Annotated in this window: 94 protein-coding genes (2 of these 94 running past the window's edge); 46 read left to right on the top strand and 48 right to left on the bottom strand. The window is 72.6% G+C overall.

Going from position 1 to position 115,343, the window contains the following annotated elements; translation table 11 throughout:
- A protein-coding gene (locus J2X26_RS10670; protein ID WP_307492090.1) for a hypothetical protein crosses the window boundary here: on the top strand, nucleotides 1–1,264 show its 3' portion. It extends 185 nt beyond the left edge of the window; the window shows 1,264 of its 1,449 coding nt (coding positions 186–1,449); its start codon lies off the left edge, out of view; its stop codon occupies nucleotides 1,262–1,264.
- 45 nt (nucleotides 1,265–1,309) lie between these two features.
- Here the strand turns inward: J2X26_RS10670 and J2X26_RS10665 are convergent, their stop codons facing one another.
- From J2X26_RS10665 to J2X26_RS10655, 3 genes are read right to left on the bottom strand one after another with little or no spacing between them, the layout of a single operon-like run.
- Nucleotides 1,310–2,596: a hypothetical protein gene (locus J2X26_RS10665; RefSeq protein ID WP_307492088.1), complete on the bottom strand. Its 1,287-nt coding sequence runs from the start codon at nucleotides 2,594–2,596 to the stop codon at nucleotides 1,310–1,312.
- A gap of 32 nt (nucleotides 2,597–2,628) precedes the next feature.
- On the bottom strand, nucleotides 2,629–3,186 hold the full coding sequence (locus tag J2X26_RS10660) for a hypothetical protein (protein ID WP_307492087.1): 558 nt from the start codon (nucleotides 3,184–3,186) through the stop codon (nucleotides 2,629–2,631).
- 38 nt (nucleotides 3,187–3,224) lie between these two features.
- Complete coding sequence (locus tag J2X26_RS10655) at nucleotides 3,225–3,746, bottom strand: hypothetical protein (protein ID WP_307492086.1); 522 nt, start codon at nucleotides 3,744–3,746, stop codon at nucleotides 3,225–3,227.
- A gap of 371 nt (nucleotides 3,747–4,117) precedes the next feature.
- On the opposite strand from J2X26_RS10655, the gene J2X26_RS10650 reads away from it, so the two are divergent.
- Nucleotides 4,118–4,702: a hypothetical protein gene (locus J2X26_RS10650; protein WP_307492084.1), complete on the top strand. Its 585-nt coding sequence runs from the start codon at nucleotides 4,118–4,120 to the stop codon at nucleotides 4,700–4,702.
- 574 nt (nucleotides 4,703–5,276) lie between these two features.
- On the opposite strand, the gene J2X26_RS10645 is transcribed toward J2X26_RS10650, so the two are convergent.
- A complete protein-coding gene (locus J2X26_RS10645; RefSeq protein WP_307492082.1) occupies nucleotides 5,277–5,765 on the bottom strand; it encodes a hypothetical protein in 489 nt (162 codons plus the stop codon).
- 200 nt (nucleotides 5,766–5,965) lie between these two features.
- Here J2X26_RS10645 and J2X26_RS10640 point away from each other — a divergent pair, with 200 nt between their 5' ends.
- Entirely contained in the window at nucleotides 5,966–6,844 is an 879-nt protein-coding gene (locus tag J2X26_RS10640) for a S1C family serine protease (RefSeq protein ID WP_307492081.1), read from the top strand.
- A 34-nt stretch (nucleotides 6,845–6,878) separates the two neighbouring features.
- Here J2X26_RS10640 and J2X26_RS10635 read toward each other — a convergent pair whose 3' ends face one another.
- The 4 genes from J2X26_RS10635 to J2X26_RS10620 all read right to left on the bottom strand — a co-directional run bounded on the left by J2X26_RS10635 (nucleotide 6,879) and on the right by J2X26_RS10620 (nucleotide 10,037).
- Nucleotides 6,879–7,838: a patatin-like phospholipase family protein gene (locus J2X26_RS10635; RefSeq protein WP_307492079.1), complete on the bottom strand. Its 960-nt coding sequence runs from the start codon at nucleotides 7,836–7,838 to the stop codon at nucleotides 6,879–6,881.
- Between the two features lie 204 nt (nucleotides 7,839–8,042).
- The gene (locus J2X26_RS10630; RefSeq protein WP_307492078.1) at nucleotides 8,043–9,149 is read right to left on the bottom strand and encodes a DNA glycosylase AlkZ-like family protein; all 1,107 of its coding nucleotides are present in this window, start codon (nucleotides 9,147–9,149) and stop codon (nucleotides 8,043–8,045) included.
- 67 nt (nucleotides 9,150–9,216) lie between these two features.
- On the bottom strand, nucleotides 9,217–9,738 hold the full coding sequence (locus J2X26_RS10625; protein WP_307492076.1) for a DUF1269 domain-containing protein: 522 nt from the start codon (nucleotides 9,736–9,738) through the stop codon (nucleotides 9,217–9,219).
- Between the two features lie 35 nt (nucleotides 9,739–9,773).
- On the bottom strand, nucleotides 9,774–10,037 hold the full coding sequence (locus J2X26_RS10620; RefSeq protein ID WP_307492074.1) for an SHOCT domain-containing protein: 264 nt from the start codon (nucleotides 10,035–10,037) through the stop codon (nucleotides 9,774–9,776).
- A 198-nt stretch (nucleotides 10,038–10,235) separates the two neighbouring features.
- Here J2X26_RS10620 and J2X26_RS10615 point away from each other — a divergent pair, with 198 nt between their 5' ends.
- Together J2X26_RS10615 and J2X26_RS10610 are read left to right on the top strand one after the other, a co-directional pair.
- On the top strand, nucleotides 10,236–11,033 hold the full coding sequence (locus tag J2X26_RS10615) for a class I SAM-dependent methyltransferase (RefSeq protein ID WP_307492072.1): 798 nt from the start codon (nucleotides 10,236–10,238) through the stop codon (nucleotides 11,031–11,033).
- Complete coding sequence (locus J2X26_RS10610) at nucleotides 11,030–11,395, top strand: VOC family protein (RefSeq protein ID WP_307492071.1); 366 nt, start codon at nucleotides 11,030–11,032, stop codon at nucleotides 11,393–11,395. The genes J2X26_RS10615 and J2X26_RS10610 overlap by 4 nt, the downstream gene beginning before the upstream one ends.
- Before the next feature lies 1 nt (nucleotide 11,396).
- On the opposite strand, the gene J2X26_RS10605 is transcribed toward J2X26_RS10610, so the two are convergent.
- The 5 genes from J2X26_RS10605 to J2X26_RS10585 form a co-directional block, all read right to left on the bottom strand.
- Nucleotides 11,397–12,338: a carbon-nitrogen hydrolase family protein gene (locus tag J2X26_RS10605; RefSeq protein ID WP_307492070.1), complete on the bottom strand. Its 942-nt coding sequence runs from the start codon at nucleotides 12,336–12,338 to the stop codon at nucleotides 11,397–11,399.
- A 27-nt stretch (nucleotides 12,339–12,365) separates the two neighbouring features.
- A complete protein-coding gene (locus J2X26_RS10600) occupies nucleotides 12,366–12,884 on the bottom strand; it encodes a gluconokinase (protein ID WP_307492069.1) in 519 nt (172 codons plus the stop codon).
- Nucleotides 12,881–14,107 carry a D-mannonate dehydratase ManD gene (gene manD / locus J2X26_RS10595; RefSeq protein ID WP_307492067.1) on the bottom strand — a complete coding sequence of 409 codons (1,227 nt, stop codon included), beginning with the start codon at nucleotides 14,105–14,107 and terminating at the stop codon, nucleotides 12,881–12,883. The genes J2X26_RS10600 and manD overlap by 4 nt, the downstream gene beginning before the upstream one ends.
- On the bottom strand, nucleotides 14,104–15,492 hold the full coding sequence (locus tag J2X26_RS10590; protein WP_307492065.1) for a mannitol dehydrogenase family protein: 1,389 nt from the start codon (nucleotides 15,490–15,492) through the stop codon (nucleotides 14,104–14,106). Before J2X26_RS10590 ends, manD begins: the two co-directional genes overlap by 4 nt.
- Before the next feature lie 91 nt (nucleotides 15,493–15,583).
- On the bottom strand, nucleotides 15,584–16,606 hold the full coding sequence (locus J2X26_RS10585; RefSeq protein WP_307492064.1) for a LacI family DNA-binding transcriptional regulator: 1,023 nt from the start codon (nucleotides 16,604–16,606) through the stop codon (nucleotides 15,584–15,586).
- Between the two features lie 121 nt (nucleotides 16,607–16,727).
- Here J2X26_RS10585 and uidA point away from each other — a divergent pair, with 121 nt between their 5' ends.
- The 3 genes from uidA to uxaC are packed head-to-tail and all read left to right on the top strand — an operon-like array spanning nucleotide 16,728 to nucleotide 21,385.
- Nucleotides 16,728–18,512 (top strand): beta-glucuronidase, encoded by a 1,785-nt coding sequence (gene uidA / locus J2X26_RS10580; protein WP_307492062.1) that lies wholly within the window; start codon nucleotides 16,728–16,730, stop codon nucleotides 18,510–18,512.
- Between the two features lie 47 nt (nucleotides 18,513–18,559).
- A complete protein-coding gene (gene uidB / locus J2X26_RS10575) occupies nucleotides 18,560–19,957 on the top strand; it encodes a glucuronide transporter (protein ID WP_307492060.1) in 1,398 nt (465 codons plus the stop codon).
- Nucleotides 19,958–19,960: 3 nt separating this feature from the next.
- The gene (gene uxaC, locus J2X26_RS10570) at nucleotides 19,961–21,385 is read left to right on the top strand and encodes a glucuronate isomerase (RefSeq protein WP_307492058.1); all 1,425 of its coding nucleotides are present in this window, start codon (nucleotides 19,961–19,963) and stop codon (nucleotides 21,383–21,385) included.
- A 4-nt stretch (nucleotides 21,386–21,389) separates the two neighbouring features.
- On the opposite strand, the gene J2X26_RS10565 is transcribed toward uxaC, so the two are convergent.
- From J2X26_RS10565 to J2X26_RS10545, 5 genes are read right to left on the bottom strand one after another with little or no spacing between them, the layout of a single operon-like run.
- Nucleotides 21,390–22,211 carry an alpha/beta hydrolase gene (locus J2X26_RS10565; RefSeq protein WP_307492057.1) on the bottom strand — a complete coding sequence of 274 codons (822 nt, stop codon included), beginning with the start codon at nucleotides 22,209–22,211 and terminating at the stop codon, nucleotides 21,390–21,392.
- Nucleotides 22,212–22,233: 22 nt separating this feature from the next.
- Complete coding sequence (locus J2X26_RS10560) at nucleotides 22,234–23,028, bottom strand: SDR family NAD(P)-dependent oxidoreductase (protein ID WP_307492056.1); 795 nt, start codon at nucleotides 23,026–23,028, stop codon at nucleotides 22,234–22,236.
- A 10-nt stretch (nucleotides 23,029–23,038) separates the two neighbouring features.
- Nucleotides 23,039–23,893, bottom strand: coding sequence for a helix-turn-helix transcriptional regulator (locus J2X26_RS10555; protein ID WP_307492055.1), 855 nt, complete (start codon nucleotides 23,891–23,893; stop codon nucleotides 23,039–23,041).
- Nucleotides 23,894–23,908: 15 nt separating this feature from the next.
- Complete coding sequence (locus J2X26_RS10550; RefSeq protein WP_307492054.1) at nucleotides 23,909–24,796, bottom strand: NAD(P)-binding domain-containing protein; 888 nt, start codon at nucleotides 24,794–24,796, stop codon at nucleotides 23,909–23,911.
- Entirely contained in the window at nucleotides 24,709–24,987 is a 279-nt protein-coding gene (locus tag J2X26_RS10545) for an NAD(P)-binding protein (RefSeq protein WP_307492255.1), read from the bottom strand. The genes J2X26_RS10550 and J2X26_RS10545 overlap by 88 nt, the downstream gene beginning before the upstream one ends.
- A gap of 98 nt (nucleotides 24,988–25,085) precedes the next feature.
- Between J2X26_RS10545 and J2X26_RS10540 the strand changes: the two genes are divergently transcribed.
- The gene (locus J2X26_RS10540; protein ID WP_307492052.1) at nucleotides 25,086–25,739 is read left to right on the top strand and encodes a TetR/AcrR family transcriptional regulator; all 654 of its coding nucleotides are present in this window, start codon (nucleotides 25,086–25,088) and stop codon (nucleotides 25,737–25,739) included.
- A gap of 4 nt (nucleotides 25,740–25,743) precedes the next feature.
- Here the strand turns inward: J2X26_RS10540 and J2X26_RS10535 are convergent, their stop codons facing one another.
- Both J2X26_RS10535 and J2X26_RS10530 read right to left on the bottom strand, forming a co-directional pair.
- Nucleotides 25,744–26,274 (bottom strand): pyridoxamine 5'-phosphate oxidase family protein, encoded by a 531-nt coding sequence (locus tag J2X26_RS10535; RefSeq protein WP_307492051.1) that lies wholly within the window; start codon nucleotides 26,272–26,274, stop codon nucleotides 25,744–25,746.
- Nucleotides 26,267–28,138, bottom strand: coding sequence for an alpha-amylase family glycosyl hydrolase (locus J2X26_RS10530; RefSeq protein ID WP_307492253.1), 1,872 nt, complete (start codon nucleotides 28,136–28,138; stop codon nucleotides 26,267–26,269). The genes J2X26_RS10535 and J2X26_RS10530 overlap by 8 nt, the downstream gene beginning before the upstream one ends.
- A 200-nt stretch (nucleotides 28,139–28,338) precedes the next feature.
- On the opposite strand from J2X26_RS10530, the gene J2X26_RS10525 reads away from it, so the two are divergent.
- Nucleotides 28,339–29,325, top strand: a complete 987-nt coding sequence (locus tag J2X26_RS10525) for a LacI family DNA-binding transcriptional regulator (protein WP_307492050.1) — start codon at nucleotides 28,339–28,341, stop codon at nucleotides 29,323–29,325.
- A 52-nt stretch (nucleotides 29,326–29,377) separates the two neighbouring features.
- On the opposite strand, the gene J2X26_RS10520 is transcribed toward J2X26_RS10525, so the two are convergent.
- From J2X26_RS10520 to J2X26_RS10490, 7 genes are all read right to left on the bottom strand, one after another.
- On the bottom strand, nucleotides 29,378–32,728 hold the full coding sequence (locus tag J2X26_RS10520) for a glycosyl hydrolase (protein WP_307492048.1): 3,351 nt from the start codon (nucleotides 32,726–32,728) through the stop codon (nucleotides 29,378–29,380).
- Between the two features lie 460 nt (nucleotides 32,729–33,188).
- A complete protein-coding gene (locus J2X26_RS10515) occupies nucleotides 33,189–35,330 on the bottom strand; it encodes a glycosyl hydrolase (RefSeq protein ID WP_307492045.1) in 2,142 nt (713 codons plus the stop codon).
- On the bottom strand, nucleotides 35,327–36,058 hold the full coding sequence (locus tag J2X26_RS10510; RefSeq protein WP_307492043.1) for an HlyD family efflux transporter periplasmic adaptor subunit: 732 nt from the start codon (nucleotides 36,056–36,058) through the stop codon (nucleotides 35,327–35,329). Before J2X26_RS10510 ends, J2X26_RS10515 begins: the two co-directional genes overlap by 4 nt.
- Nucleotides 36,055–37,758 (bottom strand): glycosyltransferase family 2 protein, encoded by a 1,704-nt coding sequence (locus J2X26_RS10505; protein WP_307492041.1) that lies wholly within the window; start codon nucleotides 37,756–37,758, stop codon nucleotides 36,055–36,057. The genes J2X26_RS10510 and J2X26_RS10505 overlap by 4 nt, the downstream gene beginning before the upstream one ends.
- Before the next feature lie 304 nt (nucleotides 37,759–38,062).
- A complete protein-coding gene (locus J2X26_RS10500; RefSeq protein WP_307492039.1) occupies nucleotides 38,063–39,496 on the bottom strand; it encodes a glycoside hydrolase family 130 protein in 1,434 nt (477 codons plus the stop codon).
- Nucleotides 39,493–40,506 carry a glycosyltransferase gene (locus J2X26_RS10495; RefSeq protein WP_307492037.1) on the bottom strand — a complete coding sequence of 338 codons (1,014 nt, stop codon included), beginning with the start codon at nucleotides 40,504–40,506 and terminating at the stop codon, nucleotides 39,493–39,495. Before J2X26_RS10495 ends, J2X26_RS10500 begins: the two co-directional genes overlap by 4 nt.
- Nucleotides 40,506–41,636 (bottom strand): glycosyltransferase, encoded by a 1,131-nt coding sequence (locus J2X26_RS10490; RefSeq protein ID WP_307492036.1) that lies wholly within the window; start codon nucleotides 41,634–41,636, stop codon nucleotides 40,506–40,508. The genes J2X26_RS10495 and J2X26_RS10490 overlap by 1 nt, the downstream gene beginning before the upstream one ends.
- Before the next feature lie 203 nt (nucleotides 41,637–41,839).
- On the opposite strand from J2X26_RS10490, the gene J2X26_RS10485 reads away from it, so the two are divergent.
- The 3 genes from J2X26_RS10485 to J2X26_RS10475 all read left to right on the top strand — a co-directional run bounded on the left by J2X26_RS10485 (nucleotide 41,840) and on the right by J2X26_RS10475 (nucleotide 45,807).
- Nucleotides 41,840–42,862: a glycosyltransferase family 4 protein gene (locus tag J2X26_RS10485; protein WP_307492034.1), complete on the top strand. Its 1,023-nt coding sequence runs from the start codon at nucleotides 41,840–41,842 to the stop codon at nucleotides 42,860–42,862.
- Nucleotides 42,863–42,881: 19 nt separating this feature from the next.
- On the top strand, nucleotides 42,882–43,865 hold the full coding sequence (locus J2X26_RS10480) for a magnesium transporter CorA family protein (protein WP_307492032.1): 984 nt from the start codon (nucleotides 42,882–42,884) through the stop codon (nucleotides 43,863–43,865).
- Nucleotides 43,866–43,968: 103 nt separating this feature from the next.
- Nucleotides 43,969–45,807 carry a bifunctional metallophosphatase/5'-nucleotidase gene (locus J2X26_RS10475; protein ID WP_307492030.1) on the top strand — a complete coding sequence of 613 codons (1,839 nt, stop codon included), beginning with the start codon at nucleotides 43,969–43,971 and terminating at the stop codon, nucleotides 45,805–45,807.
- A gap of 49 nt (nucleotides 45,808–45,856) precedes the next feature.
- Here J2X26_RS10475 and J2X26_RS10470 read toward each other — a convergent pair whose 3' ends face one another.
- On the bottom strand, nucleotides 45,857–46,399 hold the full coding sequence (locus J2X26_RS10470; protein ID WP_307492029.1) for a TetR/AcrR family transcriptional regulator: 543 nt from the start codon (nucleotides 46,397–46,399) through the stop codon (nucleotides 45,857–45,859).
- A 53-nt stretch (nucleotides 46,400–46,452) separates the two neighbouring features.
- Between J2X26_RS10470 and J2X26_RS10465 the strand changes: the two genes are divergently transcribed.
- Nucleotides 46,453–47,328 carry an alpha/beta fold hydrolase gene (locus tag J2X26_RS10465; RefSeq protein WP_307492027.1) on the top strand — a complete coding sequence of 292 codons (876 nt, stop codon included), beginning with the start codon at nucleotides 46,453–46,455 and terminating at the stop codon, nucleotides 47,326–47,328.
- On the opposite strand, the gene ppdK is transcribed toward J2X26_RS10465, so the two are convergent.
- Nucleotides 47,317–50,013 carry a pyruvate, phosphate dikinase gene (ppdK, locus tag J2X26_RS10460; RefSeq protein ID WP_307492025.1) on the bottom strand — a complete coding sequence of 899 codons (2,697 nt, stop codon included), beginning with the start codon at nucleotides 50,011–50,013 and terminating at the stop codon, nucleotides 47,317–47,319. The genes J2X26_RS10465 and ppdK overlap by 12 nt on opposite strands.
- Before the next feature lie 128 nt (nucleotides 50,014–50,141).
- Here ppdK and J2X26_RS10455 point away from each other — a divergent pair, with 128 nt between their 5' ends.
- The gene (locus tag J2X26_RS10455; RefSeq protein ID WP_307492023.1) at nucleotides 50,142–51,638 is read left to right on the top strand and encodes a helix-turn-helix transcriptional regulator; all 1,497 of its coding nucleotides are present in this window, start codon (nucleotides 50,142–50,144) and stop codon (nucleotides 51,636–51,638) included.
- A gap of 17 nt (nucleotides 51,639–51,655) precedes the next feature.
- The gene (locus J2X26_RS10450) at nucleotides 51,656–52,303 is read left to right on the top strand and encodes a response regulator (RefSeq protein ID WP_307492021.1); all 648 of its coding nucleotides are present in this window, start codon (nucleotides 51,656–51,658) and stop codon (nucleotides 52,301–52,303) included.
- Between the two features lie 8 nt (nucleotides 52,304–52,311).
- On the opposite strand, the gene J2X26_RS10445 is transcribed toward J2X26_RS10450, so the two are convergent.
- Nucleotides 52,312–52,860, bottom strand: coding sequence for a flavodoxin family protein (locus J2X26_RS10445; RefSeq protein ID WP_307492019.1), 549 nt, complete (start codon nucleotides 52,858–52,860; stop codon nucleotides 52,312–52,314).
- Nucleotides 52,861–52,974: 114 nt separating this feature from the next.
- Here J2X26_RS10445 and J2X26_RS10440 point away from each other — a divergent pair, with 114 nt between their 5' ends.
- The 3 genes from J2X26_RS10440 (at nucleotide 52,975) to J2X26_RS10430 (ending at nucleotide 56,246) form a co-directional block, all read left to right on the top strand.
- Nucleotides 52,975–54,510: a GAF domain-containing sensor histidine kinase gene (locus J2X26_RS10440; RefSeq protein ID WP_307492017.1), complete on the top strand. Its 1,536-nt coding sequence runs from the start codon at nucleotides 52,975–52,977 to the stop codon at nucleotides 54,508–54,510.
- A gap of 191 nt (nucleotides 54,511–54,701) precedes the next feature.
- On the top strand, nucleotides 54,702–55,286 hold the full coding sequence (locus tag J2X26_RS10435) for a DoxX family protein (protein ID WP_307492016.1): 585 nt from the start codon (nucleotides 54,702–54,704) through the stop codon (nucleotides 55,284–55,286).
- 132 nt (nucleotides 55,287–55,418) lie between these two features.
- Nucleotides 55,419–56,246, top strand: a complete 828-nt coding sequence (locus J2X26_RS10430; protein WP_307492015.1) for an alpha/beta fold hydrolase — start codon at nucleotides 55,419–55,421, stop codon at nucleotides 56,244–56,246.
- A 4-nt stretch (nucleotides 56,247–56,250) separates the two neighbouring features.
- On the opposite strand, the gene J2X26_RS10425 is transcribed toward J2X26_RS10430, so the two are convergent.
- Nucleotides 56,251–56,955 carry an esterase/lipase family protein gene (locus tag J2X26_RS10425; protein WP_307492014.1) on the bottom strand — a complete coding sequence of 235 codons (705 nt, stop codon included), beginning with the start codon at nucleotides 56,953–56,955 and terminating at the stop codon, nucleotides 56,251–56,253.
- A gap of 84 nt (nucleotides 56,956–57,039) precedes the next feature.
- Here J2X26_RS10425 and J2X26_RS10420 point away from each other — a divergent pair, with 84 nt between their 5' ends.
- Entirely contained in the window at nucleotides 57,040–57,864 is an 825-nt protein-coding gene (locus J2X26_RS10420) for a hypothetical protein (RefSeq protein ID WP_307492013.1), read from the top strand.
- A gap of 1 nt (nucleotide 57,865) precedes the next feature.
- Here the strand turns inward: J2X26_RS10420 and hrpB are convergent, their stop codons facing one another.
- Genes hrpB through J2X26_RS10405 form a run of 3 tightly spaced genes read right to left on the bottom strand, consistent with a single transcriptional unit; the run spans nucleotide 57,866 to nucleotide 62,642 of the window.
- Nucleotides 57,866–60,364, bottom strand: a complete 2,499-nt coding sequence (hrpB, locus tag J2X26_RS10415) for an ATP-dependent helicase HrpB (protein ID WP_307492012.1) — start codon at nucleotides 60,362–60,364, stop codon at nucleotides 57,866–57,868.
- A gap of 17 nt (nucleotides 60,365–60,381) precedes the next feature.
- A complete protein-coding gene (locus tag J2X26_RS10410; RefSeq protein ID WP_307492010.1) occupies nucleotides 60,382–61,233 on the bottom strand; it encodes a YrhK family protein in 852 nt (283 codons plus the stop codon).
- Entirely contained in the window at nucleotides 61,230–62,642 is a 1,413-nt protein-coding gene (locus J2X26_RS10405) for a glutamate decarboxylase (protein ID WP_307492009.1), read from the bottom strand. The genes J2X26_RS10410 and J2X26_RS10405 overlap by 4 nt, the downstream gene beginning before the upstream one ends.
- Nucleotides 62,643–62,758: 116 nt before the next feature.
- Here J2X26_RS10405 and J2X26_RS10400 point away from each other — a divergent pair, with 116 nt between their 5' ends.
- From J2X26_RS10400 to J2X26_RS10385, 4 genes are all read left to right on the top strand, one after another.
- The gene (locus J2X26_RS10400; protein ID WP_307492008.1) at nucleotides 62,759–63,520 is read left to right on the top strand and encodes a hypothetical protein; all 762 of its coding nucleotides are present in this window, start codon (nucleotides 62,759–62,761) and stop codon (nucleotides 63,518–63,520) included.
- Nucleotides 63,521–63,602: 82 nt separating this feature from the next.
- Nucleotides 63,603–65,057 carry an SDR family oxidoreductase gene (locus tag J2X26_RS10395; protein ID WP_307492007.1) on the top strand — a complete coding sequence of 485 codons (1,455 nt, stop codon included), beginning with the start codon at nucleotides 63,603–63,605 and terminating at the stop codon, nucleotides 65,055–65,057.
- A 42-nt stretch (nucleotides 65,058–65,099) separates the two neighbouring features.
- A complete protein-coding gene (locus J2X26_RS10390) occupies nucleotides 65,100–65,891 on the top strand; it encodes a transglutaminase-like domain-containing protein (protein WP_307492005.1) in 792 nt (263 codons plus the stop codon).
- A gap of 25 nt (nucleotides 65,892–65,916) precedes the next feature.
- The gene (locus tag J2X26_RS10385) at nucleotides 65,917–66,636 is read left to right on the top strand and encodes a potassium channel family protein (RefSeq protein WP_307492002.1); all 720 of its coding nucleotides are present in this window, start codon (nucleotides 65,917–65,919) and stop codon (nucleotides 66,634–66,636) included.
- A 15-nt stretch (nucleotides 66,637–66,651) separates the two neighbouring features.
- Here the strand turns inward: J2X26_RS10385 and J2X26_RS10380 are convergent, their stop codons facing one another.
- The 3 genes from J2X26_RS10380 to J2X26_RS10370 all read right to left on the bottom strand — a co-directional run bounded on the left by J2X26_RS10380 (nucleotide 66,652) and on the right by J2X26_RS10370 (nucleotide 71,348).
- Nucleotides 66,652–68,001, bottom strand: a complete 1,350-nt coding sequence (locus tag J2X26_RS10380; RefSeq protein ID WP_439897844.1) for a DUF6421 family protein — start codon at nucleotides 67,999–68,001, stop codon at nucleotides 66,652–66,654.
- 564 nt (nucleotides 68,002–68,565) lie between these two features.
- Nucleotides 68,566–69,969 carry an Hsp70 family protein gene (locus J2X26_RS10375; RefSeq protein ID WP_307492001.1) on the bottom strand — a complete coding sequence of 468 codons (1,404 nt, stop codon included), beginning with the start codon at nucleotides 69,967–69,969 and terminating at the stop codon, nucleotides 68,566–68,568.
- The gene (locus J2X26_RS10370) at nucleotides 69,966–71,348 is read right to left on the bottom strand and encodes a COG1470 family protein (protein WP_307492000.1); all 1,383 of its coding nucleotides are present in this window, start codon (nucleotides 71,346–71,348) and stop codon (nucleotides 69,966–69,968) included. Before J2X26_RS10370 ends, J2X26_RS10375 begins: the two co-directional genes overlap by 4 nt.
- Before the next feature lie 116 nt (nucleotides 71,349–71,464).
- On the opposite strand from J2X26_RS10370, the gene J2X26_RS10365 reads away from it, so the two are divergent.
- The 5 genes from J2X26_RS10365 to J2X26_RS10345 are packed head-to-tail and all read left to right on the top strand — an operon-like array spanning nucleotide 71,465 to nucleotide 80,755.
- A complete protein-coding gene (locus tag J2X26_RS10365) occupies nucleotides 71,465–72,454 on the top strand; it encodes an AAA family ATPase (protein ID WP_307491999.1) in 990 nt (329 codons plus the stop codon).
- Between the two features lie 3 nt (nucleotides 72,455–72,457).
- On the top strand, nucleotides 72,458–73,600 hold the full coding sequence (locus tag J2X26_RS10360) for a DUF58 domain-containing protein (RefSeq protein WP_307491998.1): 1,143 nt from the start codon (nucleotides 72,458–72,460) through the stop codon (nucleotides 73,598–73,600).
- Nucleotide 73,601: 1 nt separating this feature from the next.
- Nucleotides 73,602–75,950 carry a transglutaminaseTgpA domain-containing protein gene (locus J2X26_RS10355; protein ID WP_307491997.1) on the top strand — a complete coding sequence of 783 codons (2,349 nt, stop codon included), beginning with the start codon at nucleotides 73,602–73,604 and terminating at the stop codon, nucleotides 75,948–75,950.
- Nucleotides 75,951–76,004: 54 nt separating this feature from the next.
- Nucleotides 76,005–78,443, top strand: coding sequence for a hypothetical protein (locus J2X26_RS10350; RefSeq protein ID WP_307491996.1), 2,439 nt, complete (start codon nucleotides 76,005–76,007; stop codon nucleotides 78,441–78,443).
- Nucleotides 78,440–80,755 carry a hypothetical protein gene (locus J2X26_RS10345; protein WP_307491995.1) on the top strand — a complete coding sequence of 772 codons (2,316 nt, stop codon included), beginning with the start codon at nucleotides 78,440–78,442 and terminating at the stop codon, nucleotides 80,753–80,755. Before J2X26_RS10350 ends, J2X26_RS10345 begins: the two co-directional genes overlap by 4 nt.
- 16 nt (nucleotides 80,756–80,771) lie before the next feature.
- Here J2X26_RS10345 and J2X26_RS10340 read toward each other — a convergent pair whose 3' ends face one another.
- Entirely contained in the window at nucleotides 80,772–82,214 is a 1,443-nt protein-coding gene (locus J2X26_RS10340) for a dynamin family protein (RefSeq protein WP_307491993.1), read from the bottom strand.
- Nucleotides 82,211–84,016 (bottom strand): dynamin family protein, encoded by a 1,806-nt coding sequence (locus J2X26_RS10335; protein ID WP_307491991.1) that lies wholly within the window; start codon nucleotides 84,014–84,016, stop codon nucleotides 82,211–82,213. The genes J2X26_RS10340 and J2X26_RS10335 overlap by 4 nt, the downstream gene beginning before the upstream one ends.
- A gap of 98 nt (nucleotides 84,017–84,114) precedes the next feature.
- Here J2X26_RS10335 and J2X26_RS10330 point away from each other — a divergent pair, with 98 nt between their 5' ends.
- Entirely contained in the window at nucleotides 84,115–84,795 is a 681-nt protein-coding gene (locus J2X26_RS10330) for a response regulator transcription factor (protein WP_307491990.1), read from the top strand.
- Here the strand turns inward: J2X26_RS10330 and J2X26_RS10325 are convergent, their stop codons facing one another.
- A complete protein-coding gene (locus tag J2X26_RS10325; RefSeq protein ID WP_307491988.1) occupies nucleotides 84,796–86,136 on the bottom strand; it encodes an NlpC/P60 family protein in 1,341 nt (446 codons plus the stop codon).
- A 124-nt stretch (nucleotides 86,137–86,260) separates the two neighbouring features.
- Here J2X26_RS10325 and J2X26_RS10320 point away from each other — a divergent pair, with 124 nt between their 5' ends.
- A complete protein-coding gene (locus J2X26_RS10320; RefSeq protein ID WP_307491987.1) occupies nucleotides 86,261–86,824 on the top strand; it encodes a DUF4255 domain-containing protein in 564 nt (187 codons plus the stop codon).
- A gap of 20 nt (nucleotides 86,825–86,844) precedes the next feature.
- On the opposite strand, the gene J2X26_RS10315 is transcribed toward J2X26_RS10320, so the two are convergent.
- Together J2X26_RS10315 and J2X26_RS10310 are read right to left on the bottom strand one after the other, a co-directional pair.
- Nucleotides 86,845–90,648 carry an eCIS core domain-containing protein gene (locus tag J2X26_RS10315; RefSeq protein WP_307491985.1) on the bottom strand — a complete coding sequence of 1,268 codons (3,804 nt, stop codon included), beginning with the start codon at nucleotides 90,646–90,648 and terminating at the stop codon, nucleotides 86,845–86,847.
- A gap of 5 nt (nucleotides 90,649–90,653) precedes the next feature.
- A complete protein-coding gene (locus tag J2X26_RS10310; RefSeq protein WP_307491983.1) occupies nucleotides 90,654–92,585 on the bottom strand; it encodes an ATP-binding protein in 1,932 nt (643 codons plus the stop codon).
- Nucleotides 92,586–92,755: 170 nt separating this feature from the next.
- On the opposite strand from J2X26_RS10310, the gene J2X26_RS10305 reads away from it, so the two are divergent.
- The 12 genes from J2X26_RS10305 (at nucleotide 92,756) to J2X26_RS10250 (ending at nucleotide 104,117) form a co-directional block, all read left to right on the top strand.
- Nucleotides 92,756–94,321, top strand: a complete 1,566-nt coding sequence (locus J2X26_RS10305; RefSeq protein ID WP_307491981.1) for a phage tail sheath family protein — start codon at nucleotides 92,756–92,758, stop codon at nucleotides 94,319–94,321.
- A gap of 28 nt (nucleotides 94,322–94,349) precedes the next feature.
- Nucleotides 94,350–94,790 carry a phage tail protein gene (locus tag J2X26_RS10300; protein ID WP_055914089.1) on the top strand — a complete coding sequence of 147 codons (441 nt, stop codon included), beginning with the start codon at nucleotides 94,350–94,352 and terminating at the stop codon, nucleotides 94,788–94,790.
- The gene (locus tag J2X26_RS10295) at nucleotides 94,787–95,194 is read left to right on the top strand and encodes a hypothetical protein (protein WP_307491976.1); all 408 of its coding nucleotides are present in this window, start codon (nucleotides 94,787–94,789) and stop codon (nucleotides 95,192–95,194) included. Before J2X26_RS10300 ends, J2X26_RS10295 begins: the two co-directional genes overlap by 4 nt.
- Nucleotides 95,131–95,352: a hypothetical protein gene (locus J2X26_RS10290; protein ID WP_307491974.1), complete on the top strand. Its 222-nt coding sequence runs from the start codon at nucleotides 95,131–95,133 to the stop codon at nucleotides 95,350–95,352. Before J2X26_RS10295 ends, J2X26_RS10290 begins: the two co-directional genes overlap by 64 nt.
- Nucleotides 95,353–96,740: 1,388 nt before the next feature.
- Nucleotides 96,741–97,913: a hypothetical protein gene (locus J2X26_RS10285; protein WP_307491972.1), complete on the top strand. Its 1,173-nt coding sequence runs from the start codon at nucleotides 96,741–96,743 to the stop codon at nucleotides 97,911–97,913.
- 13 nt (nucleotides 97,914–97,926) lie between these two features.
- Nucleotides 97,927–98,361, top strand: a complete 435-nt coding sequence (locus J2X26_RS10280; protein ID WP_307491970.1) for a phage tail protein — start codon at nucleotides 97,927–97,929, stop codon at nucleotides 98,359–98,361.
- Nucleotides 98,358–99,038 carry a CIS tube protein gene (locus J2X26_RS10275; protein ID WP_307491969.1) on the top strand — a complete coding sequence of 227 codons (681 nt, stop codon included), beginning with the start codon at nucleotides 98,358–98,360 and terminating at the stop codon, nucleotides 99,036–99,038. Before J2X26_RS10280 ends, J2X26_RS10275 begins: the two co-directional genes overlap by 4 nt.
- Nucleotides 99,035–100,753 (top strand): VgrG-related protein, encoded by a 1,719-nt coding sequence (locus J2X26_RS10270; RefSeq protein WP_307491967.1) that lies wholly within the window; start codon nucleotides 99,035–99,037, stop codon nucleotides 100,751–100,753. The genes J2X26_RS10275 and J2X26_RS10270 overlap by 4 nt, the downstream gene beginning before the upstream one ends.
- 14 nt (nucleotides 100,754–100,767) lie before the next feature.
- A complete protein-coding gene (locus J2X26_RS10265; RefSeq protein WP_307491965.1) occupies nucleotides 100,768–101,160 on the top strand; it encodes a PAAR domain-containing protein in 393 nt (130 codons plus the stop codon).
- 19 nt (nucleotides 101,161–101,179) lie between these two features.
- Nucleotides 101,180–101,599: a GPW/gp25 family protein gene (locus J2X26_RS10260; RefSeq protein WP_307491963.1), complete on the top strand. Its 420-nt coding sequence runs from the start codon at nucleotides 101,180–101,182 to the stop codon at nucleotides 101,597–101,599.
- A complete protein-coding gene (locus tag J2X26_RS10255; protein ID WP_307491961.1) occupies nucleotides 101,596–103,563 on the top strand; it encodes a putative baseplate assembly protein in 1,968 nt (655 codons plus the stop codon). The genes J2X26_RS10260 and J2X26_RS10255 overlap by 4 nt, the downstream gene beginning before the upstream one ends.
- Nucleotides 103,560–104,117 carry a phage tail protein gene (locus tag J2X26_RS10250; protein WP_307491959.1) on the top strand — a complete coding sequence of 186 codons (558 nt, stop codon included), beginning with the start codon at nucleotides 103,560–103,562 and terminating at the stop codon, nucleotides 104,115–104,117. The genes J2X26_RS10255 and J2X26_RS10250 overlap by 4 nt, the downstream gene beginning before the upstream one ends.
- Here the strand turns inward: J2X26_RS10250 and J2X26_RS10245 are convergent.
- Entirely contained in the window at nucleotides 104,071–107,001 is a 2,931-nt protein-coding gene (locus tag J2X26_RS10245; protein WP_307491958.1) for a BTAD domain-containing putative transcriptional regulator, read from the bottom strand. The two genes, J2X26_RS10250 and J2X26_RS10245, sit on opposite strands and share 47 nt — an antisense overlap.
- A gap of 382 nt (nucleotides 107,002–107,383) precedes the next feature.
- On the opposite strand from J2X26_RS10245, the gene J2X26_RS10240 reads away from it, so the two are divergent.
- The gene (locus tag J2X26_RS10240; protein WP_307491956.1) at nucleotides 107,384–108,064 is read left to right on the top strand and encodes a hypothetical protein; all 681 of its coding nucleotides are present in this window, start codon (nucleotides 107,384–107,386) and stop codon (nucleotides 108,062–108,064) included.
- Nucleotides 108,065–108,801: 737 nt separating this feature from the next.
- Entirely contained in the window at nucleotides 108,802–109,959 is a 1,158-nt protein-coding gene (locus J2X26_RS10235) for a hypothetical protein (RefSeq protein WP_307491954.1), read from the top strand.
- A 4-nt stretch (nucleotides 109,960–109,963) separates the two neighbouring features.
- Here the strand turns inward: J2X26_RS10235 and J2X26_RS10230 are convergent, their stop codons facing one another.
- From J2X26_RS10230 to J2X26_RS10215, 4 genes are read right to left on the bottom strand one after another with little or no spacing between them, the layout of a single operon-like run.
- Nucleotides 109,964–110,647, bottom strand: a complete 684-nt coding sequence (locus tag J2X26_RS10230) for a class I SAM-dependent methyltransferase (RefSeq protein WP_307491952.1) — start codon at nucleotides 110,645–110,647, stop codon at nucleotides 109,964–109,966.
- Nucleotides 110,644–111,492: a ChbG/HpnK family deacetylase gene (locus J2X26_RS10225; protein ID WP_307491950.1), complete on the bottom strand. Its 849-nt coding sequence runs from the start codon at nucleotides 111,490–111,492 to the stop codon at nucleotides 110,644–110,646. Before J2X26_RS10225 ends, J2X26_RS10230 begins: the two co-directional genes overlap by 4 nt.
- Nucleotides 111,489–112,265: a glycosyltransferase family 2 protein gene (locus J2X26_RS10220; RefSeq protein WP_307491949.1), complete on the bottom strand. Its 777-nt coding sequence runs from the start codon at nucleotides 112,263–112,265 to the stop codon at nucleotides 111,489–111,491. Before J2X26_RS10220 ends, J2X26_RS10225 begins: the two co-directional genes overlap by 4 nt.
- Complete coding sequence (locus J2X26_RS10215; protein WP_307491947.1) at nucleotides 112,262–113,530, bottom strand: hypothetical protein; 1,269 nt, start codon at nucleotides 113,528–113,530, stop codon at nucleotides 112,262–112,264. The genes J2X26_RS10220 and J2X26_RS10215 overlap by 4 nt, the downstream gene beginning before the upstream one ends.
- A 111-nt stretch (nucleotides 113,531–113,641) precedes the next feature.
- Here J2X26_RS10215 and J2X26_RS10210 point away from each other — a divergent pair, with 111 nt between their 5' ends.
- Nucleotides 113,642–114,514 (top strand): hypothetical protein, encoded by an 873-nt coding sequence (locus J2X26_RS10210; RefSeq protein ID WP_307491945.1) that lies wholly within the window; start codon nucleotides 113,642–113,644, stop codon nucleotides 114,512–114,514.
- On the opposite strand, the gene galE is transcribed toward J2X26_RS10210, so the two are convergent.
- Nucleotides 114,511–115,343: the 3' portion of a UDP-glucose 4-epimerase GalE gene (gene galE / locus J2X26_RS10205; RefSeq protein WP_307491943.1), read on the bottom strand. It continues 139 nt past the right edge of the window; 833 of the gene's 972 nt are visible here — the last part of the coding sequence; the start codon falls outside the window, past its right edge — the gene reads right to left on this strand; the stop codon is at nucleotides 114,511–114,513. The genes J2X26_RS10210 and galE overlap by 4 nt on opposite strands.

Below are 115,343 nucleotides of genomic sequence, written 5' to 3'. Positions count from 1 at the left end.
CCTCGGACGCCACAAGGATCCGCGGGTCGGCTGGGCCCTGGTCCTCCCGGACTCCCCCGACGTCCCGCCGACGGAGCGACACCGGGCTGACGACGCCCCGGTCGCGGCCCAGCGGCTCGCCGGTGCGCGCACGCAGTCCGGCGAGCCGCTCGTCGTGCGGTACGCGGCCGGGAACGTCGACGAGCTCTACCGGTACCTGCCCGACGGCACCCGGACCCCGCTGCCGACCACCGGGGACGGCCCGCGCGGGGTCGGCGCCGGCGCCCTGCCGTACTACCTGCTGCTGCTCGGAGGCCCGGAGGTCATCCCCTGGGAGCTGCAGTTCCGGCTCAACCACGTGGCCTTCACCGGTCGCCTCGACCTGGACGAGGAAGGTCTCGGCCACTACGTGGATGCCGCGCTCACCGAGTGGGCCGACTCCGAGACCGACGCCACCTCGCCGCTGCTGTGGACCGCCGAGCTCGGCCGCGGTGACATCACGGCCCTCATGCGGACGGAGGTGGGCGAGCGGACCCTGGCGCGGTGGCGGGACGACACCCAGATCGGTGACCGGGCCGTCGACCTGCGCGGTGCGCAGGCCACGCGCGCCCTGCTCGCGCAGACCCTGGCCGACCGGCACCCGGGCGTGGTCGTCACCACGAGCCACGGCGCCACGGGTCCGTTGGAGGACGCAGCGACGATGCGCGCGACGCTCGGGTGGCTCGTGGACTCCGAGGGGTCGCTCCTCGACCCGCACAGCCTCGTCCAGCTGTGGGAGCCCGACGGCGTCGTCTGGTACGGGCTCGCCTGCTGCTCGGCCGGCGGGTCGGGGACCAACCAGTTCACCGACGTGCTGGATCCGGCGAGCGACGCCGGGAAGGTCTTCGACGCGGTGGCGGCGCTCGGGGCAGTCACCGCCGACCTCCCCCGCGCGCTGCTGGGCGCACCCAAGCCCGCCCGGGCGTTCATCGGGCACGTCGAGCCCACGTTCGACTGGACCCTGCGCCGTCCGGTCACGGGCATCTCGACGACCGACTCCTTGGTCGAGGCGCTGTACGACGGCCTGTTCCAGGCGTCGCCGCTGCCTGTCGGGCTGGCCTTCCGCCGGTACTTCCTCGGCGCCGCCAGCCTCAGGTCCCGGTGGGCGTCGGAGCGTGGCCAGGTCGAGGAGTCGCCCGCCGCCCGCACCGCCGCATTCCTCGCCGCGCTGACCGGGATGGACCGGCAGTGCACCGTGATCCTCGGCGACCCGGCGGTCGTCCCTGCTGCCCTGCCGGCCGAGTAGGAACGCAACGTTCACCACGCGGCTCCTGCGCGGCTTCGCGACGCGTCACAGCACGCCGGCGGCAATCGCCACCAGCACCGCAGCGACGAGCGACGCCGCCGGTGCGTAGCGGACGAAGCGGAGCCGACGGCCCGTCCGGGTCGACGCCAACCCCACGAGGGTGAGCGTGAGCGACCCGAGCAGGAGCGCGATCGCCAGGGTGCTCGCTCGCCGCTGCGCGTCCGACGCCTCGTCGACCAGGACGGCACGGTCGCTGACCAGGGCGTTCGCGTCGGCCGACGTGGAGGCTGCGTACGCTGCCAGCCGATCGCTCACACCGTCAGCCTCGGTGGGAAGTCGAGTCATCGACCCAACGATGTCCTGGACGGCTTCGCGCGAGCCGGTTTCCGCCGCCGTCACCACGGCTTCTTCCTCCGCAAGCTCCGGTGGTGCGTCCAGGGCTGCCCACTCGCGGGCCACGCCGTTGAGGTCATCGCCGATCTGTTGCTGTGCGGCATCCGCGGCGAACGACCTGTAGAGGAGCCCCCCTTCGAGCGCGCCGAGCGCCTGGATCGCGATCCGTGAGGACTCACTCCCGGCACGCGCCGCGACAGCGGCTGCCTGCACCTGGGCGGCGGGCAGGAGGGCGACGAGCACCCACGCGAGCAGAGCGATGATCGTCATGGGGCGTTGCTCAGGCGCCGACGCCCACGGTCGGGGCACCTGACCGATGTCGTCGTCCGCAGGGTCGGAACCGGGAGGGATCGAGGCGGCCAGTCGCCGGGATCGCCGCACCAGGAGCAGGTCCGCGACAAGGTAGACGACGACGAGCGGGATGATCGCCAGGGCGATCCACTGTGCGGTCGCGCTGGCTCGATCCCCTGCCCGGGCGGCGTCCTCGGGGTCGTCCAGCAGGACGGCCGAGCCGGCTGCCTCCATCGCCGCGAGTCGGGCAGGGACGTCGAAGCCTGCACCGGGCACCGCGTACTCGTCGCTGATGAGCGAGTCACCGAACTTCTCGTGCGCGTTCCGCAGGTGCCAGGACCACTGCGTCGCGACTTCCGCCTCGAACGCGGCCCGGGCGCTGTCGACTCCGGCGGCCTCGGCGGCGGCCGTCATGGCGTCCGCGCGATGCTCGACGAGCGCGACCTCGAGGGCGAAGGGCGCTTCGTCCGTGTACACGTACCGAAGCACCTCCCGGGCACCCGCGGACCACCGCGTCTCGGCTGTGACGCTCTGCGACCAGCTGTCCTGGGCGTTCTCGGCGGCGCGTGAGGACGCGAGCACCAGCAGACTGACGAGCAGGATCACGACGACCTGCCGCACGTTCGCGTCGTACCCCAGGGCAGCCATCGCGCGATGCCTGGGCCGCCCGCTGCGCGCGTTCACGACTGCTGCCGGTCGAACACGATGGCCTCGCCGGACAGCTCGGAACCCGCCGTCGTCTCGGTCAGGAGGAGCACCGAACCGTCGTCGTCGAGCTCCCAGGAGTGCGTCTCGACCGTCAGCACCTGCCTCGGCCGGGTCACCGGCGCGGGCCCATCGGGCGAGTCGGGATCCTCGATCGTCGTGTCACCCGCGGTCGGCTCCAGGACGAGCGTCCCGCCCTCGACCCGGAACGTCCCGCTGGTCGTCTCCTGGAACTTCCAGATCCCGCTCGGGCGCTCCTGCCAGAGCAGTCCCACGCGGGCGAACGTCCCATCAGGGTCGAAGCGGTAGGCGATCTCGGCCGAGCCTTCGTCGGTCGACGCCCACAGGCCCACCAGACCGGCGGCGTCGGTGCCGTCCGAGGACGCCGACGCGGAGGCTGCGACCGTCGGCTCGGTCGTCTCGACGGCCGCCTCGCTCCTCGTCGCGACCGGATCTGCTCCCTCGCGCTCCCCGCCGGCGCAGCCGGCCACGACCATCAAGAGCGCACCAACGACCGCTACGCGACCGCGCATGACCATGTCATCCCCCTACGACGACGCGACCCAGCTTGCTAGGGCGTGCAGTTCACATACGAGTAGCCGTCGAGGTAGAGCACGTCACCGTTGCCTCCGACGTCGACTCCCGCGGCCGAGAGCTCGCCTTCGTGCACCTCGATCGCGATTGGCGACTGCTCGACGAGGTCGGCCAGCGCCCGCACCCAGTGCATGGCGCCGTCCTCACCGATCCACGCCACACCCTCGAAGGTCGCTTGCGAGCTCTTCGACGTGAGATACCCGTTCGGGGAGAACGTCCAGACGGCATTGAGGCCGTCCTTCCCGCCGCACCACTGGCCGACGAGCACGTCCGGAAGGGCGACGCCCGTGTCGGTCCACGGCCCGAGCGGTTCTGTGTCTGCGACCGCACCGTCGTCCTCGGGCGCCTCCTCGAGGTCGTCGTCCAGCGTCTCGCTGTCTTCGTCGCCCGGACCCGTGCTCTCGTCGAGCAGCTCCTCGGTCTGCTGCGAGCGCGGCGCCTGAGCGCCACCCGCGTTCTCTTCCGACGAGCACGCCGCTGCACCCACGAGGGTGAGCACACCTACCAAGCAACCCAGCACCGATCGACGAACGATGCGACCAGCCGTACCCATCCGCAAGCCCCCCGCTCGGATGACAGCTCACCCGCCGAGACGGCGCTTCCCGCGAGCGTCACGTCAGGTGCTCCACCAACGATCCCAGCAGCGCCGTGGCAAGGCGATCACGATGTGGCATCGGAATCATCCGAGCGGTCGGAGCTCCGGCGGCAAGCCGAGGACACGAGCACGGCGAGCGAGCCGGCACGAGGTGATCCCGCGCCGATCCGGACGGTCGAAGGTGCCTACCGTCGGCCACACTGGTGCACGTGACGACGAGCGACCCGGCAGGGCCAGGAGACTCGGACGCAGCGCCCGCGACAGAGCCTGCGGCCGTGGACTACAGCTCGGCCTACGCGGCGTACCTGGACCAGGGTCGGTGGCTGCTCGACCAGCAGCAACGGCGCGGGGCCACGTTCCAGACGGCCGCCATCACGCTCATCGGGTTCGACGGAGTCCTGCTCGCTCTCCTGGTCGGCGCCGAGGTCAGCGGCGGCGCGACCACACCGAACGCCGCCTGGTGGGCGGCGCGCGTCGGCGCCGTGCTCATCGCGTGCAGCGCGCTCGCTGGTCTCGGCGCCATCCTCCCGTTGCCCACCCTGACGATCGGGGCCAAGGGCACCGTCGAGGCGTGGGCGGCCTTTCTCGCGGGCGGCGGGTACAACCGGGAGGCCCAGCACTTCGCGCACATGCTCCTGGCTCTGGACGCGAAGGAGGAGCCGCGCACGGGTCGCCTCACCGCGGCCACCAGTCGGTGGCACGAACGCCGGCAGCGGAAGGGACCCCCCGTCCAGGTCCTGTACGCCGCACAACGGCTGGCGACGCTACGCGGCAGGTTCGTCACCTCGGCAGCCGTGCTCCTCGCGCTCGGTCTGGTTGCGCTCGTCGTCGTCGTCTTTGCCGTACCGCCATCCCGCTAGGCCGCTCGCAGCGTGACGTGAGCCGGAGGCGTGCCGATCCACGGTGTAGACCTCGGCCGGGAAATGAGCAACGCTGGCAGACGGGTACGAGGGAGGGGTGACGAGATGTCCGCTGCTGCGAGAGCCGCCGCCCTTCCACCGCCGCCGCCTCCGCCGCCGGTACGGGTGGAGCGCGCGATCGGGAGCGAGGAATCCAGCACCGTCGACGCAGCTCTTCCCCACGGCGCCGCTCCGACGGGCGCTGGGGCTCCGCCACCGCCACCGCCGCCCCCGGTGACTCTCGCGTCGCCGGACGCTCAACCACCACCCGTTCCGTCAAGCGAGGACAGCTAGCACTCGACACTCTTCGTGAGTGAGAAGGGAGTGACCGTGCCCGATATCCAGAGCCCGCCGCCACCACCGCCGCCCCCACCGACGACGGTGGTCGTGGAGACGGAGACGAAGGTGCAGGCGCCGCCTGAGGTCCGCACGACCTGACCGCACCAGGAGGGCCCCCGTCCGGGTCACCTCCCGTCTGCGCCCTGCACCGCCCGGTCCGCGGCCGGATCTGACGCGACCGCGGACCGGACAGACCTCATCCCTCGGTGCCGGTCACACCGATGTAGACCGCCGCGTTGCCGCGCGGGTTGAGCAGCACAACCGGCGCGAGGCACCGCTGCGGCAGCGTGACCGTCGCGCGGATCCGGGCGTCACCCGTGGGTGAGAACGGCACGACAGCCGTCGTCGCGACGACAGCCCCGTTGCACGCCACGCTGGCCGCGACCTGCGTGACGGGGTTCACGCCGGTCGACGTCAGGACGAGGCCCTCGACCTTGACGTCCAGCCGACCGTCGTGGCGCAGGCGGGACTCGCCGTCGCCGATCACCCAGTCGGCGCCGCCGGGTGCCACCGTCTGGAAGAGCACGGGGTCGGTCGTCAGGCTGCCGGCCAGCTCCGCGCTCAGGATGGTCCGCCCACCACCACCGCCGTGCCCGCCGCCGGCGACAGCCGCGGGAGCCCCGACCAACCCGACGGTCAGCACGACCGCCGCTGCCACTGCTGCGCGCCTCAGGATCGTCTTCATCGTCAATCCTTCCTCCGCGAGCCCACGACGGGCCCGACACGAGTTGAGACGAGACGGGGAGGCGTCGGGTTCACCCCGACGCTCGTGGTGGGCGCCCCGGCAGGCGTTGCGCCTGGGGCGAACCGCGGCATACCGGCCAGGTCGACGTCGCTGTAGGGGTCGTGGAGGAAGAGCCCCTGGACGCGTACTCGCGTACGGTCATGGCCGTCGCGGAGGCAGTGCTGCCCAGCGTGGCCAGCCTGAGCGTCCGGACCGGACGCGGGACCGGCGCCGGCAGCGCGAGCGTCATCACGGCCGACGGGTACCTGCTGACCAGCGCGCACGTGGTGGCCGGCGCCACGATCGCCACGGCGTCGTTCAGCAACGGCACCACCCTGCAGGCGGACGTCGTCGGGAGGGACCCGCTCTCGGACCTCGCGGTGCTGCTCGCCCGCGGTGACGTGCCCGCGCCGGTCACGCTCGGCGACGCCGCGCAGCTGCGGGTGGGCCAGCTGGTGGTCGCGCTCGGCAACCCGTTGGGTCTCGCCGGCAGCGTGACGGCCGGCATCGTCTCCGCCCTCGGCCGCTCGCTGCCCACGGCCTCAGGCCGGGTCGTCGACGAGGTGGTGCAGACCGACGCCGCGCTCAACCCCGGCAACAGCGGCGGCGTGCTGGCGGACAGTTCGGGCCGGATGGTCGGCGTGAACACCGCCCTGGCGGGCATCGGGGTCGGCCTGGCGGTGCCGATCAACATCACCACCCGGGAGATCATCACTGCGCTGATGACCACGGGTCGGGTGCGACGGGCGTGGCTCGGAATCGTCGGTGCGCAGGTCCCGCTGCCCCCGCACCTGGTCGAGCGGATCGGGTCCCCGACCGGGCTGCAGATCGCCGGGATCTCCCCCGGCAGCCCCGCCGCCCTGGCCGACCTGCACCGCGGCGACATCGTGGTCGAGCTGGACGGGAATCGCGTCGTCACGGCCACCGCCGTGCAGAAGCTCATGGTCGAGGACGCCATCGACCGCCGCATCGAGATCACCGTCTGGCGCAACGGCGCCCTGGTCGACGTGATCGTGTTCCCCCGCGAGCTGGTCACCTGACCCGCGGGGGAACACGATCGACGGCGCCGACGTCTCAGCGCCAGAACTCAGTGAGCCCCTCGGCCAGGGCTCGGCCCTGGTGGTACCCCGCTCGTGCTGCGGCCGGACGCAGCGACAGGTCCATCGCGCCGGCGCCGAACATGTGCTCGGAGCCGCTGTCCGGGGAGATGATCTCGACCCTGCTGCCGCGTGCGCGCAGCGCGTCGACCTGGGTGGCGAGGTGCGTGCCCCAGTCCGCTGGATAGAGCGACCTGCCGCCGAAGGGCGACAGCACCAGCACCCGCTCGAACCCGGCTGCCAGGTCGGCGTTCTCGGCGTTGGCCCGGTAGCCGCCGTCGACATACCCCGTGCCGTGGATGCGGTAGGCGGAACCGCCGCCGGACGTGCTGGCGGCGACGGCGTCGACGAGGTCGACCCCGCTGTGGCGGTCGAACACGACCGGTTCGCCGGTGTGGGCATCGACCGCCGTGATGAGCACGGTCCGGCGGGGCCAGTCCTCGCTCGGCAGCCGCGAGGCGACCGTGGCGCGCCAACGCGCCTGCCCGGAACCGTCCGACGCCGCGTCCGTGTCGAGTGCCGCCGCGCCCATCCTGCGACGCATGTCGGCCACGTCGTCGGAGGCGGCGATGATGCTCCGGAACTTCTCCAGATGGTCCGGCACCGGCCGGGTCGGAACGCCTCCGACCGGACCCCGTTGCGGAGGTGTCGCGGCCAGGGTGCCGGCCAGCAGCTCGGGCGGCGTCGCGCCCGCGAGCTGGGCCGCGGCCGTCGCGCCGGCCGACGTCCCGATGGTCAGATCGGCCGTCGTGACGTCCAGCCCGGCATCGAAGAGGCCGGCGACGACGCCGATCAGCCATGCGTTGCCTGTCGATCCGCCGCCACCGAGGACGAGCGCTCGGTCGCCCGAGGCGGGTATCCGCGCGGTGGCGTCGATCTGCGGCTGGGCGTCGTCGGACGTCGGCAGGTCAGGGGGTGAGATGGGTGTGGTGTTCATGGGAGTCGCCTCTCGCGTGTTGCCTGGCGGGCGCTCCCGGCGGCGACTAGCTCAGTCGCGCGGTCGTGGACTGCAGTGGAGCACCCAGTGCGGATCCTGCGTTCATGGGTGTCACCTCCTGCGGTCGGTCACGAGCAGCCTGACGGTACAGATCGGCGGAGCGAGCGCGCAATCGGAATCCCGGCGATCGCATGGCGAGGGGGCCTACGTCACGGTGGCGGTGCCCAGCGGCCGGGGCAGGCTCGCGCCGAGCCGAGCGATCCCCTCGTCGAGCGCGTCCGACGACGGCCGCCCGGCATCGCCGAAGCGCGTCACCGTGAGGTCGTCCTGGTGCACCGACCAGGTCCCGGCGACGACACCGCCCGCGACGACGAGGTTGGCCCCGCGGCTGACGACCGCGCGCTGCCCCGGCGGCACGATGGTGGGGTCCGCCGTCCCAGGTCCGAGCACCCACTGGTCGTACGCCGGCAGCAGCCGGACGGTGCTCGTCGGCTCCGTCCCGAGGAGCTCGTCGACGTCCTCCGCCAGCACGAACGATGCTGCGCCGTCGACCACGACAGGCACGAGCCGGTCATCCAGCTCTCTGATCCACCCCTGGATCCGCCGGCGGCCGGCGCTCAGACCCGCTCCGAGCCAGTACTGCAGATGGTCGGCTGTCGTGGGGCCGTATGCCCGGACGTAGGCCTCGACCGCGTGCCGACCCGCGTCAGCGAGGTCCGGGAGACCCGTCCAGCGCGGGTTGTGGGCGAGGACCTGGAACGTCGGCTCCCCGTCCCGCGACGGGCCGAAGGTCAGGTCGCCCTGCCACGCGAGCGCCTTGAGGAGGGTCCACGGCTCGTTCGCGAAGGTCTCGCGGAGGTGCTCGTACCGGGGACGTGCCGAGAGCGCCGCGCCGAGCTCGGCGGGTGTCAGCGGGTGGTCGTCGAGGGCCGCGCGGACGGCCTCCCGGAAGGCGGGCCAGTCGTGGGGCGCGAGGCCGTAGTACTCCTGCCAGCTCGGCAGCTCCCACTGCCGCCCGGCCGCCCGGAGCGCGAGGTAGGCGCCGCCCTCCTCGGGAGTCACGAGGTGCACGGCTCCGCGGAAGGCGAAGGTCCGCAGGACGCGACCGTCCCGGATGGCCTCGCCCAGCTCACCCGGTCGGGAGCTCTGCTGCCGGGTCCGGACGGCGAGCTCCACGTCGGACTGCGCGGGGATCGCGGTCAGCCGACGCACGACGTCCTCGGCCGACAGTGTGCCGACCGGTGCGAGCAGCTGCCGACCCAGCCGCCACGCGAGCGCCTGCGGTCGGGTCACCTGGACCGCGCCGGTCATCGGCCCCTCACGGCACCAGCCTGGCAGGACGGTGCACGAGGGGTCCAGCCGGACGAGGACGCCCCTGTCACTCCTCCGACGTCTCGAGGTCGAGCTCCATGGCCGTCAGCAGCCCGATGTCGAGCAGGTCGAGCGGGTGGATGAACTCGCCGCTCACCACGACGCCGCCGGCCCGGGCGATCGTCTCGCGCAGGGGCTTGGCCCAGACGTGCTCGATCAGCGCGATCGCCGCTGCACTCCCGTCGGGGATCGTGTCGGCGACGTCCCAGACCTGCGCATCGTCGATGAGGTGGCCGTCCGACCCGGCCTCGAAGCCGGCGATCGCCCCGGCCTCGGCACCCTCCTCCCCCGCGACGGCGAGGCCGAGGAGCGCGCCGACCGTGGCGCCGAGATCCTCTGCCTCCTCGATCGACAGGTCGCTCCACCGCAGCGCCTCGATCGTCCCGTGCTCCGTCTTCTGGACGGCGAGGACGTCGATGAGGCGGATCTGGTCGTTGTCGCGCAGGTAGGCGAGCTCGTCGAGGATCTCGCCGGTGAAGTTCGGCCGGTCGAAGGCGACGACGAGCAGCTGGACGGGTCCGATGGACATGCGGGTCTCCTGAGCGTTGGTCGGTTCGGGTGCCGTCAGCCGGCGAGGAGCTTCTGCTTCTGCGCGTCGAACTCCGCCTGCGTCAGCACACCGGCGTCGAGGAGCTCCTTGAGCTTGGTCAGGTCGGCGTAGATGTCGACCGGCGGCGCGGCAGCCTCGGGAGCGGGCGGCGCCTCGTACTGCGGGGCGGGCGGCTGCTCCGCCGCCTGCTGGGCGGCGTTCTGGGCATTCGCGCGTGCGGCTCCACGGCTCGAGGCGACGTGGGCGGTGGCCCCCAGGACGGCTGCGCGTCTGAGCATCCGCGGCATGGTGTCTCTCCTTTGGTTGACCCCTGCGGGGTCGCCGTCGCCGGACGACGATTCGTCCGGGTCTGCCCATCGTGCGCTCGGGCCGACATGGCGTGCTCACCCGGCGACCCGCTCACCCGGGTGATCGTCGGCGTCTGCCCAGGGCAGAAGCCGTGGCGCCGCAGCGGTGTCGGGCGCGAGGCTCGACCCATGACCACCGGGACGGGCTTCAGCGGCGAGGTCGTCGAGTACTACGCCCGGTACCGGCGCGGCTACCCGGACGCCGTGGTGCAGCGGATCGTGGACGCGTTCGCGCTCACCGAGGACGACGTCGTGCTCGATCTTGGGTGCGGCACGGGGCAGCTCACGCACGCGCTCGCCGGCCGGGTCGGGACGATGATCGGCATGGACCCCGAGCCCGACATGCTCGCGGCCGCGGCGGCGGCCGCCACGAGTCGGACCGGCACGGTCGCGTGGGTGCTCGGCTCGGACCGCGACCTGCCCACGGTCGGTCGAGCGCTGCGGCCGCTCGGCGCGCTGACGGTCGCCGTCGCGATCCACTGGATGGATCGCGCCACGCTGTTCCGAACCGCCCGGCCCCTGCTGCGCCCGGGTGGCGGCGTCGCCGTGGTCACCAACGGCTCCCCGCTGTGGTTGCAGGACGCCGACTGGTCCCGCGAGCTCGGGGCGTTCCTCGTCGACTGGACCGGCCGTCCCGGCGCCACCTGCCAGACGGACGCGGACGGGCGACGCCTCACCCAGGACGCCCTGGAAGATACGGGCTACGACGTCATCGAGACGACCGTCGACTACTCGGCACCGCTGAGCATCGACGCGGCCATCGGCGGCGTGCTCTCGGCGATGACCTTGCCGCCGGCTCCGGAGCGTCGGAGGTTCGTCGCCGAGCTCGAGCGGTGGCTGCGTCCCTACGCACCCCTCACCGAGGAGGTCCACGTGACGCTGCAGCTCGGGCTCCTCCGGCCACACGGTGCCACGATGGCCGGATGAGGATCAGACGGCAGGTGGTGGTGTTCGACGCCGCGGACATCGACGTCGAGAGCGCGTTCTGGGCTGCGCTGCTCGGTGGCACCGTGTCGGTCGAGGATGACTGGCACTCGGTCGTCGTCGACGGCGAACCACGGATCGACGTCCAGCTGGCACCGAACCACGTCCGGCCCGACTGGCCAGACGGCGAGCCGCAGCAGGTGCATCTCGACCTCTACGTGGACGACATCCACGCGGCGCACGAGCACGCCCTGGCCGTCGGCGCGGTCCTGCTGCAGGCGGCGACCGACTTCACCACGCCCGACGGGTTCCAGGTCTACGCCGACCCGGCCGGCCACCCGTTCTGCCTGTGCTGGGGGCCGTGAGCTAGTCGTCCGTGAGCGTGACGGCGGTCCGAGGGCGGGTGTCGACGGAGAGCCGGAAGATGTCCGGCCGGTTGTAGTGACCGGTCGGGTCGAACAGCCGACGGGCCGCGCGGACCTGGGCGAGGTCGATGTCGGCGGTGAGGATCGTCTCCTCGTGGCGGGACGGCCCCGCGAGCAGCTCGCCGTTGGGTCCGACGATCACGCTGTTGCCCGGTTCCACCCAGCCGCCGTCGCCCTCCTTCACGGTCCAGACCTCGTCGCGACGCGGGAAGTCGGCCGGGATCTGGTCGATGTGGGTGCACGGGTTCGCGCCGATGACGTAGCAGCGGCCCTCGCGGGCGATGTGGCGCAGGGTCGCGATCCAGCCGTCACCTTGGGCGAGCGTGGGGGCCGTCCAGATGTCGACGCCCTGCGCGTAGAGGTAGAAGCGCGCCAGGGGCATGTAGTTCTCCCAGCACGTCAGCCCGCTGAGCCGGCCGAACGGGGTGTCGATGACGGGCAGCGTCGACCCGTCGCCCATGCCCCAGACCGTGCGTTCCGACCCGGTCGGCATGAGCTTGCGGTGCTTGCCCAGCAGGCTCCCGTCAGGACCGAGGTAGAGGGTCGTGTTGTAGATCGTCGCGCCGTGCGGCTCACGCTCCTCGACGTTCACCACCACGTAGACACCGGCCTCGGCCGCGGCGGCGCCCAACGCCTCGGTCACCGGGCCGGGCACGACCACGGCCTGGTCGACGAGGAGGGCGAACCACTCCTCGTCGCCGTCCCAGATGGGCCGGGAGTCCATCCAGATGGGTGTGCCCGGGATGAAGACCTCGGCGAAGACCACGAGGTGCGCGCCCTCGGCGGCGGCCTGTCCGATCAGGCGCACCGCCTTCTCGACGCACGCCTGCTGGTCCATGAGCACGGGCGCAGCCTGCACTGCGGCAACTCGCGTGAGAGCCATGAAGGAACCCCTCCCGTCACCTCGTGTCTACTCCCCGGTGCGACGGCCGACAAGGTTCGGTGAGCCGACCGTCCTGTCGGCGCGCGAGACCAGCGTCGCGGGGTCGAGGGTGCAGTCGAGGACGATCCCGGGCTCGTCGCCACCGAGCGGCTCGAGCGTCGCCAGCTGGGTGTCGAGCAGGGACACGGGCATGAAGTGGCGCGCGCGGGCGCGCATGCGGGCGGCCAGCTGCTCGCGCGTCCCCTCCAGGTGCACGAACCGCACCTCCGGCACGGCGTCGCGGAGCAGGTCGCGGTAGGTGCGGCGCAGCGCGGAGCACGCGACGACCGCACCGTCCGGGTGCGCGGCGAGCGCGACCCCGACGAGCCGAAGCCAGGGCCACCGGTCGGCGTCGTCGAGCGGTGTGCCGTCGGCCATCTTCGCGAGGTTCGCCTCCGGATGGAAGTTGTCGGCATCGAGGAAGGGGACGCGCAGGCGGTCGGCGAGCAGCTCCCCCACGGTCGACTTGCCGCAGCCGGAGACGCCCATGACCACGACGTGGGTCACCAGTCGTGCACCGTGCCGTCGGCCAGCCGGTTGTACGGCAGGTACGCGACCTCGTAGGGGTACCTGCCGGCCTCGTCCACGTCGAGCTCCACGCCGAGACCCGGCAGGTCGCCGGGGTGCAGGTAGCCGTCCGAGAACGTGAAGGACTGCTGGAACACGGCGTTGGTCTTGACGCCGTGCTGCATGTACTCCTGGATGCCGAAGTTGTGGATGGCCAGCCCCACGTGCATCTGCGCGGCCAGGCCGACCGGCGAGATGTCCGTCGGACCGTGGAACCCGGACTTCACCTGGTACTGCGCGGCGTAGTCCATGACCTTGCGCAGCGGGCTGATCCCCCCGAAGTGCGTCGAGGCGGCCCGGACGTAGTCGATGAGCTGCTCCTTGATCAGCGCCTGGAAGTCCCAGACGGTGTTGAAGATCTCGCCGATCGCCAGAGGCGTCGTGGTGTGCTGGCGGACCAGACGCAGAGCCTCTTGGTTCTCTGCCGGGGTGCAGTCCTCGAGCCAGAACAGGTCGTACGGCTCGAGGGACTTGCCCAGCTTCGCCGCCTGGATCGGGGTCATCCGGTGGTGCCCGTCGTGCAGGAGGGGCAGGTCGGGGCCGAACTCGTTGCGCACGGCCTCGAACACGGTCGGCAGGTGGCGCAGGTAGGCGCGGGTGTCCCAGTCCTCCTCGGCCGGGTAGGCGCCGCGCTGCGCGGGCTCGTGGTCGTACCGTTCCCCCGACGTCGACTGGGCCGCGATGCCGTAGATCGCCTTGAGGCCCGGTACGCCGGTCTGCACGCGGATCGAGCGGTAGCCCTGCTCCTGGTGCTCGCGGATGGAGTCGAACAGCGCGGGCAGCGACGTCCCGGACGCGTGGCCGTAGGCCATGAGACCGTCGCGGCTCGCTCCCCCGAGCAGCTGGTAGACCGGCATCTGCGCGGCCTTGCCCTTGATGTCCCACAGCGCCATGTCGACGGCGGCGATCGCGGCCATGGTCACCGGACCGCGGCGCCAGTACCCGCTGCGGTAGAGGAACTGCCAGGTGTCCTCGATGCGAGACGCGTCGCGGCCGACCAGCAGCGGTGCGACGTGGTCCCGCAGGTAGCTGACGACGGCCAGCTCGCGGCCGTTCAGGGTCGCGTCCCCGAGCCCGGTCAGCCCCTCGTCCGTCGTGATCTTGAGGGTGACGAAGTTGCGGTTCGGGCTGGTGACGATGACGTCGGCGGTGACGATCTTCATGGTCGGGCTCCTGCGAGGGTGGGTGAGGTGGGACGGCGGACGGCGAGCCGCTCGGCGACGTGCCGGGCGAAGACGTCCTTGCGGGCGAGGCGGGGGGCGATCGCGTCGAGGGCGAGCACGGCGCGGGCGGAGCTGCCCTGACCCGGCAGGCGTGCCACCAGGTCGGCGGCACCGGGGTCGGAGGCGGCTCCGTCGAGGTGGTCGATCCACGCGGCCACGACGCCGGCACCGGCCGGGCCGACAGGCAACCCGGCGACGGCCCGCGCCTGGGCGACGGTGAGGATGCGGACGGGGAGCTTGACGGACCCGTCTCGTGCGATCTGCGCGAGCCGGTGCTCGATGCGGGCGTTCGCGAACCGCTCCCGCAGCGCGGCGGTCGCATCGTGCGCGGGGAGCGTCAGGACCTCGGCGGCCTCGGACCACAGCTGCTCGAGCTCGGCGCGGCACGTCGGGTCGGCGAACGCGTCCGCCACCGTGGTCAGACCGCGCGCCAGGCCCTCGTAGGCGAGCAGGGAGTGGCCGGCGTTCAGCAGCCAGAGCTTGCGGCGCTCGTAGGGCTCGAGGTCGTCGACGAACCGCGCACCGGCGGCCTCCCACCGCGGCCGGCCGGCCGGGAAGTCGCCCTGGAGCACCCACTCGCTGAACGGCTCGGTGACCACCGGCGATCGGTCCTCACGCCCGGTGAGCTTGCGGACGACCGCCCGGTCGGCCTCGGTGGTGGCGGGCGTGATCCGGTCCACCATCGTGGACACGAAGGAGACGTGCTGCTCGATCCAGTCGGTGAGCGACGGGTCGACCGCCGACGCCAGATCGAGGATGACCCGGCGGGCCACGCGGCCGTTGTCGGGCAGGTTGTCGCAGCTGACCACGGCGATCGGACCGGTGCCCGCCGCGCGACGCGCGCGCAGGCCGTCGACGAGGCGCCCCGGAGCCGTGCCGGCATCCCCGCCGGCGCGCAAGTTCGCGATGTCCCGCGCAACCTCGGGGTCGTGGCGGTCCAGCCCGCCGGTCGACGTTCGCCGGTAGCCGGCTTCCGTGACGGTCAGGGTGACGACGCCGACCTCGGGCCGGCGGAAGTACTCGCGCCACGCGTCCGCGTCGGCACCGTCGTGGACGGCGACGAGGGCGTCGATCGTGGTGGGTGCGTCGCCCTCGGGCGAGCGGACCAGCAGCGTGTAAAGACCGTCCTGCCGCGCGAGCGGCTGGGCGGCAGCGGCCGACCGGCCTGTGAACGCCGCGACGCCCCACCGCTCGGCGGTGCCGGCCTCGTTGGCCCGCTGGGTGTACCAGAGCAGGTGCGCACGGGCGAAGGCACCCAGCCCGAGGTGCACGATGCGCGCCGGCGCGGGGGCCTCGGTGCGCTCCCAGCTCGTCGGGTCGGGCACGATTCCACCTCCAGGTCGTCGGACCGTCGTCGGTCCTCGACCATTCAGCGCCCCAGGGACCGTCGATGGCAATCGGTTGCCATGACTTGTCCTACGACACGGCCCGGGACCGCCGCCGGCGTGCACGCCGCGCCGTGGACTCCCGGACCACCAGCTCTGCGGGCAGGAGCGCCGGCCGCACCTGGGGCGGCGTCCGCGACGACATCCCGGTCAGCAGGGTCTGCACGGCGTACCGGCCGAGCGCGGCCAGCGGTGCCGCGACCGTGGTCAGCGCGGGCGAGCAGAGCTCGGCGCCGAAGATGTCGTCGAACCCGACGACGCTCACGTCCCGGGGCACCCGCACCCCCGCCGCCGCCAGGCCGCGCATCAGGCCGATCGCGACGAGGTCGTTGTAGGCCACGACCGCGGTGACGGCCGACTCGGCGACGACGGCCGCGATCTCCGTCCCCCCGCCGAGCGTCGGCGCCACGGGGCCGAACCGCTGCACCCGCACGTCGAGCGCCTCGGCCGCCTCGCGCATCGCCCGCCAGCGCATGCCGTCCGCCCAGGAGGCCTCCGGACCGGCCACGTACCCGATGCTGCGGTGCTCGAGGTCCACGAGGTGCTCCATCGCCCGGCGGGTCCCGCGGGCGTTGTCGGTGATGACGCTCGGGATGCCGGTCAGCACGCGGTTGAGCACGACGGTCGGCCGCTGCTGCGCCATCACCCGGATCGCCGAGTCCGACATGCGCGACGTGCCCAGCACCACCCCCTCGACGAGGGGCAGCGCGCGTTCGAGCGCCTTGCGCTCCACCGCCGCCGACTCATACACGTCCGCCACGAGCAAGGTGTAGTCGGCCTCGTTCGCCGCGAGCTCGGCCCCACGGATGATCTCGAAGTAGAACGGGTTGGTCACGTCGGACACGACGAGGGCGAGCAGGGACGTCTTCCCCGTGGGCAGCGCCCGGGCCAACGGGTTCGCCCGGTAGCCGATCTCCTCGGCAACCTTGCGGATGCGGGCGGCGGTCTCGGCGTTGACGCGGCCCGGACGGGAGAACGCCCGCGAGACGGTCGACGGTGCGACGCCGCAGGCCTTGGCCACGTCGTAGATCGTCGGCACCCGGTGCTCGTCCACGTCTCGACGGTAGGGACCGCGACAAGTCATGGCAACCGCTTGTCGTCCCGTGATCACGGGTCCTCAATGGTTCTACCGGCCGCTGCGCAGATGCTTCGCCGGCGATGAGAGGAGAGCACCGATGCTTCGTCCCCAGGACACCGCGAGCCGTGAGCGCAAGACCCTGAACGGCTTGTGGGACTTCCGACTCGACGCGACGGGCGCCGGTCGGCGTGAGGGCTGGCACCGTGCCCCGCTGACCGCCGCGCAGGCCATGCCGGTCCCCGCGAGCTACAACGACGTGCTCGTGGGGACCACCGGCCGGGACCACGTCGGCGACGCCTGGTACCAGACCTCGGTCCGGGTGCCGCGCGGCTGGGCCGGTCAGCGGGTGGTGCTGCGGTTCGACTCCGCGACGCACGCCGCGGTGGTGTGGGTCGGCGACACCGAGGTGGCGCGCCACGAGGGCGGGTACACGCCGTTCGAGGCCGACGTCACCGAGCTGGTCTCCCCCGGCGACGAGGTCCGCGTCACCGTGGTGGTGAACAACGAGCTGACCTTCCAGACCATCCCGCCGGGCATCGTGCACGACACCCCGCAGGGCCGTCGGCAGCAGTACTTCCACGACTTCTTCAACTTCGCCGGGCTGCACCGGTCGGTCTGGCTCTACGCGACGCCGACCACCTACGTCGACGACGTCGTCGTGGTCACCGACCTGCAGGGCACCACGGGCGTCGTCGCCTACGACGTGACGGTCGCCGGCAAGGCGCAGCACGCGGTGCGCGTGACGCTGCACGACGCCGACGGTCGCGTCGTGGCCACCGCCGAGGGACCGAGCAACGAGCTGACCATCCCGGACGTGCACCGCTGGGAGCCCGGCGCCGGCTACCTCTACGACGCGCGGGTCGAGCTCCTCGACGCCTCCGGGACGCCGTTCGACAGCTACCACCAGCGCGTGGGCGTCCGGACCGTCGAGGTGCGCGGGACGCAGTTCCTCATCAACGGCGAGCCGTTCTACTTCCAGGGGTTCGGCAAGCACGAGGACACAGCGGTGCGCGGCAAGGGTCACGACGACGCCTACCTGGTGCACGACTTCGAGCTGCTCGACTGGATCGGCGCCAACTCGTTCCGCACGTCGCACTACCCGTACGCCGAGGAGGTCTACGACTACGCGGACCGCAAGGGCATCGTCGTCATCGACGAGGTCGCGGCGGTCGGGCAGAACATGGGGCTGGCCGGCGGGATCTTCGGCGGGCAGAGCTACACCACGTTCTCCCCCGAGACCGTCAACGACGTCAGCCAGGAGGCGCACAAGCAGGCGATCCGTGAGCTGGTCCAGCGCGACAAGAACCACCCGAGCGTCGTGCTCTGGTCGATCGCGAACGAGCCCGAGTCCGACACCGATGCGGCGCGCGCCTACTTCGAGCCGCTCTTCGCGCTCACCCGCGAGCTGGACCGCAGCCGGCCCGTCGGCTTCGTCAACGTGATGCTCGCCCCCCACGGGAGGTGCCAGGTCTCCGAGCTCGGCGACGTCATCATGCTCAACCGCTACTACGGCTGGTACGTGAACACGGGCGACCTGGTCGCCGCGGAGGCGGCCTGGCTGGCCGAGCTGCAGCAATGGGCCACGGACGGCAAGCCGATCATCATCACCGAGTACGGCGCCGACACCGTCGCCGGGGTGCACTCCCTGACCCCGCAGCCGTGGTCCGAGGAGTACCAGGTCGAGTACCTGGAGATGAACCACCGCGTGTTCGATGCGGTCGACGCCGTCGTCGGTGAGCAGGTCTGGAACTTCGCGGACTTCGCCACGTCGTCGACCAGCGTGTTCCGGGTCGACGGAAACAAGAAGGGCGTGTTCACCCGGGACCGCCGCCCGAAGGCCGCCGCGCACGTGCTGCGACGCCGCTGGACCTCCAAGCCGTGACCACCCCCAGCACCGCCGCGTCCGCGCGGCCCGACCGAGGAGTCGACATGACCAGCACCGTCGCTGTCTCCGACCCGATCACCACCCCCAGCACGAGCCCGGCGCCGAAGCTCCGGTTCCGTTCCTACCTCGGCTACGCCGCCGGCGATGCGGGGAACAACCTGGCGTTCTCCATGACGTCGATGTTCCTGCTGCTCTACTACACCGACGTCGTGGGCATCTCGGCCGCGGCCGCGGGGACCCTGTTCCTCGTCGTGCGGGTCTGGGACGCGTTCGCGGACATCTGGGCCGGCCGGCAGGTCGACAAGACGATGACCCGGTGGGGCAAGTTCCGGCCGTTCTTCCTGTTCGGCTCGCTCCCCCTGCTCCTGCTCTCGGTGGCCACCTTCACGGTCCCCGGCGGGCTGGGCGGCACGGGCAAGCTCATCTACGCGTACGTCACCTACGCCGCTCTGGGTCTGGCGTACAGCCTGGTGAACATCCCCTACGGGTCGCTGGCGTCGGCGATGACGCAGGAGCCCGTGGAACGCGCACGACTTGCCAGCTTCCGCACGATGGGGACGGCGGCCACGATCATCGCGCTCGCCTTCATCGTCGCCCCGCAGATCAAGAGCTCGGACAACCTGCAGCAGTCGCTGACCCTGACGACCCTGCTCTTCGTCGTCATCGGCTTCGGCCTCTACATGCTCCTGTTCAGCACGTCGAAGGAGCGCGTCGACCGTGACGTACCCCACGTCAGCCTGCAGCAGAGCCTGGCCACGCTGAAGGGCAACCGGCCGCTGCTCATGCTGTGCCTGAGCGCCCTGTCGTTCCTGGTCGGCATGTTCACGCTCCAGACGGTCCAGGCGTACTACGCCCGGGACGTCCTCGGCGACGCCAACTACTTCATCATCCTGACCGTCGTGAGCACCGGCGTGATGTTCGTCGTCGCCGGCTTCATCCCCCGCATCGTGCGCGCCGTCGGCAAGAAGACGGCGTACATCGTGAGCGGCGGGCTCGCCGTCGTCGCCGCCGTGGGCATCGCCCTGACGCCGTCGACCCTGCCCGTCCTGGCGATCGTGTTCTTCGGCATCTACGGCGTCGGACTCGCCGCTGTGAACACCCTCATGTGGGCGCTGGAGGCCGACACCGTCGAGTACGGCGAGTGGCGGACCGGCGTACGCACGGAGGGCACCACGTACGCGGTCTTCTCCTTCACCCGCAAGCTCGGGCAGGCCGTCGGCGGAGCGGCAGCGGCATACGGGCTCGGCTTCGTCGGGTACGTGGCGCAGCAGGAGGTGCAGAGCCAGGCGACCCAGGACGGCATCCGCTACATCGCCGGTTTCGTCCCAGCGCTGTTCATCCTCATCGGCGTCCTCATCATGGTCGTCTACCCCCTGACCGAGGCCCGGTTCCGGGCGATGGTCGCAGAGACGGCTGCCCGCCGCGCCGCGCGGGAGGACTGAGCCGTGCCGACGCTCACCGCACAGGCCCTGCGCCTGCACCCCGACCGGCTCCTGCCGGCCGAACCGGAGGTCCGGTCGATCGCCCGCCGCCTGTACGACGAGGTGCGCGACCTGCCGATCATCTCCCCGCACGGGCACGTCGAGGCCCGGCTGCTCCTCGAGGACCAGCCCTTTCCGGACCCGACGACCCTTCTGATCACGCCGGACCACTACGTCACCCGCCTGCTCCACGCCTCGGGGGTGCCGCTGGACCGGCTCGGCGTCGGGCAGGGACCGCTCTCCCCCGAGGCCGCCCGGCAGGCGTGGCGCCTGCTGTGCGAGAACTGGTCCGTGTACCGCGGCACCCCGGTCAAGTACTGGCTGGAGAGCGCGCTGGTGGACGTGTTCGGGCTGGCCCTGCGGCCGAGCGCCGAGACGGCCGACGTCCTGTACGACGGGATCGCCGACCAGCTCGCGCAGCCGGCGTTCCGGCCGCGGGCGCTCTTCGACCGGTTCGGGATCGAGGTCCTCGCCACCACCGACGACCCCGCCGACGACCTCGCCGCGCACGCGGCCCTGCGCGCCGACCCGACCTTCGCCGGCCGGGTGGTCCCGACGTTCCGCCCGGACAGGTACCTCGAGGCCGGCCGGCCCGACTGGGCACGTGACGTCCTGCACCTGGGCGCGGTCGCCGGCGTCGACACCGGCTGCTACGCCGGCTGGGTCGCCGCGATGGAGGACCGGCGTACCCACTTCCGGTGCCACGGTGGTGTGTCCACCGACCACAGCCACGAGGACGTCGGGACGGAACCGCTGGACGCCGCCGAGGCCGAGCGCATCTACCACGCAGCCCTCGCCGGGACCGTGGCTCCGGACGAGGCGGCGGCCCTGCGCCGGCACATGCTGCTGGAGATGGCGCGGATGGCGACCGAGGACGGCCTCACCATGACGCTGCACCCCGGGGTGCGCCGAGGCCACCACCGGCCGACAGGCGCGCGGTTCGGCCCGGACACCGGCCACGACCTGCCGCTGCCCGGCGCCTTCACCGACGCCCTCCGGCCGCTGCTCGACCGGTACGGCACTCACCCGAACCTCACGCTCGTGCTCTTCACGCTCGACGAGTCCGTGTTCTCCCGCGAGCTCGCCCCGCTCGCCGGCTTCTACCCGTCGGTCTACGTCGGAGCGCCCTGGTGGTTCCTCGACGCCCCCGACGCGATCCGGCGCTGGCGGTCCGCCGTCTCCGAGACCGCCGGCCTGTCCCGGACCAGCGGGTTCATCGACGACACCCGGGCCATCTGCTCGATCCCGGCCCGCCACGACATGGCGCGACGGCTCGACGCCGGGTACCTGGCCGGCCTCGTGGCCGACCACCGGCTCGACGAGGACGAAGCGGCCGAGGCCGTCGTCGACCTCGTGCGCGGGCGGCCGACCGAGGTGTTCGGGCTGTAGGCGCTCAGCTCGTCGTGGCCGCCGGTACGTCGAGCTTCTGCGAAGCGAGCCACTCCAGCGTCACGTCGGCGACGTCCCGCCATCCTGAGTCGATGGTCAGCGAGTGACCGCGCCCGGCGAACTCGTGGTACTCGGTGATCGAGCCGGGGCTGTCCTCGTACATCTTCGCGACCTCCAGGGTCACCGACTTCGGCACCGTGTGGTCCTCGCTGCCCGACGTCAGCAGCAGCGGTCCGCGGACGGCCAGGTGGGTGTCGATCTTGGCCGGGGACGTGCGCGAGAAGTTCGCCGTGGCGTCCTCGAACAGCGGTCGGCCCGGCCCGGGGATGGTCCACGCCTGGAACAGCGCGTCGGACTCCTCCTCCGTCAGCGTGTTGCCGAAGCTGTAGCGGAACTGCTTGGCCGTCAGCGACACCGTCCGGCGCTTGTTCGCGGGGTTGCCCAGCACGGGGAACCCGGAGCGCAGCTGCGAGAACGGCAGGGTCTTGACGCCCTTGATCGGCGCCGGGTCGATGGCGACCGCCGCGACGGCCAGGTCGTTCGCCAGCAGCTCCTGCGCGATCAGCCCGCCGAAGGAGTGCCCGATGACGATCGGCTTGGCGTCGAGTGTGTCGATGTGGTCGGCGTAGTGGTGGCAGATCTGCTCGATCCCCACGTCGTCGAGCGCGGCAGCGGCGGCCCGGGTCTCGGCGACCGTGTCCGCGTCACCGGGCCAGCCGGGCGCTGTCGGGGAGTACCCGCGCTCGGCGAAGAGCTCGAGCCACGGCGCCCACGCGGACGAGTGGATCCAGAGACCGTGGATGAAGACGACAGGCGTGCCGGACATGAGGCTCCCTAGAGGTCGGTGGTCACAGCTGCTTGGTCAGGCCGCCGTCGATGAGGACGTCGGCGCCGGTGACGTTGCCCGCGCGGTCGCTGGCCAGCAGCAGTACCAGGTCGGCGACCTCCTCGGGCTCGGTGAAGCGGCCGGTCGAGAAGCCGCCCGCCTCCTCGATGATCCGTCGCCTGGCCTCGTCGAACGAGACGCCGAGGCTCGCCGCGACCGTGGCCGCGACGCCGGTCTCCCCCAGCCACAGCGGCGTCGAGACCGGACCAGGGCTGACGGTGTTGAAGCGCAGACCGCGGGGGCCGAACTCCTTCGACAACGACTTGGACAGGTTCCAGACCGCCGCCTTCGTGGCCGAGTAGTCGATGACCCCCGGGTCCGGCAGGTACGCGTTGACCGAGCAGATCGTCACCACGGTGCCGCGGCCCCGGGCCAGGAGCAGCGGGATGGCCGCGCGCGTCGTGCGCACGGCGGCCATCAGGGTCAGGTTGAGGGTGGCGTGCCAGTCGTCGTCGGTGACGTCGAGGAAGCCCGTGGTCCGTGGGGTGACGGCCCCGACGTTGTTGACGACGACGTCCAGCCCACCGAAGTGGGCCGCCCGCGACACCAGCTCCGCGGGAGCGTCGGCGTCGGCGAGATCGATCGCGACCGCGAGGACCTGCCCGGTGTCGGACAGGGCGACGAGCTCGTCGGTGATCGAGCGCGCCCCGGCGACGACCGACACCCCTTCGGCGACGAGCGCCCGCGTGACAGCCAGACCGATGCCCTTGCTCGCGCCCGTGACGACCGCGACCTTGCCCGCCAGATGGAGGTCCACGCACGCGACGCTAGCCCTCGGACGCCGACGCTTCCTGTCCCTGCTGGTCCCCCCCAACGCCCGCCAGCCGCTCCATCGCCGCGGCGCTCGGCGACCCCGGCTCCGCGAAGTAGAGGAACATCGACTGACCGTCCGTGCCGACCAGCGGCAGCCGCAGGAAGGTCAGCCGGAGCTCGCCGACGACAGGGTGGTGCAGGACGTGCACCCCCTCGCCGATGCGGCGCACCTCCTGCCGCTCCCAGAACTCCCGGAAGAGCGGACTGCTGGCCGAGCCGGCGGCAACCAGGGCGTCCAGGCGGGCGTCGCCGGTCCGTGCCTCCGCCGAGATCCGTAGCAGTGCGACAGAGCGAGCGGCCAGCGCCTCCCAGTCGTCGTGGAACCGGTGCTCGGCCGGGTCGGTGAACAGGGAGACGACGCTGTTCACGCCCACGCGGAAGTTCGGGTTGAGCCGTCGTGCCAGGCGGTTCGACGCGAGGACGTCGACGTACCGGCTGTGGACGAGCGCGGCAGTGAGCGGCCACGAGTCGATCAGCCACCGCGTCGCGTCGTGCACGACGTCGGTCTGCTCGGCAGCTGCGGGGTGCTCCGCAGGTCGCGCCAGCGCGTAGAGGTAGTCGGTGGCCACGGCGTCGAGCTGCAGCGCCCGCGCCAGCGCGTCCAGCACCTGGTCGGACGGGCGCGCGTCGCGGCCCTGCTCGAGGCGCAGGTAGTAGTCGGTGCTGACCCCAGCCAGGATGGCGACCTCTTCGCGCCTCAGCCCGGGGACACGACGTGTGCCGACGCTCTCCACCAGCCCCACGTCCCGCGGCTGCAACCGATCACGTCGTGCTCGCAGGTAGTCACCCAGTGGGCCCGCAGCGCTCATAGCGCACCGTAGCGGTCAGGCCGACGCCGGTCCCGACGTCGGCGCTGCGACGGGCTCGCGACCGGCGGACCTGTCCGCGATGTGACGGGCGACGACGGAGGCGTCGGCGCCGACCCCGTTGAGCATCGAGGACGCCAGCGAGTGCTGGAAGAGGAGGCCGAGGAAGTACAGCCCGCTCTCGTCGGTGACGCCGCGCTCGTGCACCGGACGCCCCTGGGCGTCGAGCACGGGCAGCTCGATCCAGCTGTGGTCGGGGTCGAAGCCCGTGCACCAGACGACGGTGGAGACGTCCAGCGTGCGGCCGTCGTCGAGCACCGGGAGCCCGTCCCTGGCGCCGGCGGTCCGGGGCACGCGCTGCACCCCGGCAGCGACCAGGTCGCGCGACTTCACGCGGATCAGGGGCCCGCTGTGGGCGAGCACGTCCGCGCGGGCGCGTCGGCCGATCGGTGTCGTCGTGGTCAGCACGTGGGCGAACGCCCAGAAGACCAGCCGGTTCAGGGGTCGCGCCCACGGCTGCCCGATCCGCCACGGCACCTGCCCCGGGTGCCGACCCGACAGGTGGGTGCGGTGGGTCACCGCCAGCTCGAGGGCGATGTCCGCACCGGAGTTCCCGGCACCGACGACGAGCACGCCGCCGGGGCCGACCTGGTCCGGTCCGCGATAGGAGCCGGCGTCGAGCTGGACGATGTCCGGCCGCAGCTCGCTTGCGAACGCCGGGATGCGCGGCACCCGGTCGAACCCCGTGGCGACGATGACGTTCTGCGCGCGCCACGTCCCGCTGTCCGACTCGACCAGGTAGTCCGCACCCGACCGGGTCACGCGCCGGATGTGCACCCCTGTCCGCACCGGGAGGTCTGCGGCGTACGACTCCAGGTAGTCGGCGAGCTCATCCTTCGACGGCAACGACCACGGGTCACCGGGGAACGGGAGACCCGGGAGCCCGTCGTAGCGAGCCGGCGTGAACAGTCGCAGCGAGTCCCACCGCCGGCGCCAGGATCTCCGATGCGCTCCCCCGCGTCCAGGACCACGTGCGGCAGACCCCGCTCCGACAGCTCGTGGCTGGCCGCGAGTCCCGCCTGACCGCCGCCGACCACCACGGTCTGCACGCTCTCGACGTCCACGTCCGCTCCTTTGCGTCCTGCTAGAGTTTCATCCGAATGGCATTCGGACGAATATCTGGAGGGTAGAGCGGATGCAGCGGGACGTCAACGGTGGGCGGTCCTACCACTCGCCCCGGCGAGCGGAGCAGGCCGCTGCCACCAGGACCGCCGTCGTGAGCGCGGCGCGCGAGCTGTTCCTCAGCGAGGGCTACTCCGGCACCACGATCGCCGCTGTCGCCGCGCGCGCACACGTGGCGGTCGACACGGTCTACGCCGCCGTGGGACGCAAACCGGCTCTCCTGCGCGAGGTCGTGGAGACCTCCATCTCGGGCACCGACCACGCCGTGCCGGCCCGAGAACGCGACTACGTCGTGCGCATCCGGGAGGCGACCGGTGTCCGGGCCAAGATCCTCATCTACGCCGACGCTGTCGCCCAGATCCAAGGCCGCCTCGGACCTGTCTACCTCGCCCTGCGGGAGGCGGCGTCGACCGACCAGGACTGCCGGGAGCTGTGGGAGACCATCTCGTCGCGACGGGCCGCCAACATGCGCGCCTTCGTCGCGGACCTGCGTGTGACGGGCGAGCTGCGTACCGACCTGTCCGACGACGAGATGGCAGACATCGTCTGGAGCATGAACGGGCCGGAGCACTGGGCGCTCCTCGTGCACGAGCGGGGCTGGACCTCCGAACGCTTCGGGTCGTGGCTCGCCGACGCCTGGACCCGAATCCTCACCGTCGCCGGGTGACGTCTCAGAAGCGGTACGCCGTCTGCCCGTGACCGCCGCCGAACGCGAGGACCTTGGTCGGCGCGACCCGGTACACCCAGGCACCCTCGGAGCCACCGCCGGTGTCGCTGCGCTCGACGAAGCCCTCGCCGCGCACGTCGAACGCCCAGTCGTCGCCGTACTTGGCGAGCCAGGCGTCCGCCAGCGACTGCAGCGCCTCCGGCTCGGTGACGCGCACCGCCTCACCTTCGAGCACCAGCTCGACCCCGCTGTCCCACCCGCCGGAACCTGTGCTCCCGGTGGTCACCGCCACGTGCGGGTTGCCGTCGAGGTTGCGCAGCTTCTGCTCGTGCGGGCCGGTGCAGAAGGCGAACGCGCCGTCGTGCCAGACGCCCACCAGCGGGACGGCGTGCGGGCGCCCGTCGGTGCGGACGGTGACGATCCAGTAGAGGCCGGCGTCCGAGAGCCGGCGCTCGATGTCGGTCCACGGCGGCGCGGTCGCCGTGGCGTCGCCGTAGCGGGGGTCGATCACCCCGGTGGGTCCTGCCTCACTCATGTGTTCCTCCTCCTCCTGCGACCCGGAGCCAGACGACCCCGTGCGCCGGGACGGTGAGCCCCCCGCGCAGGTCGACGACGTCGCCTGCGAGCAGGTCCTCGGCCGACGCGGGCAGACCCGAGAGCGTCGTGGCGTCCACGTGCTGCGGGTCGTCGGCCACGTTGGCGACGACCAGCACCAGGGTGCCCGGTCCCGGGCGCTGATAGGCGACCAGGTGCGGGTTGTGGGTGTCGAACGTGATGAGGTCGTTCCCCGCGAGCTCGGGCGTGCGGCGGCGGACCTCGACGAGGTGCCGCAGGCGCGCGAAGATCCGGCCGGCGTCCGTGGACGGGTCGGTCCGCTGCGCGTACCGGGTCGCCGGGTACCGGGGCCGGTTCACCCAGCGGCTGTCCTCGCCATGACCCGGCTCGTCGAGGGCGCCGTAGTCGTTGAGCTGGCCGACCTCGTCGCCGAGGTACAGCAGCGGCATGCCTCCGGTGGACAGCACGATCGCGTGCGCCAGCACGATCCGGTCGACGGCGCCGGCGTCCCCGGCCTCCAGGCCCGCGAGCGACGCCGTCGTGCCCGCGATCCGGCAGTCCCCCGTGCGCGGGTTGTCCTGGAACGGCACGCCGCGCGCGAACGACCCGGGAAACCGGTCGACGTAGAACCGGTTGAGGAACCGGCGGTGCGCGGCGGCGTCGATGCCGAGCTCGGCGGCGTCCTCGTCGGCGAAGGTCCACCCGATGTCGTCGTGGCTGCGCACGTAGCCGACCCAGGAGGTCCCGGCCGGCAGCGCGTGCCTGCGCTCGAGCGCCTGCTGGAGCAGGCGTCCGTCGCGCGTCGCCAGCGCGCTCCAGACCAGGGCCATCTTCAGCGGGTCGTAGGAGAGCTGGCACTCGTCGACGCTGATGTACTCGATCACCTCGTCCGGGTGGACGATCGCCTCCGACTTGAACAGCACGGCCGGTGCGGCGATCCGGCAGACCGCGTTGAACGCCTGCAGGAGGAGGTGGGCCTGCGGCAGCGACTCGCACGACGTGCCGAGCTGCTTCCAGATGAACGCGACGGCGTCCATCCGCAGGATGTCCACGCCCTGGTTCGCGAGGAACAGCATCTCCGCCGCCATGGCCCGGAACACCGCAGGGTTGGCGTAGTTGAGGTCCCACTGGAACGAGTGGAACGTCGCCCACACCCACCGCTCTCCGAGCCCGTCGGGCGTCGGGACGGGCACGAACGAGCCGGGGTGGTCGTCGGGGAAGATCTCCCGCACGGTGCGCTCGTACGCGTCCGGCATGGTCCGGTCGGGGAAGAACCAGTAGAAGGCCTCGTGCTCCGGGTCGCCGGCGCGTGCTGCCTGGGCCCACGCGTGCTCGTCGGACGTGTGGTTGAAGATGAAGTCGACGACGAGCGCGATCCCGTGCGCCCGCAGCTCGGCCGCCAGGTCCCGCAGCTCCGCCATCGTGCCGAGCGACGGGTCGACCGCCCGATAGCTCGACACCGCGTAGCCGCCGTCCGAATTCTCCTCCGGCGCCTCGAACAGCGGCATGAGGTGCAGGTACGTCAGGCCGAGCTCCTCGAGGTACGGGATCTGGCGACGGACCCCCTCCAGGTCGCCCGCGTAGCGGTCCACGTACAGGACACCGCCGAGCATCCGCTGCGACATGAACCAGGTCGGGTCCGCCTCGCGCGCGGCATCGAGCGCGTGCAGGTCGGCGGGTCGCTCCTGCCAGCTGGTCGCCAGCAGCTCCGCGAGCAGCGCCAGCTCGCGCGTCGTGGCCTCCCCCGGCCCGTACACCTCCTCGAGGAGGTGGACGAGTCGTCCGAAGTGCCGGTCGAAGCGCCCCAGCACCGTGGCCCACTGCTCGTCGGTGGTCCCAAGCATGCGCGCGGCGGCGACGGCGTCCACGGCGGCGCTCGGCACCGCGCCCCCCGGCGGGGTGCTCTCGAGGCGGGCTCCACGTCGGCTGGTCACTCTCGCAGACTCACCCGCACGACCACCCGCGTCAACCGGGGAGGCGCATCTGAGCACCGGGTGCTGCGGACTAAGGTGTGGCGGGTCCGGGAATGGGGAGGCGAGGAACCGTGCCACGGTTGACGAGTGCCGATGTCGCACGGGAGAGCGGAGTCTCGCGCACGACCGTCAGCTACGTCCTGAACGGCAAGACCGGCGTCACCATCCCGGAGACCACCCGGCAGCGCGTCCGCGACGCCGCCGCCCGCCTGGGCTACACGCCGTCCGCTGCCGCCCGCGCCCTGCGCTCCGGCCGCAGCGACCTCGTCCTGTGCGTCCTGCCCAACTGGACGATCGGTCCGGTCATCGACACGCTGCTCGACCACCTGACCACGAGGCTGGCCGACCGTGGCCTGTCCGTCCTTGTCCACCAGTCGCGAGGTCCGCGTCCGCTCTCCGAGCTGTGGCGGGCCGTCACGCCGCGCGTCGTGCTCGGCCTCGCGCCGTTCGCGGAGGAGGACGAGCGGGCGATGCGCCAGGCCGGCATCGTGGTCGTGGGCAGCGCACTGGACGAGATCACTCACCCTGGGACGTTCTCGGTCCCGCAGACCCAGATCGGGCGGCTCCAGCTCGAGCACCTGGCCGAGCGCGGCCACCGCGTCGTCGGGTACGCCTCCCCGAGCGACGACCGGCTGGCCGCGTTCGCGGACCGCCGCCTCGCCGGCGTCGGGCAGGGGTGCGAGCAGCTCGGCCTTCCCGCACCGCAGGTCCAGGTGGTCGACCTCGACGTGACGTCCGCGGTCGCCGCCGTGCGGGCCTGGCGCGCCGGTGCCGAGCCCGTGACCGCGGTCGCTGCGTACAACGACGAGGTGGCGCTCGCGGTCCTGTCCGGGCTGCGCGCCGAGGGGCTGCGCACGCCGCAGGACGTGGCCGTCATCGGGGTCGACGACATCCCCGCCGCACGCCTCGCGGCACCGGCGCTCACCACGATCTGGCAGGCCATCGACGCGCAGGCCCGCTACCTCGCGGATGCCGTCCTGGCCGCGCTGGACGACAGCGTGGACCCGCCGGCCCAGCCGGACGACGTCTTCCACGTGATCGCCCGCGACTCGACGTGACGCGCCGCGGCCCGGCAGCGTGGAGATGCTGCCGGGCCGCGGAGGTCGTCCGCTAGCTGAACGTGAACCAGTTGATGTTCATGAAGTCGGCCGGCTGCCCCGAGTCGAACGTCAGGTACACCGTGTGGGTGCCGGTGGTCGGCTGGATGTTCGCCGGGATCGTCCGCCAGCTCTGCCAGCCGCCCGTGTTGGCGATGGCGAAGCTGCCGATCGACGGGCCGGTGAGGCTGTCGAGCCGCACGTTGACCAGCCCGCTGACGCCTCCGGCCGCCCCGGACGCGACCCGGGCGCTGAACGTCCTGCGCTCGGTGCTCCCGAAGCTGACGTTGTCGAACCGGAGGTGGTCACCGTTGGCGATCCAGGCGACGTTCTGCCCGCCGTCGGTGTCCGAAGTCGTCTCCTTCGCGACCCCCGCCATGCCGGACCAGGCCTCCGCCTGGATCCGGGAGGTGGCGTCGATGCCCGTCGACCCCGCCGAGGTGGTGACGTTCACCGCGCTGCTCGCTGCGGACCGGTTGCCCGCCGCGTCGTACGCCCGCACGGTGAACGCGTAGGCCGTGGAGGGAGACAGGCCCGTCGCCGTGTACGTCCGGCTCGCGGTCGAGCCGATGACGGTGCCACCTCGCAGGACCTCGTATCCGGTGACCGCCACGTTGTCCGTGGACGCCGACCACGCCAGGGTGGTCGCCGACGACGTCGTGCCCGACGCGGCCAGCCCGGACGGGGTCGACGGTGGCGTCGTGTCGCCGGTGGCCGCCGACGTCGTCACGGAGAGCGGCGCGCTGCTCGACGAGCGGTTGCCCGCAGCGTCGAGGGCACGGACCGTGAACGAGTAGGTCGTCGAGGCCGACAGGCCGGTTGCTGCGTAGGTGGTGCCCGTCGCGGTGGCGACGACCGACCCGTTGCGGAGCACCTCGTACCCCGTCACGCCCACGTTGTCGGTCGACGCCGTCCAGGACAGGTTGGTCGACGTCGCCGTCGTGCCCGATGCCGTCAGGTACGCCGGCGTCGTGGGTGCCGTCGTGTCCGAGGGCATCGTGGTGTTCGAGCTGGCCACGGAGCGAGCCGGGACGGCCAGCGTGACGCCGTTGGAGAAGGTGACGGTGATCGCCGACCCGCTCATGTTCGCCGCCTGGTAGGTCCGGACGCCGTTCTTCACGAAGACCGCATGCAGCGGGGTGTTCGCCGTGACGGACCGGTCGACCGTGCCGAGCCCGGACAGGCTCTTGAGCCAGTAGAACGTGTGCGCCCGCGACTCCCCCTCCTCGACCGTGTACGAACCGGCCTGCGAACGGAACTGCGCCAGCGCCGTCGGGGCGTCGGCCAGCGCCTGGAACTCCCAGACGATGTCCTGCCAGACCGTCGCGGGACCGCCGTTGTTGCGTTCGAGCTCGGCGATGTTGCGGCTGATGTACGACGGGTTGTAGCCCAGGTACAGGTGGCCCGCGGTGCTCGGCAGGAGGTTGATGCCCTGGATCATCTCCGGCTCGGCGCTGAACCACGTCGAGTAGGAGCCGCCGTCGCCCCAGACCATCCCGACCGTGGAGTGCCCGAACGCGGCCGGGAAGGCCTCGTCGTCGGTGTCGAACCAGTAGTTCTCGATGGCGGACGCCTGCGTCGTGTAGAGGTAGATGCCCAGGTCACGGACCGCCGTGTTGCCGGTCACCTGACCCCACTGGATGAGTCCGCTGGCGAAGTTCATGCCCTCCGACGACGACTCCTGGTTGTTGCCTGCCGCGAACGCACCGTGCCCGGCGGCCCAGTCGTGACCCGCGTAGATGTCGAAGTCGCGCAGGAACGGGAACCGGGTGTCGGTGCGGTCCCAGTTGGCCGCGTCCTTGATGACGGTGTTGACCATGCCGCCGTACGCGGACTCCGCCGCCCATGCGGGGTCGAACTGCGCGACCGTGGCGGCCCCCACCACGTAGTAGCCGTAGTGGAAGTGGTGGTCGTTGAGGTCGGTGTCCGAGCCGTAGGAGGCCGGGTAGCCGATCAGGGTCCCCCACGACGGGTTGTACCAGAACGACCGGGTGGTCTCCCCGGGCGACGCCGTCATCCAGTCCGTGAGCCGCGTCCGCATCGCGCCGACGAGGGTGTCGCGGGCGGCCGTGTTGCCGGTCAGGTTGGCCATGTGGGCGACCTGCGCGGCACGCCCGAGCGCCTTGCCCGTCCAGTAGGTGTCCTCACCGAAGCCGGCGAAGGGGTCGCCCGACGCCACCTGGGAGACGTAGCCGCTGAGCTGCGTGGCGTCGGCCGAGCCGGCGGCGAAGCCGGTGTTCGCCAGCTGCGGGAGCACGCCGTTGAACGTCGTCACCGTCTGGAACTGCGAGCTGCCGATCACGACCCGCATCGGTCCGCGCGGGGAGGTGTACGAGTAGCTGCTCAGCGTGGCGCCCGCGAGGTTGTCGCGCTGGTGCGGGTACAGGGCGTAGACGGTGCCGGTGCCGGAGCCCTGACGTGCCGTCGTGGTGAACGCGTAGGTCGCGGTCATCTTGGCGGTGGACTCGTTGTAGGACCACGAGACCTTGGTGCCGGTCACGTGGTTGTGCGCGTACGGCGCGTAGGCGCTCAGCGCGGCGGCACGGTCGGCGTTGCTGCTGCTCGGCGTGGTGGGCAGGACGGCGACGGAGAAGAAGGTCCCGCCGTTCAGCGACGAGCTGATCGTGCTGCCGGAGACCGACCACGTCGATCCCGTCGGGCCGAACGCGGCGTAGTCGTGGCCGTTGATCGTGTAGCCGATCGCCGCGTTGGCGTTGCTCCACACCGTCGGCGCGGCCGCACCCGTGAGGGTCGCGTTGCCGCCGGTCTTCGTCGCGTAGACGAACGGCAGGCCATGACCGAACGTGGTGCGCAGGCTGCTGCTGCCGTTGGTCCAGAGCTCGCTGACGGTCCAGTCGGAGTAGTTGTCGACCTTGCCGTCGGCGTCGAGCCCCGCGATCCCCAGCCGGAAGTCCTCGGCGTAGTTGTAGTGGTACTCCCCCACCCCCGTGGCGGTCCCGGAGATGCTCGCCGTCGTCGGGTAGCTCACCCCGAGCCCGTTGGTGAACGCATGGAACGCGAGCGGGTGCGCCATGAGGTTCTCGGAGACCGACGCGCAGTTGAACTTGCGCCACAGCAGCGAGGTCCACCAGTCGTTCGTCGGGATGGCGCCGGCCGGGAAGTTCGACGTCACGTGCGCCCGCGGGTTGGTGATCGGGGTGTTGTTGCACTCCGTGGGAACCGCGCCGCCCGTGGGGGTTCCTTCCGCGTAGCTGCCTGATCCGACCGTCACCGCCTCGGCCCGGGGCGCGGGCAGGGCGATCGCCTGCACCAGGTACGCCAGCAGGGCGCCGACCGCCACCATCGCGACGAGGCGGCGACGGTCCAGAGGGCGCGAGGAGATGGGTCGTTGGTGAGCAGACATCCTGCTGTCTCCGTTCAGGTACGGCACGGCGCACCGACCGGAGGGTCGACGACGACGGGCCCGAGGGCGCGATGGTCCGGCCGCAGGTCGACGGCCGGTCTGGCGTGCGGGCCGTCAGGTCCGGCGCGACGCTGCGCCGGGCCTGGTCGGCCCTGGGCTGACGGCGTCAGCCCGGTGCAGTACGTGCGGGTGGGATGCCCGCAGTGAGCCGACCGGGGCACGGGGACCGTGTGCTGGCCGAGGGGTGGATGTCGAGCCGACCTGGGAGACGCGCCCTCGCCGATGAGGGGCGGATTGACCCGGTGACTCGTGTCACTCCTTGGCTCACCTTCTGCCGGAGCGGGTGAAAAGTCAAGTGTTGAATCACCTGAGACAGCGCCGGTACGACTCCGGCCCTGGCCCGCAGGCAGCACGACGGCGCCCGCCCCGAGTGTTCGGGACGGGCGCCGTCGTGCTGTTGTCAGCCGGCCGCTGCGATGAAGGCCAGCATCGCCGAGCGCGAGCTGCCGTCGTCGACCGCGACGTCCGGAAGGCTCGTCGCCTCCTGCCAGGCCGCCGCCGCGTCGTCCGGGCCGGCCAGCGCCCGGTACATCAGCAGGTAGCCGCCGAACTGCACGCCGTACCCGCCCGGGGTCGCCTCGTCGACCGACGCCCGGATCTGCTCCGGGTCCACGTCCAGCGCGATCGAGGTCTGCACCGGGCCCATCGGGATGAGCTGGATGCCGAGGATCGCGTTGGGCTCGGGGCTGAACCACGTGGCGTAGTCCCGCTTGCCGCCCCAGTTGAGCGACACCATCGTGTGCTCGAAGCCGTCGAACTCCTCGAGGTCCGGCGCCGTCCAGTAGGTGCGGGCGGTGAGGGCCTCGGTGGACGCGAGCCAGGTGGCCTCGGTCCCGAGCTCCGGCTGGTCCGACGCCTGCGCCCACAGACCCAGGCCGTTCCAGGCGGTGACCGCCTCCGACGACGACTCCTGGTTGTTCCCGTCCGCGAACGGCGAGGTCCCCGACGCCCACGAGTGGCCGGCGTACGGGTCGAACGACCGCAGCTGCGGCAGCTCGGTCGACGCCTGCGCCGCCGCGACGTCCTGCGCGAGCAGGTTCATCACGGGTGCGAGCTCGTCCGCGAGGGCCGGGTCGTCCTTCGCGAGCAGGCCCGCCGCGGCCAGGAAGTAGCCGTAGTGGAAGTGGTGGTCGTTGAGCTCGTCCGAGCCGAAGGACGGCGTGAGGCCGATGGCCGACCGAGCCGCCTCGTCGTAGACCACGCACCGGGCGTCGCGACGCGTGCACCCGTCGACCTCCGCCCACTCCCGCAGGGCGTCGGTGGTCGTGGTCCGCAGGTCGGCCACGACGTCCGGCACGCCCAGCTGCTCGCCCAGCACGACGAGCGACGCCGCGCGGTTCAGCGCCTTGCCGCCGAAGTACGTGTCGGACGGGAACGCCGGGGTGGCCGCGACGTCGGCCTCGAGCGCGTCGACGATGGCCGCGCGCTGGTCGTCGGAGATGCCGTCCAGGTCCAGCTGTCCGGCCGCGGGGAGCGCCGGCGCGAAGGACGTCAGCTGCGACCCGGCACACAGCTCCAGGTCGCCGTAGACGCTCGGGTAGGCACCCAGGCCACAGTCCTCGCGCTCCGGCTGGTCGCCGGTGCGGTGGTGCGGCATGAGCACGTACGCCGTCGGCGAGCCACCGGCCGTGCGGTACGTGAGCGTGGTCCGGGCGACCTGGTCGTCCACGCCGTAGCTCACGTCGACACCGGTGACCGGGTCGGCCGCGGCCGTACGCAGGGCGGTCGCCGCCGCGTCCGTCGCGTCCGGCGGCAGCGCGTACCAGGTGGCGGTCGCTCCCGCGCTCAGCGTCGTCGAGCCGCCGTCGGTCGTCCCGCCGACGAGCCCCCACTGCGAGGAGCCCGCATCAGCGGTCGCCGCGCCGTCGTCGCCCGGTGCGAACGCACCGCCGGCGACGGTCGAGCCGAGCGTGAGGTCCTGCTCGGCCGTGAGGCTGACGAACGGCGAGCCCGCCGCCAGCACCACGTGGCCGAGCACCGCACCCGACGCGTCGAGCAGGTCGACGGTCACGCTCACCGGGTCCGCGGCGCTGACCTGGGCAGAGGCTGCGCCGGCGTCCACGGTCACGGCCGGCACGTGCGGCGCGATGATCACCTTCGCGTCCACGGTGGGCGTCGGCAGCCCGAGCGTGAAGCCCGAGTCCGTGAGCCCGAACGAGAGCGGCTCGGCGAACACCGGCTGCGGCTGGTCGCCGAACACGAGGCCGCTGTACCAGCGGTTGCTGGGCGGCACCACACCGGGCGCGAGGCGCACCGGGTCGATCTTGGCGACGGACTCGGCGGGGACGGCCGCGACGAGCGCCGCCGTGTCCACCTCCGGGAGCGCCGCGTCGGGCGGCCCGCTGACGTCCACGACGGGAGCCGATCCGGCGCCCTCGACCTCGGCAGGCGCCGGGTCCTCGTCCTCCCAAGGGGCGACGATCACGAGCACCGCTCCCAGCGCCACGACGACCGCGGCAGCGGCCGCGATCACCCACCAGCGGCGACGGGACGCGGGCGGGGGTCGCACCTCGGTCAGGGGTCCTGTGGTTCGAGTCGTCATCGGAAGAGTCCTCCCAGATAGGTCTTCACCGAGGCCGCGGTCCGCGTCACCACCCCGTCGTTGTCCAGCTGCAGCTCGGCGGTCACGGGAGTGCCGGCCGACACCAGGCCGTTCTGCGCACCGTCGACGAGCGCGCTGCCCGCCAAGGTGAGGACCGCCTGGGCGCTGCCCGCGATGGTCTCGACCTTCACCTCCGACACGTGGAGGGTGATGGTGCGCTGGTTCGGCAGCACGACTGTCGCCGTGGCGTCGTCAGCCACCCGTGCGTACTCCTTCGGGGTCAGCGTGTACTCGGCCTGCACGTACAGCGTGTCCGCCCGCTGCACGGTCGCCAGCTGCGTGGCGGACTGGACGAACGTGCCGCGCTCGGAGGCGATCTCGGTCACGACACCGTCGCCCGTGGCTAGGACGACGAGCCGGCCTTCGGCGTCGATCTGGGTCGCCTCCGTCGACGTGCGTGCGAAGCCGTTCTTCACGTCGTACTGGAGCGTCGCCGAGTCGATGACGAAGAGCTGCTGGCCCGTCGTCACCTCGTCACCGACGTCGACGAGCTGGTCGACGACCAGACCCGAGTAGGGCGTGCCGACGCCGTAGGACTTGGCGAGGATCTGCGCGGAGTCGCTCACGGCGACCCCACGGGTCTCGTTGAGCTGGTAGGTCGCCAGGGCGGCGATGACGAGCACGACGAGCATGCTCGCGAGCAGTCGGATGCGGCTGGTCCAGGTCATGCTGCACCTCCGGGAAGTGCGGTGGCGGGGACGGTCGCACGGGTGGTTCGAGCGGCGCGCTTCTGCGCCTTGATGGTGGCTCGGGCGCGGTGGCCTTCCTTCCAGGCGGTGACGACGAAGCCTCCGAGGATCAGGGTGTTGGTGGCGTTCCACGCGACCGCGAGGCTCCCGTACCCGTTGCCCATGTCCTTCCAGAGACCGACCACGGTGGTGATGAGCAGGAACTGGAAGAACAGGACCTGCGGGACCATGAACGCGAAGGGCGAGCGGTACGCGCCCTTCTGCCCGGTCACGTGCCACTTCTGGTCCTTCTTGAAGATGGCGTTGATCAGTGCCCGCGTGTAGATCGGGAACGACACCGCGGCGAGCAGGAGCACCTGCCACCGGAACGAGCCGAGCGTGTAGAAGGCCACCAGGATCTGCATCACGTAGAACCCTGCGTAGTACAGCGCCCAGGTGAGCGGCGTGATGGTGAGGTTCATGGGCGTGAGGTTGAAGTAGATCTGCAGGGGCGGCACCAGGATCAGCAGGAGCGGCGCGATGCCGGTCAGGTAGTGCGTCGAGGTGACCAGGTACTGCAGCCGCTGGTCCATGGTGAGGTTGCGCTTCGGCGCCAGCGGGTTGTGGGTGAGCATGATCTCGAAGCCGCCCGTCGCCCAGCGCAGCTGCTGCTTGGTGTAGGCCTCGACGGTCTCGGGGGTGTCCCCGACGGCGAGCTCGGTCGGGATGTAGACCGTCCGCCAGCCCTTCTCGTGCAGCATCAGCGACGTCCAGACGTCCTCCGACTTGGAGTCGGAGTAGATGCCGCCCACCGAGTCCGCCGCGGATCGTCGGTAGATGACGTTGGTGCCCACCGAGAACGCCGCGTTGAACCGGTTCCGGCCGGGCTGGATGAACTTGTAGAACACCGACTGCATGTAGCCGGCGCCCTTGGAGATGACGGTGTCGAGGTTGCCGTACACCTGCGGCGTCTGCACGAAGGCGACGTCGTCGGTGGCGAAGAACGGCACGGTCTCGTGCAGGAACTGCGGCAGCGGCACGAAGTCGGCGTCGAAGATGACGAAGAAGTCACCCTTGGCGATCGACAGCGCGTGGTTGATGTTGCCGGCCTTGGCGCCGTTGCTCGACAGCCGCCGGACGTACCGCGCACCGAGCTCGGCGGTGAGGTCGCGGACCTCGTCGGACCGGCCGTCGTCGAGCACCCACGTCTCGTGCTTGCCCTGCATCGCGACCGCGGCGGTGACCGTCCGCCGGATGGTGTCGAGATCCTCGCCGTACGTCGTGATGAAGACGTCGACCGTGATGGGCCACTCCTGCAGGTACATGCGCCACGCCCGCGGGTCCTTCTCGGTGTTGTCGCGGATGATCTCGCCGAGGTCGTACAGCCGGTCCTGGGCGTGGTGGAACGCGAACCCGCGGGGATCGTGCCCGCTGGACAGGACGGTCCACATCGCCAGCAGGGCGTGCGCCACGAGGACGGACTCCGCGACGATCACGAGCGTGTACGGCAGCCAGTCGCCCCGGTTGGCCGGGTTGAGCAGGAAGACCGCGTAGATGATGACGCCGGCGCAGGCCAGCAGGACGAGCAGCATGAGTGACGGGCTCTGGGCGGACTGGTTCTCCCCAGCCCTCGTGGGCTTGATCCTGACCTGGTCGGATCGGCGTGGTTCGAGCAGAAGCTTGTCGAACGTCGTGGCCATGTTTTCGCGCCCCCTTCGGTCGTCCAGTCGGACGGCCGGATGGGCTCACGGGCCCACCTGACCGGTGTGACAGCGACGTTGGCGCCAGATGCACGAAGGGCGTCGGCCCTGAGGTCCCGGTCGAAGAACCCGGGTCCGACAGGCGCCGCCGCCCTTTGTGTTGACAACGACGCTACGGAGCACATCCGGGCCTGTCCACCCCAACGACGGTGCGCCACGTCACAGCGTGGGAACGCGTCCACCATGTGGGAGGACGAGGCCGATCACGCCTGGGACGGGGTGGGTGAACTCGCCCGAGCGCCTCTCAGCTGCGTGGGACGATCCGGGCGAGCAACGCCGGGAGGTCGACCAGGGCCACCCTGATCGCCGCGTCGCTGCACCCGTACGGCAGCACGAGGGTCTGGCCGTGCAGCATCGCCCCGCACGAGTAGACGACGTTCGGGACGTACCCGTCGCGCTCGTCCACGGAGGGGGTCAGCAACGGCGCCGCGAGGCTCCCGAGGACCCTGCGTGGGTCGTCCAGATCCAGGAGCATCGCGCCGATGCCGTACTGCCGCATCGGGCCCACGCCGTGGGTGAGGACCAGCCAGCCGTCCGCCGTCTCGACCGGAGACCCGCAGTTGCCCACCTGGATGATCTCCCAGGCGCGGGCCGGGGCGCTGAGGGTGCCGAGGTCGTCCCAGTGCAGCAGGTCGTCGGACGACGCCAGCGAGTTGCTCTCACGGTCCCAGCGCGACAGGGCGAGGTACCGACCGCCGACCCGCCGCGGGAAGATCGCCATGCCCTTGTTCTTCGCGCCAGGGCCGGTCATCCTCCGCACGCGGAATGTCGTGAAGTCGTCGGTCTCGAGCAGGTGCGGTGCGACGGACTCCCCGTCGAACGCCGTATAGGTGCCGAGATAGGCGCTCCGCCCGTCGGTGTGCGCGACCTCGACCAGGCGAAGGTCCTCGATGCCGCACCGCTCAGCGGGACTCCTGGGCATCAGCACCCGGGAGTCGATCGCACTGGGCGCCGGGAACGTCACGTCGTACGAGCACGCGGACAACCAGGCGAGCCGTGGGCTCGTCTCGACCGCCGTCGGTCCGAAGAGGTCCGGCAGGGCGCGCAGGAGCTCGTCGGCATCGTCCCGATCCCCCGCGAGCTCGTCGTTCTGCCGTCGCAGGTCCGCGCGGGAGTGCTCGATGTCGTGGCGAACCGGCACGGTCGTCGTCGGCCCCGGCGTGTCGAACGTGAGCTCGTCCGCCGCGTCGACCACCCCGGTGCGGAGCCCGACCGACGACACATGGCCCTCGCCGACCCCCCGGACGCTCATGACGAACCGGAGGGCACCCTCCGGCAGCCCGCTCTGGTCAGGGTGCGCCACCATCGACGGGTTGAACAGGGCTGCGGACTCGATCGCGTACTCCTGGCTCATGCACGCACCGATGAGCCGACGACGCTCCAGCGAGAGGACACCGGCGTCCTCGACGTGCCGGGCGACCAGGGCGAAGCGCTCGTCGAGCAGCCCGACGAGGTCGTGGTGGCGTGCACTGAAGGACGTCAGAACCTCGATCAGGGCCGTGTCCACCTCGGCGTCGGGCAGCGCGAGCAACCGGGCGAGCACCACCGCGCGGCGCGACAGGCCCGCACCCTCGATCTCCTCCCCCGGCAGGAAGGGCGTGCTGACCACCCGCGTCGCGTCCGGGCGCAGCACGTGGTGCGTGCGCCGCAGCAGAGGGGGCGCGTCGACGGCGGTCACGCGACCGCCTGCACGAGCGCCAGGCGTCCGAGCTGGAGCGTCGACAGCGCGGCGAGGGTCGACTCGGCGCCCTGGTTCTGGTTGACGCCGTGGGCGTGGAGGCCGTCGAAGCCGGCTCCCGACACGTCGTCGTAGAGCACCATGCCGCAGTCGTTGTCGCCGAGGAACCATCCGACGCACCGATCGAGGTACCCGAGCCAGACCTCCTGACGCGTCGCGCGGAACGCCCGCCAGCTCGCCTCGGCCAGGGCGGCGACCTCGATCGGCTGCTGGTCGAAGGCCGGTCGTTCGTCGCCGTCCTGCCAGCCGCCCACCGGTGTGAGGGACAGGTGGTCGTCGTCCGTCTCCTGCGCGACGAGCCAGTGCAGCAGGTCGAGGCCGGCGTGCAGGGTGTCGTCGTCACCGAGCGCGGTGCCGATCGCCACCAGCGCCTCGGGGAGCACCGCGTTGGCGTAGGTGAGGCGGGCGTCCGGCCACGGCCAGGTCGGGTCCGTCGGACACGCCAGGAGCGTCCGGGCGTCGAGGAGGAGCGCGCGGGCGACCCGGTTGCCCGGTTGCACCCGGAGGACCTCCGCAGCGCCCAGCGCGGCGTACGCCATGGCGTGCCACCAGGGGGAACGCCGCTCGAGGCTGACGACCGCAGCGTCCAGAGCTGCGCGACGCACCCGCGGGTCCGACGACGCCCCCGCCGCGGTCCCGAGCGCCCACAGCGCACGCCCCCAGTGGTCCTCCACCGTCGCGGTGTCCGTCCACCGACCGTCGACGTCCCGCCGGTTGTGGAACCGCCCGAGGCCGTCCTGAGCGAAGAGCGTGAACCGCAGGTACGTGGCCGCGAGCCCGTCGACCTGCGGCGACGGGCGCAGCTGGCGCGTCGTCACGACGAGACCCCGGGCCACGTCGTCGAGGCAGTAGCCGTGCTCGGGTCGGGGCACGTCGAGGAGCGCGTGCTCGAAGAGGCCGATCGGCGTGCTCAGGTGTGCCAGGTGGTCGAAGACCGGGGACGGGTACATCAGGCCGCCGACAACGCGCGAGCGTTCAGCAGGCCGGCACCGAGATCGACGTACTGGCCGGCGACCGCGGACCACAGCAGCCCCGGCGCGAGGCCACGGGACGCGGCACCCATCGCCGCCGCGAGCCCGGGCTCGGTCAGGACCCGACGCAACGCGGTGCGGATCGCCGCCGGGTCGCGCCGCGGGACCAGCAGCCCTGCGCCGCCCGACAGCAGCTCGACCGCGTGCGGAAAGGCCGTCGACACCACCGGCTTGCCCGCGACGACTGCTTCCGTCAGCACCCCCGAGGTGACCTGGTCCGGCGAGTCGTAGGGCAGGAGCACGACGTCCGCCGCGGCGACAATGCGCTGCAACGTCAGGACGTCGAGGTAGCGGTCGTCGAGCTGCACCATCGTGCCCAGACCGAGCCGGTCGACCAGGCGCTCCAGGCGGTGACGGTAGGCCTCGCCGGAGTGTTCGAGGACCTTGGGGTGGGTCTGCCCGACGATCCGGTACGTGGGGCGGGGTCGCAGGTCGGTGAGCCCGGCGAGCGCCTCGAGCGCCCACTCGATGCCCTTGCCCTCGCCGAGCAGCCCCCACGTCAGCACGACGGGAGCGGGGTGCAGACGTCCGTCGGACCCCTCGCCGGCCCGGTTGTCGCCGGCGCCGTGCGCGATCACGGTGACCGACCCGGGGTCGACGCCCCACGCGGCGATGAGCCGTTGGCGGCCGGCCTCGGTCATGGTCACCGTCACCGACGACGCCGCGACCACGCGCGCGAGCACCTCGTGCTGGTGCGGGGTCGGGTGGGCCAGCACCGTGTGCAGCACCGTGATGACCGGCACGCGGACGCGGGCCAGCACATCGAGGATGTCGACGCCGTCGGTGCCACCGTAGATCCCGTACTCGTGCTGCACGAGCGCCACGTCGCACGCGTTCAGAGCGGCGGCAGCTGCGCGCGCCTCGTCCGGCGCACCCGTCACCAGCTGGTGCGAGACGAGCGGCACCGGAGGCTGCACCCTGTCGACGAGACGGACCACCGAGACGTCGGCCCCTGCCTCGATCAGGTGCGTGGCGAGGGCCGACGAGAACGTGGCCAGGCCGCACTGCGTGGGGGGAAAGGTGCTGAGGATGCCGAACCTGGTGGCCATGGAGGCCCTTCGCGCTGGTGGTGCTTCGCAGCGGAGTGCGCTACCGACCTCGGGCGGGGCCTGATCGACATCCCCGGGCGTCCTGGCCCGCTGGTCGTGCTCACAGCCGGGCTTGGCACCGCGTGGCTAGGCTACCAGTCGCGGTCATGGCTCCTTGGGCCGCGCGACCGCCTCAGCCTCGGAGGCACCCCGTCAAGATCGCTGTGCTCGCCTCGATCGCCCACCGCACGCCGCCCCGCTCGTACGGTCCCTGGGAGCAGGTCGCCTCGACCCTCGCCGAGGGTCTGGTCGTCCGCGGTCACGACGTCACCCTGTTCGCCACCGCCGACTCCCTGACCGGCGCACGGCTGCACGCCGTGGCTCCGGCCGGGTACGAGGAAGACCCGACGATCGACGTCAAGGTCTGCGAGTCGCTGCACATCGCGGCGGTCTTCGAGCGGGCTGCGCAGTTCGACGTGATCTCCAACCAGTTCGACTTCCTGCCGCTGACGTACAGCAGGCTGACCAGCACCCCCGTGGTGACGACGATCCACGGCTTCTCGTCGGAGCGGATCGTGCGGGTCTACCGCGCCTACGACGACATCGCGCACTACGTGTCGATCAGCGACGCGAACCGACACCCGGCCCTCACCTACGCTGCCACGATCCACCACGGCCTCGACCTCACGCGGTTCACGCCCGGTCCCGGCGGCGACCACCTGCTGTTCCTCGGCCGCATCCATCCGGACAAGGGCACTCACCTGGCGATCGACGTCGCTCGCCGCGCCGGGATGCCGCTGGTGATCGCGGGCGTGGTGCACGACGAGACCTACTTCCGCTCGCTCGTCGAGCCGCACGTCGACGGCTCACTCGTGCGATACGTCGGATCGGTGGGCCCCGCCGAGCGCGACCGGCTGCTGGGGGGCGCCGCCGCGTTGCTGCACCTCATCGACTTCGAGGAGCCGTTCGGGCTCGCCGTGGTCGAGGCGCTCGCCGCGGGCACGCCGGTCATCGCCACGCCACGCGGCTCGCTGTCCGAGCTGGTCCGGGACGGGACGACGGGCTTCCTCGTGGCCGACGCCGACGAGGCGGTCGCCGCCGTCGGTCGGCTGCCGACGATCGACCGGCGCGCCTGCCGCCACGAGGCCGAGACCCGGTTCAGCGCGGACCGGATGGTCGACGGCTACGAGCGGCTCTTCCACGGCGTCGTCGCCAGCGGGCGCGGGCGACGTCCTCCCGCAGCATGATGGCGGCAGGAGGCGGACCGTGGACGTGTACCTCATCACCGATGACGGCGTCCGCGAGTGCGCGGTCGACGAGCTGCCAGCACTGCTCTCCGGACGGCACGGGATCGTGTGGGTGGACATCCCGCAGTGGTCGGCCGAGGCCGCCGACGTGCTCTCCACCACGTTCGGGCTGCACCCGCTGGCCCTGCACGACTGCGAGGTCCGCAACCGGTTGCCCAAGCTGCACGCGTACCCGGGCTCGCTGTTCCTCGTCCTGCACGCCCCGGAGCGTGGGGCCGGCGGTCACGTCCACCACGTCGAGCTCGACCGGCTGATCGGACCCCGCTACCTCGTCACCGTGCACGGTCCGGTCAACCCGGCGGTCCCGATCGACGTGGCCCTGCGCGACACCCGCGACGTCCTCGAGCGGATCCGCGCGGGCCGGTTGCGGCCGCGCACGTCCTTCGACATCTCCCACGCGATCGTCTCGACGCTGACGCGGCGGATGGAGAAGTTCGTCGAGGACCTGACCAGCGACGTGTGGGAGCTGGAGCGACGCGTCACCGACGGCGCCTACGGCAACCCCGAGCACTTCCTGGACGAGATGTTCCGTACCCGGCACGGGCTCTTGGCCGTCAAGACGATCGCCGCGCAGACCGCCGAGATCTACCGGCGCCTGGCCGGACTGCCGCGTGCAGTCCCCGAGGAGAGCCGGCACCTGGTGACCGACCTGATCGACCAGTTCGAGCGCATCGCGGGCCTGGCGGCCGAGGAGAAGGACTACCTGCAGGGCGTCATCGAGTTCTACCGGACCCGGACCGAGACCAAGATGACCATCGCCGCCGAACGGCTCGCGGTGATCGCGGTGGTGACCCTGCCCATCACGGCGCTCGCCTCGGTGCTCGGGATGAACCTGATCGTCAACGACCGGACGACGGTGATCCCGCTCAGCGTCGCGCTCGCCGTCATGCTCGCGATGTCCGGGAGCCTGCTCTGGTGGGCCAAGCGTCAGGGCTGGTGGTGAGCCCGGCGGTCACCCGCCCGACATGTCGCCCACACCTGGACGGAGTACCGTGCCCGGCGCACCGCAACCCGGTGCAGAACCGACAGCACGGGAGGACGTCGACATGGGTTCCACCATCCTGCAGCGCGGCAGGGTCAGGGCGGGGGTGGCGATCACAGCCACGGTCCTCGTCGTGGCGCTCGCCGCGCCCGCGACGGCCGGCGACGGTCACGGGCACGGCCACAGCAACGACTACCAGCTCACCGTCATGGGCACCACGGACCTGCACGGCAGTGCCCTGAACTGGGACTACTTCAAGAACGCCGAGTACGACGACAGCGCGCACAACGACGTGGGCCTGGCCAAGATCTCGACCCTCGTGAACCAGGTGCGAGCCGACCGGGGCGACCGGAACACGCTGCTCATCGACGCGGGCGACACCATCCAGGGCACCTCGCTGGCGTACTACTACGCCAAGATCCAGCCCATCTCGAAGCGCGTGGAGCACCCCATGGCGGCCGCGATGAACGCGATCGGCTACGACGCCGCCGCGCTCGGCAACCACGAGTTCAACTACGGGATCCCGTACCTGCGCACGTTCGAGAAGCAGCTCGACTTCCCGCTGCTCGCAGCCAACGCGACCAACGACAAGAACGGTCGCGCGGCCTTCACGCCCTACATCATCAAGTCCGTCCGGACGCCCAACGGCAAGCCGGTCAAGGTCGGCATCCTCGGCCTCACCAACCCCGGGATCGCGATCTGGGACAAGGCGAACGTCGAGGGGCAGATGAGCTTCGGCGGCCTCGTCGAGCAGGCGGCCAAGTACGTGCCCGAGATGAAGCGCAAGGGTGCCGACGTGGTCGTTGTCTCCGCGCACTCGGGCGCCGACACGTCGTCGTCCTACGGCGACGCGCTGCCGTTCCCGGAGAACGCCGCGACCCTCGTGGCCGAGCAGGTGCCGGGCATCGACGCGATCCTCGTGGGCCACGCCCACCAGGAGATCGCCGAGCGCGTGGTCACCAACACGGCCACGGGCAAGCCCGTCGTCCTGTCCGAGCCCCTGAAGTGGGGCCAGCGCCTGTCGGTGTTCGACATCGACCTGTCGTACAGCCGGGGCCACTGGACCGTGCAGTCGGTCGACGCGTCGGTGCTCAACTCGAACACGGTGCCGGAGGACCCCACGATCGTCAGCCTGCTCGCGGACGAGCAGCAGACCGTCGTCGACTACGTCAACGGCGTGATCGGCACCTCGACCGAGGCCATGTCCGCCGCGACCGCCCGGTACGAGGACGCCGCGGTGCTCGACTTCATCAACTACGTGCAGGCGGGCGCCGTCAAGGCCGAGCTCACGGGCGCCGACGCCGACCTGCCCGTGCTGTCGATCGCGGCACCGTTCAACAAGGACGCGGCCATCCCGCAGGGCGACGTGTCCGTCCGCGACATCGCCGGCCTGTACATCTACGACAACACGCTCCTGGGCATCAAGCTCACGGGCGCGCAGGTCAAGGCGTACCTGGAGAAGTCGGCGGAGTACTTCAAGCCCGCCCTCGCTCCCGGCACGTACCCGGCCGCCTCCCTCACCAACGCGGTGACGCCGACGGCCCCGAACGGCACGCCCGACTACAACTACGACGTCATGGGCGGGCTCGACCAGCCGCTGACCTACGACATCGACCTGGCGCAGCCCGTGGGCAGCCGCGTCGTCGGGCTCGCCTACGGCGGCGTCCCCGTCTCTGACACCCAGGAGTTCGTCGTCGCGATCAACAACTACCGGCAGTCCGGCGGAGGCAACTTCCCGGGTGTCACGACGGCCCCGGTCGTCTACAACCGGCAGGTCGAGATCCGGCAGCTGCTCATCGACTGGGTGATCGCCAACGAGGTGGTCGACCCGGCGGTGTTCTCGTCGACCAACCCCGACTGGCAGCTGACGTCGGGAGGCACGCCGCTGACCGTCACGCCGTAGCACCGCACGCCGGCGCGGGCGTCGTACCCCTCCGGGTGCGGCGCCCGCGTCATGCCAGGGCGGCCCGGGTCACCAGCTCGAGCGCGGGCCGCGGGTCCGTCTCGTCTCCGCGGGCGATCCTGTGCAGGATCAGCCCTTCGGCGCACGCCATGAGCGCGGCGGCGCCGGTGACGGGGTCGGTGGACCCGAGGCTCGCCAGCACCGGCACGACCTGCGCCTCCATGGCGTGGCGGCCGGACGACAGGGTCGCCCGGAGCGCAGGGTCGTGGCTGGCCTCCATGAACAGGACGAGTCGCGCCGTGGTGAGGGTGCGCTGGACCGTCGTGGTGTGGCGGACGAGGGCAGCCACGGCGTCGACCAGCTCGTCCGCCGACACGGGCGCGAACGCGGTGCCGACATCAGGCATCTCCCGCTCGAGGATTCGCTGGGCCACCCCCGCGAGGAGGGCGTCGCGCGTGCGGAAGTAGTTGGACGTGGAGCCCCGCGCGATGCCGGCGCGGTCGTCGACCCGGGCGTGCGTGAGCGAGCGCAGGCCCTCGGTCCCGAGCAGGTCGATCGCGGAGTCGAGCGCACGGTCGCGCAGGGTCGTCACTCTGGCACTATAGACATAGTGACGAGACACTACGTCCGTAGTACCGTGGGGGGATGGACACCCTCCCGGTTCTCGACGGGGTCACCCACCGGTTCGCGGAGCTCCCCGGTCTGCGCATGCACGTCGCGGAGGCGGGGAACGGCCCACCGGTCCTGCTGCTGCACGGCTTCCCCCAGCACTGGTGGGAGTGGCGCAAGGTCATCCCCGGCCTGGCCCAGGACCATCGCGTGATCTGTCCGGACCTGCGCGGCGCGGGATGGTCGGCGGCGCCCGCGGGTGGGTACACCCGGGAGCAGATGCTCGCCGACGTCGTCGCCCTCCTGGACGCCCTCGACGTCGACCGCGTCGACCTCGTCTCGCACGACGTCGGGTCCATCCTCGGCTTCGCGCTCTGCCTCGAGCATGCCGACCGCGTGAGCAGCCACCTCGCGTTCGGCGCCGGGCACCCGTTCGTCCGCTTCCACCCGCGCATGCTGACCGTGCTGTGGCGGCTCTGGTTCCAGGAGGTCATCGCGACCCCTGGCCTCGGCCCCTGGGCGCTGCGGTCAGGGCGGCTCCCGCGGCACCTCCTGCACTCCCCGACCGCGCCGGACGCGTGGTCCGACGACGACGTCGAGCTCTTCGTCGCACCGATGCGGGAGCCCGCACGGGCCCGGGCCGGGTCCGCGCTCTACCGCAACGTCATCCTCGGCGAGGTCGGCCGGATCTCCCGTGGCGCCTACCGCGACGCGCACCTGAGCACCCCCACGGTCGTGCTGTACGGGGCCGACGACGAGGCCGGTCTCCCGCTGGAGTTCCTCGGCGGGTACGAGGACCACGCGGACGACCTTCGGCAGGAGCTCGTCGCGGGCGCCGGGCACTTCGTCGCAGACGAGCGCCCGGACGCGGTCGTCGACCACGCCCGGGCGCTGTTCGCCTCACGCGGCTGACGACCTCCGGGACACGGCCGCCCGACCGGCCTCCAGCCGGGCGATCGGGACCCGGAACGGCGAGCACGACACGTAGTCCAGGCCCACGTCGTGGAAGAAGTGGATCGACTCGGGGTCTCCCCCGTGCTCGCCGCACACGCCCAGGTGCAGACCCGGCTTCGTCGACCGCCCGCCCTCGGCGCCCGCGCGGACCAGCGCGCCGACTCCGTCGGCGTCGAGCGTCTCGAACGGGGAGATGGTGAGCACGCCGTTCTGCAGGTAGTCCGCGAAGAACGCCCGCTCGACGTCGTCGCGCGAGAACCCCCACGTCGTCTGCGTCAGGTCGTTGGTGCCGAACGAGAAGAAGTCGGCCTCCTCGGCGATGCGGTGCGCGGTCAGCGCAGCGCGGGGCAGCTCGATCATGCAGCCGATGGGTACGTCGAGAGGGACACCGGACGACGCGCTGACCTCCGCCAGCACGCGCTCGGCCTCCTCGCGGACCAGCTGCAGCTCCCGCACGGACCCGACGAGCGGCACCATGATCTCCGGCCGTGGGTCCAGCCCTGCCTGGCTCAGCTGCACGGTCGCCTCCGCGATCGCCCGCACCTGGAGCGCGAAGAGGCCGGGCAGCGTGAGCCCCAGGCGTACCCCGCGCAGCCCGAGCATCGGATTCTGCTCGTGCATCCGCTCCACGGCCGCGAGGAGCGCGACGTCCTTCGGGTCCGGCACGGCGGCCACGGCAACCTTGACCGCCAGCTCGGTCAGGTCGGGCAGGAACTCGTGCAACGGCGGGTCGATGAGGCGGATGGTCGTCGGCAGGCCGTCCATCGCCTCCAGCAGGCCGACGAAGTCCTCCCGCTGGAGCGGCAGCAGGGCCTCGAGCGCCTCCCGCCGGGCGTCGTCGGTGTCGGCCAGCACGAGGCGTTCGATGTACTGGCGACGGTCCCCGAGGAACTGGTGCTCGGTGCGGCACAGGCCCACACCCTCGGCACCGCGCGCCCGGGCGCGGCGCGCGTCCTCGGCGGAGTCCGCGTTGGTGCGCACATGCATCCGCCGGACGTGGTCGGCGTGCCGCAAGACGCGGTCCACGGCCGTGACCAGCGCACGAGCCTCGGGGTCGGCGGCCGCCGCGAGCCCGGCGTCCAGCCCGTCGGAGACGTAGACCATCACCGGGGAGTCCACCACCGGGACCTCGCCCCGGAACACCTCGCCGGTGGATCCGTCGATGGCGATGGTGTCCCCCGCGTGCAGCACCTCGCCGCGCACCCGGACCTCACCGCGGGCGGGATCGACGTCGAGCTCCTCGGCCCCGACCACGGCGCACGTGCCCATCCCGCGCGCCACGACAGCCGCGTGGGACGTCTTGCCGCCGCGGGCGGTCAGGACGCCGTCGGCGACGATCATGCCCTGCAGGTCGTCCGGGTTGGTCTCCCGGCGGACCAGGATCACGTGGGCGCCGGCCGCGGTGCGCTCCAGGGCCTGTGCGTTGTCGAGCACGATCTCCCCCACGGCCGCACCGGGCGACGCGGGCATCGCACGGGTCAGCAGCTGCCGGGCCGCCCCGGAGTCGAACTGCGGGAACAGCAGCTGGCTGAGCTTGTCGCCGGTGCACCGGGTGATGGCCTCGTCCATCGTGATGAGGCTCTCGTCGACCAACTCGGTCGCGATCCGGAAGGCCGCGGCCGCGGTCCGCTTGCCCACCCGCGTCTGCAGCAGCCACAGCTTGCCGCGCTCGATCGTGAACTCGATGTCGCACAGGTCGCGGTAGTGCGTCTCGAGCCGGCGCATCGCGTGCCGCAACGCGTCGTACGAGACCGGGTCGAGCAGCTCCAGCTCCGACAGCGGCAGGGTGTTGCGGATCCCCGCGACCACGTCCTCGCCCTGCGCGTTCGGGAGGTAGTCGCCGTAGACCCCGGTCTCCCCCGTCGACGGGTCCCGCGTGAAGCAGACGCCCGTCCCCGACGTCTCGCCGAGGTTGCCGAACACCATGCTCACGACGTTCACCGCGGTGCCCAGGTCGTGCGGGATGCGCTCGCGCCGCCGGTAGAGGCGCGCGCGATCCGTGTTCCAGGAGTCGAGGACGGCCTCGATCGCCATGTCGAGCTGCTCGCGCGGGTGCTGCGGGAACTCGCGGCCGGTCCGCTCGACGACGATCTCCTTGAACGTCTGCACGAGCACGCGCAAGTCCGACGCGGACAGGTCGACGTCGGTCGCGGCGCCCACGGCGGTCTTGCGCGCGTCCAGCGCCGCCGCGAACAGGTCGCTGTCGATCCCGAGCACGGTCTTGCCGAACATCTGGATGAGCCGGCGGTAGGAGTCCCAGGCGAACCGTTCGTCGCCGGAGAACTCGGTGAGCCCCTTCACCGACGCGTCGTTGAGCCCGATGTTCAGGACCGTCTCCATCATCCCGGGCATCGAGAACTTCGCGCCGGAGCGGACCGAGACCAGCAGCGGCTCGTGGAAGTCCCCCAGCCGCCGACCGATCGTGTCCTCGATCTCCCGGATGGCGAGCGTGACCTCGACGCGCAGCTCGGGCGGTACGTGCCCGTCGCGCATGTATGCCCGGCACGCCGCGGTCGTGATGGTGAAGCCTGGCGGCACCGGCAGGTCGAGGTTGGTCATCTCCGCCAGGTTGGCGCCCTTGCCACCCAAGAGGTCCTTCTGGTCCTTGTCACCGTCACGGAACCGGGAGACGTAACTCGTCATGAAGGGCTCCTGTTCGCAGGGCTGGACGAGCGGAATTCTCGTCTCCTTCTACCCTCGACACTACTCCCGCAGATCCTCAAGAGCGCCTCGCGTGCAAGAACGTTCATTCTTGGCATACGGTCAACGTCATGACCACCAACTCGCCCCGACCGGTCATCGACCTGCCGAGCGACCCGCGCGAGCCGACCGCAGCGGGGAGCCAGCTGCTGCTGCTCGGCCGGCGTATCCGGCACGCGCGCACCGAGCGCGGCCTCACCCTGGACGAGCTCGGCCAGCTCGTCGGCTCGACAGCCAGCCAGCTGTCGCTCGTGGAGAACGGTCGCAGAGAACCACGGCTGAGCCTGCTGCAGTCCGTGGCCGCCGCCCTCGGGACCACGACGACGGACCTGCTGGACACCGCACCCCCGTCACGGCGGGCCGCGCTCGAGATCGCCCTGGACCGCGCGCAGGGCACGGCGACGTACGCGGCGCTGGGCCTGCCTGCCGTGCGGCCGGCGAAGAACCTGTCGACGGAGGCTCTGGAGGCACTGGTCGGCCTGCACCGCGAGCTGGCCCGACGAGACGACGCCGCCATCGCGACACCTGAGGAGGCCCGCCGGGCGACGACGGCGCTGCGGCTGTGGATGCGCGAGCGCAACAACCACCTGCCCGAGATCGAGACGGCCGCCGAAGACCTGGTGCGCCGGGCCGGCTACACCACGGGCGCCCTGACCCACAGCGCCGTCGCCTCGATGGCCGCCGACCTCGGCTTCACGCTGATCCACGTCGACGACCTGCCGCACTCCACGCGCACGGTGACCGACCTGGCGAACGGCCGTATCTACCTGCCTCCGGCCTCGATCCCGGGCGGCCACGGCCTGCGCTCCCTGGCGCTCCAGGCGATCGCCCACCGGGTCCTCGCCCACTCGACGCCGCGCAGCTACGCGGACTTCCTGCGCCAGCGCGTCGAGATCACCTACTTCGCCGCCGCCTGCCTCATGCCCCGCACCGCGGCCGTCGCCCACCTCAGCGCCGCCAAGCGCCGCAAGGAGCTGGCCGTCGAGGACTTCCGCGACTCGTTCGGGGTCACGCACGAGGCCGCCGCGCAACGACTGACCAACCTGCTCACCGAGCACCTCGACATCCGCCTGCACTTCCTGCGGGTAGGCGACGACGGCACCCTGTTCAAGGGCTACAGCAACGACGCCGTCCGGTTCCCCACCGATGGCACCGGCGCCATCGAGGGCCAGGTCGTGTGCCGCGAGTGGGCCGCCCGCTCGGCGTTCACGCGTCGCGACCGCGCAGGCGAGTACTACCAGTACACCGACACGCCCGAGGGCACCTTCTGGTGCACCACGCAGACGGGCTCGACGTCGGCGGGCGGGTTCTCGATCACCGTGGGCGTCCCCTTCGGCGCAGCGAAGTGGTTCCGTGGACGGGACACGTCGAGGCGTCGCGAGTCCCGGTGCCCCGACCCGACCTGCTGCAGGCAGCCCGACCCGGAGCTCGCCGCGCAGTGGGCTCCGCACGCGTGGCCGAGCGCCGCGGTGCACGCGCACGTCCTCTCGCCGCTGCCCACCGGTGCGTTTCCCGGTGTGGAAGATGCCGAGGTGTACGCGTTTCTCGACCGCCACGCACCACGGTGATGGTGCACAGTGGCGCTATGCCACAGATCCGAGTGTTCCTGCTCGACGACCACGAGGTCGTCCGCCAGGGGCTTCTACGTCTCCTCGAGTCGACCGCGGACATCACGGTCGTCGGCGAGGCGGCCACCGCGCAGGAAGCCCTCGTCCGCATCCCTCGTTCCGAGGCCGACGTCGCGCTCCTCGACGTGCGCCTGCCGGACGGCAGCGGCATCGAGGTGTGCCGCGAGCTCGCCTCGCTCGCCCCGACCGTCCGCTGCCTGATGCTCACGTCGTACGAGGACGACGAGGCCCTCCTCGCGGCGATCACGGCGGGGGCATCCGGCTACGTGCTCAAGGAGATCCGCGGCTCCCAGCTGCTCGACTCCATCCGCCTGGTGGCGGCCGGCAAGTCGTTGCTCGACACGGCGACCACGCAGCGCGTGCTCGCCCGGGTGCGCGAGACCCATCAGCGCGACGCCCGGCTGGACCTGCTGACCACCCAGGAGAGCGTCGTGCTCGACCTCATCGGGGAAGGGCTGAGCAACCGGGAGATCGCGGAGCGGATGTTCCTCGCGGAGAAGACCGTGAAGAACTACATCTCGAGCCTCCTGGCCAAGATCGAGGTGCGCGGACGCACGCAGGCGGCCCTGTTCATCACTGAGCAGAACCGCCTGCACCCCGAGTAGCGAGGCTCTCAGCGCGCCGGCGCCCCGACGGGGCCGACCGGGTGCAGGCCACCCAGCAGGCTGACCAGGCTGACGCCCCAGGACTGCGCGCGGTCGAGCTCCCCGTCACGCAGCGGGCCGCGGATCCCCAGGACCCAGAAGCTCTCGGCCTCGGCCGAGACCTGGAAGCCGTCGCGCCGCAGGACCCGCCAGGCCCCGACCGCGGCAGAACCGGGGACGTGCGGTGTGTGGATCCGCGTGTCGAACGTCGCGGCATGCACCGGGCGCTCGGGCGGTTCGAGGTCCCTGAGCCACTCGCGCACGCCGAACGTCTGCTCGCCCGGCTCCGCGCCCGCCGTCTTGCGCGCATCTTCGCGGGTGCTCGGCCGGCTCATGCCGAACGCCTGCGTCGGGGCGCCGACGACGAGGAGCTCCAGCTCCGGCGGCAACCGGCGCGGAGCGTGCGCGACATCGAGCAGGGCCACGTCCGACAAGCGCCGACGCATGCCTTCCCAGACTGCCTGCGCCACCTGTCCCGTGTTCCCGAACGACGACTCGTACACCACCAGTGCCCGCACCGTCCTCACCTCCTCGTGCCTCGGTCTCGCGACTCCTCCAGGGTTCGCCCGGGACATGTCGGACCCCAGGGCCGAAAGACCCTGATCACCCCGCGGTCGACCTATGCTCCGAGCATGCGGCCCGACGGCACGGACTCCGGCAACGAACGCGACGACCGCCTCGAGGCGATGATGGACGCGGTCGTCTCCATGACCGCCGACCTCGACATGGCGACGGTCCTGGAGCGGTTCGTCGCCGCCGGGTGCAGCCTGACCGGCGCCCGGTACGGGGCCCTGGGGGTGCTCGGGGAGCACGGTGGTCTGCAGGAGTTCGTCTACCAGGGCATCGACGCGCAGACGGCCGTGCTCATCGGTCACCTGCCCGAGGGTCGCGGCGTGCTCGGCCACCTCTCGACGGCCCCGGACGTGCTCCGGCTGCACGACATCGCGGACCACCCGTCGTCGGTGGGCTTCCCGGCGAACCACCCGCCGATGCAGACGTTCCTCGGGGTTCCGGTGCGCGCTCGAGGGGCGGTGTTCGGCAACCTCTACCTCACCGACAAGCTGGGTCCTGCGGGCACCCCCGTCGACTTCACCGCGCGGGACGAGCAGGTCGCGGTGGCGCTGGCCGCCGCTGCAGGCGTGGCGGTCGGTCACGCCCGCGCCTACCACCTGACCCGCCAGCACGAGCTCTGGCTGGAGGCGGCCGCCGCCGCGTCATCGTGGCTCACCGGCGGTCTGCCCCAGGACGAGGCCCTGGCCGCAGTGCTGGCGAGGGTCGAGGAGACCGCCGGTGCGACGGGCTCGGCCCTGTTCGGGGAGACGGACGAGCTGCCGACGGCGCTCGGGGAGGAGCTCGCAGGCGTCTGGCCCGTGCTGCGTGAGCTCGAGGACGGCTCGTGGGCTCTCGCCCTGCCCCTGCGCAGCGGCGACCGGTGGGTCGGCGCGCTCAGCGCGTCCTGGCCTGCGGGCGAGGCGCCACAGGTGGACCTGCCCAGCATCGCCGGGTTCGGCGAACAGCTCGCGCTCGCGCTCGACGTCGCGGACGCCGAGGCGGACCGGGCGCGGCTGGCGGTCCTCGAAGACCGTGAGCGGATCGCCCGGGACCTGCACGACATGGTGATCCAGCGACTGTTCGCGATCGGGCTGGACGTCCAGGGGGCTGCCGCGCACGGCGCCGTGCGCCCCGAGGTGGCGCGCCGGCTCGAGTCCGCCGTCGACGACCTCGACGAGACGATCAAGGACGTGCGCACCGCGATCTTCCGGCTGGGTCCACGGGCCGGTGGCACCGGGACGGGGCTGCGCCACCGGATCGACGCCGAGGTGGTCAGCGCGCGCCAGAGTCTCGGCTTCCTACCGCGCCTGCGCACCGACGGGGTCACCGCGACGGTGCCGGACGACGTCGTGGAGGACGCGGTGGCGGTGGTCCGCGAAGCGCTGGCGAACGTCGCCCGACACGCCCGCGCGCACGACGTCGTGGTCCGGGTCGAGGTGGGCGCCAACCTGGTGGTCGAGGTACAGGACGACGGCCGCGGCATCCCCGGGGACGTCCCTCGTCGCAGCGGGCTGGCCAACCTGGAGAACCGGGCGGCACGCCGGGGCGGCACCGTGGTCGTCACGGCGCTGCCCGAGGGCGGTACCGACCTGCGCTGGTCGGTGCCCCTGTCCTGAGGTCATCCCCTCGGCCGGCCGCTCCCCTGGTCCGGGCCGTGGTCCGTCGCGCGCTGTCGTGCGTCCTTGACCTGCGACAAGGCAGGACCTTCGACTCTGGGGCGGCTGTTGCGGACCGGCGCAGTGTGGACCCGTCGGCACGGTTCATCTACCGGTCCTTCACGGGACCGCCACGGAGGAGAAAGATCATCATGGCCACAAGCCATCCCGAGGTCATCACCTCGACGCACCCCGCGACCCTGGTCGAAGACGACCTGGTCACGTCCTCGACGGGCCGTCGCTGGCTCGCCGTCACCAGGCTCGCCACGGGCTTCATCTTCCTGTGGGCGTTCCTCGACAAGACGTTCGGCCTGCACTACAGCACGGGCGCCGCGGTCGCCGAGGGCGACCCGAGCCTCTCGTGGATCAACGGCGGCACACCGAGCCAGGGCTTCATGCAGTTCGCCGCGGTGGGTCCGTTCAAGGACGTGCTCGCCTCGATGGCGAGCCCGGTCACCGACTGGCTCTTCATGCTCTGCCTGCTCGGTGTCGGCACGGCCGTGATGCTGGGCATCGGCCTGCGGATCTCGGCCATCGCGGGTTCGCTGCTGATGGTCTCGATGTGGATCGCCGAGTGGCCGCTGCTGCAGGGGTCGAACAACCCGGTGATGGACTACCACCTCATCTACGCACTCGTCCTGGTCGTCTGCGCGACGCTCCTCGCGGGAGACACGTGGGGCTTCGGTCGTCGGTGGGCACGCCTGCCGATCGTGCAGCGGTTCGGCTGGCTGCGCTGACGTCGCCGGCACCCACGCACACCAGCGGCACCCCGGGCTCGGGGTGCCGCTCTCGTGCTGTCGGAAGAGACACACGACGCGACACGGGCGTGCGCCTCGCCAACGGGGGGCCGCTCTGCCACGATTCGTCGCATGGTGGACATGGGCGCCGGATGGACCGAGAGCACGGTCGAGGTGGAGGGTCACGACGTCTTCTATCGCGTGAGCGATCCCGTGCCTGGCGCGCTGCCGATCGTGCACGTGCACGGCTTCGCGATCTCAGGCGCGTACCTCATGCCGACGGCCCGAGCGCTGGCCGGGCGGGCGAGCAACGTGGTGCCTGACCTGCCCGGGTACGGCAAGAGCGCGAACTGGGAGTACACGCTCGGCATCCCGGCGCTGGCGCTCGCCCTGCTCAAGATCCTCGACGCCCTGGAGCTGGACCGGGTGGTCCTGGTCGGCAACTCCCTGGGGTGCCCCATCAGTCTCGAGGTCGCGCACGCCGCACCCGACCGCGTCGACCGGATCGTGCTCGTCTCGCCCGCCGGTGGTGTGCACAACCAGGGTCTGGGCCGCGCCGTCCGCCAGCTCGCGATCGACGGAGCGCGGGAGAACCGGAGGATGGCGCGGGTGGCGGTGCCCGACTACCTGCGTTTCGGTCCGGTCAACACCTTCCACCTCTTCAGCGAGATGACCCGGTTCCCGTCCCTGGAGCGGCTCCTGAAGACGCCTGTGCCGACACTGGCCGTCATCGGCAGCAAGGACCCGCTGATGCCGCCGCCCGCGCGGGTCCGGGAGGTGAGCCGGCTGGCCAGCGACCACACCACCGTCGCGCTCATCGAGGGCGCGGCGCACGCGATCAACTTCAGCCACCCCGGCGAGCTCTCGCACGTCATCTCGTCCTGGCTCGACGGCCGCGAGATCGTCGACGACCCCGACTCCCCCGGCTACACCCGGGTGCTGCAGCTCCCGCGGAGCTGACTGCTCAGCTGCCGACGATCCGCTCCACCAGGAGCGCGTGCAGGCGCGGGTCCGCCAGCGGACGGAAGTGCCCCGGCGTGTCGAGCACCACCTCCGTGGCACCTTCGAGCGCGCTCCCCGCCGGGATGTGCGGGTCCCACCAGCTGTACACCGACGTGATCCGGTGGTTGACGGTGCGCTCGGCGTCGAGCGCGACGATGGTGGCGTCGCTCGGGATGAACTCGCGCACTGCCGGAGTCACGAACCAACGGGCGTGCGACGACCCGGCGAAGGGGGTGTTGACCGCGATCATGGAGGCGATGCGAGAGTGGGGATCCTCCCGCAGCATGGCGAGCTTGCCGATCAGTCCACCCTTGCTGTGCGCCACCACGACCACGTCGCGCAGGTCGTGTGCCGCGAGGTTCTGACCGAGCACGCTCGCCCCGCGCAGGACCGGGTGGCGGTTGGTGCCCAGGTCCGGCAGGACGTGGACCCGCACGCCGTGGTCGTGCAGGAGCGTCGCCAGCGGGAGCAGGAAGTGCCACGACTCGTACACCCCGGGGACGAGGACGACCGGTGGCCCGACCGGGTTCTTGGGGCGCCGCAGGGTGTCGGGATCCACCCGAGAGACGATTCCAGCGGCTTGCCACCCGAGCACCGCGGCGTAGTCGCGCGCCCGCCACCAGGTCTGGCGGAGGAGACCGCCGGGAGTCCTCGTCGCATCGTGCATGCCGTCATGGTGCCTCACAACGGGTCTGTTATGGCCCTATCTTGGGCACGTGCCCCGACACCGCCGCCTCGCGAGCCCTGCCGCATGAACATCGTCGTGGGCGCGCTGATCACGCTCGGTGTCACGCTGTTCACGGTGACAGCGATGCTCCTGGTGCGGCGGCGCGCACCGGAGGGCAGCTACTTCAGCGACGGCGACCGCGCGTCCGGCGTGTTCGGGGTGCTGGCGACGGGCTTCTCGGTCCTGCTCGGGTTCATCATCTTCCTGGCGTTCCAGTCCTACGACCAGGCGCGCTCCGGTGCCGAGACCGAGGCCGTCACTGTCGCGCAGCAGGTGCAGACCGCTCAGTTCCTGCCCGCCGACGTGCGCGAGGAGCTCACCGGGCAGCTCGTCTGCTATGCCCGGGCCGTGGTCGGTGTCGAGTGGCCGAGGATGCAGGACGACACGCTGGGCGACGCGTTCAACCCGTGGGGTCCGGAGCTGTTCCAGACCATCAGGACCGTGGACCCGCAGACCGATGTCGAGCAGTCCGCGTACGACCGGTGGATGGACCAGACGTCGACCCGCGAGCAGGCCCGCATCGATCGCGTGCACGGCGCGGAGGGCCTGATCCCCCTGCCCCTGTGGCTGGTCCTGTACGTCATCTCCGCCGTGATCTTCGTGTACGTCCTGTTCTTCGCCGACGCGGCGGAGGGGGCAGTCACGCAGGGGCTGCTGATGGGCAGCGTGACCGTCGTCATCACGCTCCTGCTGCTCCTGCTGGGGTTCTTCGACCATCCGCACGGCGACGAGATAGGCAAGCTGGAGCCGGTCGCGATGGAGCGGACCGCGCGCATCATGGACGCCGAGCTGGCGGAGGTCGGCCTCGACGTGACCCCGCCGTGCGACGCTGCCGGCCAGGCCGGTTGACCTAGCGGCGGACGCCGCGCACCGGAGCCGCCGTGAGCGGGTCGTCGGGCCAGGCGTGCTTGGGGTACCGGCCACGCAGCTCCGCCCGGACCGCCGGGTAGCCCGTGCTCCAGAACGACCCCAGGTCGGCGGTGACGGCCGCGGGGCGCCCGGCAGGCGAGAGCAGGTGCAGCAGCACCGGCACCCGCCCGTCGGCCAGCCGCGGCGTGGCGCGCCACCCGAAGACCTCCTGCAGCCGGACCGGGAGCACCGGCTGGTCGCCGGTGTAGTCCACGCGCAGGCTCGACCCGCTGGGCACCGTGAGGCGCTCGGGCGCGAGAGCGTCGAGCCGGCTCGCGTCGGGCCACGGCAGGAGCCGGCGCAGCGCCTGCACGACGTCGACGCGGCTCAGGTCCCGGGCGCCCCGCACGCGGGCGAGATCCGGTCCCAGCCAGTCCTGGAGGTCCGCCAGGAGCGCGTCGTCGGACACGTCGGGCCACGGCGCACCCACCGCGCGGTGCAGGAACGCCATCCGCTGCCGCAGGCTCGTGGCGGCGTCCGTCCAGCGCAGCAGGGCCAGTCCCTCGCGCGCCAGCCCCTCGCGCAGCGCCTCCACGACGAGCTCTGGCGCCGGGTCGGCGAGAGGCGCGGACGTGAGCTCGATCGCGCCGAGGCGCCGGACGCGCCGCGCGACCACCGCGCCGCCGGCCCAGGCGACGACCTCGTCCTCGCGCAGCAGCGCAGGCGCGGCCTCCGTGGCCAGGTCGAGGTCGATCGGTGCGGCCGACCGGATGGTGGCGTCCCGGCGGCCGGCGCCACGGTCGGCATCGGCGACGGCGAGCCACGGCAGCCCGGTCAGCCCAGAGCCCGGCGGCAGCACCGCTCCCGTCCCCGACGTCATCAGGTACGTCGACCCGCCGGGACGCAGCCGGGCGATGCGGTCGGGATGCGCGAGCGCCACGACGAGCCCGACGGCAAGGTCGTCGCTGAGGTGCTCCGGCGCAGGACCGGACGGGACCGCTGCCCGCAGCCTGCCCAGCTGGGCCCTCCACGGTCCGGACTGCGGTCCCCCGCGGCGCAGGTCACGCAGCGCCGCGACCAGGTCCCCGCCCGGGGTGCGCACGTCGTCGGAGAGCAGGGCGACCACCTCGGCCGCACGGCGTGGCCCGACCAGCGCGGCGCCGTCCAGGAGCCCGCGGGCCAGCCGGGGATCAGCGGGAATCGCGGACACGGCCCGTCCCCGCGCGGTCGGGTGCCCGGCGGCGTCGATGGCGCCCAGCGCGGCGAGCGTCGCCTGCGCGACCGCCATCGCCGCGGCGGGCGGCCGGTCGAGCAGGGCGAGGCCGACGCCGCCCGGGCTCCCCCAGCAGGCCAGCTCGAGCGCGAACGCCGTGAGGTCCGCCGTGAGGATCTCCGGCTCCGGATGGGCGACCAGCCGTGCGTGGTCGTGCGCGGACCAGCACCGGTACACCGCCCCGGGTCCTTCACGCCCCGCGCGGCCCGCCCGCTGCTCGGCGGACGAGCGGCTCACGCCGACGGTCACCAGGCCCGCCAGCCCGCGGCGGTGGTCGGTGCGCGGCTCGCGCGAGAGTCCCGCGTCGACCACCAGCCGGACGCCCGGCACCGTGAGGGACGACTCCGCCACGGCGGTCGAGACGACGACCCGCCGCCGCGGACCCGTCGCCAGGGCCAGGTCCTGCACGGGCGCGGGCAGGCGACCGTGCAAGGGCCGTACGTCGATCCCGTCGAGACCGGTGAGCCGTCGCGCCACGCCGTCGACCTCACCGGCCCCGGGGACGAATACCAGGACATCCCCGGTCCGCTCCTCCAGCGCGCGACGGACCGTCGCCGCGACGTGGTCGAGGAACATCGGCGTCACGCCGCGCTCGTCGGTCCTTGCCGTGCGCGCCGGTGCTGGGCACCAGACCGTCTCCACCGAGAAGAGGGCACCGGCGACCGCGACCACCGGCGCCGGCTCGGTGCCACCGAGGAGCGCCGCGGTGCGCTCGGCCTCGACCGTCGCGGACATCGCCACCACGACGAGGTCGTCGCGCAGGTGGGCCCGAACGTCGACCAGCAGGGCCAGGGTGAGGTCGTCGACGAGGTGCCGCTCGTGGACCTCGTCGAGGATCACCGCACCGACCCCGGGCAGCTCCGGGTCGCGCTGCAACCGCCGCAGGAGCACGCCGGTGGTGACCACCTCCACCCTCGTCGCGGCGCTCGTGGTGCTCTCGCCCCGGACGGAGAAGCCGACCGTGCCACCGACGGGCTCCCCGAGCAGGTGGGCCAGCCGGCGCGCGGCCGCACGTGCCGCGATCCGCCGCGGCTGCGTGACCACGATGCGCCCGGGGACCGCCGCGGCGACGGCCGGCGGGACCAGCGTCGTCTTTCCCGTGCCGGGCGGGGCCTGCACGACGACGACCCCGCGCGCCCGGAGCGCGGCGACGACGTCGACGAGCCCGTCGCGCACCGGCAGGTCGGGCGGGTCGGCGAGCAGCCGCGCGATCGGGTCGTCGTCCACGCACGCAGTCTGCGGGGTCAGGCCGACGATCGCTCCCTCGCCGACTCGACGGGCAGCAGCACGGCGCCGACGAAGAAGCACACCGCGCCCACGAACGTGCCGAGGTTCACCAGCTCGAGGTTGGCCAGCTCGCCCGTGGACCCCACGTAGCGTGCCGCCACCGCGGAGATGCCGAACGCGATCGAGCCGAGCATGTTGAGCGCGGCGATCCGCCATCCGATCGAGCGGTCGGAACGCGGCAGCACCCCCCGGTTCACCTCGGCGTAGGCGAACCAGCTGGCGACGAGGAAGCAGATGGACCCGAGCACGTCCGGCGCCCAGATCAGGTGCCGCGCCTGGGCAGCGCTCAGGTCCGCCTGGGTGGCCGAGTACGTGCTGATGTTGAAGAAGACCGTCCCCACCAGCTGGACCAGCACCGCCCAGAAGTCGATCCGGCGCGGCTTCCAGCCCACCAGCGACGCCAGCCGACGGGGCCGCGCGGACTCCTCGAGCACCCCGCCGGGCGCTCGCAGGGTCTCGTGGAACTGCAGGTAGCCGGCCGACGTGAAGAAGATCGACCCGACGAAGAACGTGCCGGCGACCACGGCCGGGTCGAGCGTGTCGAAGTACAGCGGCACCGAGCCGAGGGCGAAGCAGAGCGAGCCGATGGCGAACAGGCTCCCGATCCACCAGCTCATCGCGCTGGCACGTCCGCCCTCGGCCCGGACGCCGGCGAGCCGCAGCCCGAGACCCTTGCGATGCCGCCGCGAGCTCCACTCGACCTCGCTGCCGTCCGGGCGCGCGAGCACCGCGTGCGTGACGAACCCCGGCGGGCCGTGGGTGTGCAGGACCCGCCAGCCTGCAGGCAGGTCGGGGACGGTCGAGGTCACTGGTGCAGGCCGGTGCGCGCCTTGCTCTTGGCCGCGGCGTGCGCTGGTGACGTCCACACGTCGGGCTTGGCGGTCGGACGCTGCACGGGTTGCTCCGCGACGAGCGCGTCCCACGCGGCCATCAGGTCGCGCAGCAGCAGCTCGACCATCATGCGGCTCAGGTCGAGCCGGACGACGACGCGCAGGAGGTGCACCGCGTCCGCGTCGGGCGGCAGGCTGTACGCGGGCACGATCCAGCCGTCCTCGCGCAGCCGCGCCGACAGGTGGTAGACGTCGAAGCCCGGGTCCCCCTTGATCGAGAAGGTGACCACGGGCTCCGCCAGGCCGGGGTTGAGGATCTCGAAGCGACCGCTCGACTCGAGGCTCTCGTTGAGGAACCGGGCGTTGGCGAGCATCGTCTCGACGATCGCGGTGTACCCGCTGCGCCCGAGCCGCAGGAAGTTGTACATCTGCGCCTGGATCATGGCCGACCCGCGCGAGAAGTTGAACGTGTACGTGGGCTGCGCGCCGCCGAGGTAGTTCACGCTGAAGACGAGGTCCTCGGGCAGCTTCGACGCGTCCCGGAAGATCAGCCAGCCGACGCCCGGGTAGACCAGGCCGTACTTGTGCCCGGACACGTTGATCGACGCGACCTGCTCGAGCCGGAAGTCCCAGCGCAGGTCGGGCTCCGAGAACGGGGCGATGAACGCACCGCTCGCACCGTCGACGTGCAGCGGGATGTCCCACCCCTTCTCGGCCTTGATCCGCACCAGGAGGTCGTTGATCTCCTCGATGGGATCCGCCTCGCCGATGTGCGTCGTCCCCAGCACCGCGCCGACGGCGATCGTGTTCTCGTCGACGTGCGCCTCGACGTCGTGCGCGCTGAGCACGAACCGGTCCGCCTTCATCGGCACCTTGCGCATCTCGACGTCGAAGTAGTTGGCGAACTTGTCCCACACCACATGGGTCTCCGCACCGAAGACCACGTTCGGCCGGTCCGTCGGCAGCCCCGCGGCCCGCCGCCGGTCCCGCCAGGCACGCTTGTGGGCGAGCAGGCCGAGCATGATCGCCTCGGAGGACCCGATCGTGGCCACCCCGACGACGGCTCGGGAGTCGGGAGCGTTGAAGAGGTCGCCCAGCATGTGCACGCAGGCTTCCTCGATCAGCGACGCCGCCGGGTACTCCTCGTGGTCGATGTGGTTCTTGCGGAGCGTGTCGTGGATCAGCTTCTCCGCCTGCGGCTCCATCCAGGTGGTGACGAAGGACGCGAGGTTGAGCGTCTCCCGGCCGTCGAGCATGAGGCCCGTGTGGAGGAGCTCGTAGGCCTCGTCCGGCTCCAGGCCGTGGGCGGGGAACGTCCCGCGGTCGATGTGCTCGCGGAAGCTGGGCCGGCCGTGGATCGGGCCGAACGGGTCGGACGTCTCGCTCACCTGTGCTCCTCCAGTGTCATCCGTCCGGAGCCGGCTGACTGCCTCCCCGGCACGCACCTGCGCGTCGAACGTAGCGCGGTCCGTCCCGAAATGTCCCCACCGGTAGGGTCCGGATGGTGGCCTGGTACGACGCGACCTTCGTGCAGACCGGTCGCTCGCCCGCGCTGTGGGCGCTGGTCGGGTTCCTCGTCACCTTCGCCCTGGTGCGGACCATCACGCGGCGGATCCACGCCCGGCAGGCAGCACGCGCCGAGGACTCCGGTCCGATCAAGGACGTCTTCATCGGTGGCGTGCACGTGCACCACCAGGTGTGGGGCATCCTGCTCGTGCTCGTCTCCGGGCTGCTGACGTTCCGGTTCCGGCCCGAGTCGCCGTGGATCGACGTCCTCGCGCTGGTGTTCGGCGCCGGCGCCGCCCTCACGCTCGACGAGTTCGCGCTCTGGTTCCACCTGGACGACGTCTACTGGTCCACCGAGGGACGCAAGTCCATCGACGCGATCCTGGTCGGGGCTGCCCTGGGCGGTGCGATCCTGCTCGGGGTCTCCCCCATCGGCAGCACCAACAGCACGAACGCGCCCGCGTGGCTCTACTCGATCCTCGTCGCCACGCACCTGGCGTTCGCGCTGGTCTGCGTCCTCAAGGGCAAGCTCGCGACGGGGATCCTGGGTGTCGTCGTCCCGACGCTCGCCTGGATCGGCGCCGCGCGACTGGCGAAGCCGGGCTCCTACTGGGCTCGTCGCCGGTACCGCGGGAAGAAGCTCGAACGGTCGCGACGTCGGTTCGGCCCGGCGTACCAGGCCCGGCGCGACCGCCTCCGCGACCTGCTGGGTGGGACCCCGGCCGAAGGTCCCGAAGGGTCCCCGCCCGTCGACAGGTAACATCGACCGTTCCCCCGCGCGCCCCGGCTCTCGTGCTCCCTGCTCGTCGGCCACTCCCTGACGACCAGCTAGGACCCGCACGATGACTGCCCTCACCACGACCCCTCCGACGCTCGACGGCGTCGACCCCGCCGAGCTCGACGTGTTCCTGCGGGTCGCGGACCAGATCAGCCGGCTCCCGTCCGACCACCCGCACCTGGCGCTGGCCCGCCGCGCGACGTCGGCGCTGTTCAAGGCCGCCAAGAAGCAGCGGCGCGCCGAGAAGCGGGACGCCATCAGCGCCGCCGACCGTGCGGTCATCCACGCGACGGCTACCGGCAGCCCCGGTCGCATCGACGACGAGACCCAGGGCATCCCGCTCGTCTCCAGCGCGCAGGGGGCGACCGCGGGGACGCTGCTCAAGGCCCGGCCCTGCTACATCTGCAAGGAGCCGTACGTCGAGGTCGACGCGTTCTACCACCAGCTGTGCCCGGCGTGCGCACGGCTCAACCACGCCAAGCGTGACGCCCGCACCGACCTCACTGGCAAGCGCGCGCTGCTCACCGGCGGCCGCGCCAAGATCGGCATGTACATCGCGCTGCGGCTCCTGCGGGACGGCGCGACGACGACGATCACCACCCGGTTCCCCCGCGACGCCGCCCGCCGGTTCGCCGCGATGCCCGACAGCGCCGACTGGCTCGACCGGCTCAGCATCGTCGGCATCGACCTGCGCGACCCGGCCCAGGTCGTCGCGCTCGCGGACTCCGTCGCCGCGCAGGGGCCGCTCGACATCCTCATCAACAACGCCGCGCAGACCGTCCGCCGCTCCCCCGGCGCGTACACGCACCTCGCGGACGCCGAGCTGGAGCCGCTTCCAGACCGCCCGCTGCCGCAGATCACGACGTTCGGCCGGACGAGCAGCGCCCACCCGGTAGCGCTCGCCGGGTCGGTCACCGAGCTGACGAGCATCTCGGCCGGCGTCGCGACGCTGGCACTGACCGCCGAGCACGCCTCGCTCGAGCGGCTCGTGGCCGGCACCGCGATCGACGCGGGTGGCCTGGTGCCCGACACCGCGGAGACCAACAGCTGGGTCCACACGGTCGACCAGGTGGACCCGATGGAGCTGCTCGAGGTCCAGCTGTGCAACCAGACCGCGCCGTTCATCCTGGTCAGCCGCCTGCGCGGTGCCATGAAGGCGACCGAGGGCGCCCGCGCGTACGTGGTCAACGTCTCCGCCATGGAGGGCGTCTTCTCCCGCGGCTACAAGGGTCCCGGGCACCCGCACACCAACATGGCCAAGGCCGCCCTCAACATGCTGACCCGCACCAGCGCGACCGAGCTGGCGACCGACGGCATCCTCATGACGAGCGTCGACACGGGCTGGATCACCGACGAGCGCCCGCACCCCACCAAGGTCCGGCTGGCCGAGGAGGGCTTCCACGCCCCGCTCGACCTGGTCGACGGAGCGGCCCGCGTGTACGACCCGATCGTGCGTGGCGAGGCCGGCGAGGACCTGTACGGGTGCTTCCTGAAGGACTACGTGCGTTCCGCCTGGTAGTCCCCAGAGGCGGGCTGCACATATGTGCACCACGATGGGCGCGTGCATCGCGACCTGAGCGCCCACCTGTCTCTCGACGTCACCTCCCCCACGACGCTCGCCTTCGAGCTCGCCGTGTCCACGCAGCTCGCCGCGCGGGAGTCGCTGCGGGTCACGCTGGACGGTGCGCCGGTCCAGGTGGACGAGGTCCCCGACCACCACGGGACGCGTCTGCACGTCGTGCGGGCCGACGTCGGCCGTCTCGTCCTGGACTACTCGGCCTCGGTCGACGGTCGCGCGGCTCCGGTCACCTCCGAGGAGGCCGACCTGCTGCGCTACCTGCGGCCGAGCCGGTACTGCGAGTCCGACACGCTCGGGCCGACCGCGCACGCCGAGTTCGCGGGCCTGCACGGGTACGACCTGCTCTCGGCCGTGAGCTCCTGGGTCGGGTCCAGGTTGTCCTACGTCCCGGGGTCGAGCCTGCCCACCGACGGTGCGGTGCAGACCCTCCTGGGCCGTGAGGGCGTCTGCCGCGACTACGCGCACCTCGTCATCGCCCTGCTGCGCGCCCTGGACGTGCCGGCCCGGCTGGTGTCGGTCTACGCACCCGGTCTGTCGCCCATGGACTTCCACGCCGTGGCGGAGGCGCACCTGGACGGCCAGTGGTACGTCGTCGACGCGACGACCCTGGCGCCGCGCACGAGCCTGGTGCGGATCGCGACCGGCCGCGACGCCTCGGACACCGCGTTCCTCAACGTGCACCACGGATACGCCGACCTCGACGAGCTGGTGGTCACCGCCGTCGCGGACGTCCTGCCCGACGACGACGTGCGGGACCTGGTCACGCTCGGCTGAGACCCGCGCTGCTAGCCTCCGGGACGTGACAGAACCGGACGAGACAGGCGGGACCACCACCCGCCGACGCCGCTCCTTCCTCGCCCGGCGGACCGGCACCGACGACTTCGGGATCGTCCTGTCCCTGCTGGTCACGGCCTACGTGGCCTACGCGCTGAGCTCCGCGTTGTGGGTCGAGCTGGTCGTCCTCGTGCTGTACCTCTTCACGCTCGGGCTGGCGGTCCGGACCTCCCGGCCCATGCCCCACCAGAAGCGGTTCGTCCGCGTCGTGCTCGTCGTGTCGGCGGTCGTCGTCGTGGTGGCGCTCCTCGCCCTCCCCCAGGCCACGGCCGACGGCGTGATCGATGCCGTGGTCTGCGTGATCCTCATGACGGCCCTGGTGGTGATCCTCGACCGGATCCTTCGGCGGACCGCCGTCACGGTGCAGTCGCTCGCAGGTGCCCTGAGCGCCTACCTGATCATCGGGATGTTCTTCGCGAGCCTCTTCGGTGTCATGGACGCGCTCACCGCCGGTCCGTTCTTCGCCTCCGGCGAGGCAGCGAACGCGCGCTCGTACCAGTACTTCTCGTACACGACCCTCACCACGCTCGGGTACGGCGACTACACCGCCGCCGAGTTCCCGGGACGCAGCATCGCGACGTTCGAGGCGCTCGTCGGACAGGTGTTCCTCGCGGTCCTGGTCGCCCGGCTCGTCGCGTCGTTCCACGGCCGCGCGGAAGTCCTGCCGGCGCACACCGACGACTGACGGGCGCCCGCAGGCTCAGGCGGTGATGCCGCTCGTCGACGCGACGACGTCGCCGATCTTGCGGGACAGCGCCTCGTAGAACATCGACAGCGGGAACTCGTCGTCCAGGACCGCGTCGGTGAACCCCTTGGGCGGTCCGTCCAGCGGCAGGTCGCCGCGCGCCCACACCGACGCGGGGTGCGGCGTCACGGTGCCGGACACCAGCGCGTACGCGGCGAGCCAGTGCGCGGTCTTCGGCCGGTCGATCGAGCGCCAGTACAGCTGCTCGATCTGCTCGGCGAGCGCGATCACCGCGTCCGGTACCTGCGGCCAGTCGATCGTCAGCCGCGAGTCCGTCCAGTGCAGCACGTGGTGCTGGTGCAGCCAAGCGAACAGCAGCTGACCGCCCAGGCCGTCGTAGTTGCGCACCCGCGTCCCGGTCACCGGGAACCGGAACAGACGGTCGAACAGGATCGCGTACTGCACGTAGCGGGCGTGCGGCACGCCCTCACCCTCGAGCCGGACGGCCGCGCGGAACGCCGTCAGGTCGCAGCGCAGCTCCTCCAGCGAGTAGAGGAAGAACGGCATCCGCTGCTTGATCATGAACGGGTCGAACGGCAGGTCGCCGCGCATGTGGGTGCGGTCGTGGACCAGGTCCCACAGGACGAACGTCTCCTCGGCGAGCCGCTGGTCGTCCAGCAGCCGCGCAGCGTCCGGCGGCAGCGCCAGCCGGGTGGTGTCGGCGGCGGCTCGGACGACCCGGCGGAACCGGGCGGCCTCGCGGTCCGCGAAGATCGCGCCCCACGTGAACGTCGGCACCTCGCGGACGGCGACCGTCTCCGGGAAGAGCACCGCGGAGTTGGTGTCGTAGCCGGGGGTGAAGTCGAGGAACGTCACGGGGACGAAGAGCGCGTTGCTGAACTGCTCGGCCTCGAGGTGCGCGACGAGGTCGGGCCAGCGCACCTGCAGCAGGACGGCCTCGATGCGCCGGTCGGTGCTGCCGTTCTGCGTGTACATCGGGAAGAGCACCAGGTGGGCCAGACCGTCGACACGCTGCCGCTGCGGGTGGAACGCGACGAGGGCATCGAGGAAGTCCGGGATCCCGAACCCCGTCTCGGACCAGCGCGTCAGGTCCTTGCCGACCGCCGTCAGGTAGTCCTCGTCGTGCGGCAGCGCAGGCGCGAGCTCGTCGACGGACCGGGCGATCGCGTGCACCAGCTCCCGGGCACGGGGGTGCTGCTCCTCGTCCGGGACGGACCCGTCCTTGACCTGCAAGCCCTGGAGCTCGGTGACGTCCCGCTTCAGCCGGCTCCACGCCGGGTGGGACACGAGCTCGTCGTGACGATCGTCGGCGGTGACAGCAGCGGCGGGGCGCGCCGCCCAGATCGCCGCGTTGAGCAGCACCTCCGGCGCCTCGAGCACGTCGACGCCCAGCACGAGCAGCCGGCCGTGCCCGTCGCGCACACCGGCGCCCACGGTGAGGCCGAGCGCCTGGCTGCCCGTGGCCGTGCGCAGGAGCGGCGCGGCGGGACCCTCGACGTCGAGGGTCGCGTGCACGGGCAGCACCACGTCGGTGGTCCACGCGAGGAGGTCGTCGGCGGTGAGGTCGGCAGGGACGAGTCCGCTCGCCGGCGCCGAGGAGGCGTGCACGGTGATCCCGCGGGAGGCGAGCAGGCCGGCGACCTCCGGCGTCTCGGAGCCGGTCGCGAGCACGACCACACCCGTGCGCGTGGTGTCGCCCGCGGGGGTCGTCCCCGGCAGGACGAGGACCAGGTCGGGGTCGTCGTCGGCAGCGACGAAGGCCAGGCCGTGGAGCTCCAGGTGGGCTCGCTGAGCGGGCGCCAGATCACCTGTCGCGTGGACGGTCGGGAACAGCCTCATGCGTTATCTCACCATTCGGACGGCAGCGTTACTGCACGGTACGTTTCGCGCGCCGCCCGGTCAACGATCTCAGGGGCGCAAGAACGTCAGCGCGCTCAGGCCCGCGATGAACGCCACCGCCACCCCGACGACGACGAGCGCCACCCGCAGCCCGCGCCGGCTGTCCCCCGTCCAGTGCGCCTCGAGCGTGTCCTTCGAGGTCAGGTAGCGCAGCGCCAGCCGGGTGCCGGGCGCGGGCGCGACGACGTCGTCCACCGGCGCGGTGATGCCGAGCGCGCGCGGGTCCGCCTGCACCGCCGCGGCCGCACCGTCGTCGGTCGCCGCGAGCAGGTGGCTGAGGTCCTCGACCGGCGGTGCCGTCGCCGGGCCGGGCGCCGGCGCGACGATCGGGGCGTCCACCGGCAGTGCCAGCCGGCTCGCCGCCGTCAGCGCCGCTCCCAGGCAGACCGCGTACTTCGGGTGCGCATCGACGACCACCGGGACGCCGAGCTCCGCCGCAATGAGCTCGGAGACCAGCGGGATCCGGCTCGAGCCGCCCGTGAGCAGGACCGCGTCCAGGTCGTGCGGCGCCAGCCCCGCGGACTCGATCGTGCGGGCCAGGGTGTCGATCGTCCGCAGCACGTCGATCCGGATGGCACTCTCCAGCTCGGCCCGGGTCATCCGCACCTCGCGCGTGATCCCCGGCAGGATCACCGGGATCGTCGCCTCGACGTCCTGCGACAGCGTCTCCTTGGCCAGCACCGCCGCCTCCCGGACGGCAGCGAGCCCGTGCCGGACGGCAGGCTCGTCCACGTCGAGCGACGTCCACGCGCGGCCGAGGGTCGACGCCACGTGGTTCATCACCACCTGGTCCACGTCCTGCCCACCGATGTGCTCGTCTCCCCCGGGCTCGCCCCGCAGCTCGTAGCCGTCGGCCGTCTTCTCGACGACCGCCGCATCGAAGGTGCCGCCGCCGAAGTCGTACACGGCCACGACCGCACCCGTCGGCACACGGCGCAGCGCCGCATAGTGCACGGCCGCTGCCACCGGCTCGGCGAGGAGGCCGACGTCGGCCAGGTGGGCCTCGCCCGCGGCGGCGACGAGCAGGTCCCGCCGCAGGTCGCCCCACCCGGCGGGATGCGTCAGCGTCACGTGCGCCGCCGGGCCGCCCTCGCGCGCGGTCACCGTCTCGACCACCCACCGCAGCAGCGTGCCCGTCAGCACCTCCGGCGCGAAGCTCTCGTCGCCCAGCAGCAGGCCCGTCGGGTCCCCCATGCGGCGCTTGAACCCGCGGCCCAGCCGTTCGGGCTCGAGCACGCCGCGACGCACCGCCGCGTCGCCCACCAGGAGCGAGCCGTCCGACCGCAGCAGCACCGCCGACGGGATCGTGTCCGTCCGGTCCCCGAGGGCCACGGTGGCCGCCCGGCCGTCGCGCCAGACCGCCGCGGCCGTGTAGGCAGTCCCGATGTCGATGCCGAGCGTGTACGAGCTCACTGCACTCCCCTCTGCACGATGCACTGGGACGCGACCGCCTTGAACCGCTGGCACTCGGCCTGCGCGGTGGGCTCGTCCGGGAAGCCCTCGGTGAAGACCACCCAGTTCGGCACGCCGTTCGCTCCTTCCTGGAACGCCGTGGAGTCGGCACTGTTCTTGAGCTGCACCCCCAGCGCACCCGCTCCCTGGAGCGCCGCGACCATGGTGTCGGCCGCGCCGGCGTTCGCGGTGTCGTCCTGCGGGAAGTTGCCCCACCGGACGTAGAAGCCCTGCGGCTCGAACGGTGCCCCCGCCGGTGCGGCCGCCGTCTCGGTCGGCTCGGGCGTCTCCGTGGCGATGGCTTCCGCGGGTGGCACCGTCTCGCACATCTCCTCGCCGAACGAACCCGGCACGTCGCCGGCGACGGCACGCACCTGGAAGCAGTGCTCGCCCTCGGTCAGCCCTTCCCACAAGAACCTCGTCTGGACCGGATCGTCCACAACCTCGCTGGACGTACCCGCAACGCCCTTCGTCCACTCCTGGATCCCGTACGCGGTGGCGTACGGGCTGTGGACCCACACCACCCGGACCCCGCCGGGTACCGGCTCCAGCTCCGCGATCTCGACGGGCGGTGGCGTGCCCTCGCGGAGCACCGCCGCCCCACCCTGCCCGCGCAGCCACAGGTAGCCGAGCACGGCCGCGACGACGAGCAGCAGCGCGAGCACGATCCAGAGCTTGCGGATCACGGCGCGCTGCTCGAACGTGCCGGGGAGCTCCCCGACGCGGTCCGACCTGCTCACCCGGTACGTCACCGTGAACGCGTGCGGGACCGGCTTGCCGAGCAGCTTGGGGTTGCGCGCCTGGACCGCGAGGTACGCGGGCACGGTCCGTCCCGCCGGCACCTCGACGACCTGCGGTGCCAGCACGAAGCGGAGCAGCTCCGCCGCGTCGGCCACCTCCAGCGACACCGAGAGGTCCGTCGTCCCCGTGTTCCGCAGCTCCACGCGGAACCGGCCCGCGCGGGCGCCCTTGGGTCCGTCGGGGCGCAGCCGCACGTCCAGACCCTGCACCGGGCTGACGACCACGTCGCCCTCGACGACCGCCGCGACGTCACGGTTCTCGAGCGAGACGCACCGCACGCCGAAGGGGATCGTGCCCACCGGAGCGGCCGGCGCGGGCGGCGGGCGGAACACGATCTCGACCGTCTGCTCCTCGGACTCCCCCGGCAGCACCGAGACGTGCTGCGGGACCACGGTCGACCACCGCGCCGCCTCGCCGAGGACCTCGACGCGGTACTGGGCGACGATGTCACCGACGTTGCGGACCGTCACCCGGGTGCGGACCTGGCCCCCGGGGTCCGTGGCGAGCGTGCCCTGGGCAAGGACGAGCACAGGATCCATGTCGGGGCCCCCTCCCGATCGGGCAGTGCCGGACGTATCTCTGCGACGGCTCGCGTCTCTACTATCGACGTACGGATTGTCCTAGTTGTGAAGACACGACCGTATCGGGGGATGTCGTGGATCGTGAGGTCGAGGACGGGACGTCGGCGGGCAGGGCTGCCTGGTTCGCCGATCGGTTCGACGCGCTGGCGGCGAACGTCGAGTCGTTCATCAAGGGCAAGAGCGACGTCGTGCGCATGGCCCTGATCTGCATGCTGGCGGAGGGCCACCTGCTGCTGGAGGACGTGCCGGGCACCGGCAAGACGTCGCTGGCCAAGGCCATGTCGCAGTCGATCGACGGCTCGATGCGCCGCATCCAGTTCACGCCGGACCTGCTGCCGTCGGACGTCACCGGCGTGCAGGTCTACGACTCGGGCAAGCGGGAGTTCGTGTTCCACCCCGGAGCCGTGTTCGCCAACATCGTGCTCGGTGACGAGATCAACCGCGCGTCGCCCAAGACGCAGTCGGCGCTGCTCGAGGTCATGGCCGAGCGCCAGGTCACCATCGACTCGATCCCGTACCTGGTGCCGCGGCCGTTCATCGTGATCGCCACCCAGAACCCCGTCGAGCAGGGCGGCACGTACGACCTGCCCGAGGCCGAGCTCGACCGGTTCATGATGCGCGCCACGCTGGGCTATCCGGACCACGACTCGGAGGTCCAGGTGGTCACCAACATCACCGCGGGCCGGACCACCGACGAGCTCCAGGCCGTCATGAGCACCATGGACCTGCAGCAGATGAACCAGATCGCGTCGTCCGTGCACCTCGCACCCGCGGTGCTGGCCTACATCGTCACGATCACCGCGTCGACCAGGACGCTGCCGGAACTGCGGCTCGGGATCAGCCCGCGCGGCACCATCGCGGTCGCCAAGGCCGCCCAGGCGTTCGCCGCCGCGCAGGGTCGCTCCTTCGTCACCGCCGACGACGTCAAGGCCGTCCTGCACTACGTGCTGCCGCACCGGATGATCCTGCGGCCCGAGGCCGAGCTCCAGGGTCGGACGGCGCACGAGCTGCTGGCGACCCTCGTCACCTCCGTTCCCGTGCCCCAGGTGCGAGCCGGGGTGTGAGCCGTGATCACCACCTCGGGCAAGGGGGTCGCGGTCGCGGGGGTCCTGCTCCTGATCGCCGGCTGGTGGCTGGACTATCCGGAGCTGGTCGTCATCGGGCTCGTGTGCGTCCTGGCGCTCGCGATCTCCGCGCTGTGGATGGTCTACCGGCCGTCGCTCGACGCCGTGCGCGAGATCCAGCCGCTGCGCGTCCAGGAGGGTGAGCTCGCCCGCGGCGTCGTCACGCTGACCAACACCGCGCGCCGGCGCAGCCCACCCGTCCTCGCGCTCGAGCGGTTCGGGACTCGGACGATCACGCTCCCGCTGCCCAGCCTCGCGCCAGGCGCCTCGCACGCCTCTACCTATCCCCTGCCCACCGACCGGCGCGGGGTGTTCCCGGTGGGTCCGCTGTCGATCGGGCACACCGACCCGCTGCGCCTCATGCGGATCTCGCACGACTACGCGTCGACCGGGGCGCTGACGGTCTACCCCTTGCTCCACGCCGTTGCGGTGCTGCCCAGCGGCCGGTCGCAGGACTCCGAGGGTCCGACGTCGTCGAGTGCGCCGCGCGGAGGCATCGCGTTCCACAGCCTGCGCGAGTACGAGCCGGGCGACGACCACCGCCTGATCCACGCGAAGGCGAGCGCCCGCACGGGGACCCTGATGGTCCGGCACAACGTCGTGCCGCAGGAGCCGCGCCTGATGATCGTGCTCGACACGTCGGCCGACCCGTACGACGCCCAGAGCTTCGAGGAGGCGGTCCGCGTGGCCGCGTCGCTCGCGGTCGCCGCCGTCGACGGGCGCTTCCCCCTCGCCCTGCACACGACCGGCGGCGCGGCCGTCGTGGTCGACCGCACGCGCGACCGCAGCGAGGTGCTCGACCTGCTGGCACGCGTCGAGCCGTCCGCCGACGACCCCGGCCTGGCCGCACTGCTCCGGCTGACGCCGCGGGAGGAAGGCGTCTCGCTCGGTGTCGTCACGGGGCAGCCGTCGCCCGAGCAGCGTGCGGCCGTCTCCCGGGCGCGCGGGCGGTTCCAGATGGTGTCCGTCGCTCAGCTGGGCGAACGGTTCGGCCGGCGGGCCGCTCCGCTCGACGGGGCGCTCGTCGTGAACGTCGCCACGAGCGAGGACTTCGCCGAGGCGTGGAACTCGCAGATCAGGGGCTGAGGTGGCGGACAGGGGGCGGTGGAGCGCGACCGCGGCGGTCGTGCTGGAGCTGGTTCTCGCCGCGGCGGGGGTGGCCGCGGCGTGCCTGGCGTTCGGCCCGTACTTCGCCGGGTCCGCCTGGCTCGCCGTCGTGCTCGGCGCCGTCCTGGCCGGGACGGCGCTGGCCGTCGCGGGCGCCCTGTGGCGGTGGCCCGCGTGGCTCCTGGCACCGGTGGGGCTGGTCGGGCTGTACCTCTACGAGCTGCTCGCGCTGCGAGAGTGGCCACCGGCGCCGCTCGCCACGGGACAGGACCTGCTCTCCGGCTGGGACCGCATGCTCACCGTCGCACTGCCGGCGGACCCCGGACCCGAGGTGCTCGCTCTTCCCGTCGCGGCCGGTTTCGTCGCCGCCTACGTCGTCGCGATCCTCGTGCTGCGGACGGCAGCGGTGGTCACGCTGTCCCTGCCTGCGCTCGGAGTCCTGCTGCTCGCGCTGGCCATCACCGCCGAGCGGGGCACCACCCAGGTGCCGGTCACGGTGGGCGTCGTCGCGTGCCTGGGCCTGCTGGTCCTCGTGCGCGCCAACCGCCCGGACCCGGCGGCGGTGGTCAGCCGGACCGTGGCCGCCGAGCACGACCGCGCCGCGGAGCTGGACAAGGCGGTCGGCTCCGACGCGGTCGCTGCACGACGGACGTCGGCCGTCGGTCGCGTGCTGCTGGGCCTGCCGGGGATCGCGTTCGTCATCGCCCTCGCCGCGGCCGGCGCCCTGCTCCTGCCGATCGCCGACGGCAGCGACCGCGCCGACCCGCGCGACTCCCACGAGGCCGAGGTGCAGGTGACCGCGGGGCTCTCGCCGCTGGTCGAGCTCAAGCCGCAGCTGGTCGGGCCGGCCACGAAGCTGTACACGGTGAAGGTCACGGGCGAGCACGCCGACCGGGTCGACCGGATCAGGCTCGCGGCCCTCGAGGACTTCGACGGAGCGCTCTGGAGCCAGGCCGGCACGTTCGTCCTGGCCGGCAGCCAGCTGCCGCACCCACCGACGCCGGAGGCCGGCGCCGACACGGTCACGCTCGAGATCGCGGTGCTGACCGGACGCAGCCCGTACCTCCCGGTGGTCGGGCAGCCCCTCACCCTGACGGGCACCCCCGTCGCCATCGAGGAGGAGAGCGGCTCGCTCGTGCGCGCGCAGACGGACGACGCATCCAGGGGCGCCGTCTCCTACACCGTCACGGCGGAGCTGGCACGGCTGGCGAGCGCCGACACGGCCGACCTGCCGGACGCCCCGGCGCGCCTCACCGCCCTGCCGGACGTGCCCGCCTGGGTCTCGACCCAGGCGCAGGCGGCGCGTGGTGAGTGGAGGACGCCGTGGACGCAGCTGGAGGGCATGCAGGAGTTCTTCCGCGCGCGCCCCTACGAGGTGGCCGCCCGACCCGGGCACTCCTACGGCGCGGTGAAGCGCACCCTCGTCGGGGACACCACCGAGGCGGGGAACGCCGAGCAGTACGCCTCCGCGTTCGCGATCCTCGGACGCTCCCTGAGCTACCCGACCCGGGTGGCGGTCGGGTACCTGCTCAAGCCCGAGGAGCTCGAGGGCGACACGTACACCGTGACGGCGGCCGACGTGCACGCGTGGCCGGAGGTCCTGCTCGAGGGGTACGGGTGGGTGGCGTTCGACCCGACGAACACCGACAACCCGGCCGGCCCGAAGCCGCCCCGCGACCCCGAGGACCCCGTGCTGCCCTCGGACGACGCGGTGGCCCAGCCCGCGCAGCCCGACGCGTCCGCCCTCGACCAGGCAGCGGAGGGCCCGGGCACGCTCGCGACGGTCGCCCGCGGCTCCGCCTACGCGATCGCCGGGCTCGTGCTGCTCGGCCTCCTGCTGCTGGCCGCCATCGTCGTGGCCAAGATGGCCAGGCGCTCGCGTCGTCGGCACCACGGCAGCCCTGCGCAGCGCGTCGCCGCGGCGTGGCGCGAGACCACCGACCGGCTCCGCGAGCTCGGGATTCCCACCCCGCAGTCCTGGACCTCGATCGAGATCGCGCAGCATGCGCTCGCGGGAGGCCGCCCGGTCGGTGACGACGACCTGCTCGCCCTGGCCCGGCTCGAGACCGCCTCGGTGTACGCACCGACGGAACCGTCGGCGGCCGTCGCCCAGCAGGCGTGGGAGCTCGAGCAGAGCGTGCACGACGCCATCGCCGCCGGTTGTCCGCTCGTCGTCCGGGTGCGCGCCGCGATCGACCCCCGCCCGCTGCTCGACCCGGGGGGTCGGTGGGTCCGTCGCACCGCCGCGCCCTCGCCTCCTGCGAGCAGCGAGGCGTCTGCGCCGCGAGAGCTGGATGCCGTCGGTGCGGGTCGCTCCGGCGAGAGCTGAGCCATGCTGCGAGACTCCAGCAGGACGCCACGGCGCAGGGGTCATCGCACCCTCATGACCGCCGCGATCGCGTTCGTGGTGGTCGCGACGCCGCTCGCCATGGCCGTCTACCTGGGCGCCGGTGCACCTCTCGAGAGTGCGCGGCAGACCAGCGGACGCGCCTGGGTGGCGTCCCCCGAGCAAGGGGTCGTCTCGCTCATCGACGGCTCGTCGCACGAGGTGGTCGTCTCCGTGCCGGCACCCGACGCGCTGGTCGGAGACGATCTCGCCGTCACGCAGGCCGGCTCCTCCGCGTACGTCGTGGACCGCACGCTCGGGACGGTGGCGCGCATCGACGGGGGGACCTTCGAGGTCTCGGAGCCCGCCCCGATCGCCGACCCGGGCGGGCACCCGCAGGTGCTCCAGGGCGGCGGCGCGCTCTACCTCATCGACCCCGTGCGCCGCATCGCCTCCCGCGCCGACCCCGACACGCTCGAGGTCGAGGCCGAGCTCTCTCTGGCGGCACAGCCAGGGGACGGGCAGGCCGTCGTCGACGACGCCGGTCGGCTCTGGGTGATCGACGCGACGAGCGGTGACCTGATCTGGTTCGACGAGGCCAAGCACTCGGTCGACGACCTGGCGACGCCCGCCTCCCAGCTGGTGCTGGTCCAGGGCGGAGCGGTCCTGGTCGACGTCGAGGGTGCGCGCGCGATCCGTCTCGGCGCCGAGGGCGGCGAGGGGCGGTGGTCCTGCGTCGGCCTGCCGCCGGGATCCACCGCGAGCCTGCTGGGGTCGGTCAGCGGGGACCAGATGTTCGCCGCGGTGCCGGACGACGGCAGGTTCGTCGTCGCGCGCGTCGGCCGCGACGACTGCGCGACGAGCGTCCAGCTGGCCGACCCCGGGACCGCCGACTTCGGCCCGTTGGCCCAGGACGGCCGGTACGTGTTCGTGCCCGACCGCTCGACCGGGCGCACGGCGGTCGTCGACACCGTCCGGGGTGCGCAGGTCGCCGACCTCTCGCTGACCGCGCCCGGCAACCGGGTCGAGCTGACGGCCAAGGACGGGATCGTGTTCTACAACGACCTCGACTCCGACGTGGCCGGGGTGCTCGCCCTCGAGGCGGGCGACTGGAAGGTCGCCGGCGCGGTGCAGAAGTACGACCCGGCGACCGACGAGGGCGTCGCCGTCGTCGGCGGGGACGCCGGAGCGGAGGGGTCAGGCGACTCCGGCCTGACGGGCGCTCCGGCGGACTGGGTCGTCCAGGTGCCGACCGGAGAGAACCCGTCGGCACCGTCCGCACCGTCAGGCTCCGTCGTGGGCAGTCCGGTCATCACCGAGATCCGCGTCCGCCCCGACCCCACGGTGCTCGGCCTGCCCGTGACGTTCACCCCGAAGGTGAGCGGCTCGGCGGGCAGCCAGTGGAGCTGGACCCTCACCGCGGCCGACGGCTCCGTGGTCTGGGAGTCGGACGAGGTCGGTGCCGTGGAGACCGTGATCACGGGGTCGGTCCCGGAGACCTACACCCTCGGCCTGGAGATCGTCGACGCCCGCGGGCACCGCACCAGCACCGAGCGGCCGGTCGACACCGTGCTCGTGCCGACACCGCACATCGAGGCCTTCCTGCTCGAGCACGCCGAGCCGGCCGTCGGCCAGGTCGCCAACATCGCCGCCGTCGAGTCCGGCCTCTCCGGTGCGGAGGCGACCTGGGAGTGGAGCGTCCTGGTCGACGGCAAGCCGTTCGTGTTCGCCAGCCAGCCCCCGGCGGGAGCACCGTTCCCGATGGTGTTCGCGTCGCCGGGGACCTACGACGTGATCCTGACGGTGACCCACGTTGACCTCGTCGCGACGGAGAGCACGACGGTGACGGTGTCCGACCAGTGCGGCCCCGCGCTCGCCGGCAAACGGTTCGTGGACCTGCGTGCGGACGGGACGGCCACGATGGACGTGCTCGCGCGCAGCTGCTTCGTCGACACGACCGTCGGGATCGAGCTGCCGCCGTGGCTGTCCGGCGCATCGTCGGTGGACGTCCCCGCCGCGGGCAACGACGAGGTCGAGGGGCAGCAGCGCAGCAAGGCACCACAGCCGGTGCCGGTCGACGTCACCGTCGTCGGGAGCCCGCCCGCGGACGGGCTGGTGCCGGGCGCGATCACCCTGGTGCTCGGCGACCGACGCGTCCCGGTCGACGTGCGCGTGAACCTCCCCCCGTCATGGTCGACAGATCCTGAGTGCACGGCCCCCGACGACGCCAGCGGCGGGCGCACCCGGTTCAGCGCCGGCCTGGTCGACGCCGACTCCGGTTCGCTGGTGGTCCGGCTCACGCTCGACGGGGTGGACGACGCCCCCGACGACGGGTACCTGATGCTGCCCGTGCGCGGCGAGCCGGGACGCTACGAGCTGCTGGGACCGCCGACCATGCCGCTCGCGGGTGCGACGAGCTTCTCGGTCCGGGCCACCGACCGGTTCGGCGCCGAGTCCGAGATGCGCAGCGCACCCGTCGGGGGGTGCGCAGGATGAGGCCGAGCCTTCGCACCCCGGCGGCCCGCCGGTACCTCGGTCCTGCGACGGCCGCCGTGGTCGTCGCCGTGCCGCTCGCGTTCACGGTGCTCGTCGGGCAGGGCAACGACGTCCACGAGCTCGCGCAGTCGACGGGGTCCGCCTGGGTGGCGTCGCCCGGCGCGGGGACGGTCACGCTGATCGACGGGCCGTCGGAGGAGATCGTCGACAGCCTGCCGTCGCCGGGCGCGGCCGCGGGCGACGACCTCGGCGTGGTCCAGCGCGGGTCGTCGGCGCTCGTCGTCAACGAGACTCGCGGGACCCTTGCCCGCGTCGACGGGGCGACGTTCGCCGGGGGGACCCCGGTGCTGGTCGCCGACCCCGGGTCACCTCTCACGGTCCTGGAGGGCGGCGACCAGGCCTACGTCGTCGACGCGACCCGGAGGACGACCACCGTGCTCGACGCGGACGAGCTGACGCTGCAGGCCACGATCTCGCTGTCCAGCACGCCCGGCCCCGGCCAGACGGCCGTGGACGGCGACGGTCGGCTCTGGGTGGTGGACAGCGGCGGCAGCGGGATCGCGTCGTTCCGCGGGTCGGACCGGGTGGTGCGGGGCCCGGCGGACGCGTCGGCGCAGGTGGTGCTCGTGCAGGGCAAGGCGGTGCTCACCGACCTCTCGGGCGGTCGTCTCGGTGTGCTGCGTCCGGACGGTGAGGTGGCCGGGTGGACCTGCCTGGACGTACGCCCGGACGACGACGTGCAGCTGCTCGGCTCGGCGACGTCACCCCACGTGTACGCCGCCGTGGCGCAGACCGGCAACGTCGTCGTCGCGTCGCTGTCGGGCGACTGCCAGGACGTCGTCCCGGTCGCCGGCGAGGCGGGCCACGACTTCGGCCCCATGGTGCAGAGCGACCGGTTCGTCTTCGTGCCGGACCGCACCACGGGACGCACGACGATCATCGACACCGCGGACCTGTCCACCACCGACACGTCCGAGCTGGCTCCACCGGGGCACCGGCTGGAGCTGGCCAGCAAGGACGGGATCGTCTTCTTCAACGACCTCGACGGCGGGACCGCGGGGGTGCTGACCTGGGACGGCACCACCTGGCGCCAGGGTGAGGCGCTGCAGAAGTACGAGCCGGCGGACGCGTCCCTGACCGAGGTCGCCGTCCCGCAGGAACCGGTCCCGGCTCCCGCCACCCCGCCGACGGACCCCGCCCCCCCGGCGCCGACGGAGGAGGAACCACCGACGGCTCCCCCGGCGGGAACGCAACCGCCCGCCGCACTGGTTCCCGCGCCGCGCCCGTCGGCAACCACGGCGTCGACACCGGCCCCTGCGCCGACCCCGACGCCTGGGGCGACCAAGGCTCCCCCGGCGCCGCCGGTCGTCGTCTCGCTCACGTCGACACCGACGGACGTCCAGTCCGGCGTGCCCGTCTCGTTCGACGCGACCGTCGCGGGTGAGGTCACCTCCTGGAGCTGGCGCATCGCCACGAGCGGCGGCACCGAGCTGGCCACCGCGACGAGCGCGGGGTCGACCTCGTTCACCTTCCCCGACGACGGCGACCCGAACGTGGTCGTCACGCTCACGGTGACCGGTCCGGGTGGTTCGTCGGCCCCCGCGCAGCTGCCGATCACGGTGGCCGGACCACCCGTCGCGACGCTCACCGTGACGGTCTCCGGCGGGACCGTGGACATCGACGGCACCGAGTGCTCCGACGTCTGCGCCGTCGAGCTCACCCCGGGCACGACGGCGGGTCTGACGGTGCCGAGCCGCCAGTTCCCCGCGGTGTTCGACGGGTGGGGTGGTGCGTGCTCGGGCACGGCGGGCTGCGACGTCGTGGTCTCGGAGGACACCGCGGTCACCGCGACGTTCCACCAGGCGCCGGTCGAACCCGAGGACTGCCTGGGGTACGACCACGGCGGACTGACGGTCGTGGCAGAGACCGGCGGGTGGCTGCTCACCGACGGGCCGTCGCGCATGCTGGTGCTCGACTCGGAGGAGGACGGGAACAACGCGCTCGCGGTCGCGCAGCACTTCACGACGCAGTGCTTCATCGGGCGCCCGAACGCGGAGATGGAGTACTGGAACGGCCCGTCGCCAGGCGCCCCGTCCCTGACCCGAACGGACTGCATCCCGTACGACAACACGAACCTCACCATCCGCTCCGCGCCCAGCGGCTGGCAGCTCATCCAGGGGTCGATGCTGATGGCCACGTTCGAGACCGAGGCGGACGCGGGACGCGGGCTCGTCGTCGCCCAGGCGAGCGGTCGCCAGTGCTTCGTCGGGAGGGTGTCACCGCCGGGCGAGACGACGTACTTCCTGCCGTGAGCACCCCTGCCGGCACTCAGCCGAGCAGGCCCTCGCACGTGCGCCGGATCAGCTCAGCGGTGCGGCGCAGGTCCGGCGTCGCCAGCGGGCTGGACCCCCGACGTTGCCACCGCCGCAGCGCCTCGATCGCCGCGGCACGCACGTCGGCGTCCGCCGCGTCGGCGTCGAGCCCCAACCGCTCGCGCGCGGAGGACCCCTCGACGCCCAGCAGCCGCTCCGCGTCCAGGAGCGCGTCGTCGTCACCCAGGTCCAGCTCTCCGGTGCGCAGATCGCCGAGCAGGCGGAGCTCGGTGAGCTCGTGCGCTCCTGCGAGGACGCCCTCGATGCGCCGCCGCAGCGCGCCGGTCTCCGGCACCGGCTGGGCGCTCAGGGCGGCCTCGACCGTCCGGACGGCGTGCTGTGCCTTGAGCACCCCCGCGCGGGCCATGAACCGTTCGAGGAGCAGCGCGCGCACGTCCTCGAGCCCGCTGAGCCGGCGCAGCGCGGCCGCGAGGGCGCCCGCGTCCGGCGCGGACCCGAGCCGGACCAGGCTCACGCACAGCCGGACCCCGAACAGGCCGAGCACGTCGAGCAGCTCGGCACGCACCTCCCGCGTCGGACCCAGCTCCGGCCGCGCGTCGAGCAGCCGGTCGGCCGACAGGAGCAGCGACGTGGGGGCGTCCGCCAGGGCGACGACCGCCGCGTGCTGCCGCTCCTGGAGCCCGGTCGACGCCAGCGCGAGCAGCCCCGAGACGGACACCACCGTCTGCACGAGCGACCGCACCCGCGGGTCGGCGGCGTACTGCGCGGCGATGCGACCGGCGACCTCCAACGAGTCCTCGCGGCCGCCCGCGATCTCGTCAGCGCGCGACAGGATGCCGACCGCATTGACGGGCGACGTCCCGGCGTCGTGCTCGTCGGACATCGAGCGCAGGAAGCCGACGTCGGCGGTGTGCAGGTGCCGCATCAGGTAGAGGACCGCGTCGGCCCCGGGGGCGGAGTCGACGAGGAACGCCTCGGTCCGGGCCGACACCTCGCGCCGGGCCGAGCCGATGCCGGGGGTGTCGATGAGGGTGAGCCGCTCGAGCCGGCCGTTCGGCGTCTCGACGACGAGCTGGGCGACGTCGTCGACGGACAGGGCACCGAGGTCGATGCGGGTCTGCCCACCGGCGCGGACGAACGGTACCTGCACCGGCTCCGTGCCGAACGGGTAGGCCCAGGCGCGCGTCGCGGGGCCGTTGACGTAGCTGGTCACGATGCGGGTGCACTCGGTCGCGTCGGTGGCCGCGAGCCGTTCCCCGACGAGTGCGTTGAGCAGGGTCGACTTGCCGGCCTTCACCCGACCGGCGAACGCGACCCGCAGCGGGCCGTCCCACCGGTCGAGGACGTCCTGGAGCTCGTCGGCCTCGGGCAGGCCCTGGTACGCCACGCGGGCGTCGAGGAGCAGGGCACGGACCGCGGTGGACGTCGCGCTGCTCACGCGGGCACCGGGAGCAGGTCGGTGAGCAGCGCGCCCACCTCGCGCTGCAGGCTGCGCAGCGCGTCCAGCTCCGAGTCCAGCTCGGCACGTCGGGTGGCGCGCGCCTCGTCGTTCCCGGTCATCGAGGTGGACAGCGACTCGGCCGACCGGGTGGCCGTGGTGAACAGCTCGCTCGCCCGCGCGGAGAACGTCTCGCGCAGGCGACGCTGCAGCCGACGGACGGCGTCACGGGTGTCCTTGCGTGCGGCGGTGTCGACCTCCTCGAGGTACCCGGCGACGGCACGGTCGGTGTCCGCGCGCAGGGCACGCAGCTGTGCCTTCTGGGCGCTCTGCCAGGACTTCCCCGCCAGCACGGTCGACAGGACGAGCGCGGCGGGCAGCACCACGGGGAAGGCGAGCCCGAGCACCAGGCCGGCGGCGTGCGTGATCATGGCGCCCGCCGACCCGCCGCGCAGGGCCACCAGTCCCATGTCGAGCCGCGAGGCCGACGCGGAACCGGTCGGCGCGAACGCGATGTCGCGCACCGCGCCGGGCTCGTCGCCGCCGAGGTCGAGGCCGCGCCGGAGCTCGGCGGCGGCGGACCCGAACTGCTCGGCGACGGCGTCTGCGACGTCGTCGGCGTGGGTGCGCGCGACGCTCTGGTGGTCGAGGAGCAGCTCGGTGGTGCGCTGCTGCAGCCAGGGCCCGAGGTCGGCCGCGAGCCGCGCGGGTGGCATCTGCGCGATCCGTTCGGACGCCTCCCGGCGCAGGGCCCGGATGCGCACCGTCAGGTCCATCTCCACCTCTGCTCCGAGGTCGGCCATCCGGTCGAACAGCACCTGCTGCCAGCGTGAGCCGGCGGTCCGCAGGTCGGAGGCCTGCTCCCGCGCGCGCGCCCACGCCTGGCGCTGCTCCTGCGCGGCCGGGTCCGCGTCCAGGCCGCGGCGCTGGGCCGTGAGCTCGGCGACGAGCTGGCCGACGACGCTGGCACCCACCGCGGCGGCGGACGCTCCACCCGACCCGACGACGCCGGTCTGCTCCGCGGCGAGCCGGGCGGTGAGCTGGGGATAGCCCGACTCGAGCAGCAGCTCGCGGTCGCCCTCCCGCAGGCCGTGGTGGCGCAGCGGTGCGGACAGCGGGAAGAGGTCGATGCTCAGGCCGGCTGCGGCCAGGTGCTCGGCGTCCGCCGCGACGATGCGGCGCCACTGCGGGTACAGGTCGACGCGGGTGACCGCGCCGAGCACCACCGGGCACAGTGCGGCGGCCTGCGTGAGGAACTCGATCTCGGCGGCCCCCAGCTCCGCTCCCGCATCGGTGACGAAGACGAGCACGTCGGCCACGGCGAGGGCGCGCAGGGCGATGCCCGCGTGCGTGGACGCGAGCCCGCCGCTGATGCCGGGCGTGTCCACCAGGACCAGGCCGCCGGCGAGCAGCTCGCGCGGGAGTCGGATCTCGAGGGCACGTGCCGACGGCCCCGCGTGCCCCGTGGCGACCGTGTCGAGCTCGGCCGCGCCGACCGCCGCCCCGCGGGACGATCCGGGGCTCTCCTCGTCGAGGACGTGCGCCTCGAGCCGCTCGCCGTAGCGGACGTAGGTCGGGATCGCCGTGGCGACGTCCGCGTCGGTCGCGCAGACCCGGGCGCCGAGGAGCGCGTTGACCAGCGAGCTCTTGCCCTTCTTGAACTCCCCGCAGACGACGACGCGGCAGGCCGGGTCCGCCAGCCGCGCCTGCGCCACCTCGACCCGCGTCCGCAGGTCGGGCCGGTCGTGACGTTCCGCAGCCCGGGCGATCGCCGCAAGCACGTGCTCCACGTCGCCCCCCATGTCCGCATTGTCCCTGCCCAGCCACCCGCCGGGAAGCCGACGGGTCGCGTTGAGTTCTTGTGGAGCCGTTGTTGAGGCCGGCTGGGCACGCTGTCCGGGTGACGACGACGACGATGCGGCGGCCGACGATCGAGCTCTCCACCTACACCGAGCCCGCACCCCGGGTGCGGCTGCGGATCGGCGTGCAGGGCGGGGACTGCCTGACGCGGGCGGGGCTGCGGTCCATGCTCGGCGAGCTGCAGGACCTGGAGGCCGCCTCGTCCGACGGGCACGTGGACATCGGGATCGTCGTCCTCGATGCGGTCACCCCGCAGGGCATCGCCGCCCTGAACCAGCTGAGCGCGGCCGGCGGGGTCCGGGTGGTCGTCCTGCTGGGCGAGGTGAGCACGGAGGCGGTAGCGCTGGCCGTGCAGGCGGGGGCCGTCGGGCTGCTGCGTCGGCGCGAGGTCACCGCGGACAGCCTCGGGCACCTGCTGCGGTCGGTCGCCGCGGGCGAGGCCGTCATCCCGCCTGACCTCCTGGCGGCACTCATGCCGCGCCAGGGTGCGGCCGGTCCGACGGCGACTGCCCCTCGGCTGCTCGCGATGGCAACCCTCACGGACCGGGAGCGGGACGTCCTGCGGATGCTCGGGGACGGTTCCGACACCCGCGAGATCGCGCGCGCCATGAGCTACTCGGAGCGCACCGTGAAGACGGTCATCCAGGACATCACGCGGCGGTTCGGCCTGCGCAACCGCTCGCACGCCGTCGCGTACGCCGTGCGCCAGGGGCTGATCTGACTAGGTGCCGACGATGTCGTCTGCCGATGGGACGAGCGGGTTGCTCAGCGGGTCAGCGAGGTCGTAGCCGGCGCCGTACTCCGCCTTGTCGGTGAACCCGTCGGCGTCGGAGTCGAGGCCGAAGGGGTCGGAACGCAGGACCTGCTCCAGCCCGTCATCGAGCGTGTCGCCGTCACTGTCGAGGCCACCGGGCAGGGCGCCGTCGAGGGTCCCGTCACCGTCCGAGTCCGCCGCGAGCGGGTTCGTGCCCAGGCCGAGCTCGGCGGAGTCGCCGATGAGGTCACCGTCCGAGTCGCTCGTCGCGGCGCCGGTCCCGGTCACGAGGAGCTCGTAGCCGTCGGAGATCCCGTCGCCGTCGCTGTCCACCAGGAACAGGTCGAGGCCGAGCTTGGCCTCCAGCACGTCGGTGATGCCGTCCCCGTCGGTGTCCAGGCCTGGGTCGACGGGCACGTCGACGCCGGTGCCGTCGGAGATGCCCGGGATGACCGCCGCGAACTGGAACCGTCGCTCGCTGGCCTCGCCGAACAGCACCCCCTTGGTGGGGTTCATCGCCTCGATGGTGCGGCCGTCCCCCATGCTGATCGCGACGTGCGCGTTCCCTGGCCGGCTGCTCTCGCCCGGCTGGGGCTCCCACGGGAAGTTGAACAGCAGCGCGCCGGGGGTGTCGATCGCCTCCTCGACGGGAACCACGAGGCCGAGCTCCTTGAGCTCGAGGTACTGCCGCCAGGACGCGTGCGGCAGGTCGACGCCCACCCGCCCGGCGGACCAGCTCACCAGGCCGGAGCAGTCGAACGTGTCCGGGTCCGCGTCGTCCACGTCGACGGCCGCGCCGAAGACGTACGTGTCCCCCGCCTGCGCCGTCGCGGCGTCGAGGAACTGCTGCAGCGCGCCGCTCTGGTGCCACTCCCCGACGTCCGCACCGCCGCCGTCCCCGCCTGCCGCGGTGACGTCGCCGTAGCCGTCGGTGCCCGCCCAGGACCCGCCGACGGGGTCGCCGTTCAGCTGCGCCGCCACCTCGGCCTCGGTCCGGTAGCTCAGGTACCGCGCACCGGCGCCGCCGTGCGTGACGGTCCAGGGCGAGATGTCCGCGCCGCCGCCCGACACGTCGAACGCGGCCTTCGCGTTGGCCAGCGGGTCCGACAGGTCGACACCCTGCAGGCTGGGGTGCGCCGAGACGTTGATCTGCCACAGCCCCCGCGAGTCCTCCCCGACCGCGTTGTGGGCGCCCGTCTCGCCGCCGGACTCCGCCAGGGCGATCGCGGTCATGGTCGCGGCCTCGTCGGGCTCGAACCCGGCGAGGCGGGCGAACCTGTAGATCTCCCGCGCCTCCAGAACGCTCACCCGTCCAGGCTAAGCCGGTCCCCCGGAGGAGTGAACGGCCCTCGCGGGTGGTCTTGCCTGCCCCTTCGGGCACCACCTGCGGCGGGGCGTGTCCTGCGCGCAGCACCCGGCGGACGATGGAGCGATGATCTCCGACGTCGACGCGGCCCTCAGTGCGCTGCTGCGCGAGGAGGTCCTGCGCGGGCAGAGCGCCGAGATCGCGTTCGACGCCCCCACCACCGAGTGGGCCGCCCGCCGCAACGGTCCGGTCGTCGACGTGTTCATGTACGACATCCGCGAGGACGTCGAGCGCCGCGACGCCGCCGCGCAGCCGGTGCGCGACCAGCGCGGCCGGATCACGGGCCACCGGCCAGGACCGCGCTACTTCCGGCTCTCCTACCTGCTGACCGCGTGGACCAGCCGCCCCGAGGACGAGCACCACCTGCTCGGGCAGATGCTGGAGAACCTGGTGCGGTTCGACCGCATCCCCGCGGCGCACCTGTCCGGGCGGCTGGCCGACGAGCAGGTCGTCCTGCAGGTGGCGCTCCCCCCGGGTGAGGACCGGTCGCTGACCGACCTGTGGAGCGCACTCGGCGGGGAGATGAAGCCGTCGCTGGACGTCGTGCTCATCGCCCCCCTGCAGCCGGCGAAGGAGTTCGTCGCCGGCCCGCCCGTGCGCGAGCGGGACCTGCGGGTCGTGGAGCGCTGACCCGAGCGACCCTGGCTCTCTCAGGTGTGCGTCGCGGGATCCTCCTGCTCGAACTGGTCGAGCCGGGCATCGACTGCCTGGTTGAAGAGGAGCGTGACGTCCGCCAGCTGCTCCGCGGCGGCCTCTGCCACCTTCGACCGGTCCGGGGTCGGGGGCTCGTTCCCGCGGCGCTGCCCGTGGGTGCTGGGACTGATGCTCGCGTCCACGGCCCTGTTCTCGGTCTCGATACCCACCATCGTCCTGTCCACGGCGGGGCCTACGGCCGCGCCGAGGGATGCGATGACGGATCGGCGATAGCCCTCGAGGAGAGCCTGCGGCGAGACGCCGCCGGACTCGTACGCACTCCTGAGTCCTTCGAGCTGCTCCGGCACCTGGGCCTTCGCCCGGTCGATCATGTCGTTGTCCCACTCGTCCTTGAGGTCCGCAGCACCCTGGTACGTGATGATCGTCGTCTGGTACCTGTCCGCCGTCCCGTTCCTCTCCGGTCTGAGCAGCGCCAGCGCGGTCCACGCCGTTGATCCCTCGTGGAACGGCAGGACGTGCTCGGACCGTGTCTGCCACACGATGTCCCCGGGGATCGCGGCGTTGCTCCTGCCGGTGATCGGGCCGGCTTGCTGCCCGTGGCGGGCCTTCACGCCGATGTTCGGGGCGCTGGCTCCCGGGAAGCGGGCGAGGTTCAGGTTGACCTCGGCGACCAGCGCGGCGACGGCGGCCGTCAGGGCGGTCTTCTGCGGGCTGCCGAAGGCGTCCGGGTTGGACGCGATCCACGCGTCGTAGGCCGTCCGTGCGGTGAGGTAGGCGTCGATCTTGTCCTTCAGCGGAGGTTGGTCCGCCCCCGGCATGTTCGTCAGCGCGATCGGGGCGCTGTGCAGGACGAGACTGCCGTTCGGTCCGTCGGCCTTCAGATGATGGTCCCCGTCCATACCCGTCACCACCTCGTCGACGGTGAACTCTCCGCCGGCAGCAGGCTCTGGTGCAGCAGCCTCCGGCGCGGCTGCCGGACCACCGGTCAGGGCGTCCAGTGCCGCGCGGCCGAGCGCCATCGCCTGGTCGAACAGCCAGTCGAGCGCCTGGTCCACCAGCTCGCGCAGGCCGACGATGATCTCCTGCACCTTCTCGGGCACGTTGCCGAGGCCCACCTGGTTGGCCAGGAACCCGATCGCGACGGGCACGGCGCTGGCCAGCCCGCGTTCGAGCATCGCGGCCCCGGGGGCGACGTCCCCGCGGGCGACGGACGCGATCGTGGACACGTACTGGTCGACGATCTCGAGCAGCTCGCGCAGGTAGTCGATGGCGGACTGCACGGCGTTGAAGAACGCGATCGTCCCGTTGATGACCGCCATGACGCCCGTCGGGTCGAGCATCGAGAGCAGCCGGGTGACCACGCGGTCGACGATCTCCCGCATGATCCAGTCCTTGGCGGTGGTCAGGATCGTGTCCCACAGGTTGCTCAGCTGACCCTGGATGAACTCCCAGACCGCGGTGATGCCGCGCTCCTGCACGTCCTTGATGAACGTCCACGCCCCGGTGAGCTGGTCGAGCGCACCCCGGATCTGCGCGACGCGCTCGGGGCCGATGCGCTCCCCCAGCTTCGTCCAGAGGGTCTCGGTGGTGACACCCAGCACCTGGATGACCAGCGTGATGATGTTCTCGACGGACAACGACGTCGGCGGCTCGATGCCCAGGCCGCGCAGCCCGCGGAACAGCCAGCCGCTCAGACCTTCGAGCAGGTAGGTCGCGATGTTGCCGAAGAAGCCCTCGAACCCGGCCTTCATGGCGGCGACGACGTTCTTCAGGAAGCCGACCGGGTCGTTCTTGATGTCCTCGATGGCGGCGGTCGCGTTGGCGATGATGTTGCCGAGCAGCTCGGACGGGAAGTTCATCAGCTCGAGGATCAGCCGGACGACCACCTGGATGACGACGCTGACGAACTCCGCGATCCGGTTCAGGGGGTCGCCGAACGCCGCGACGATGCGGTCGAACGTCTCGATCGGCGACAGCAGGCTCTCGAGCGTCACCGTGTTCCAGATCCCCAGGAACGTCCCGGTGATCAGGTCCCAGGAGATGTTGAGCCGGGTCATCGCCGACTCGATCGTCGCGGCCGCGTCGCCGATGACGCCCGACTCCGCCAGCTCGTCGTACATCGCCTCCCCGCCGGGCAGCAGCGTGATGAAGCCCTTGATGAGGTTCTCGGCGGTGCGCGGCACCGGCTCTCCGGTGAACGGGTTCCGTTCGAGGATCACGGTGAGCAGGTGGAAGCCGGGGACCCGGTGAGCGTGCTCGCTGGCCCACGCCAGGAGCGACTTCTTCACGAGCTCCAGCACCTTGAGCAGGATCATGGAGGCGAACGCGCCGACGTCCTGCAGCAGGGTGAAGGCACGGTCGGCCAGCGAGGTGATGTTCTCGATGAGGTTCGGCAGGTTCTCCGGGCTGATCGCGGCCCACGCGTCAGCGAAGAGCGCACCCGTGCGGCTGAGCAGGTCCGTGAACACGGCCCACTGCTGGTCGAGCCAGTCCGCGGTCTCCTGCAGGGTGCCGCGCTCGGTCATCTGCGCGAGCACCTCGTCGCGGCCCGCGAGCTTGAGGAAGTCACCGAGGATCTCGACGGTCGGTGCGCTGACGTCCTCGTCGCGGAGCGGGTCGTGGTGGAACACCTTCTTGGCCAGGTTCCAGTACGGCGCGATCTCGGGACGTTGCAGGAGCGGCTCGGCGACGTCGGCGACGACCTCACGGACCTTCGCGACGACGGCGTCGACGACGTCCGAGACGAACGCGCGGATGTCCGCGACGATCGCGTCGACGTAGCGCTCGACGATCGCGACGTTCCCGTCGATCCCCTCGGTGATCCCCATCTCGTCCCACGCGGCGGAGATGTCGTGGCCGATCCGGGACAGCGTGAGGTTGTGGGCCGCGAGCGCGTCCATGAGCAGCGTGACGATGTCGCCGAGGACGTCGATGGTCTGCAGGAGCGGCCCGACCGCGGCGCCGAACGGCCCGAACGTGAGGAGCTTCTCGACGAACTCCGTGCGGCTCACGGTGGCGGGCTCGTCGGTGAGCGGGTCCTTGCCGGTGATGACGGTCAGGAGGGTGTAGCCGGGGATCTCCCGGGCGGCGGACGTGACGCCGTCGATGATGAAGTCGGGGAGGAGGTCGGTGACCTCGAGGTCGCGGTAGACGGCGACGGCCTGCTGCTGCACGACGTGGGTCGCCTCGTGGGCCATGAGCTCGAGGTCCGCGGACGACTCCCCCTCGCCGAGGAAGATGTCGGCCCCGACGGTGAAGGCACGCGCGTGCAACTCGGCGGCGGCGGCGCCCACCTCGGGGCCCTGGTGCACGCGGACGGCCCCGAGGTCGGCGCCGAGGTGCGGCTCGACCTTCGCCTGGACCGCGGGGTCCATCGGCGCTCCGGCACCGGGGCTGGCGATGAGCGAGGAGACGGCCGTGGAGACCTCGACGTCCCCGCCCGCGGCGACGTCGTCGGTGGGTGCCGGGGCGTCGTCCCGGGACACGACGACCCGTGCGACGGGGGGCTCCGGGAGATGGGCCCGAGCCGCGGGTGGCGGTGCCCCGTGCGCGATCCGGGACGCGACGGCCTCCGCCTCGCGCTCGGCGGGGTCGTTCGGGTGCGAGATCGCCAGCGTCGAGCGTGCGAGCCGGTTGCCGCCGGTACCGACGAGGTTCGCGCGTGCGGCGCCTCCGTCGCGGGCCAGCCTGGCCATGCCCGCGTTGGACGTGGGGGTGCTGCCGCGGGCGGCGGTCGGGCGACCCCGGACGCGGTCCGTCGTCCCCTGCTCCTTGACCAGCGCGTCCCGCGTCGCCGGCATCGCGGTCAGCGTCCCGAGCGCACGACGTCGAAGTACCGGGCGAACTCGCTCTCGGTGGACAGGTGGCCGAGCTTGACGAACTCGCGCTGCATGGCCAGGACGAGCCGTTCCATCGTGATCGGGCCGCCCTCGTCCGCGGCGGAGAATGCCGCTCCGAGCGCCGCGTTGCGGATCACCCCGCCGGTGACCTTGAACTGGCGGGCGAGGAAGTCGAGGTCGAGGTCCTCCACGGGCGCCCCGGCGGGGAAGACGAGCTGCCAGATTCGGCGGCGCTGCTCCTCGTCGGGTGCGAGCACGTTGACCGCGACGCCGATGCGGCGCAGGAACGCGTCGTCGATGTTGCGCTGCAGGTTGGTGGCCAGCACCACCAGGCCGTCGAAGGTCTCCAGCCGTTGCAGGAGGTAGGCGACCTCGATGTTGGCGTACCGGTCGTGCGCCGACGACACCTCCGACCGCTTGCCGAAGAGTGCGTCCGCCTCGTCGAAGAAGAGCACCACGTCGCCGGCTCCGGCCGCCGCGAAGATGCGTTCGAGGTTCTTCTCGGTCTCACCGATGTACTTGCTGACCACGGACGACAGGTCGACCTTGTAGAGGTCGAGGCCCAGCTCGCGCGCGACGACCTCCGCCGCCAGCGTCTTGCCGGTCCCGGACGGCCCCGCGAACAGCGCGACGACACCGCTGGACGGGATCGCGGGGAACCCCCACTCGCCGAACACGGTCCGCCGCCGCCGGTACCGCGCGACGAGCTCACGCAGCTGGGACTTCTGCGCGTCGGGCAGCACCAGGTCGTCCCACCCCCGCTGCGCCCGCACGCGTACGGCCAGCCCGTCGAGGTGCCCACCGGCGAGCCGCCGCAGGTTCGCCTGCACCGCCGCCGGGTTCCCGCCGTCACCGCCCGCGACGAGCCGGAGCTGCTCGCGGGTCAGGCGGGCACCGCCCGAGTCGGTCGACCCGGTCCGGGCCAGCCAGTCCTCCGGGCCTGCCTCGCCGTCGAGGACGTGCACCTCGCGCCACCGCCGGTCGGGCAGCGCCTCGAGCGGCAGCTCGCGGGGCGAGGAGAGCGCGAACGTGAGGTGCGGAGCGGCCTCGATCCGCGCCGCGGCGAGCGGCTCGGGCGGGCCTGCGACCTCGAGCAGGACCGCGCACCCGTCGACGGTCGCCTCGCGGACCACCGCCGACCACTCCGCGGGCGACTGCGGGACGGACGTCGCGAGCACCGGCCGGCCGGCGAGCTCGGCACCCACCGCGCGGCGTCGGCTCTCGGCGTCGGCCCCGTGCACCAGCAGCAGGTCCGGTGGAGGTGACCGGCGTCCACGACCACGGCCCAGTGCCGCCAGGCGCCGGGTGCGCGCGGGCAGCTCCGGGTCGGGCGCGTCCACCCCGAGGACCGCCCAGACGAGCCGGGGCACCACCCCGCACATCCGCACCGCCCACGGCCCGGAGTCGTCCACGGTGACCAGCTCGGCCACGCGCAGCGGCGAGCCGGGCGCGACGGTCGGTGGTCCGGCCGGCCCCAGCACGCGGGCGAGCAGGGCGAGGGTGGGCCGCGGCAGCTGGACCGAGTCCTGCACGTAGGCGACCACCCGCTGACGCTGCGGGTTCAGCTCGACGGCCGTGAGCAGCGCGAGCGTCTCCACGTCGGGTGGCGTCAGGGCCGCGTTCCGGCACGTGCGCGCCAGCGGGTCGGCGCTCTGCGCGCACCAGAGCGTGAGCGCCGCGCGGGCCTGGACGACCAGCGGGGCGAACAGGTCGCGCACGGGAGCGGCGGCCTCGGGGCCGGGTCCGTCCAGACCGGGCAGCGAGCGCAGGATCGTGTCGAGGTCGTCGTCGTCGACGTACATGCCGGCGAAGTCCCGCGGTGGCACCCCGGACACGACGCGGCACAGCGCTGCCTCTCGCTGCAGCACCAGGTCCGCGAAGCGCTCCCAGGGCGTCACCTCCCTGTCGTAGCGCAAAAGTAGGGACAGGGGGGCGACCACTGCGCCGCTCTCACGGACGTGTGCGCGATCGGGCAGCCAGCCCGGCGCGATGGCGCGGCGCCCGGGCCCTGTCCGCGACGACCCCGCGGGCAGAGGCTGGACCCCACACGTCGACGGAGGGGAACGCCATGGCCACGCTGAGCAGCATCCGGTCGCCCGGTGTCTACATCCAGGAGCTGCCGGCCGGCTCGCGCCCCATCGAGGGGGTCGGGACGGCGATCGCGGCATTCGTCGGCATCACCGCCGACGGGCCGTACGACCAGGCGATCAAGGTCGCCAACTGGGGGCAGTACACGGCCACCTTCGGCATGTGGGTCGAGGGCGCGTACCTGCCGAACGCCGTCTACCAGTACTTCAACAACGGCGGCGGCTCGGCGTACATCACCCGCATCGGGTCCCTGAGCTCCGACGAGGGTGCCCGCGCGAGCGCCGAGCTGACCAGCGCGCTGAAGGCCGGGCAGGGCGTCTACCGCGTCGAGGCCAAGGAGCCCGGCGGGGCCGGTGACACGATCACGGTGACCGTCGAGCCCAAGCACGAGCAGGAGCCGCCGCCCGAGGGCGAGCAGGCACCACCGGCCGAGGAGGTCTTCACGCTCGTCGTGCAGCGCGGCGACGTCGTCGAGCGCTACGAGGGCGTGACACCGCGCAAGGGCGGCAACAACGTGGTGACCGCGCTGGCGGAGTCGGCGCTGGTGCAGATCAGCGAGCTGGGGGGCTCCTCCATCGTCGAGCGCGTACCCACCGCCGGAGCGCTCGTGCTCTCGGGTGGCGCGTCGCTGCCGGCCCGGCTCACCCCGGACGACTACCTCGGGGACGTCACCGCCCGGTCCGGCATCGCCGGGCTCGAGGCGCTCGACGACGTGACGATCGTCGCGGTCCCGGACCTGGTCGCCGCGTACGAGGCGGGGCAGATCGACGCCGACGGCTTCAAGGCCGTCCAGAGTGCGCTCATCACGCACTGCGAGACGCAGAAGGACCGGGTCGCCATCCTCGACACCCCGCGCGGCCTCAACGCCCAGCAGGTGCTCGAGTGGGTCAAGGAGAAGACGCGGTTCTCGTCGGCCTACGCAACGACCTACTGGCCGTGGCTGTCCTTCTGGGACCCGCTGGCCGGTCGGGCGCGGCTGTTCCCGCCGAGCGGCGCGCTCGCGGGCATCTGGGGTCGCAACGACGACACCCGGGGCGTCCACAAGGCACCGGCCAACGAGGTCGTCGCCGGTGCGCTGGACGTCGAGCTCAACATCACGCGCGTCGAGCACGACGACCTCAACCCCGCGGGCATCAACGTGATCCGGGCGTTCCCGGGCCGCGGCATCACGGTGTGGGGGGCGCGGACGCTGTCCGACGACACCACGTGGCGGTACATCAACGTCCGGCGGCTCTTCAACTACATCGAGTCGTCGGTGCTGCGCGGAACCCAGTGGGCCGTCTTCGAGCCGAACGACCTGGACCTGTGGCAGCGGATCAAGCGCACGGTCAACGGGTTCCTCCTCGGCCTGTGGCGCGACGGTGCCCTGTTCGGTGCGACACCCGACCAGGCGTTCTACGTGAAGTGCGACGAGGAGACGAACCCGCCGGACGTCGTGGACGCCGGGTACGTCGTCATCGAGATCGGCATCGCACCCGTGAAGCCGGCCGAGTTCGTCGTGTTCCGGGTGAGCCAGCTGCCGACCGGCGGCGCGGTCCAGGAGTAGGTCCAGCGCGAAGGAAGGGACGGACACCATGCCCATCGGTGAGGACGCACTCGCGAACTACGCCTGGCAGATCGAGGTCGACGGCATCACGCTCGCCCAGTTCAAGGAGGTCTCGGGGCTGAGCATCGAGGTCTCCGTGATCGAGCACCAGGAGAACAAGCCCAAGGGCATCCCGGTGATGAAGAAGCTGCCGGCGGCCCAGAAGTTCAGCGACATCACGCTCAAGCGCGGCATGACCACCGACAAGGGGTGGTGGGCCTGGGTCAAGGAGGTCCAGGAGGGCAAGATCGACAAGGCCCGCCGAGGTGCCGCGATCGTGCTTTACGACTACGAGCGCGGCGAGAAGATGCGCTTCAACATCACCAATGCCTGGCCGTCGAAGATCAGCATCGGCTCGCTCCAGGCGGGTGGCTCCGAGGTCACCGTGGAAGAGGTCACGCTCGTCCACGAAGGCCTCGCGGTGGCGTGAGCACGACGATGTCGGTCGCGGCGAACCCCGCGGTGCTCCAGACGGAGTTCAGCTTCGAGCTGCCCATCGGCTACGAGGACGACGAGGGCCGGGTGCACCGGTCGGGCGCGATGCGCCTGGCCCGTGCGCGCGACGAGATCGTGCCCCTGCGCGACCCGCGCGTGCGGGACAACGAGGCGTACCTGACCGTGCTGCTCCTGGCCCGGACGATCACGCACCTCGGTGACATCACGTCGATCACGCCCGCGGTTGTGGAGAACCTCTTCACGCCGGACCTCGCGTTCCTGCAGGACCTCTACCGCCGGATCAACTCCGAGGGACACACCACCGCGTCGGTGACGTGCCCCTCCTGCCACGAGGAGTTCGCCGTCGACCTGGCGGGTGGTCCGCCGGGGGAATCCTGACGTACGCGACCGCTGACCTGCTGGACGAGGTCGCGTACCTGGCAGCCGTCCTGCACTGGCCCCTCGACACGCTCCTCGACCTGGAGCACCCCGACCGGGCCCACTTCCTGGCGTACGCGCACCGGATCGTCGACGAGGCTGAGGAGGAGGCGCAGTGAGGCGATGGCCGTTCGCCGCGCGGGCAGCCGCAGCCCCACCTGCTGCGCCACCCGCCTCCGCACCGCGCCGGCACTCGTGGGACGCGGTGCCGGCCTTGGTCCCGCGCGCCCTCACGTTGCAGCCCGTCGCGCGCAGCGCGGACTTCAGCCGCGGGCTCGGCACGCGGCAGGACTCCCCCGTGGTGCTGCGGGAGCCCGAGCACGCCCTGGCGCGGCACCCGGGCGGGCACGTCGACGGGCTCGTGTCGCACGCCGCCGTGCCGACCGTCGCCGCCCCGCAGCCGGCCTCCGTCCCTCGCCGCGGGCTGGTGGGTCGCCGGCGCCGGTCGGCCGCCGCCCCTGAGGAGCCGGTGGTCGCGCGGTCGACCACCGTGGACCACGCGCCGTCCTCGTTCGACGCCGTCGCGTCGCCACCTGTTCTGCCGGTGGTGGCGCGCTCGGCGTCTGCGGGCGACCCGCGCCCCGTCGGACCGTCCAGCTCGCCGACGGGCGCCGGTACGCCTGTCGCCCGGTCCTCCGCGGCACCGTCGTCGGCGCCACGGCCGTCCGCCCCGCAGACACCGGCAGCGCGGTCAGTCTCGACGACGACGACGCAACCACGCGCAGCGCGGTCAGTCTCGACGACGACGTCGTCAGCACCGCAGGTCGCGGCACCGTCGGCCGCGGCACCGTCCGCGTCCGTCGCACGCTCGTCGACCCCCCCGTCGTCGGCGACGTCGGTGCCGGTCCGTCGCACGCCTGCCTCGTCCACGCCACCCGCCCGGTCCGTGGTCAGCTCGCCTCCCGCCCACCCGGACCCGGTCGTCGCGCGCGCCCTGACCCCGGCCGACCCCCCGACGAGCACGACGACCACTGCGAGCGTCCACCGTTCCGCGAACACCCCCGCTGCGTCGCCGACCTCGTCGCGCCCGACCGCCGCCCCACCGACGTCGTCCCCATCCGCGGACTCCGCCGCGGTCCTCCGGGCACCGATCGCGCCCGCCACGCCCGGACGACCGGCCCGCTCGGGGCTGCAGCCTCCGGTCCACCGCGTCGCGGATGTCGCACCCAGCACCGCAGTGCCGGCCACGCCGTCGCCGCGGGTCTCGCCGCCCTCGTCGTCGAGCCCGGGCGGAGCCGCCACGCCAGTGGCACGAGCGGCGAGCAGCCCCCCCTCACCCGGATCGCCTGCCGGGCGCTCGACTCTCTCGCCCGGCGGACCGGCGCCGACCGACGTGCCCGTCTCCGCCCCATCGCCGGGACCGTCGAACGTCCCGGTCGCACGATCGACGAACCCGGCATCGCCCGTCCGCCCTGTCGCGCGCTCGACGTCGGCGCCCACCGGCCCGCTCACCCCGGTCGTGTCGCCGGGCGCTGCAGACCGCACGAGCTCGCGACCGGTGGCGCCCGTGCGGCGTCTCGCCGCGGAGCCGACCAGCACCCCGCCGTCCGTGCGGGTCCGGCGCTCCTTCGACGCGCAGTCCGCGTCGCCCGGCGGGCCGCAGTCGACCCCGGTGCCGCAGCCGAGCGCACCGGTCCGACGGTCTCCGGGGTCAGCGCCGGACCTCGCACGCTCGATCGCACCGGCCGACAGTCCCGCGACACCCATCACGCGATCTGCAGCACCGGCTGCCCGGTCCAGCGATCCGGAGAAGCACCTCGGGCGCTCCGTCGCACCCACCACGGGAACCGTCGCGCCCGTCACCCGCGCCGCCGCACCGCGCCCCGTCGACACCGCCCCGCCGACGTCGGCGGCCGTCCCTCGCGTGTCCCGCGACGTCATTCCCACCCGGACCCTCGCCAGCACCCCGCCGACCCGTCCGGCGGCCTCTGCCCCGTCGTCGGCCGCGACCCCCGTCACCCGCTCCTTCGACGCCGACGTCGCCCGATCCGCGGCGACCCCGTCCCGTCAGCCGGTCGCGCCCGTCGACACCACCTCGTCCCCGAGTCCTGCGGCACCGGTCGCGTACCGATCCGTCGCCCTCGACGCGCCGGCCGAGCGGATGCGGTCCCTCCCCGTCGCGACACCCGCCGACCCGTCCACGAGCGTGCGACGCGCGCCGGTCCGCACCGCCGGGCGGTTGCCGCTCGGGCTCGGCTGGCCACCCTCAGCTGCGGAGCCGGGCAGCACACCCGCGGCCCCGGCCGACGCCGCCGTGACCCGGGTGATCGCCCCTGACGGTCCGACGAACGACGTCCCCCGCACCGTGCTCCGCACGCCGACGTCGAGCACCCCCGCCCCGGAGCCCACCGCGGACACGGCGACCGACCCGTTCGACGCCGGCGCCGTCGCGGTCGCCGCCGGGATCGCCCGCCGGGTCGACCCCACCGAGGTCCGCTTCCCCGCGCCGGGCCAGTCGATGCCCATGCCGGTCGCCCGGGCCGCGACGGCGGTCGCCGAGCGGGCACCCGAACCGGCACCGGCGCAGCAGGCCGGCGAGGTCGTCGCGGCGGGGCCGGCCGCCCCACCGGCACAGGACCTGGGCGCCCTGGCGGACGAGCTCTGGGAGCGCCTCGAGCTGCGGCTGCGGACCGACCTGATGCTCGAGCGCGAACGTCGCGGCACCTGGCCGGACGCCTGAGGAGGTGACAGCGATGACCAACGACACCAACCCCGTCAACACCATGCGGTTCGACGTGACGATCGACGGCCACGACATCGGCTCGTTCACGGCGATCGACGGGCTCAGCGCGCAGTACGAGGTCAAGACGTACGCCGAGGGCGGCGAGAACGGGTACGTGCACCGCCTGCCCGGTCGCCTCTCCTACGGCACCATCAAGCTGACCCGCCCGGTGGAGATGCGGACCCGCGCGCTCGGCGAGTGGTTCCGGGAGGTCGCCAAGGGCCAGGCGACCAAGGCGCACACGGCCGCGATCACCGCGATGAACGACAACCGTGTCACGGTCATCACCTGGTCGTTCGACGGCGTCTGGCCCGTCAGCTACAAGGGCCCGAGCTTCGCGGCCGAGGGCGGCAAGGTGGCCACCGAGGTGTTCGAGTTCGCCCACGACGGATGGAAAGAGTCGTGACCGGCGCCGAGCGGGCGCTGGCGGTCCTGGCCGAGAACGACGACACCAGCAAGAAGCTCGTCTTCCACTTCAACCCGACGACGATCAGCTTCACGCGCGCCGTCCAGTACAACCGCGCCCCGAACCAGGCCAACGACCCGCCGGTCCAGTTCACGGGCGCGGGCCCGACGTCGATGACGCTGCAGGTGTTCCTCGACAAGGTGGGCAAGGGCGCCCCGAACGGGATCCAGCCCGAGATCGACCAGCTGGTGTCGTGGACGACGGTCGCCGACGTGTCGCAGCCGGGCAGCGGTCCGCCGAAGCTGATCTTCACGTGGGGCGTCCTGTCGATCAACAAGGAGAAGACGCTCGTCGGCTACCTGGAGAACCTCAAGGTCACCTGCGAGATGTTCGACCGCAACGGCCTGCCGCTGCGGGCCACCATCGACCTCACGCTCAAGTCGGCGGCCGCGGAGCCCAAGGGCACCAACCCGACCTCGGGCGCGGAGTCGTCGCGCCGCCGGCACGTGCTGCGCCGCGAGGAGAGCCTGCACTCGGTGGCGCACTCCACGTTCGGCGACGCCGGTGCGTGGCGGGCGATCGCGGAGCTCAACGGCATCGACGACCCGACCCGGCTGCGGCCCGGCCGTGAGCTGCTCCTGCCCGACGTGTCCGAGCTCGCGGCGGCTGTGCGATGAGCCCGGTCGCCACGAGCGTCGGCGCCCGGCCCGTGGTCAAGGTCGGGGCCGCGGAGCTGTCCCAGCGGATCGCGGCGGCGCTGCGCACCACGATCGTCGACACGGACGCCGACGGCCCGGACTCGTGCCGCCTGGTGATCGACGACCCGACGCGCGAGCTGCTCGCGGACAGCGACCTCGACCTCGCCGCCGAGCTGACCATCACCGCCGGCCGCGTCGGGGAGAACTCGGGAGACACGTTGTTCGACGGCGTCGTCTACGCGATCGGCTTCGACTACGACGACCGCGGCGGCTACACCACGGTGACGGCCTACGACCGGTCCTACGGCCTGTACAACGGGCTGCACACCACGAGCTTCCAGAACATGACCGACGGCGACATCGCCAAGCAGATCGCCCGGGACGTCGGCCTGACGGCGGGCGACGTCGCGACGACCGCGGTCCTGCACGAGCACGTCTCGCAGGTCAACGAGACCCACATCGAGTTCCTGGAGCGGCGCGGCCGGGAGGTCGGCTGCGTCGTCGTCGTGTCCGGCTCGACGCTGCACTTCCGGGCGCCCACGCCGGCGTCGGACGCTCCGGCCCCCGGGTCCTACGACTCGGCCGACCGGCTGCAGCTGGTGCCCGGCAGGAACCTCCAGCGTCTGACCGTCCGCGTGACGGCCGCCCAGCAGGTGTCCCAGGTGGAGGTCCGCGGCTGGGACACGTCCACGAAGCAGGCGCTCGTCGCCACGACGGACGCCACGACCGGGACGGCGAGCCTCCGGGACACGCCCGCGTCGGTCGCCGAGCTGTTCGGCAGCCCGCGCGGGGTCACTGTCGACCTCCCGCTCGGCCAGCAGGCGGAGTGCGACGCCGTCGCCGCGGCACGGGCCGAGCACCTGGGCAGCACCAACGTCTTCGCCGAAGGGGTCGCGGACGGCGACCCGCACCTGATCGCCGGGGCGGCGGTGAGTCTCGGCCAGACCGGCGGGCGGTTCGACGGCAAGGTGACGCTGACGCGCGCGAAGCACGTCTGGGACGACCGCAGTTACCGCACCTACTTCACGGCGAGCGGCTCCCACGACCGCTCCGTGCTGGGGCTCGTGCGGGGTGGTGGCCAGCACCGGTCAGGTCCGGGCGGGCTGGTCGTCGCGCTGGTCACCAACGCGACGGACCCGGAGAAGCGCTGCCGCGTGAAGGTGAAGTTCCCCTGGCTGGACGAGGACTACGAGACCGACTGGGTCCGGGTCCTGCAGCTCGGCGCGGGCGCGGACCGCGGCCTACAGCTGCTGCCCGAGGTGGACGACGAGGTGCTCGTCGGCTTCGAGCACGGCGACAGCCGCCGCCCGTACGTGCTGGGCGGTCTGTACAACGGGGTCGACGCGCCGCCGAAGGACGACGCCGTCGGCTCGGACGGCGCCGTCGCCACGCGCGTGTGGCGCAGCCGCAGCGGCCACGAGTTGCTCATGTCCGACAAGGCCGGCGAGGAGACCCTGGAGCTACGGACCGGCGACGACAAGGCGAGCGTCGTGCTGGCCACGTCGGACGGCTCGATCGTCATCACCACCGAGGGCGACGTGAAGGTGGACGCCAAGGGCAACGCCGAGGTCAGCACGCAGGGTGACCTCAAGGTCGAGGCGCAGGGCTCCGCGACGATCAAGGGTTCCTCGGGTCTCACGCTCGAGAGCAGCAGCACAGTGACCATCAAGGGTTCGACCATCAAGCTCAACTGAGGAGGAGGCTCGTCGTGGGTGCACCAGCAGTCGTCATGGGCGACAAGGTGATGGGGATGTGCGTCGGGCACCTCGTCCCGTCCCCCGTCGGCGCCCCCATGCCCGCGCCCGCGCCGCTGCCGATCTCCGCACCCCTGACCCTGGGGCTGTCGACGACGGTCCTCATCGGCGGCAAGCCCGCCGCGGTCAAGGACAGCAGCGGGTACAACCTGCCGCCGCACGTCGGCCTGCACCCAAGCGACCCGAAGCTCGTCCCGACCACGCAGGAGGCCAAGGTCGTGGTCGGCAGCAGCACGGTGAAGTTCGACGGGAAGGACGCGGCGTACACGGGGTGCACGGTCACCGCGTGCATCGCACCGACCGCCGCGGTCGTCGGCACCGGGGCGACCGTCCTGATCGGCTCATGAGGCGTAGGGAGGAGGACCGATGAGCGACGCCAACAGCTTCGTCGGGGCCGGCTGGCACTGGCCCCTGACGACGGACCAGACGGGTGCGGTCGCGCTGGTCAGCGGCACCACCGAGCTCGAGCAGGCCATGTACCTGGTGCTCGCGACCAACCCCGGGGAGCGCCCCATGCGGCCGGAGTTCGGTGCGCGGCTGCGCCAGTTCGTGTTCGCCTCGGGTGACGCCACCACGGCCGGCCTGATCGCCGCCGAGGTGCAGAGCGCGCTCGCCCGCTGGGAGCCGCGCGTGACCGTCGAGCAGGTCGACATCACGACGGACGCCGACGACCCGTCGACGCTCTGGATCGACATCGGCTACACCGTGCGGTCCACCAACGACCGCCGCAACCTCGTCTTCCCGTTCTACACGATCCCCGCCCACCGGTCCGAGGTGCGCGCATGACGCTGCCCACGCCCCGCCTGGACGACCGCACGTTCCAGGAGCTCGTCGACGAGGCCAAGCGGAACCTGCAGCTGCGGTGCCCGGAGTGGACCAACCACAACGTCTCCGACCCGGGCATCACGCTCATCGAGACGTTCGCCTGGATGACGGACATCCTGCTGTACCGCGTGAACCGCGTCCCCGACCGGCTGTACGTCAAGTTCCTCGAGCTCGTCGGCGTCCGGCTGTTCCCGCCGCACGCGGCCCGCACGGAGGTGTCGTTCCGGCTGTCGTCGCACCACGACGACGTCGTCCACATCCCCGCCGGGACCGCGGTGTCCACGCGCCGCTCCATCTCGCAGGAGTCCCTCGGGTTCACCACGCTGCACGGGCTCGACATCCCGCCGTCCGCGTCGCGCACCGTGCTGACCGTCTCTGCCGACGGCGACACGTCCGACCGCACGGGCGTGCTCGGGCTCGGGGACGGGTTCCCCGCGTTCAGCGCGACGCCGGCCGTCGACGACGCGCTGTACCTGGGGCTGGACCAGCCGGCGCGGTCGTCGCTGCTGCTGGTCCAGGCGGTCTGCTCGCTCGGCGGGTACGGGATCGACCCCCGACGGCCGCCGCTGGTCTGGGAGGCGTGGACGCCGTCCGGGTGGGAGACGTGCGAGGTCGAGCGTGACGACACCCTGGGGCTGAACGTCTCGGGGGCCATCGAGCTGCACGTGCCCGACGGTCACGACGAGTCGGTAGTCGGCGGCATCGCGGCGGCCTGGATCCGCTGCCGCGTGGTCAAGGCCGCCCGGCAGTACCGCTCGTCCCCGCTGCTGGTGTCCGTCACGGCCGCGACGATCGGCGGCGACGTCGAGGCGACGAACGCCGAGCAGGTCCGCGACGAGGCGCTCGGCACGTCCGACGGCACCGCCGGCCAGGTCCTGCGCCTCGCCTATCCCCCGGTGGTCCTGGACCGCGAGGACCCGTTGGTGCTCGCGGTCGGCGTCCCGCCGGAGGACGGCATCGGCCCGCCGACGTGGGAGAACTGGACGGCGGTCGACGACTTCGGGTCCAGCTCGCCGACGGACCGGCACGTCACGGTGGACCCGACGACCGGGGAGATCCGGTTCGGGCCGTCCGTGCGCCTGGAGGACGGCTCCGAGCGGCGGTTCGGTGCGATCCCGGCCCGGGGTGCGGCGCTGCGCGTCCGCGGCTACCGCACCGGTGGGGGCGCCCGCGGGAACGTCGCCGCCCGGACGGTCTCGGTGCTCCGCTCGTCGATCCCGTACGTCGCCGCGGTCTACAACCGTCGCGCCGCCGCGGGAGGTGTCGACGGCGAGGACGTCGAGAACGCCCGGACGCGCGGACCGCTGGAGCTGCGTGGCCGAGGACGGGCCGTAACGGTCGAGGACTACGTCGCCGTCGTGCACGAGGCCGCGCCCGAGCTCGCGCGCGTGCACTGCGTGCCCGTGGCGGAAGGGCCGGACGCCGGTGCGGTGCGCATCCTCGCGATCCCCGGGGCGCCCGGCCAGGACGGCCGCATCTCGCTGCGCGACCTCCAGCTCCCCGACGGCGCCCGCGAGCGCGTCCTGGCCGCGCTGGACGCGACGCGCGTGGTCGGGGTGCGCCTGAGCGTCGAGCCGCCCAGCTACGTGGGGATCCGGGTCGACGCCCGCGTGCGGGCTCGCCCCGAGGCCGATCCGGCGCAGGTGGAGCGGGACGCCCTCGCGGCGCTCTACCGCTACTTCCACCCGTTGGCGGGCGGTCCCGACGGCACGGGGTGGCCCCTGGGCCGACCGGTGCAGCCGGGCGAGGTGCACGGCGTCCTCGGGCGCGTCCCCGGGCTCGACTACGTCGAGGACGTCGTCCTGTTCCGGGCCAACCCGCTCGACCGGTCGATCTCGGCTCCGCAGGACCGGGTCGACCTCGGGGACACGCACGTGGTGCTGAGCGTGGAGCACAGCATCGTGGTGCAGGGCGGTGCGGCGTGAGAGGCGGAGTGGGGGCCGTCGGTTCCCCACCGCCGTCGACGTCGTTGGTGGAGGGCCTGCCGGAGGCCTTCCTCGGCAGCGACTTCACGACGGGGCTGATCGCCGCGTTCGACGACGTCATCGGCTCGGTGGGCGCCACCCTGGACGACCTCGACGCGTACCTCGACCCCCGGTACGCACCCGACGACTTCGTCCGGTGGGTGGCCTCGTGGCTCTCCCCCGCGATCGCCGCGCGCCGGGACGCCGAGCACCTCCGCCGGCACCTCGGGGACCTCCGCCGCGCCCTGGTCGGCCGCGGGACGCTCGACGGGGTGACCGCGGCCGTCCGAGCATGCACCGGTCTGGACCCCGACGTGCGCGACACCGGCGGGGTGGCCTGGAGCAAGCGACCGCAGGGGGCGTTCCCCGGCCGGTCGGCGCCGCTGCTCGAGGTCGACGTGCGGATCGCCGAGGACGAGCCCGACCCGGATGCCGTGCTCGACCTCGTGCGGTTCGTGGTGGACGACCTTAGACCTGCACACGTACCGGCAGCGGTCCGGCGAGCACCGGGCTGAGGGCCGCCGTCCCGGGCACCGTGATCGGCACGTCCAGCTCCGCGAGCACCTGCGCGTACTCCCGGCGGGCGGTCGCCGCCGCGGCCGGCTGGCCGTCCGCGGCGAGCGCGTCGATCAGGCGCGTCCACAGACCGTCCTGGTAGCGGTCGAGAGCGAGCGCGTGGCGCGTGACCTGGATGGCCTCCGGTCCGTCGCCCGCTGCCGCGCACAGGTCCGCCAGCGACTGGCAGGCCCGCACCACCGACCCGCGCACCTCGTCGCGCTCGCCGGTGACCCACTCGGCGGGACCGTCGTCGGGCAGGAGGTCGGCGGTGAGCTCCCGCACCCCCGCGGCGAAGCTGCGCCGGCCGTTCTCCACGTCCCCGCGCTCGAGCGCCGACCGGCCCGCGGCCAGGTGCCGTTCGACGCGGCGCACGTCGTGCAGGTCCGCAGCCCCGAGGTGCAGGGCGTAGCCGCCCCCGGTCCGGCGGACCACGGACGTGGCCGGGGTCGCCGTGGCCCGGTCGAGCAGCCCGCGCAGCGCGCTGATCGCGACCTGGAGGCTGTGCTGCGCGCGCTCCGGGTCACGACCCTCCCAGAACCACTCGACGAGTCGTTCGCGGTGCACGGGCAGCGGTGCGTGCAGGGCGAGCGCCCGCAGCAGCGCCTGGTGCTGGGGACGCAGGACGTTCAGCGCGACCGGGGTGCCGTCCCGCAGCACGGTGAAGCCACCGATGCACCGGACCTCGAGCGCGGGCGGCGCCTCTGCCTCCACGCTCGCGCGTGTCGGGCGCATCCCGCGCAGGACGAGGGTCGCCCAGGTGGCCGCGCCACTGCTGCGCGCCAGCCGCGCTGCCCGGACCCGGCCCTGGGCGGTGCCCGAGGCCAGCAGCGCGATGGTGTGCGGGAGCGGCCCGACGCCGGCGGCGACGCGTTCGACGTCGGCCGTCGCGCCCGGGTCCACGCGTCCCGCGCGCGCGTCCTCGACAGCGGCCATCGTCGTGCACCACGTGGCGAGCGCGGGCGCGCCGAGCGCGGTCAGCTCGGACGCGAGGCCCGAGTGCTCGTCGGCGGTGAGCATCCCCGAGGGAAGTCCGGCCACCGCCCCGAACAGTCCGAGCAGGGCTGCACCCCACCGGTCGCCGATCGCGGCGCACCGGTCCCGCAGGTGGCACAGGGCCTCCCGTGCGGTGTCGGGGCGGCACGCGAGGTCGAGCCCGTCGGCGATCCGCTCGAGGGCGGGGGCGCCGAGCATCTTCGCGGCGACGGCCGCGCGCTCGCGGCTCTCGGCGGCCTCCGGACGGAACGACAGGGACAGGCTCGCGGCCTCCCCCAGCAGGGCGACCGCCTCGAGGGCCGACGGCAGGGTCGGCAGCTCGGAGACGGCGGAGAACTCCCGCGCCGCCGCCGTCAGGTCACCGGACGTGAGCTGCGCGACAGCGTGCGCGAGGCGCCGCGGGGCGTCCGTCGGGCGTGCCTCCGCGAGCTGGCGCCGTGGGGCGACGAACGCGTCACGGGTCAGCGCCACCCAGTCGGAGACGACGCCCAGCGGCGGGTTCACCCAGCTCTGCACCATCCGCAGCTCGTGGGCGGCGAGCGCCCTCCCGGTCGCCGTCTCCACCCGGGTGCCGGCCAACCGGTACGCCTCGAGCGCCTCCTCGAGCGCGCCGTCCACCACGAGCCGACGCGCGAGCGCGAGCGCGACCCACGGGTCGGTGTCGCGGATCGACGGCGGCAGCTCGTCGATCCAGGAGCCGGGGCGCTCGGCCAGCTCGCCCCCGCCGATCGCGAGGACCCGCTGGGCCGCGTCCCAGTCGTGCGCGCGGCACGACGAGCGCAGCGCCGCGTCGAAGTCACCCTCGCGCAGCGCCAGCTGCGCGCTCCGCTGGTGCAGCTCCCGAGCCCGCGCACCGCCGTCCCGGCCGACGAGGACGTCGAGCAGGTGCGCGCGCATGACCTCGTGGCAGCCGTACACGGTGCACTCGGCGTCGGCCACCGCGTTCAGCAGCCCGAGGCGGTGAGCCTGCTCGAGCAGCGCGGCGGAGTCCGTGCTGCCTAGCAGCTCGTCGCACCGCGCCGCCGTGAGCGTGGCCAGCACCGCGGTGCGGACGAGGAAGTCCCGCAGCGGCGCCGGCACCTGGTCGAGCACGTGCCGCGCGAGGTAGTCGCCCGAGAGCTGACCGCCTCCGACGCCCAGCAGCCGCGCCCGGCTCGACGGAGGCCGACCGTGCGTGGCCAGGTGGAAGAGCTCCAGCCCGGCAGCCCAGCCACCGGTCCGGTGCGCGAGGTCCGCCACCTCGTCCGCGCGCAGGCGGGTGCCGTGACATGTCCGGAACAGCTCCTCGACCTCCCACGTCCGGAACCGCAGGTCCTCGGCACCCAGCACCGTCGCGGTGCCGGCGAGGTGCCGCGTCAGCGCGGTCGAGGTCACCGTCCGCGAGCCCAGGGCCACCCGCAGGTGCACCGGCTGGTGCAGGAGCAGCCCCTCGACCACGCCGGCCGCGGCGCTCCCGTCGATCGACTGCAGCTCGTCGAGCACGAGCAGCGCCGGCGCCTCGAGCACCTTCTCGAGCGCCACCAGGGCGTCCTCGGTGGTCGTCCACGGCTCCAGCTCCGCCACCGCCGGCGCCAGGTCCGCACACGCCAGCTGGAGGTGCGCGAGGACCGCGGCGGTGCTGCCCAGGGCTCCGTCGAGCGTGAGCCAGGCGACCGGGGCGGTCTCCCGTGCGGCGACGTGCGAGAGGAAGGTCGTCTTCCCGCACCCGGCGGCCGCCACGACGCTCACCAGGGGTTGCGCACCGGGTCCGACGACGGGGTCCAGCAGGCGGTCGCGCGACAGCCCGCGGGGCGCAGGGCGCCGGGTGCGCGCCCGCAGAACGGCCGGATGCCCCTCAGCCCCCGACACAGCACACCTGGCTCGACGTCGTCACTCTGCCCCCGCAAGACCGTCGCGTACGCTGACCCTAGCCGTCGGGCGATTCATCCGAAAGGGTGTAAAACCGGCGTCGAGTGCACGGGGGTGAGGTCGTACGGTCACGGAACCTGGGGGCGGGTCCGCCGACGCGCCCGATCCTGCTCTGGACGACGAGCTCGCGGACCTGCTCGCGCCCGCAGACATGGAGTTCCAGGCGGGGCCGACGACTCCGATCCGCGAGCCGAGCGCCCCGCGGTCACGCACTGCCGCGCCCACGCCGTCGCCTGCGCCGGATCCTCGACGCGACGAGCGGTCCGACCCGCCGCCGGTGCCCGCGCCGGAGCCCCTACGCCGCGAGCGGTCCGACCCGCCGGTGCCTGCGCCGGAACGCCAAGCCGACGAGCGGTCCGACGCGGCCGTCGAGCGACCGACTCCCCAGCGCCGTCCGGAGACCGACCGCCCCGCGGAGCCGTCGGCCGTGCACCAGGCGCCGCGACGGTCGACGCCCGAGCCCGCCACGGCCGCTCGGCCACCTGTGCGTACCGCCGTCGGCCCGCCCGTCGACCCGGTCGTGGTCGGCGAACGCTTCCAGCCCGTCCCCGGCGGCGCCCTCCCCCGACCGCACCCGAGCGATCCGCTGATGGCCGCGCTGCTCGCCACGCCGGCCGCGCCCGTCTTCGCGGTGACCGCAGGGACCGTCCGGCGCGCCCCTGCGCAGGTCGCGGCGGGGGCCGTCGAGCTGCGAGCTCCGGACGGCAGCGCGTTCGTCCTGCTGGGCGGGTCGACCGTGGCATGGGTGGTCGACGACGAGGAGCCCGTCGTGGCGGGCGCGGTGCTCGGGATCGTCGCCGGATCCCCCGGTGACCCACCCGGGGAACCTCTGCTGGTCCTCGCGATCGACCCGTCGGGCACCCAGGTGGACGCGGTCGCGCTGCTGGTCGGCCTGCCCGACCCCGGGGAGCTGGACCTGATGGGTTCGGACCCCGCGGCCGGCGTCGACCCGTACCGCCTCGACCTCGAGCTCGCCGCATCGCTCGTCCGGGGGGCGACATGATCGTCTGCGCGCGGTGCCACCACGAGAACCCGGACGGCACGCTCCTGTGCGAGACGTGCCGGACGTACCTGGGCTGGTCGGCGTCCACCCCGGCCCCGAGACCCGCTCCCGCCCTCGCACCCGAGGACGCCGAGCCGCCGGCTGCGACGGTCGATGAGGTCACGCCACCCCCGCCGACTCCGCCGGTGCCGCCCGCTCGCCCGGTCCCACCGACTCCCCCCGTGCCGCCCGTCCACCCGGATCCGCCCGTTCCCCCGGTGCCGCACGCTCCCCCGCCGGCAACGTCACGACAGCCGCTCCTGCCCAGCCCGCCGACGTCGCCGGGCGCGCCCGCAGTCGCTCCGGGCGCGCCCAAGGCTCCCGCGCCCATCACCGTCCGCGCGGCGGGCGGACCAGGTGCACGCCAGCCGGTCACCCCCGTCGCCGTCCCGGCCGCGCCGTCCGGACGGCCAGCCCCCGTCCCGCCCCCGATCCCGACTCGCGCACCGGCCGCCACGGGACCCACTCCTGCGGCGTCGGCCCCTACGACGACCGCTCCCGCGACAGCCGTTCCTGCTTCGGCCGCTGCTCCGACGCGCGGACCAACGCCATCCGCTCCCGCGACGCCCGCACCTACGGCGCCGCCACCTACGACCGCCGCTCCCGCGACGCCCGCACCTGAGACGCCCGCACCTCAGACGTCTCCGACGGACCCAGCCGTCCCACCGCCACCACCGGCCCGGCGTCCGCCGACATCGGTGCGACCGGTCCCCGTCGTCCTGACCCCCAACGAGTCGACGCCACGACCGCCGGAACGCGCGGCCGCCCGCGAGGCGCCGGAGCGCACGATCGGCGTGCGCGTCGCGGCGGGCGAGGCGCGGATCGCTCCGCGGGCGCCGACGGACCCGGACCACCCCACCGGGACGCCGACCCCGCCGAACGCGTTCGACGCGGTGCTCCCGACCGACGCCGGCGCGTACTCCGGTCCGGCCGACGACCGCCCGTCGGCACCCGACCAGCCCGCCCCGGCGGACGCCTGGCAGAGCTTCGAGGACGCCACCCGGTGCCCGTCGTGCGGACGCGCGATCGCGGTGTCGCGGCGCTTCTGCCGGTGCGGCGCGACGCTGGTCCGCGCGACGCCGCCGGAGGTCGACCCGGAGCCACCGCGAGAGCCCTGGTACCGGCGGTGGCTCGGCGGGTTCCGGCGGGGTCAGGGCTTCTGGCGGCGGATGCGGATGGCGAACAACGGGGTCCGGGCGCGCTACGACCAGGCCCGGTCGGCGCAGGTGCACCTCGCCGAGGTCACCGCGGTGCTGGCCGCGCTCGGCATCACCGCGGTCTTCGTCCTGCCCAGCACCGCCCAGATCGAGACCCAGGTGGTCGAGCAGGTGACCGCGCTCGATCCGCGTGGGTACAGCGCGATCCAGGGCGTCACCGCCACGACCGACCCACCGACCCCGCCCGAGCCGGGCTTCGACGCGACGTACGCGGTCGACGGGATGACGGGCCGTGCCTGGGCCGGCGTCTGGACGCCGCCGACGGATGCCGGGCCGACGTGCCGGCGACCGGGCGGCACCGACACGCTGGTCCTCACGCTGCCGGAGCCCGCCGACGTGGACCGGATCGCCTTCAGCACGGGGCTGCCGGAGACGAGCCCCGACCGGGCGACGCAGGACCTGCCGAAGAAGGTGGACGTGAGCTGGGGCGACGGAGCCGACCAGTGCGCGTCCATCGACCTCACGGACTCGCCGGACCTGCAGCCGCTCGACATCGACGCCACCGACGTCAGCGAGGTCCGCGTCGTCGTCGTGAGCGTGCACGAGACCCCGGACCCGCCCGAGACCCGGCACGTCGCGTTCAACGAGGTCCAGCTCATGCAGCGCGGTGCACCGGGGCTCGACGTCCCCGTCCCCTGACGGGTCAGGCGGGCGCGTCCGTGCGACGCGCGACCAGCAGGTGGTGCGGGTGCACGCGGCGGGCGTCCAGCCGGTGCAGCTCGACCTCCAGCCCGAGCTCCGTCAGCCAGCCCCCCATCGTGGCCGGGTCGACGAAGTCGAACGACGAGCCCTCCGTGATGCGCAGCACCTTCACCGACACGGTCTCCTGGACGGTGTTCCAGCGCACCTTCCACGCCGGCCGGGTACCCATCTCCTTGACGACGACGCGTCCGCCGGGAGCCAGGGCGCGCACCGCCTCGGCGAGCAGGCGACGCTGCTCGTCGGCGGGCAGCAGGTAGAGGACGTCGACGAACACGACGGCGTCCCAGGGTCCGGCCGGGACGGCGCCGTCGGGTGCCTCGCGGATCTCCAGGTGCTCGACCGCACGGGCCGCCACCTGCGCGGCGTCGATCTTGTCGGCGTCGATGTCCACGCCCAGGACCTCGCGCGTCGGGTCGAGCAGTGCGGCGTAGGCGCTGAACAGGCCGTGCCCGCAGCCGATCTCGAGCACCCGGCCGCCGGGCGGCAAGGCCGCGGCGATCGCGGGGAACGGGGCGCTGAACCAGCGGATCGCCACGTGCGCGCGCACTCCGGCCGGGGCGGGCCGGTACAGGCGGAGGGCTGCGCGTCCTGCGGTGTCGGGCCGGCGGCGCGTGGTCGTCGTCATGCGGCACCGTCCGAGGTGGTCAGAGCGGCGAACCCGCCCAGGGTGAAGCCCGCGACGGCGATCTCGTCGCGCACCGCCGGGTCGAGGAGCATGGCGAGCTCGTCGGCCCACTGGTAGTCCCACGTGAAGCGGCGCAGGTCGCCGTCGCCGGCCTGCGCCGGGTGGGTGTTGATCTCGACCGTGCGCGCGCCTCGTCGGACGGCGTCTGCCAACGTCCGCCGGAACCGGTCGGCGTCGAGGTGTCCGGCCTCGTCGAGACCCGCGTAGTCCTCGGTCGTGGCCCGCCCGGCGGCACGCAGGGCCGACCGCGTCCTGCGGGACAGGAGACGGACGCCCATCCCGACGGGCGCGTGGGAGTGGCTGCCAGGGAGCCGGACCGCCGGCACACCGGCTGCGCGTGCCAGGTCCGCGACCACCGTCGCCACCGTGGGCCACAGGTGGGTGTGCTGATGGGTGTCCACGTGGGTCACCGGGACGCCCACGCCGAGGACGCGCTGCAGCTGGGCGTCGAGCTCGCGGCGCACGTCGTCGGGATCGAGGCGGCCCGTCAGTCCACGTCGGACGACCGTGCGGTAGCTCAGCGGGAACGCGCCCCGGGAGTCGACGAGGGTCGGGATCTCCCGCGCGGACAGGAGCGGCGGGTCCTCCCCGACGAGCGCGAGATGGGCGCCCAGCTCGAGGGTGGGCACGTCGCGCAGCATCGCGGCGGCGTCGTCGAACTCCCGGCCGACGGCCAGCAGCGACGTGGCGGTCACGATCCCGTCCTCGTGCGCCTGCCGCACCGCCGCGTTGACGCCCCGGGTCAGTCCCAGGTCGTCGGCGGTGACGATCAGCAGGCGCGTCACGACGGGACCGACGACCCGGCCACCGGGACGACGTGCTTGAGCTCGCTGCGCAGCCGGACCATCTCCCCCACCATCGTCCGGATGACGCCGAACGAGGACAGCGTCGAGACGCCACGCGTCCGGGGGAAGTAGTCGACGCCGATCTGCAGGATCTGGAAGCCCGAGCGCTGCGCGCGGATGACGAGCTCGGCGTCGATGAACGAGCCCTCGCTCTTGAGCGTGACGTGGTCCAGGACCCGCCGCCGGCACAGCTTGAACGCGAAGTTGATGTCCCGGATCCGGGTGCCGAAGGCGAGCTGGACCATGCCGTTGTAGAAGAACGAGTAGATCGCGCGCCGCGGCCCCTCGCCGGTGCGGTCCAGCCGGTAGGCGCTGACCAGGTCGACCTCGTACATCTGCAGCACGCGCAGCGCGCGAGCCACCTCGGTCATCTCGAACGGCAGGTCGGCGTCGGTGTAGAGGACGACGTCACCCGTCGCGGCCGCGAACCCCGTCTTGAGGGAGCCGCCGAGCTTGCGGTTGACGTCGTGGTGCACCACGCGGACGTGCGGGTCGGCGGCGGCCAGCGCGTCGGCGAGCTCGGGGGTCGAGTCGGTCGAGGCGTCGTCGACCACGATGAGCTCGTAGTCGAGGATCCGACCCTCCGCCACCAGGTCGTCGCAGACCGTGCGGGCGGCGCCGACGGCGCGGTGGATGTACAGCTCCTCGTTCCACATCGGGAAGAAGATCGAGAGCTTCTCGAAGGGTTCGGGTGCGTGGGGAACGACCGTCACGAGACCGGTACCGATCTGCCGAAGAGGTAGGTGAGGAAGAAGAGGAGCGCCGCGCAGACGCCCAGGACGGCGATGCGGACCCAACGATGCCGGACCCCGGCGAGAAAGTCCCCGGCGGCGGCGATGACGGGGAACGCGACGAGCACGTAGCGCCCGGTGCCCATGAAGTCCTTGGTGCCGATCAGCGGGATCACCAGGACGACGACCGTGAACGCGAGGTAGCCCCACCCGAACAGCCGCCACACCCGGCGCAGCAGGAGCACGGCGCACAGGCAGGCGAGGGCCTGCAGCGTGAGGATGGCGGCGACGTCGTACGGGCCCTTGATGAGCGCGCCCGCGTACCCGATCTTGAACCACGTCCGAGGCCCGACACCCTGGTTCCACCCCGGCGCCGACTCCACCTCGATCCACGCGAGCGGGTGCCCGAACGTCAGCGCGAGGTAGACGCACCACGCGACGATCCCGAGCACCGCGGCGAGCACGCCGAGATGACGGAGGCGCACGTCGCGGACCGCGGAGACCAGGTCGCGCCAGCCGACGGCCGCGACGGGTTCGGCAGCGTCGTCGGTGCCGATGGCACTCGGCGTCGACGCGCGACGGGACTCCGCGAGCATCTCGAGCGTGCGGACGACGAGCCCGGCGGCGACCGCGATCCCGACGGGTCTCCCGGCCGTGGCCAGGGCACCGACCAGGCCCGCGGCGAGGTACCACCGGCGCTCGAGCAGGACGAACGCACTGATCGCACAGAGCAGGAACAGGGAGTCGGCGTACATGGCGCCGTACAGGAAGAACGAGTACGGGTAGACGAGCAGGACGGCGATCGCCATGATCGCGGACCGACGGGGCAGGCGCTGCCACACCCACCAGGCGAACAGCAGGACCGCGGCGAGCCCGGCGAGCACCCCGAGGAGCGACCCCGCGAGCTGGAAGTCGTCCAGCAGCCCGCCCAGACCTCGCACGCCCAGGGGGTAGACCGGGAAGAAGGCGATCGACGACTGCGACCCCGGCACGTAGGAGTAGCCGGTGGCGGCGATGGACCAGTACCAGGAGGCATCTCCCTGGAACCATCCGTCGAGCCAGCCCGGACCCTGCAGGAACGGCACGCCCGGCGACTCGCTCCGGTGGATGTTCGTCAGGGCGAGCACCGTCGAGAGGGCGGCCGACACGGCGACGAACGCCACAGCGACGACCGGCCACCGCAAGGGGCCGTTCGCCTGCGTCCCGCGGACCACGTCGCCCGTGAACTCGCCCTGCGCGCCGCGCACCTGTGCTCCTTGCGATGGTTCCTGCCCCCACGACGTCAGCGTGGAGCATAGGGTGCCTCGGGCACGTTGGTGGCATCGCCACACAGGACGGGACGGAAGAGGAGGTCTGCGGTGGGGCTCGCGCTGGTGTGCGTCGCCGTGGCGGCCCTCTGCTCGGGGACCGCGATCGTGCTCCAGGCCGTCGCCGCACGACGGCTCCCGGCGGACGTGCGGCTCGACGCAGCCCTCGTCGGCGGCCTCGCCCGCAGCCCGCTCTACCTGCTCGCGCTGGCCCTCGTCGCGCTCGGCTTCGCCCTGTCGTTCGTCGCCCTGCGCACCCTGCCCGTGTTCGCCGTCCAGGCGGGTCGCGCGTCGAGCCTCGCGGTCGCCGCGGTCCTGTCCGTCCTCGTGCTCGGCGCCCGGCTGCGCTGGACCGACTGGCTGGGGCTCGCCAGCATCGCGGTCGGGCTCGTCGTCCTCGCGCTGGCGGTCTCCCCGCAGACCACGACAACACCGACTCCTGGCACCACGTGGTTCGTCGTGGGGGCGACGGTGACGATCGCGGTGGTCGCCGGCACCCTCGCGCTCGGGCCGCCCACGCGGTGGCGTGGCCTCGTCCTGGCCGCGCTGGCCGGCGCGGCGTTCGGGGTGCTCGCGCTCGGCGCGCACACGGTCGACGTCTCCGTCCCCGTCGAGGTGCTGACGGACCCCGTCGCGTGGTGCGCCGGCCTTTGCGGCGTCCTCGGCCTGGCGGTGTCCGCGCTCGCCCTGCGGCGGGCGGCGGTGGTCCCCGTGACCGCGCTGATGGTCGGCACGGAGACGGTCGTCGGTGCCGGTCTGGGCCTCCTGCTGGCGGGTGACCGACCGGCCGCCGGTGCGGGACCGGCGTCGGTCGCCGCCTTCGCGCTCGTCCTGGCGGGGGCGCTCGTCGTGGCGCGGTTCGGCTCACCGCCGGCGGACCAGACCGAGATCGGCTCGTCGGACCCGAGCGCGGCGCACGCCTAGGGGTGTGCGGCGCTCCAGGCCGCCCACGCGCTGGACAGCACCTCCGGCATCCGGTGCTGAGCCACCCAGCCGACGTCGTCGCGGATCCGGTCCACGGCCGCGACGACCGACGCGGGGTCACCTGCGCGACGCGGCGCAGCCTCGGGTGCGGCGTCCAAGCCGCTGACCTGCCCCAGCAGCTCGAGGACCTCCAGCACGGACGCGCCGTGACCCGTCCCCACGTTGTAGACGTCCCGCGGCAGGTGACCGGCCTCCAGCCGGTCCAGCACGGCGACGTGCGCCTGCGCCAGGTCGAGGACGTGCAGGTAGTCGCGCACGCAGCTGCCGTCCGGCGTCGCGTAGTCCGTGCCGTAGACCTCGGCACGCTCACCGCGGGTCAGGCGGTCGAGCGTCTGCGTCACGAGGTTGGTCACGCCGGTGTCCCCGAGCTCCGGCCAGCCGGCACCTGCGATGTTGAAGTACCGCAACGAGACCGCACGCAGGTCGCTCGACCGGACGACGTCGCGGAGCAGCAGCTCGCCGGCCAGCTTGCTGCGCCCGTACGGGTTCACCGGCCGGGTGGCGTCGTCCTCGCCCACCGCCGCTTCCCCGCAGGACCCGTAGACGGCGGCGGACGACGAGAAGATGAACCTGTCCACCCGCGCGGCCCGGGTCGCGCGCAGGACGTTCGCCAGCCCGCCGACGTTCTGCGTCACGTACCAGAGCGGACGTGCGACGGACTCGTCGACCCGCTTGCGTGCGGCCAGGTGGATCACCGCCGTGACGCCGTGCGCACGGCACGCCTCCGTGAGCGGGTCGACGCTCGACGGCTCTCCCAGGTCGAGCTGCA

This window comes from Cellulomonas humilata, from assembly GCF_030814415.1.
Taxonomy (GTDB): domain Bacteria; phylum Actinomycetota; class Actinomycetes; order Actinomycetales; family Cellulomonadaceae; genus Cellulomonas; species Cellulomonas humilata_A.
This window is presented reverse-complemented; position numbering and strand designations above follow the sequence as displayed.

Bases quoted from the DNA above. Each gene is read 5' to 3' on its own strand.
- J2X26_RS10665 (WP_307492088.1), bottom strand. From the start codon at position 2,596: ATGGCTGCCCTGGGGTACGACGCGAACGTGCGGCAGGTCGTCGTGATC.
- J2X26_RS10660 (WP_307492087.1), bottom strand. From the start codon at position 3,186: ATGCGCGGTCGCGTAGCGGTCGTTGGTGCGCTCTTGATGGTCGTGGCC.
- J2X26_RS10645 (WP_307492082.1), bottom strand. From the start codon at position 5,765: ATGAAGACGATCCTGAGGCGCGCAGCAGTGGCAGCGGCGGTCGTGCTG.
- J2X26_RS10640 (WP_307492081.1), top strand. From the start codon at position 5,966: ATGGCCGTCGCGGAGGCAGTGCTGCCCAGCGTGGCCAGCCTGAGCGTC.
- J2X26_RS10635 (WP_307492079.1), bottom strand. From the start codon at position 7,838: ATGAACACCACACCCATCTCACCCCCTGACCTGCCGACGTCCGACGAC.
- J2X26_RS10630 (WP_307492078.1), bottom strand. From the start codon at position 9,149: ATGACCGGCGCGGTCCAGGTGACCCGACCGCAGGCGCTCGCGTGGCGG.
- J2X26_RS10625 (WP_307492076.1), bottom strand. From the start codon at position 9,738: ATGTCCATCGGACCCGTCCAGCTGCTCGTCGTCGCCTTCGACCGGCCG.
- J2X26_RS10620 (WP_307492074.1), bottom strand. From the start codon at position 10,037: ATGCTCAGACGCGCAGCCGTCCTGGGGGCCACCGCCCACGTCGCCTCG.
- J2X26_RS10615 (WP_307492072.1), top strand. From the start codon at position 10,236: ATGACCACCGGGACGGGCTTCAGCGGCGAGGTCGTCGAGTACTACGCC.
- J2X26_RS10610 (WP_307492071.1), top strand. From the start codon at position 11,030: ATGAGGATCAGACGGCAGGTGGTGGTGTTCGACGCCGCGGACATCGAC.
- J2X26_RS10605 (WP_307492070.1), bottom strand. From the start codon at position 12,338: ATGGCTCTCACGCGAGTTGCCGCAGTGCAGGCTGCGCCCGTGCTCATG.
- manD (WP_307492067.1), bottom strand. From the start codon at position 14,107: ATGAAGATCGTCACCGCCGACGTCATCGTCACCAGCCCGAACCGCAAC.
- uidA (WP_307492062.1), top strand. From the start codon at position 16,728: ATGCTTCGTCCCCAGGACACCGCGAGCCGTGAGCGCAAGACCCTGAAC.
- uidB (WP_307492060.1), top strand. From the start codon at position 18,560: ATGACCAGCACCGTCGCTGTCTCCGACCCGATCACCACCCCCAGCACG.
- J2X26_RS10565 (WP_307492057.1), bottom strand. From the start codon at position 22,211: ATGTCCGGCACGCCTGTCGTCTTCATCCACGGTCTCTGGATCCACTCG.
- J2X26_RS10555 (WP_307492055.1), bottom strand. From the start codon at position 23,893: ATGAGCGCTGCGGGCCCACTGGGTGACTACCTGCGAGCACGACGTGAT.
- J2X26_RS10540 (WP_307492052.1), top strand. From the start codon at position 25,086: ATGCAGCGGGACGTCAACGGTGGGCGGTCCTACCACTCGCCCCGGCGA.
- J2X26_RS10535 (WP_307492051.1), bottom strand. From the start codon at position 26,274: ATGAGTGAGGCAGGACCCACCGGGGTGATCGACCCCCGCTACGGCGAC.
- J2X26_RS10530 (WP_307492253.1), bottom strand. From the start codon at position 28,138: ATGCTTGGGACCACCGACGAGCAGTGGGCCACGGTGCTGGGGCGCTTC.
- J2X26_RS10520 (WP_307492048.1), bottom strand. From the start codon at position 32,728: ATGTCTGCTCACCAACGACCCATCTCCTCGCGCCCTCTGGACCGTCGC.
- J2X26_RS10515 (WP_307492045.1), bottom strand. From the start codon at position 35,330: ATGACGACTCGAACCACAGGACCCCTGACCGAGGTGCGACCCCCGCCC.
- J2X26_RS10510 (WP_307492043.1), bottom strand. From the start codon at position 36,058: ATGACCTGGACCAGCCGCATCCGACTGCTCGCGAGCATGCTCGTCGTG.
- J2X26_RS10505 (WP_307492041.1), bottom strand. From the start codon at position 37,758: ATGGCCACGACGTTCGACAAGCTTCTGCTCGAACCACGCCGATCCGAC.
- J2X26_RS10495 (WP_307492037.1), bottom strand. From the start codon at position 40,506: ATGTACCCGTCCCCGGTCTTCGACCACCTGGCACACCTGAGCACGCCG.
- J2X26_RS10490 (WP_307492036.1), bottom strand. From the start codon at position 41,636: ATGGCCACCAGGTTCGGCATCCTCAGCACCTTTCCCCCCACGCAGTGC.
- J2X26_RS10475 (WP_307492030.1), top strand. From the start codon at position 43,969: ATGGGTTCCACCATCCTGCAGCGCGGCAGGGTCAGGGCGGGGGTGGCG.
- J2X26_RS10465 (WP_307492027.1), top strand. From the start codon at position 46,453: ATGGACACCCTCCCGGTTCTCGACGGGGTCACCCACCGGTTCGCGGAG.
- ppdK (WP_307492025.1), bottom strand. From the start codon at position 50,013: ATGACGAGTTACGTCTCCCGGTTCCGTGACGGTGACAAGGACCAGAAG.
- J2X26_RS10455 (WP_307492023.1), top strand. From the start codon at position 50,142: ATGACCACCAACTCGCCCCGACCGGTCATCGACCTGCCGAGCGACCCG.
- J2X26_RS10450 (WP_307492021.1), top strand. From the start codon at position 51,656: ATGCCACAGATCCGAGTGTTCCTGCTCGACGACCACGAGGTCGTCCGC.
- J2X26_RS10440 (WP_307492017.1), top strand. From the start codon at position 52,975: ATGCGGCCCGACGGCACGGACTCCGGCAACGAACGCGACGACCGCCTC.
- J2X26_RS10435 (WP_307492016.1), top strand. From the start codon at position 54,702: ATGGCCACAAGCCATCCCGAGGTCATCACCTCGACGCACCCCGCGACC.
- J2X26_RS10430 (WP_307492015.1), top strand. From the start codon at position 55,419: ATGGTGGACATGGGCGCCGGATGGACCGAGAGCACGGTCGAGGTGGAG.
- J2X26_RS10425 (WP_307492014.1), bottom strand. From the start codon at position 56,955: ATGCACGATGCGACGAGGACTCCCGGCGGTCTCCTCCGCCAGACCTGG.
- J2X26_RS10420 (WP_307492013.1), top strand. From the start codon at position 57,040: ATGAACATCGTCGTGGGCGCGCTGATCACGCTCGGTGTCACGCTGTTC.
- J2X26_RS10395 (WP_307492007.1), top strand. From the start codon at position 63,603: ATGACTGCCCTCACCACGACCCCTCCGACGCTCGACGGCGTCGACCCC.
- J2X26_RS10370 (WP_307492000.1), bottom strand. From the start codon at position 71,348: ATGGATCCTGTGCTCGTCCTTGCCCAGGGCACGCTCGCCACGGACCCC.
- J2X26_RS10350 (WP_307491996.1), top strand. From the start codon at position 76,005: ATGACCGCCGCGATCGCGTTCGTGGTGGTCGCGACGCCGCTCGCCATG.
- J2X26_RS10345 (WP_307491995.1), top strand. From the start codon at position 78,440: ATGAGGCCGAGCCTTCGCACCCCGGCGGCCCGCCGGTACCTCGGTCCT.
- J2X26_RS10335 (WP_307491991.1), bottom strand. From the start codon at position 84,016: ATGGGGGGCGACGTGGAGCACGTGCTTGCGGCGATCGCCCGGGCTGCG.
- J2X26_RS10320 (WP_307491987.1), top strand. From the start codon at position 86,261: ATGATCTCCGACGTCGACGCGGCCCTCAGTGCGCTGCTGCGCGAGGAG.
- J2X26_RS10315 (WP_307491985.1), bottom strand. From the start codon at position 90,648: ATGCCGGCGACGCGGGACGCGCTGGTCAAGGAGCAGGGGACGACGGAC.
- J2X26_RS10305 (WP_307491981.1), top strand. From the start codon at position 92,756: ATGGCCACGCTGAGCAGCATCCGGTCGCCCGGTGTCTACATCCAGGAG.
- J2X26_RS10300 (WP_055914089.1), top strand. From the start codon at position 94,350: ATGCCCATCGGTGAGGACGCACTCGCGAACTACGCCTGGCAGATCGAG.
- J2X26_RS10280 (WP_307491970.1), top strand. From the start codon at position 97,927: ATGACCAACGACACCAACCCCGTCAACACCATGCGGTTCGACGTGACG.
- J2X26_RS10270 (WP_307491967.1), top strand. From the start codon at position 99,035: ATGAGCCCGGTCGCCACGAGCGTCGGCGCCCGGCCCGTGGTCAAGGTC.
- J2X26_RS10260 (WP_307491963.1), top strand. From the start codon at position 101,180: ATGAGCGACGCCAACAGCTTCGTCGGGGCCGGCTGGCACTGGCCCCTG.
- J2X26_RS10255 (WP_307491961.1), top strand. From the start codon at position 101,596: ATGACGCTGCCCACGCCCCGCCTGGACGACCGCACGTTCCAGGAGCTC.
- J2X26_RS10230 (WP_307491952.1), bottom strand. From the start codon at position 110,647: ATGACGACGACCACGCGCCGCCGGCCCGACACCGCAGGACGCGCAGCC.